This is a genomic window from Planomonospora sp. ID67723, from assembly GCF_015711605.1.
Lineage (GTDB): Bacteria > Actinomycetota > Actinomycetes > Streptosporangiales > Streptosporangiaceae > Planomonospora_A.
Window position 1 is genome coordinate 228,062 of sequence record NZ_JABTEZ010000005.1, and the last position, 111,413, is coordinate 339,474.

Consider the following 111,413-nt stretch of genomic DNA (forward strand, 5'->3'; position numbering starts at 1 on the left):
ACCCACGAGATCGGCGACGACATCGCCGCCCGAGTAGCCGGCTGACGAGCCGCCACTCACCGACCTGTCAGACGCGCCCGGCGGCTCCCATCGAGCCGCCGGGCGCGTCTTCGCGTATCCGGGCACGTCCCGGCCCCTGCCGGGCACCCGTCCGGATGCAGTAGTTTCCCGTTACCCGGTCCATCGCAGAATGGACTAAAGGGTAGACCCGTCACGAAGAGAAGGACCTCCGTCATGACCACCGCTCAGAAGCTCAGCTTCGACGTGCAGCTCTCCGACCACGCTCGCACCGCGGCCGAGCGCGAGCGGGTACTGGCGAGCCCCGGGTTCGGGCAGGCCTTCACCGACCACATGATCTCGATCGACTACACCGAGGGCCGGGGCTGGCACGACGCCCGGCTCACGCCGTACGGCCCGCTCAGCCTCGACCCGGCGACCTCGGTCTTCCACTACGCCCAGGAGCTCTTCGAGGGGCTCAAGGCCTACCGGCAGGAGAGCGGGGCGATCGTCTCGTTCCGGCCGCACGCCAACGCCGCCCGCTTCAACACCTCCGCACGGCGCATGGCCATGCCCGAGCTGCCCGAGGACGTCTTCGTCGAGTCGCTGGAACTGCTCGTCCAGACCGACCGCGAGTGGGTGCCGACGACCTCCGGCCACAGTCTCTACCTGCGCCCCTTCATGATCGCCACGCAGGCCGCGCTCGGCGTCAACTACCCGTCCAAGAACTACAAGTACATGGTGATCGCCTCCCCGGCCGCCGCCTACTTCGGTGCGGGCAAGGCGGTCTCGGTCTGGCTCTCCACCGAGTACACCAGGGCGGCACCGGGCGGCACCGGCTTCGCCAAGTGCGGCGGCAACTACGCGGCGGCCTTCGTGGCCCAGCGCCAGGCCGTCGAGCAGGGCTGCGACCAGGTCGTCTGGCTCGACGCCAACGAGCACCGCTACGTGGAGGAGATGGGCGGGATGAACCTGTTCTTCGTCTACGGCGACCGCCTGCTCACCCCCGCCCTCACCGGCACCCTGCTGCCCGGCATCACCCGTGACTCGATCCTCACCCTCGCCGCCGACCTCGGGCTCAAGGCCGAGGAGGGCCGCCTGTCGATCGAGGAGTGGCAGGCCGGCTGCGAGTCCGGAGAGCTCACCGAGGTCTTCGCCTGCGGCACCGCCGCGGTGGTGACCCCGGTCGGAGCGGTCAAGGGCGCCGACCGCTCCTGGACGGTCGGCACGGGCACCCAGGGCCCGGTCACCCAGCGCATCCGCGAGGAGCTGACCGGCATCCAGTACGGCACCCGCCCCGACCCGCACAACTGGGTCCACAAGATCTGCTGACCGCACCCGCCGATCCGCATGCGGAGCGGGCCCGCGGGCGGGCGCAGCGCACCCGGCGCGCTGTCCTGGAGAGATCGGGAGGATCTCCGCCCGCGGGAGCCCGGCGAGGCTCCCGTCAGTGCTTCCGGATCATGGTCATCCCGTCGGCGATCGGCAGCATGATCGAGGTCACCCTGTGGTCGGAGGCGACCATGTCGTTGAACTCCCGGATCGCCACGGTGGTCTCGTCGTGCTCGGCCGGGTGGGCCACCTTCCCGTGCCAGAGGGTGTTGTCGACCAGGATGAGGCCGCCCGGGGCCAGATAGGTCAGCAGGGTCTCGTAGTAGAGCCCGTAGTTCTCCTTGTCGGCGTCGATGAAGGCCAGGTCGACGGCGGGGATCAGAGGCAGGTCGTGCAGGCGCTCGGATGCCGGGCCGATCTTCAGTGTGATGCGGTCGGCGACCCGGGCCTTCTCCCAGTAGCGCCGGGCGACCGAGGTCCACTCCTCGCTGATGTCGAAGCAGGTGAGCCTGCCCCGGCGGGAAAGGCCCCGCGCCAGGCAGATGGCCGAGTAGCCGGTGAAGGTGCCGATCTCCACGGCGTTCTTCGCCCGGACGAGCTGAGCCATCATGGTGAGGAACCGGCCCTGGTCAGGGGAGATCTGCATGCCCGCGCGGTCGCCGGCGAGCTCACGGGTCTCCACGGCCAGCGCGTCCAGCACATCGTCCGGACGGCTGGTGTGCGCGAGCAGGTACTGCCCGACGGCCGCCTCCAGGTAAGTCGCCTTCATGGTGCCATTCTCGCCGGTGAGCGGCACCGCCCGGTACGCGGGGTAGCGATTCCGCGACACGCCGTGGATCTCGTATCCTGAGACCGATGTGTCAGATGATGTCGCCGTGTGGCAGACTCCGGAGCATCATGTTCTACGGTCTGCTCATTATCGGCAGGCGCGCCGGCTGACAAGGGACACCGCCGGCGCGCAGACCTCTCACGTCCGTGAGGGGTCTTTCTTGTTTCTCAGGCCGAAAACGAGCGCGCGGCGAGACACGACCGCGAAGGAGATCACCGATGACCGACGACCGCTTCCACGTGTACGACACGACGCTCCGCGACGGCGCCCAGCAGGAGGGGCTCAACCTCACGGTCGCCGACAAGCTCGCCGTCGCGCGGCACCTGGACGCGCTGGGCGTCGGCTTCATCGAAGGGGGCTGGCCCGGCGCCAATCCCAAGGACACAGAGTTCTTCCGGCGGGCTCGAACAGAGCTCGGCCTGAAGCACGCGCAGCTCGCCGCGTTCGGCGCGACCCGCCGGGCCGGTGTGAAGGCAGCCGACGACCCACTGGTGGCCGCACTGCGCGAATCCGGCGCGCCGGTCGTGACCCTTGTCGCCAAGAGTCACGACCGGCACGTGGAGCTGGCTCTCCGCACGACTCTCCAGGAGAACCTCGCGATGATCCGCGACACGGTCTCCCACCTCCGTGCGGAGGGGCAGCGGGTCTTCCTCGACGCCGAGCACTTCTTCGACGGGTACAAGTCCAACCCGGATTACGCGCTGGAGGTGCTGCGCACCGCCGCCGAGGCCGGAGCCTCGGTGATCGCGCTGTGCGACACCAACGGCGGCATGCTCCCCGACGAACTGGCCGAGGTCGTCCACGAGGCGGTCGGCACCGGAGCCCGGGTCGGCATCCACTGCCACGACGACACCGGCTGCGCGGTGGCCAACACCCTGGCCGCGGTCAAGGCGGGCGCCACCCACGTGCAGGGCTGCGCCAACGGCTACGGCGAGCGCTCCGGCAACGCCAACCTGTTCACCGTCGTGGCCAACCTCCAGCTCAAGCGGGGCTTCGACCTGGTCCCGCCGGAGGCGCTGGCCGACATGACCCGCATCGCGCACGCGATCACCGAGGTCACCAACGTCACCCCGAACTCGCACGCCCCCTACGTCGGCGTCTCCGCCTTCGCGCACAAGGCCGGGCTGCACGCCAGCGCCATCAAGGTGGACCCCAACCTCTACCAGCACATCGACCCCGCCCAGGTCGGCAACGACATGCGCATGCTGGTCTCCGACATGGCGGGACGCGCCTCGGTCGAACTCAAGGGCCGCGAGCTGGGCTACGAGCTGCAGCCGGAGACCTCCCGCGAGCTGGTGGACCGGGTCAAGGACCTGGAGTCGCGGGGCTACACCTTCGAGGCGGCCGACGCCTCCTTCGAGCTGCTACTGCGCGACACCGTGGCGGGCGAGCGCAGGCGGCACTTCGCGGTGGAGTCATGGCGGGTGATCGTCGAGCGGGCCCGGGGCGGCGAGCTGGTCAGCGAGGCCACGGTCAAGCTGCACGCCAAGGGCGAGCGGATCGTCGCCACCGGCGAGGGCAACGGCCCGGTCAACGCACTGGACCGGGCGGTCCGGGCGGCGCTGGAGAAGCTCTACCCCGAGCTGGCCGGAGTCGAGCTGATCGACTTCAAGGTCCGGATCCTGGAGGGCACCCACGGCACCGACGCGATCACACGCGTGCTGATCACCTCCAGCGACGCGACCGGCGAGTGGGCCACCGTAGGCGTCGACGAGAACATCATCGAGGCGTCCTGGCAGGCCCTCGAGCAGGCCGTCACCTACGGCCTGCTCCGCGCGGGGCACCAGGCGGATTGAGCGGCCCGGACGGCCAGGGGTGCGGCGTGCCGCACGCCGTACCCCTCCGCCGTCCGGGAAGGCTCCCGGGAAGGCTCCCGGGAATGCTCTACGACAGCCCGGAACCGCTCACCCGGAAGCCGGTCCTGCCCTCGGACGTCTCCACGGTGACCTTCCCGCCGGAACACGAGAGCGAGGGCCTGTCGGTTCCGGGCACGACCACCGTGAGCAGCGGGTCCGCGGAGGCGGGGGAGACGACCGCGGGGGCGGCCTGCTTCTTCAGGTAGGCGGGGGAGACCCAGCCCTGGTACGGGCCGGTGGCGCCGCGGACGACCTTCGAGGCGACCGGCTTGCAGGACGGCATCGAGACCTGGACCAGCGTCGCCTTCCAGCCGCTCCTGTCCTTGACCACGATCCGGCCGCCGCCGCTCGACACCGTCGACAGCTCCGGGGCGAAGTGCCAGACGTTGCGGACCTTCGAGCCGCCGGGGACGGTGTCCAGCACCGCCATCACGTCCTCACCGTGGTTGACCAGGACCGAGCGGGTGCGCGGCACGCCGTACGCCCGGTCGGTCAGCCGGAAGCTCTGCCGGTCGTCCTTGACGGAGGACGCGGTCAGGGCGGTCGAGGTCCGGGGGCGGAACCTGGCCCCGGCCACCATCGGCACGTTGTGCGCCTCGGGGGACATCGTCCAGTGGCGGTAGCCGTTGTTCTCGTAGGAGTGGAAGCCCACGTCGACCAGGACGTCGCGGCCCTGGGCGTAGTAGGTCACGCCCAGGTGGTCCTCGTGGCCGTGGTACTTGGCGCCGGGGCCGAACCGGATGGAGTAGAACGCCGAACCCGGCTTGTCCCAGGCGGTGCGGCCGTAGACGTAGCCGTTGCGGAAGACCTTCACGGTCTTCTTCGGACGGGCGTACCCGACCGGGCGCACGTCCGCTCCGCCGTCGCCGATCGGCACCATGAAGCCGTTGGGCTGGGTGGAGTGGGAGATGAAGTCCTCCAGGGACTTCCAGCGCTCCGTGATCGAGGCGGGCACCTTGCGGCCGCACGCCCCGATGTTGTCCATGGCGACCTTGAGCCGGTCGTAGACGTAGATCGCGTAGCGGGGGGCCTGCTCGCGCAGGGCGCCCTGGGAGTCGACGTCGAGCTCGACCGTCTCGGTCAGCCGGCGGATCGCCAGGCTCGACCACTCGTCGCGGTTGTAGCGGCAGCCGATGCCGAGCAGCGCGATGTCCTGGTCGATGCCGTGGTTGTGGCCCTTCTCGTACAGCGCCGGATTGGAGAGCATCCCGGCGTGCTCGGCCAGGCTCCTGGTCAGCCAGGACGCGTCGACGTGCTTGCTGAGGCAGACCAGCGCCGGGGCGCGCAGCGCGATCGGGTGCTCCTGCCAGGCGTACGGGCTCCCGCCGCCGCGCGGGTTGTCCTGCACCCAGTCCTCGGCGATCTCGGTGGCACGGGCGAGGTAGGCCTTCTCGCCGTTGTTCTCGTAGTCGGCGACCAGCCGTCCCATCCAGCGCAGGGAGTGGAAGACCATGCTCCAGGAGCGGTTGCGGTAGGGGTCGGCCCGCCAGTCGACGTCCTTGCCCACCTTCACCGGGGCGAGGTCGAGGAACCCGACCTCGCCGCTCATGATCTCCGCCGAGGTCGGGGTCGCGGGCAGCCAGTCGCCCTGGCACTCGGCCGTGCGTTTGACCGTGCCCGTGGCCTCCGCCGTACCGGTCGTGCCGCCGATGGTGAGCAGGAGGGCGACGGAGAGTGCGAGTGCTTGTGTGCGGCGGCGCACGCCAGTTCCTTCCGGGGCAGGTGGGAGAGCTGATTATGCTGTCCGAATCCCACCAAACCGGTCAAGCTGGGTGGCCCTCTTCTCCCGCATCGTTAGCAACTAGATGCGCGGGTGCCACCGGGGGGGCCGGGAGGGCGCCGCCCCGCTCGCGGACGGTCCCGCGACGCCCGCCGCCCCTTCCGCCGAGGGGCCCACGTCAGGCGGGCACCGCGGTCCCCTGGCGCGTGCTGGCCCAGATGTCCGGGCGCGGCAGCGGCTCGCCCGTCGTGACCGCGGCCGCCCACTCGGCGGTGGTGGCCACCGAGGCGAAGTTGGAGTCCATCACCACCAGCACACCGCGGTGGACCTCCTCGGCGGTCAGGCTCCCGGACCGGTTCGACAGGGCCACCGTTCCGGTCGCGTCCGACAGGAACTCCACGCGCATCCCCCGGTGGTAGGCGTCGCGGACGGTGGACTCGTCGCAGTTCTGCGTCATGTATCCGGCGACGGCCAGCGTGTCGATCCCTCGGGCGTCCAGCCACTGGCCGAGACCGGTCCCGGCGAAGGCGGAGGCCATCGACTTGTCCATCAGCAGGTCGTACGGCCTGCCCGCGACCTCCTCGCGCAGCTCCCATCCGTGCCCGCCGTCGGCGAAGATCGGCGACCCGGCCGGCTCGGTGTGCCGGACCACGATCACCGGAACGCCGTGCTCGCGGGCGGTGTCCATGGCCGCGAGGACGTTGGCCAGGCTCTCCTCGCGCGGCGGGTAGGCGATCGGCAGGTTGCCGGTGAAGTACTCGTTCTGGACGTCGATGACGATGAGGGCTCGCTTCATGCCGCCAGCTTCGCGGCACGGGCCGTCCGTCCGTGAGGGCCGCCTCAGCCACCCACCGAGAGATTCGCGCCATCCGGCCTGCCCGAGCGGCCGTTCCCGCCCGTCCGGCCCCGGTCTGCCTTTCCTCCGGCGCCGAAGGTCTCCCGGTAGGCCGTGGGGGAGACCCCCACCTGGCGACGGAAGTGCGGGCGCAGGGCCACCGCCGAGGCGAAGCCCGCCCTGCGGGCCACCCGTTCGACCGGCTCGTCCGTCGTCTCCAGCAGCCGCTGGGTGTGCAGCACCCGCTGGTGGAGCAGCCACTGCGCGGGCGTGGTCCCGGTGACCTGGCGGAAGCGCCGGTCGAAGGTGCGCCGGCTCATCAGCGCCCGGGCGGCCAGCGTGTCCACGGTGAGCTCGCGGTCCAGGTTCCGCAGGGCCCAGTCGAGGGTGTCGCCGAACGGGTCGCCGGTGGCGAGGGCCGGGACCGGATGGTCGATGTACTGCGCCTGGCCTCCGGACCGGTGGGGAGGCGTGACCAGTCCGCGGGCGATGCTGTTGGCCGCCTGGGTGCCGTACGAGCGGCGCACGAGGTGCAGGCAGAGGTCGATGCCGCCGGTGCTGCCCGCGGAGGTGAGGATGTCTCCCTCGTCCACGTAGAGCACGTCGGGGCGGACCTCGATGCGCGGGTGCATCGAGGCGAGCAGCCCGGCGTAGCGCCAGTGCGTCGTGGCCGGGCGCCCGTCCAGCAGACCGGTGGCGGCCAGCACGAATGTGCCCAGGCACAGGGAGACCACCGTCGCGCCCCCGGCGTGGGCCCGGCGCAGCGCCTCCAGGGCCTCCTCCGGGGGCGGATCGCCGGCCGACGGCCGCCGCCAGGTCGGCACGACGACCAGGTCGGCGCCGTCCACGGCGTCCAGGCCGTACGGCGCGGCGAGACTCATGCCGGCGTCCGTGCGCACCGGGCCGCCCTCGGCGGAGATCACGCGTACGTCGAACTCCGGACGGTCGTCCCGCCGCTCGCCGAACACCGCGATCGGCACCGACGCCTCGAACAGGGGGATCCGATCGAACATCAGCACCGCGACCGTCGAGAACCCCATGGCGGGATCCTATCGGTGGCTGGCTTCCCGGCCACTCACCCGTGCGGGCGGCACCCCGGCATGCTGGGCGGCGTGAAGCTCACCGACCTCGAGGTCCCCGAGACCCCCGCCGCCCGCGCCGCCCTGGAGGCGGCCACCGCCTACTGCTCGCCCGCCCTGCTCAACCACTCCGTCCGGTCCTACCTGTGGGCCGCCGCCTACGCCGACGCGCGCGGCATCGCCTTCGACGCCGAACTGCTCTACGTCTCGGCGATGTTCCACGACATCGGGCTGGTGGCGGAGTTCGACAGCCACACGGTCCCGTTCGAGGAGGCCGGAGGCCACGTGGCGTGGGTCTTCTGCGCGGGTGCGGGCTGGCCGGTCGAGCGCAGGGTGCGCGCCGCGGAGGTGATCGTGCGCCACATGTGGGACAAGGTGGACGTCGCCGAGGACCCCGAGGGGCACCTGCTGGAACTCTCCACCGGCCTGGACATCTCAGGCCGGAACCCGCAGGACTGGCCCGCCGGCCTCCGGGCCGAGGTGCTCGACCGCTACCCCCGGCTCGGGATCGCCGGGGAGTTCGCCGCCTGCATCAAGGAGCAGGGGGAGCGCAAGCCGGACAGCCTCGCCGGCGGGTTCGTCCGCGGCGGCGTCGCCGAGCGCATCGCGGCCAACGCCCTGGACCGCTGACCGCCGCCGCGGTTCCCCGGTCGGGAAGACTTCCCGCCCGGCGCCGTACGGCGGGGCGCCGCGCCGGCCCGCCCGGCGCCGCCGTACGGTGCCCGGGGGTCAGTCCTTGGGGCCCGTGCTCTGCACGACCTCGAACGACCAGATCTCGGAGCCGGAGGCGGCCGGGCCCTGCCCGTGCCCGTGGCCCTGCGCGGCGGCCCCGTGGCCGTGCCCCTGGGAACCGGCCCCGGCGGCGGCCTGGGCGTGGCCCCGCTGGAAGGCCTGGCTCTCGGTCCAGCGGGTGAAGTCCTCCTCCGAACGCCAGCGGGTGTAGACCATGTAGCGGTCGGTGCCCTCGACCGGGCGCAGCAGCTCGAACCACTCGAACCCGTCGGCCGACTCCACCATCCCGGCCCGGTTGGAGAACCTGCGCTCCAGCTCCTCGCGCATCTCCGCGGGCACGGTGAGCACGTTGATCTTCACAACTGACATCGTCGCCTCCTCGCATGGACTTCCCGATCACCCTACGGGCCCCGTCGCGGCCCCCTCCGGCGGGGAGCGCGTGTCCCGCCGTGCGGGTCACGGTGGTCGGCGCACCGTGCGGACGGCGGTCATCACGAGGAGGCCGGTGACGGCACTAGCCTTGTGGGGTGCGTATCGCGAGGTTCTCCACAGGTGACGGTGTCGGGTTCGGGGTGGTCGAGGGCGGCCCCGGCGAGGAGTTCATCTCCGGGGTCTCCGGGCACCCGTTCGGCCCGATCCAGTTCACCGGCGAGCGCCACTCGCTCTCGCAGGTCAAGCTGCTCGCACCCATGCTGCCCAGCAAGGTCGTCGCCATCGGCAAGAACTACGCCGAGCACGCCCGCGAGATGGGCGGGGAGGTCCCCGGCGAGCCGCTGATGTTCATCAAGCCGTCCACCTCGGTGATCGGCCCGGCGGAGGCCGTCGCCTATCCGACCGGGCTCTCGGAGCGGGTCGACTTCGAGGGCGAGCTGGCCGTGGTCATCGGCAGGCTCTGCCGGGAGGTGCCCGTCGAGCGGACCCACGAAGTGATCTTCGGCTACACCTGCGCCAACGACGTCACCGCGCGCGACCTGCAGAAGAAGGACGTGCAGTTCACCCGGGCCAAGGGGTTCGACACCTTCTGCCCGCTCGGCCCGTGGATCCAGACCGAGCTCGACCCGGCCGACCTGGGCATCACCACGGCGGTGAACGGCGAGGTCAAGCAGAGCTCGCGCACCTCCAAGCTCATGTACGACATCCCGACGCTGATCGCGCATGTGAGCGCGGTCATGACCCTCATCCCCGGCGACGTCATCCTCACCGGGACGCCCGAAGGGGTCGGCCCGCTCCAGGTCGGGGACGAGGTCAGCGTCGCCATCGAAGGTATCGGCACTCTCACCAACCGGGTGGTCTCCCGTGATTAGGGTTCGCTTCGCTCCCTCGCCCACCGGCATGTTCCACGTCGGCGGCGCCCGCACCGCGCTGTTCAACTGGGCGCTGGCCCAGCAGGCCGGCGGCCGGTTCGTCCTGCGCATCGAGGACACCGACGCCACCCGCAACCGCCCGGAGTGGACCGAGGGCATCCTCTCGGCGCTGGCCTGGATCGGGATCAGCGAGGAGAGCCCGGTCTTCGAGGGCCCCTACTTCCAGTCGGCCTACGAGCCCCAGCACCGCGAGGCCGTCGCCAAGCTGCTCGCCGACGGCAGGGCCTACTACTGCGACTGCACCCGTGAGCTGCTCCAGGAGCGCACCGGTTCCGAGCACAAGGGCTACGACGGCTTCTGCCGCGACCGCGGCCTGGCCGAGGGCGCGGTCCGCTTCCGCACCCCCGACGAGGGCGTCACCGTCGTGGAGGACCTGATCCGCGGCCGGGTGGAGTTCCCCAACGACGCGCAGGAGGACTTCGTCATCGCGCGCAGCGACGGCTCCCCGCTGTACGTCCTGGCCAACGCCGTCGACGACATCACCCAGGGCGTCACCCACGTGGTCCGCGGCGAGGAGCACCTGGGCAACGCCCAGCGCCAGCAGCTCCTCTGGCCCGCGCTGGGCGCCAATCCGCCGGTCTGGGCGCACCTGCCGGTGATCGTCAACGAGCAGCGCAAGAAGCTCTCCAAGCGCCGTGACAAGGTCGCCCTGGAGTCCTACCGCGAGGAGGGCTACCTGGCCGAGGCGATGGTCAACTACCTGATGCTGCTCGGCTGGGGCCCCGGCGAGGACCGGGAGATCATGCCCTGGACCGAGATGATGCCGCTGTTCAGGCTGGAGAACGTCAACTCCGCGAGCGCCTTCTTCGACGAGAAGAAGCTGCGCGCCTTCAACGGCGAATACATCCGGGCGCTGCCGGCGGACGAGTTCGTCCGCCGCTGCGAGCCCTGGCTGGACCCGAGCTGGGACCGCGCGACCTTCGTCAAGGTCGCCGAGCTGGCCCAGACCCGCCTCGCCGTACTGTCCGAGATCAGCGCGAACGTCGACTTCCTCTTCCTGGACGAGCCGTTCTTCGACCAGGCCTCGTGGGACAAGGCGATGAAGGGCCCGGCGGAGGAGATCCTCACCGGTTACCTCGCCCGCCTGGAGACGGCGGCCATGGACCCCGACTCCCTGAAGGCCGCCCTGGAGGAGGTCGGCGCCGAGCACGGCCTCAAGCTGGGCAAGGCCCAGGCCCCGGTCCGCGTGGCGCTCACCGGCCGGACCGTGGGCCTGCCGCTGTTCGAGTCGATCGAGGTCCTCGGCCGTGAGCGCTCGATGGAGCGGCTGCGCGCCGCCCTGACGCGGCTGCGAGGCTGAGTACGGCTCCCGCCGCCATCGCCAGCCAGACGCCGGTGACGCCGAGCACCGCGCCCATCAGGTGGGCGAGGGGCACCTGGACGGCCAGGCCCGCCAGCGTGGCGGCGAGCAGCCGGGTGCCCCGCCCGCTCGCCTGGAGCACCCCGCCGAGGGCGATCAGGCCGCCGAACGGGACGAGATAGAGCGCCGTCCAGCGCAGGAACTCCACGGCCCCGGCCGCGACCGCGGGATCGCCGGTGAACAGTCCCGTCACCGGCACCGCGACCGCGTTGAGCACGGCGGCGACGGCCAGTCCGGCGGCCAGGCCGTACCGGAGCGCCGGATCGGCGGGCTCGGCGCCGGGGGGGTGCCCCGGTCCGGTCCCGGCCGTTCCCGGGGCGGGGACGCCCGCGCGGGCCGTGCGGATCATGGCGGCCTGGCGCAGCGCGTAGAACACCATCACCCCGGCCAGCATGACCTTCGTGCCGATGCCGTACCCGGCCAGCGCCGCGACCCCGAATCCGCCGATCACGTCCACCAGGAGCATGCCGGCCAGGGCCCTGGCCAGGAAGTCGCCCGACATGGGCAGGCCGGTGCGGACGATGTCCGCCGCGTCGGCCAGGCTCGCCCGGGCCCGCCGGCCGCGGGGCGCGCGCCGTGAGAGCAGGGCCAGCGCGACGGTCAGGGTGACCAGCCGGGCCAGCGCGGTGGCCAGGGCCGCACCCTGCACGCCCAGGCCGAGGCCGTAGATGAACAGCGGGTCGAGGGCGATCACCAGCGTGTTGCAGAGCAGGGCGCTGCGCATCGGCGTCCGGGTGTCGCCGTAGCCTTTGAAGATCCCGTCCACCAGGGTCTGCGCGAAGAAGACCGGGAGGGCGGCCAGGGAGACCAGGTAGAAGTCGGCGGTCAGGGCGGCCGTCGCGGTGTCGTCGGTGGACAGCAGGGCGAGCGGCTCACGCAGCAGCACTCCGGGGACCGCCACCGCGGCGGAGACGGCCGCGCAGAGCAGCCAGGCCGTACGGATCACGGGAGCGACCGGCGCCCGGCCGTCGCGCCTGCCCACCACGACGGTCGTGCCCGTGCCGACGGCCAGGACCACTCCCAGGGCGAGGTACTCGGTGGTGGTCGCGATCGTCACCGCGGCCACGGCGGCGCTGCCCAGGCCGGAGACCCAGAGCAGGTCGATGAGGCCGACCGCGACCACGGCGGCCAGCAGTTCCACGTAGACGGGCAGGGCGAGACGGATCAGCTTCACACTTACCTCTATTCGAGTTATCTCGTTTAGAGGTATAGCGATACGATGCGCCCATGGCAAGCGGTGACCTGACCTTGTCGATCCTCGGTCTCCTCGGAGAGGGGCCGATGCACGGTTACGAGCTCAAGGCCCGCATCCACCAGTTGAGCGGGCACATCCGGCCGGTCAGCGACGGCGCCCTCTATCCCGCGATCGCCCGGCTGGAGAAGGCCGGGCTGGTGGAGCGGCACGAGGAGGAGGGGACGGGGGCCGCCCGCCGTCAGGTCCTCACCCTGACCGACGCCGGGCGGGCCGAGCTGCACCGGCGGCTGCGCGAGCCGGACGACCTCGACATCAGCGACCAGACCCGGTTCTTCGGTCTGCTGACCTTCCTGTCCCAGCTCCCCGACCGCGCCGCCCAGGCCCGGGTGCTCCGCCGCCGCCTGGACTTCCTGCGGACGCCCGCGAGCTTCTTCTACGAGGGCGGCAGGCCCCAGCGGGCCGAGGAGGTCCCCGACCCGTTCCGCCGCGGCATGCTCCTCGTCGCCCGTGCCACCGGCACCGCGGAGAAGCGGTGGCTGGAGGAGATCCTCGCGGAGCTGGAGCCCTGACGGGCTGAGACGTCAGCCCAGCAGGCCGCGTCGCTTCAGCAGGGGTTCGATGCGGGGGTCGCGGCCGCGGAAGGCGCGGAAGGCGTCCATCACGTCCCTGGAGCCGCCCACCGAGAGCAGGGTGGAGCGGAAGTGGTCGCCGTTCTCCCGCCTGAGGCCGCCGTTCTCCTGGAACCAGTCGACGCTCTCGGCGTCCAGGACCTCGCTCCAGATGTAGGAGTAGTAGCCGGCGCTGTAGCCGCCCGTGCCGTCGAAGAAGATGTGCGCGAAGTAGTTCGTCCGGTAGCGGCTGCGGACCAGCGCGAAGGCGGCTCCGGCGCGCTCCAGGGCCGCCGCCTCGAACGCCTCGGCGTCCAGCACGGTCTCACCCGGGGCCAGCTTGTGCCAGGCCCAGTCCAGCAGCGCGGCGGCGAGATACTCCACCGTTGCGAACCCCTGGTTGAACTTCTCGGCGGCCTTCATCTTCTCCAGCAGCTCCGCCGGGACCGGTTCGCCGGTCTCGTGGTGCCTGGCGAAGTTGGCCAGGACGGACGGCCAGGTCGCCCACATCTCGTTGACCTGTGAGGGGTACTCCACGAAGTCGCGCGGTACCTCGGTGCCGGAGACCCGGGGGAAGCGCACGTCGGAGAAGAGGCCGTGCAGGGCGTGGCCGAACTCGTGGAAGGCGGTGTTGACCTCGTCGAAGGTCAGCAGCGTCGGGCCCTCGGCGGGCTTGGTGATGTTGAGGTTGTTCATCACCACCGGCAGCTCGCCGAACAGGTGAGACTGGTCCACCAGGTTGTTCATCCACGCGCCGCCGCGCTTGGTGGGCCGGGCGTAGGGGTCGAGCAGGAACAGGCCCAGCGGCGAGCCGTCGGCGTTGAAGACCTCGTAGGCCCGGACGTCGGGGTGGTATCCGGCCAGGTCGGGCCGGTCGGTGAAGGTGACGCCGTACAGCTCGGTGGCGGCGTGGAAGATGCCGTCCTTCAGCACCCGGTCCAGCTCGAAGTAGGGGCGCAGCTCGGAGCTGTCGAAGTCGTAGCGGGCCTTGCGCACCTTCTCGGCGTAGAACGACCAGTCCCACGGCTCGATGGCGAATCCGGCCTGCTCGCTCAGGGCCTCGGCCTCCCGCCGGGCGTTGGCCACCGCGGGGCCGACGAGCTTGCCGAGCATCTCCTCGACGGCCTCGGTGGTCTTGGCGGTCTGGTCGGCGACGGAGTAGGCGGCGTGGTTCGGGTAGCCGAGCAGGGCCGCCCGCTCGGCGCGGAGCGTCGCCATTTTGATCGCCAGCTCGAAGTTCTCCGGCGCCCGGCCGGTCGAGAGCTCGTACAGCCTCCTGCGGGTCTCCCGGTTCGTCAGCTCGGCCAGGGCGGGCTGGTTGGTGAAGTTGAGGAGCGGCAGGACGTACTTGCCGTCCTTCTCGATCGCCTTGACCGCGCTCTCCGAGAGCCCGTCCAGCTCCTTGGCGTCCTCGACGACCAGCGCCGAGGCGGTGGAGGCCTTCAGCAGGTTCTGCGAGAAGGTCGTGGCGAGGGTGGACAGCTCCTCGTTGAGTGCCCTCAGCCGCTCCTGCTCGGTCTCCGACAGCTCGGCGCCGGCCCGCACGAAGTCCACCCGGTACTTCTCCAGCAGCCAGGCCTCCTCCGGGTCCTCGGTGGTGACCTGCTTGATGCGCGAGTAGAGGGCGCGGTTCAGGTGGATGGCGTCGCGGTGCTTGGTCAGCAGGGGGGAGATCTCGGTCTCGATCTCGCGGATGCCGTCGGTCGCGTCGGAGGCGACGATGCTGAAGAAGACGGTCGCCGTCCGCTTCAGGATCCGGCCGGAGCGCTCGAGAGCCTCGATGGTGTTGGCGAAGGTGGCGGGCGCGGGATCGTTCGCGATCGCCTCCACCTCCTGGAGTTGTTCCGCCATGCCGCGCTCGAAGGCGGGCAGGTAGTGCTCCTCCCGGATCTGTGCGAAGGGCGGCAGCTGGTAGGGCAGGGTGCTGGACGCGAAGAACGGGTTCTCAGCCACGGGGCGGGCTCCTCATACGCGGACGGATCTCCCCAGCAGCGTTACATAACAGGCCATCAATGGGCACTCCGACCTCGGGTGGTTCGCCGCGAGCCGACCGGAAGCAATCGTTTTGGTCTTGGCACTCAAGGTGGGCTATTCTTGCGGAGTCGCCAGGGAACACCGCAAGGGAAGCCCAGTGCGGTGGGGTATGGTGTAATTGGCAGCACGACTGATTCTGGTTCAGTTAGTCTAGGTTCGAGTCCTGGTACCCCAGCTGCAGCTCTCCCCAGAGCTGTTATGGATCCGGCTTCGCCGGTTCCGACATCAGTGTGCAGGGTCCCGTCGTCTAGTGGCCTAGGACGCCGCCCTCTCAAGGCGGTAACGCCGGTTCGAATCCGGTCGGGACTACCACTGTCACACGTGCAAGGCTCCGTCGTCTAGTGGCCTAGGACGCCGCCCTCTCAAGGCGGTAGCGCCGGTTCGAATCCGGTCGGGGCTACATCGAGGAACCCCCGGAAGCAACGGCTTCCGGGGGTTTTCTGCTTCTCCGGGAACACCTCTTGATTGGATAGCGCTCTTATCTAATAATTGGAGAGTGACACTATCCAATGGAGGAGCGAAGATGATCACTTTGCTGGCGGACGGGCGGGAGAGCGCGATCGAGGGGCGGATCGTGCCGCACGGCACGACGGTCCTCGGCTGGGAGCGCAAGCCGCACGGCTGGTGCCGGGGCGAGGCGTGCGTCCCGTCGTTCCGGGCCGCGGCGGCCGAGACGGACGGGGGCGTGGACCTGGTGGCCTTCGCCGAGCTGCTCGGCAGGCAGGCGGTGGCCGACGAGGAGGAGGGCGTGATCGCGGTCGGGGAACCGGCCTGGACCGTCCCCGGCGAGGCGCCCGGGTTCGAGGAGCTGACCGCGCTGCGGGGCACCAAGGCCGCCGTCGTCTTCTGGGCCTCCTGGTGCGGCTGCCGCTACGACCTGCCCGCCTGGGAGGCGCTCCACCGCGAGATGGCCGGGTACGGCTTCAGCGTGCTCAGCGTCTCCCTCGACCGCGATCCCGCGGATGCGCGCGAGTGGCTCGACGGTGTCACCCATCCGGCTGTGGTCGACGCCGACGGCCGGATCGCGGAGCTCTACAACGTCGTGAACGTGCCGACCGTGATCTGGGTCGACGAGGCGGGCCGCATCGCCCGTCCGCAGGACACCATGACCGCCACCGACACCTTCCGGTCGATGAACGGCCTGTCCTCCGAGCGGGCCGTCGCGGCGCTGCGCCGCTGGGTGACGGAGGGCGAGGCCGGGACGACCGACCGCGAGCTGCGCCCCCCCACCGAGGACGAGCGCCGGGCCCGCCTGCACGCGCGGGTCGCGGCCTGGCTGCTGCGCGCGGGCCGTACGGCCGCCGCCGTGCGGCATCTGGAGACGGCCGCCGGACTGGCCCCGCACGACCTGGCCATTCGCCGCGGTCTCATGCCGCTGCGGGGCATCGACCCGTTCGGCGAGGAGTACTTCAAGATCCGCGAGGAGCTGGAGGCGGCCGGCATCGCGATCTACCGCCCGCTTCCCGACTGGCAGGAGGAGCCTCGCTGAAGACCCGTCTCGCTGCGGGGTTCAGTCGTGGCGGGGCAGACCGGACACCTCGTGATCGGCGTGGAACAGGGCCTCGGCGATGAGGGCGCGCACATGGGTGTCGCGAGCGCGGTACAGCACCCGGCGCCCGTCGCGGCGGGTGCGCACCAGCCCGGCCAGGCGGAGCTTGGCCAGGTGCTGGGAGACCGACGGCCTGGCCACCCCGATCGCCGTGGCGAGAGAGCCCACATCGTACTCGTCCGAGGACAGCAGCCACATCAGCCGCAACCGGGTGGCGTCGCTGAGCATGCGGAAGGCGGTGACGGCCGCCTCCAACTGCGCGCCCGTCGGCTGCTCCCGCGGAGAGCCTGCACCTGGTTCGTTGTCGCGTGCATACATGCGTACATATAATCCGGACAAAAGGGCCGATCGCAAGCGAAGTGCGCCGATGACTGGTCTGGCCCCCTCCCGGCGCGGCCACCAGCACGGCCCCGAGCAGGGGCACGGCCATGGGTACGGGCACGGGTACGGGTACGGGCGCGGCGGGATCGCGCGCGGGCACGCCGTTCCCGCCGCCCCTGAGGCTCTGGCCATCTTCTGAAACCATGGTTACAGTAGCCCTGGTTTCACCGGGGAGGTGCGATGGGAGGAACGGTGCTCTTCGTGTGCCCGCACGGCGCGGGCAAGAGCAGGATCGCCGCAGCGTGGTTCGCCGGGTCGGCGCCGCCGGGATGGTCGGCGAGCACGGCGGGGCTGGAGCCACAGCACCAGGTGAGCCTGCACGCTCCGCGCCTGCTCGCCGGCACCGAGGTGGAGGGTCTGCTGGACCTGCGCCTGCCGCGCCCGCTGTCCGCGGTCCCCGGCGCGGCGGTGGTCGTGGCGATCGACTGCCCGCCCGGCGCGGTCGCCGGCGCGGTGGAATGGCACTTGCAGCACACGGAGTTCGACGAACACCTGAACGCCGAGCTTCGGAGCCGGGCCCGGAGCCTGGCGGCGGAGCTGGCATCATGACGGATGCGGCCGGCCAGTGGGCGCTGCCGGCCTATCGGATCCCGCGTCAGCCCTCCACCCTGCGGATCACCATCCGGCGCAAACTGGAGCGCGGACGACGCTCCGGCGCCGCTCATTCCCGACGATGCGCTGCACCACGCCCAGCCGAGCCGTCGCCACGCGCTGACGGTGCTGGTCGTGGGTCCGGCCGCCTGGGGTCTGCCCATGGCGGCCGTCATCGCGCTGACCGGCGCTGACAGCGTCTTCACCACGCAGGGCCTGTTCTTCTCCGGGACCGCGCTGGCGACCTTCGGCGGAGCGTACGCGGTGCTCGCCTTCGTCGCCCAACGCGCGGTGGAGACCTACGCGTGGCTCTCGCTGGCCGAGACGGTCTGCGGCCTGGCGCTGGCCGATGACCTGCGCCGCCCGTCCCCGGCCGGAGGGGTCCGGGGGACAGGCGCGTCCGGGGAGCCTTCCGTGCCCGCGCCGCGGGCACGGAAGGCGCTAGTTGTGGTCGGAGCGGACCTTGAACAGGGCTCGCTTGGCGGCCTTGCCGACCTGGCGGTCGGGGTGGGCCTTGCCGATCGCCTCCAGGAGCTCCTCCAGGTGCGGGTGGGGGACCTTCCAGATCACGTCGAGCAGGGTGACCAGGGTCTGCGCCGGGCCGATGTCGTCCAGGCTGCTGACGAACTCGGGCCGGCCGAGGCCGGCGGAGATGGTCAGCATGTCGAGGATCAGCCAGTGGGTGTCGGCCTGGGTGGGCGGGGGAGCGTCGTCGATGCCGAGCTGGGCCAGGTGCGTCGCGGCGTAGGGCCGCAGGGACGGCTCGTCCAGGGCGTCCCACCACGCGGGCACGGCCACCTCGCCGAGCGAGCCGACCAGGCTGGCGGCCTGGACCCTGACCAGGGCGTCCGCGTCGTCCTCCGCCGCGGCCCGCAGCAGCTCTTTGGCGGCCTGGCCGGGCTCGCGCAGCTCCATCCAGGCGGCGAACTCGGCGTCCGCCTCCTCCTCGGGCAGCTCCGCGCTGAAGGAGAGCAGGTCGAGGGCGGTCATCGCGTCGATGGCGGGGCGGGCGTCCAGCTCGATGTCCTCGTCGTCCACCAGGTGGACCACGCCCTCCATGCCGAGCGGCGTCAGCCGTACCTGCTCGTGCTCGACCTCGACCATGCCGTATCCGGACAGCCAGTCGAGCACCGGGTTGAGCGGGTCGCCGTACAGCTGGCTGGCGGCGGCCCACGCCTCGGCGCCCAGGTCGTCGTATTCGGCGGCGGCCTCGGCCAGCTCGGTGCGGAGCTCGGCCAGCGGCTTGGAGCCCCTCGCGAGCAGCACCCGGACCAGCAGGGCCCGGGTGAGCCCGGACAGGGCGATCGTGGCTTCCTCGTCGTCCAGCTCGGGGTCGCCGTAGTCGACCGAGTGCAGGCCGGTCAGCCAGGCGTCGAGGACGTCGTCGTCGTCTTCGAAGGGCCACTCGGCGGTGTCGGCGTCGACGCTGACGGTGTCCTCGCCCTCGGGCTGGAGGAAGTCGAGGTCGATCGCGAGGTTCCAGACGTTCCAGAGCGCGGGGACCGCGTCGGCCAGCGGGCCGCCGTCCGCCCCGCCGGAGGGGGCGGGGAAGCCGAGGACGGCCAGGGCCTCGGTGATCTCGTCGTCGGTGAGCAGGTTCTCCTCGCCGACCCGGCGCTCCGTGCCGACCCAGACGGCCAGGTCGCGGGCCTTGCCGATCAGCACCGTCCGGCGGGCGGCCACGGCCAGCTCGGAGTCCGGGCGGAGCCGGATCGTGGGCAGGGCGGCGAGGTCGTCCGCGAACGGCTCGAAGTCGCCCAGCCCCTCGGAGTCGTCCTCGTCCTCGTCGTAGTCGTCACCGTCCTCGGTGACGAGGTCCTCCATCGCGTCGACGACGTCGTCCTCGATCCGGTCGAGCTCGGTGAGCAGGTCCTGCAGCGGGGCCGAGCCCTTGGCCAGCCGGCCCGTCTCGGAGAGATAGGTCAGGTAGGCGCGGACGGCCGGCACCATCCCCTCGGCCGCGGCCTCGGGGTCCTCCACCACTTGGGGCATCCGGTCGAGCAGCACCGTGCGCAGATCGGCCCGCTTCCAGCGCCCGACGTCGTCGGAGGCGGTCAGCCGGTGCCAGAGGGCGACGGAGCCCACCAGGTTGGAGTCGCTGCCGGGCGCGTTCTCACGAGCCCAGAGAATGAATTCTTGGAGCAGGGGACGCAGTTCAGCGGCGGCTGCCTCGATGCGATCTGTCACCTGCCCAGCCTAGGGGCCCGCAGGGGTACTTGCCTCCCCATATCGCGTGGCCTGCGCCGAGTGGCGGGGGCCGGCCCCGGCGTCTCCGGCCGCCCCCGCAGGCTCAGCTCGTCCGCCGCATGGACTCGGTGATGCGCTCGGCCGCGGCGACCACGGGGGCGGCGTGCATCCGGCCGGGGGTGCGGGTGAGACGCTCAATCGGCCCGGAGACGGAGATCGCGGCGACGACCTTGCCGCCCGTGCCCCTGATCGGCGCGGAGACGCTGGCCACGCCCTGCTCACGCTCGCCGACGCTGTGCGCCCAGCCCCTGCGCCGGACGCTGGAGAGGGTGGCGGCGGTGAACTTGGCGCCGCGCAGGCCGCGGTGGAGGCGGTCCGGCTCCTCCCAGGCCAGCAGGATCTGCGCCGCGGAACCGGCGAACATCGGCAGGGCCGAGCCGACGGGCACGGTGTCGCGCAGCCCGCTGGCGCGCTCGGCTGCGGCCACGCACACCCGCTCGTCACCCTGGCGGCGGTACAGCTGCGCGCTTTCCCCGGTCATGTCCCTGAGCTGGGTCAATATCGGGGACGCGACGGCCAGCAGCCGGTCCTCCCCGGCGGCGGTGGACAGCTCGGAGAGCCGGGGGCCGAGCACGAACCTGCCCTGCGTGTCTCGCGAGACGATGCGGTGGTGCTCCAGCGCGACCGCCAGCCGGTGGGCCGTGGGGCGCGCCAACCCGGTCGCCTGGACGAGCTGCGCCAGGGAAGCCGGACCGGCCTCGAGAGCGTTGAGCACGAGAACGGCCTTGTCGAGTACGCCGACTCCGCTAGAGTTGTCCATACACCGATACTGCCGTCTCGACATATGAGAAAGCAAGTCGGATCCGAGGCGGTGCGACGAAGCACCGCGGGCGGATAAGGATCGCGAGGAGGCGACATGGGCCGCACGCTGGCGGAGAAGGTCTGGGAGCAGCACGTCGTGCGACGTGCCGAGGGAGAGCCGGACCTGCTCTACATCGACCTTCACCTCGTTCACGAGGTGACCAGCCCGCAGGCGTTCGACGGCCTGCGCATGGCGGGGCGGAAGGTGCGGCGGCCGGACCTCACCATCGCCACCGAGGACCACAACGTCCCGACCCTGGTCGGCCCGATCACCGACCCGGTCTCCAAGACCCAGGTCGAGACGCTGCGCAAGAACTGCGCGGAGTTCGGTGTCCGGCTGCACCCCATGGGGGACGCGGGCCAGGGCGTCGTGCACATCATCGGGCCGCAGTTCGGCCTGACGCAGCCGGGCATGACCATCGTGTGTGGCGATTCTCACACCTCCACGCACGGTGCCTTCGGCGGCATCGCCTTCGGCATCGGCACCTCCGAGGTGGAGCACGTGCTGGCCACCCAGACGCTGCCCGCCTACCGGCCCAAGACGATGGCGATCGAGGTCTCCGGGGAGCTGCCGGCCGGTGTCACGGCCAAGGACCTGATCCTGGCGATCATCGCCAAGATCGGCACCGGCGGCGGCCAGGGCTACATCGTCGAGTACCGCGGCGAGGCCATCCGCAAGCTCTCCATGGAGGGCCGGATGACCGTCTGCAACATGTCCATCGAGGCGGGCGCCCGGGCGGGCATGATCGCTCCGGACGAGACCACCTTCGAGTACCTCAAGGGCCGTCCCCACGCGCCCGGCGGCGACGCCTGGGACGCCGCGGTCGAATACTGGAAGTCGCTGACGACCGACGAGGACGCCGTCTTCGACGCCGTCGTGGAGATCGACGCCTCGACGCTGACCCCGTTCGTCACCTGGGGGACCAACCCGGGCCAGGGCGCTCCGCTGGGGGCGGCCGTGCCGGTCCCGGAGGAGACCGACGACCCGGCCGCCGCCCGGCGCGCGCTGGAGTACATGGGCCTGACCGCGGGCACCCCGCTGCGCGAGATCGCGGTGGACACCGTCTTCGTGGGCTCGTGCACCAACGGCCGCCTGGAGGACCTGCGGGCCGTCGCCGAGGTGCTGCGCGGCCGCCGGGTCGTCACCCGCACGCTGATCGTGCCCGGTTCCATGCTGGTCAAGCTCCAGGCCGAGAAGGAGGGGCTGCACGAGGTGTTCAAGGCCGCCGGCGCCGAGTGGCGCGAGGCGGGCTGCTCGATGTGCCTGGGCATGAACCCCGACACCCTCGCCCCCGGCGAGCGCAGCGCCTCGACCTCCAACCGCAACTTCGAGGGGCGCCAGGGCAAGGGCGGCCGCACCCACCTGGTCTCGCCCGCCGTCGCCGCCGCCACCGCCGTCACCGGCAAGCTGACCGCCCCCGCCGACCTGGCCTAGGAGATGCCGACCATGGACGCTTTCACCACCCACACCGGCCGGGCCGTGCCGCTGCGCCGGAGCAACGTCGACACCGACCAGATCATCCCGGCCGTCTGGCTCAAGCAGGTCAGCCGGACCGGATTCGACAAGGGCCTGTTCTCCGCCTGGCGCGAGGACCCGGAGTTCGTCCTGAACCAGCCCGCCTACCAGGGCGCCTCGATCCTCGTCTCCGGACCCGACTTCGGCACCGGCTCCTCGCGCGAGCACGCGGTCTGGGCCCTGCAGCAGTACGGCTTCCGCGTCGTGATCGCCGCCCGCTTCGGCGACATCTTCCGTAACAACTCCACCAAGATGGGCCTGTTGCCGGTCGTGCTCCCGGCCGAGACCGTCGAGGCCCTGCAGTCGGCCGTCGAGGCCGACCCCGCCATCGAGGTCACCGTCGACCTGGGCGAACGCCGGGTCCGCTGGGGCGGTGAGTCCGCCGGGTTCGAGATCGACGACTACACCCGCTGGCGGCTGATGGAGGGCCTGGACGACATCGGTCTGACCCTGCGCAACGCTGACGACATCGCGACATACGAGAATGGTCGGCAGCCATGGCTGCCGACGACCGTCTGACACGTTCAGAAGACGAGCTGGCGCGGCGGTTGCGCGAGGCGCACCGCCGCGTCCGCGCGCTGCCGTTTCCCGCCGAGGAGAAACAGCGTCTCGCCAAGCGCCTGCTGAGCATCTGCGACCTGTCCAAGCGCGACCTGGGTCACGCTGCAGCACGCCTGAAATTGTTCTTTATTGACCTAGATGTCCTCATTTCTGACACAGAGGGTGCTGGAAATATTGCGGAAGGTGATTGAGTCGCGCGCTTCCGTCCCCTAATTTCAAGCGGGTAAGGGGTTTCTCGCTCGGCCAGAGACCCCTCGCGGCGACAAACGGGTGAGACGGGCTTCTGCTTCACGGCCCGCTCCCGGACATCGGCAACTAGGGGAGCCAGCATCCTGATGAACAAGAAAGAACTCGTCGACACCATCGCCGGCAAGGTGGGAGACAAGAAGACCGCCACCGAGGCCGTGAACGCGGTGCTCGACGCCATCCAGAACGCCGTCGCCAGCGGTGACAAGGTCTCCATCACGGGCTTCGGCGCCTTCGAGATGGTGCACAAGCCGGCCCGCACGGCCAGGAACCCTTCGACCGGCGCCGAGATCAAGGTGGCCGAGAGCTGGGCGCCGAAGTTCCGTCCGGGCTCCGACTTCAAGGAACTCGTCAACGAGGGCGGCAAGAAGGCCGCCAAGAAGTAGGGCTGCGAAGGCAGAGCTTGCGCGTGAGGCGCCCGGATCCCCGTCGCGGGGCCGGGCGCCCGCGGTTTCCGGGGACGCCTCCCGGCGACCGGCGCCCGCCTACCCCGGGAGAGGGAATGTCGAGAGCGTGACGTAGGTGACGACCTCGCCGTCCATGACGATGCCCACCCGCTGACCGGATCGGAGCAGCCGGAGCGGTCCCGCGTCGAACGCCGCCGCGCCGAACGGGATCTCGGTCCCGTCGTCCAGGAAAACCGACCCCGAACGGGTCGCGGGGTCGAAGGCCTTCACGGTCGCCTGCACGTCCATCACTCTAACGGGCGGCGGCGCGGCTCACCCCTCTCCCCGTTCGCCCGTTTCTTCCGGCCCGCCCGCTGCACTCCGGGCGGTCGGCCCGGGGTGGCCTGCGGTCGCGGCGTTCTCCGCGGCCTCCTCGGCGAAGGAGGCCAGGCCGCGGATGATGATCTCCACTGCGAGGTCGAACCGGTCGTCCTCGTCACGGGGCAGCATGTGGTCGGCCAGCGCGATCAGGTTGGGGAAGCGGTCGGGGGGCAGGTCCGCGAAGAACTGCCTGAGGTGGGCTCTCATGTCCGGCCAGGAGAGCCCGTCGGAGCCGCGGCGGCGGTTCTCCAGCATGCTCTCCTCGAAGGCGAACCCGTCGATGAACGTGGAGATGATGTCGCCGGCGGCCCCGGCCACGCGGTCGGGGAGGCCGGCGACGCGGAAGAGGCTGACGAGCCGTTCCATCTGCGGTAGCACCTCGGGGCTGAACGGCACCCCGGTCATGGAGATCCTGGCCAGGTCGCGGTGCCCGCGCAGGCGTTTCAGCCCTTCCCTGGCGAAGTCGGCGACCTGCTCCCGCCAGCGCGCGGGATCGGGATCGGGCAGGGTCCAGCCGCGGAAGAGCCGGAGGTACATGAGTTCGAGCAGTTCGTCCTTGCTGCTCACGTGGGTGTAGAGGGCGGAGACGGCGACGCCGAGCTCGGTGGCGACCTGGCGCATGCTCAGCTTCTCGTAGCCCTCGCGGTCGAGCACCGTGTAGGCGGCGTCGACGATCCGCTCGGGGGTGAGCGGTATCCGGGCGGGGGTGCGACGGCGCGCCCGGTCCCAGGGCAGCGCGGGCAGCTCGTCACTCATGCCTGCAGTCTACTGTCGGCTGAACGGCGCTCGTTTTCACTGAACAATGCTCACTATCAAGACATATCTCGTTTCTTTCCAAGAGGCGTCATGCCTTAAGAACATCGCACGCTTCGGAGAACAGTGTTCTCTAGATGGGCAACGTTCATGTAGGGTGAACGCTGTTCAGAAGCAGTGAGCACTGTTCTCCAGAAAGATGTGAGAAATCCCATGACTGCGGATATGAAGGCACCGCTCCAAGAACCATCCGCTCCACCCGCCTACCGGTGGCGTTGGGTGGCCCTGCTGGTGATCCTGGCTGCCGAGGTGATGGACCTCCTCGACGCGATGATCACCAACATCGCCGCCCCCAGCATCCGCGACGACCTCGGCGGCACCCCCGCCACCATCCAGTGGCTCGGTGCCGCCTACACGCTCTCCATGGCTGTCGGACTGATCACCGGCGGGCGGCTCGGCGACATCTTCGGCCGCAAGCGCATGTTCCTGATCGGGGCCGCCGGGTTCACCGTGGGCTCCCTGCTGTGCGGGATCGCCCAGTCTCCCGAGATGCTCGTCGGCGCGCGGGTCGTGCAGGGCCTGTTCGGAGCGGTGATGCTGCCGCAGGGCCTCGGCATGATCAAGGAGATGTTCCCGCCCAAGGAGATGGGCGCGGCCTTCGGCCTGTTCGGCCCGGTCATGGGCCTGTCCTCGGTGGGCGGTCCGGTGCTGGCCGGCTGGCTGGTCGACTCCGACTTCTTCGGCACCGGCTGGCGAATGATCTTCCTTATCAACCTGCCGATCGGCCTGGCGGCCCTCGCGGCCGGAACGCGCTTCCTGCCCGAGTCGCGCTCGCCGCACCCGCTCAAACTGGATGTCCCGGGCGTCCTCCTGGCCACCCTCGCAGGGCTGCTGCTGGTCTACCCGCTGGTCCAGGGCCGGGAGAGCGGCTGGCCCGCCTGGGCCTTCGTGATGATCGGTGCGTCCGTCGCGGCGTTCGGGGTCTTCGGGTGGTTCGAGTCCCGCAAGGGCCGGGCGGGCGGCGATCCGCTGGTCGTGCCCGGCCTGTTCCGCAAGCGGGCGTTCACCGGAGGCCTCCTGACCGGCCTGGTGTTCTTCTCGTCGATGGCCGGCTTCATCCTGGTGTTCAACCTCTACACCCAGCTCGGCCTGGGCTACTCCACGCTGAAGGCGGGGCTCGTGATGATCCCGTGGTCGCTGGGCATGGTCGCCGGCTTCGGTCTGGCCCAGGTCGTGCAGCGCTTCGGCCGCAAGGTCCTGCAGGGCGGCGTCCTGGTGATGACCCTCGGCACGCTGGGAGTCCTGGCCACGATCGCCGCGGCGGGCGCGACGGTGACCCCCTGGCAGTTCGTCCCCGCCCTCACTGTCACCGGCATCGGCATGGGCCTGCTGATGGCGCCCTTCTTCGACATCGTGCTGGCCGGGGTCGAGCAGCACGAGACCGGCTCGGCCTCCGGCACGCTCACGGCGGTCCAGCAGCTCGGCGGCGCCTTCGGCGTGGCCCTGCTCGGCACGGTCTTCTTCGACCTGCTGGGCGCCCAGCGGATCCCCGACTTCGGCGGGGTGATGACCACCGTCCTGTGGGTCGTCGCCGGGATGCTCCTGCTGACCTTCGCCACGGCGTTCCTCCTGCCGAAGCAGGCCAGGGAGGGAGAGCAGGCCGGGCACTGAACCGCGTGCGCGCGGCGACCGTCCCGGGCACCCGCAGGCCCCGGGACGTCAGGACGGGGGAGCCCCCCGGCCGGGGGGCTCCCCCGCACGTCCTCCCGCCACCCCGATGAGCTCCGCCACAGCCAGGGTGCGGGGGCCGACCCCCAGGACCAGGGCCGCCCGCAGGTCGTCGGGGGTGTCGACGTCCCTGCGGACCGAGTCGACCCCGTCCGGGCACAACTCCTTCGCGCCGCGTCTCAGGTGGCGCTCGCGCGACTCCCCGCCGAAGCCCGGGGCGAACTCCAGGCCGGGCCGTACGCCGTAGAAGGTCGTGCCGACCTCTGCGGCGTCGGGCAGGAAGGACCGGTCGAACTCGGCGGCGGCGGTCAGCACGCGTGCCAGCTCCGCGTGCCGGAGCGCGGGCAGGTCGGCCTGGAGCGCGCCGACCGGGTCGCCGGGCGCCAGCCGTACGGCCTCCCGGGCACCGTGGCGCAGCGCCGCGTTGAGCCCCGCCTCCGGGTCGGCGACCAGGCGGGCGCCGACCCCGGACAGCGCCTCGGCCGCCACAGGGTCGCCCGTCACCACCACGACCCGCGCGACGAGGGCGCAGCTCAGCGCGGCCTCGACGGTGTCGCAGGCGATCGCCACGGCCAGCGCGGCCCGGTGCGGGCCCGCCGCCTCCGCCAGCCGGGTCTTGGCGGCGACCAGCGTCTTGACCGGGACGACGACGCTCCAGCCGGAGCTCTCGGAAGGAGGCATACCCTTAAGCATCCCGCCTCGACAGTTCCCGGAGCCAACCGGGAGACTTGGGACGCCGCACGTGCTTACGGAGGAGCTCATGAGACGCCCTGGTTGGCCGACCCGTTTCTGGGTCGCCGTGGCCGTCGTGATCGTCAAGCCGCTCTCGTGGCTCCTGGTGAAGAAGGACTGGCGGAGGGGCGACCGTCTGCCGCGCGAGGGCGCGATCATCGTGGCGACCAACCACCTGTCCTGGGTGGACCCCCTGCTGATCGCGCACTTCCTGTACAACAACGGGCGCTGGCCGGTGGTCCTGGCCAAGTCCGGGCTCTTCGCGGTGCCGGTGATCGGCCACATGGTGCGGGCGCTGCGGGCCATCCCCGTCTACCGGGGGAGCGCCGACGCGGTCCGCTCACTGCGGGAGTCCGAGGAGCGCATCGCCGAGGGGGCGTGCGTGATGTTCTACCCCGAGGGCACCTGCACCCGCGATCCGGAGTTCTGGCCGATGGAGGGCAAGACCGGTGCCGCCCGGCTGGCCCTGGAGACCGGCGTGCCGGTGATCCCGGTGGCGCACTGGGGAGCCCAGGAGATCCTGCCGTACGGCGAGAAGCGCCCGCGCCTGTTCCCCCGCAAGACCTTCCGCGTGCTGGTCGGGCCGCCGGTGGACCTGTCGAAGTACCGGGGCGGGCCGGAAGGGCAGCCGCCCCGGGCGGAGGTCCTGCGGGAGGCGACCGCCGACATCATGGCGGCGGTCACGGAGCAGCTCGCCGAGCTGCGCGGGGAGAAAGCGCCGACCGCCCCCTTCAAGAAGCCCTCTGACAGCTGACTTCGACGTACGGTGATGAAATGACCAAGGCGGCCGTATTCGGGACAGGTTCGTGGGGCACCACCTTCGCGATGCTCCTCGCGGGAGCGGGCACGCAGACGACGTTGTGGGGCAGGCGCGCCGAGATCGTCGAGGCGATCGACAGGCGCCACGAGAACCCCGACTACCTGCCGGGCATCACGCTGCCCGAGACGCTGCGCGCCACCACCGACCCGGCGGAGGCCCTCGACGGGGCCGACTTCGTGGTGCTGGCCGTGCCCTCGCAGACGCTGCGCGGCAACCTCGCCGGGTGGAAGCCTGACCTGCCGGACGACGCGGTGCTGGTGAGCCTGATGAAGGGCATCGAGCTCGGAACCACCAAGCGGATGAGCGAGGTCATCTGCGAGGTGGCCGAGGTGCCGCAGGAGCGGGTCGCGGTGGTCTCCGGCCCCAACCTCGTCGGCGAGATCATCCTGGGGCAGCCCGCGGCGACCGTGGTGGCCTGTCCCGACGAGGGGGCCATGGAGCGGCTCCAGGAGGCCTGCCACCTGCCCTGGTTCCGGGCCTACACCAACCCCGACGTGGTGGGCGTGGAGCTCGGCGGGGCGGTCAAGAACGTGATCGCGCTGGCGGTCGGGGTCGCGGCCGGCATGGGGCTGGGCGACAACGTCAGGGCGACGCTCATGACCCGCGGGCTGGCGGAGATCTCCCGGCTCGGCGCGGCGCTCGGCGCCGACCCGCACACGTTCGCGGGGCTGGCCGGGATGGGCGATCTGGTGGCGACCTGTACGTCACCGTTGTCCAGGAACCGCACCTTCGGCGAGAATCTCGGGCGGGGCATGACCCTGGCCGAGGTCATCGCCGCGACCAAGCAGACCGCCGAGGGCGTCAAGTCCTGCGAGTCGGTCCTGGAGCTGGCCAGGAAGCACGACGTGGAGATGCCGATCACCGAGGTCGTGGTGGCCGTCGTCCACGACGGCATGCCGCCCGGCGAGGCCGCGATGCTGCTGATGTCCCGGACCCCCAAACCGGAACGGTACGGAGTGTGAACCGGCGCGTGCGCAGGCGGCAGGGCGAGAACACCCGGTCGGTGCGCCTGCCCCCCGCGGTGACCCCCGGGCCGGACCCCATGGGGCTGCCGGTGTGGCGCAGCTCCGCGTGGAGCTTCGCCGGCTCCGCCGAGCAGAGCGAGATCCTCGGCGAGAAGGTCTCCGGCTCCGTCGAGAACCCCACCACCGCCGCGTTCGCCTCCGCGGTGGCCTCGCTGGAGGGCGCGGCGGCCCCCGAGGACGTCGCGGGACACGCGTTCGCCTCGGGGATGGCCGCGATCAACGCGGTGCTGATGACCTTCCTGCGTGCCGGGGCGCACATCGTGGCGCCCGCCCCGATGCACGGCGGCACCTACTCGCTGATCACCAACGTGTTGTCGAGGTTCGGGGTGAGCGCGGACTTCGTCGACTACGCCGGCCTGCACCGGGTGCAGGAGGCGGTCCGGTCCGGAACCAAAATCATCTTCGCGGAGACGCTGTCCACCCCGGCGATGGCCGTCGCCGACGTCCGGAGCCTCTACCGGATCGCCCGCGCGGCCGGAGCATTGCTGGTGGTCGACTCCACCTTCGCCACCCCGATCGTGTGCCGCCCCCTGGAGCACGGCGCCGATCTCGTGGTCCACTCCGCCACCACCTACCTCGGCGGGCACGACGACTGCGCCGGCGGTGTCGTCGTGGGCCGTCCCGACCTGGTCGCCCGGCTGCGCGAGGTCGGCGCCGACATCGGGGGAGAGCTCTCCCCCGACGACGCCTTCCTGCTCCGCAGGGGGTTGGAGACGCTGCCCCTGCGGATCCGCCGGATGTGCTCCACCGCCATGGTGTTCGCCGCCGCCGTCGCCAAGCACCCCGCCGTCCGCCGGGTCGACTATCCCGGCCTGCCCGGCCACCCGGGCCACCAGCTCGCCAGGCACCTGTTCGACTCAGGCCCCGAGGGCACCCGGTACGGCGCCTGCGTGACGATCATCCCGTACGGCGGCTACGACGCGGGCGTGAAGCTGCTCGACGCGCTGGGCCTGGTCTCGATCGCCACCTCGGCGGGAGGCACCCGCACCAAGGCCACACACGTGGCCTCCACCGGCCATCGCCAGCTCGGCGAGGGCTCCGGCGTCGACGCGGCGGCCGTGCGCTTCTCCATCGGGCTGGAGGACGCCGAGGATCTCATCGTGGACGTCACCAAGGCGCTCGACTCCCTGCACCCGTCACCGATGTGACGACGCCGACAACCGGATTCGCCTCTCAGAGGGGGTAGATTCGGTCATCATGAGCGAGCAGTCCACGCCCCGGCCGCGGGTCGCAGTCGTCTTCGGTGGCCGCAACTCCGAGCACGCCGTCTCCATCCTCGGAGCCGGAAGCGTGCTGGAGGTCATCGACCGGTCCAAGTACGAGGTCGTCCCCATCGGGATCGCCCGGGACGGGCGGTGGGTGCTCGCCTCCGGCGACCAGCGCTACGCCATCGAGGACGGCGAGCTGCCGTCCATCGACGCCGGAGAGGCGGAGCTGGCGCTGCCGTCCGGCGGCGGCTCGCTGGTGGCCTACGACGCGGGCAGCATCCCCGTCGAGCTCGGCCAGGTGGACGTGGTCTTCCCGGTGATGCACGGCCCGTTCGCCGAGGACGGCACCATCCAGGGCCTGCTGGAGATGGCGGGGGTCCGTTACGTCGGCTCCGGCGTGCTGGCCAGCGCGGTCGGCATGGACAAGTCCTACATGAAGATGGTGCTCGCCGCCTCGGGGCTGCCCGTCGGCCGGTACGTCACGATCCGCGACCGCGACTGGCGCACCGACCGCGACCGGGTCCTCAAGGAGGCCCAGGAGCTCGGCTGGCCGGTCTTCGTCAAGCCCGCGCGGGCCGGGTCCAGCCAGGGCATCTCCAAGGCGGCGGACCTGGAGGAGCTGGAGCGGGCCATCGAGTTCGCGCGCGAGCACGACCCCAAGGTGCTGGTCGAGGCCGCGATCGCCGGTCGTGAGATCGAGTGCGCGGTCCTGCAGTCTCCGGGCGACGCCCCCCCGGAGGCCAGCCTCCCCGGTGAGGTGCTGGTCCACGGCGACCACGAGTTCTTCGACTTCGAGGCCAAGTACATCGGCGACGACATGTCCCTGTCCGTGCCCGCCGACATCCCCGCCGACGTGACCGAGGACCTGCGGGCGATGGCCGTGCGGGCGTTCGAGGCGCTGGGCTGCGAGGGCCTGTCGCGGGTCGACTTCTTCTACACGCCCGACGGCCGGCTGATCCTCAACGAGATCAACACGATGCCCGGCTTCACCGCGATGTCGGTGGCGCCGCAGCTCTGGGCAGCCACCGGCCTGTCCTACGGCGAGCTGGTCGACCGGCTGATCCGGCTCGCGCTGGAGCGCTCACCCGGCCTGCGCTAGCGTGCTCCCGGCCTGCGCGCCGGACCGGGGCAACCCGGCGGCCCGGTGAGAGCGGCGCTCACCCGGTCTGCGGCAGCGCCGCCTTGATCGGGGCCGCCAGGGCGATGAGGACGGCCTCCGGAGCGTGCGTGCGGGAGATCGTCACCTCGACGTACGCCTGGCGGCCGACGGAGGTGAACAGCGTCGGCAGGGACGGCGCGCTGAACCACGCCACGTCGTCGAACACCGGTACCCGGTCGGTGGGGGCCATGTTCGCCGGTCGCGGCACCCCGCAGCGCAGGGCGATCTCCCCGGACCCCCACACGGCGACGTACGGCGACGCGGGGACGGACTCCACCCGCTCCGCGCCGTCGAGCGTCGCCGGCAGCCGCTCGACGAGCGTGCCGCACGCGGCGGCGACCGAAGGCTCCGGGACCGGGGGGTCCACCCGGACCGCGCCGCCGCACCCCGCCAGGGTCAGCAGGGCGCAGGCGCAGCCCGCCCAGCGGGCGAACCGGTACGGCATGGCACTTTCTCGTGGGTCAGATGTGGACGATGGGACACGTAAGCGTACGCGTGATCCCCTCCACCGCCTGAATCTGGGCCACCACGAGCTTGCCCAGCTCGTCCACGTTGCGAGCCTCGGCGCGCACGATCACGTCGTACGGGCCGGTGACGTCCTCGGCCTGCGTGACGCCGGAGATCGCGGAGATCTCGCTCGCCACGCTGGCGGCCTTGCCGACCTCGGTCTGGATCAGGATGTAGGCCTGCACCATAACGTCCTCCCGGGCGATTGGATCAGTGCCGAAGGGCCACCGTACCCTGTGATGAACGGGAGGTGCGCCATCACAGTCGGAGATCTCGGCGAATTCGGAATCGTTGCACGTATTGCCGGACGCCTGCCACAAGGTGAGACCGTGTTGCTCGGTCCCGGAGACGACGCCGCGGTGGTGAGTGCGCCCGACAGGCGGGTCGTCGTGACAACGGACTTGCTGATCGAGGGTAGGCACTTCCGCCGCGATTGGTCCAGCGCCTACGAGATCGGCCGCAAGGCCGCGGCGCAGAACCTGTCCGACGTCGTGGCGATGGGGGCCGATCCCACCGGGATCGTCGTGGGTCTCGGCATGCCCGCCGAGATCGGCACCGGCTGGCTGGACGACCTCGCCGACGGCTTCCGCGACGAGTGCGACCTGGTCGGCGCGAGCGTCGCGGGCGGCGACACCACACGCTGCGACCTGGTGGTGATCGGCGTCACCGCCCTCGGCGATCTGGGCGGGCGCGCACCGGTCACCCGGTCGGGGGCCCGCCCAGGTGACGTCGTGGCGGTGGCGGGCCGGCTCGGCCACGCCGCCGCCGGCCTCGCCCTGCTCGGCGCGGGACCGGCCGCGGCGGGCGAGACGGGGGAGGCGCGCGGCGGCGGGGAGCCCGGCGCGCCGGACGGGCTGGGCGGGCTGATCGAGGCCCATCGGCGCCCCCGTCCGCCCTACTCCTGCGGTCCCCAGGCCGCCGTGCTGGGGGCGACCGCGATGCTGGACGTCAGCGACGGCCTGATCCAGGATCTCGGGCACATCGCGAAGGCCAGCGGGGTGGGGATCGACCTCGACCTCGGCTCCTTCGCCGTGCCTCCGGAGATGGAGCGGGCCGGGCGGCTGCTCGCCGCCCATCCGCTGGACTGGGTGCTCACCGGCGGCGACGACCACGCCCTCGCCGCGACCTTCCCCCCTGACGTACGGCTCCCGTCCGTCTGGGCGGTGGTGGGCCGTGTCGTCGAGGGCGACGGGGTGCGGGTGGGCGGCCGGGCGCCGGGGCGGGGCGGCTGGGATCACTTCCGAGAGTGATGCGGCTTTTACCACGTGTGATCAGTATTTCATGAGGCATCAGTGAAATTTGTGACAAACGCGTGTTAAAGATGTTATTAAGATGGGCGGCCAGCGTTCCCCGGAGAAAGAGGTGACATGGGCCGCCACGGAGGACGTGGAGACGAGCTTCCCCGACATCAGGGGGAAGACGGACCGGAGCCCGCTCCGGATCCAGACGACCGCGGCGAGCCGGCCGGACGCAGACTTCGCCCCGAGCAGGCGGCGACCGCTGAGATCTGGGGCGGGATCGGGAGCGAGGCCCACGGGGAGTTCCACAACGAGTCCCGCGATGAGTCCCGCAGTGAGCACCGCGATGAGTTCCGCGGCGAGTCCCGCGATGAGTTCCGCAGTGAGCACCGCGACGGGCTCCGGACGGGAACCCCGACCGGCTTCCTGGGGTCCGGCTGGTCCGCCGGGGCCGACGCTCCCGACCCGGTCTGGCCCGGCGAGGAGCGGCGCTCCGGCGGATGGATCAAGCTGACCCTGCTGGCCGTCACCGCCGTGGTCGCGGTGACCGGCGGCACCGTGCTCGGTGTCCAGGCGTGGAAGAGCCCCGACGCCTCGGTCGCGGGCTGTTCCGGGGACGCCTGCCTCGCCGGGGCCTCGAACCGGCCCGAGCCGGAGGCCGGCACTCCGGAGCCGGGCGGGGAGCCCGATCCCAGCCAGGAGCCCGCGGGGGCCGAGGGGGCCACGACCTCCCCGGTTCCCGTGCCGTCGGCGACCCGCAGGGGCGCGGGTCCCGCCCGGAGGTCCTCTCCCGCCCCGACCGCCACCCGCGTGCCGCAGAGCGCCGAGACGGCGCCGCCCGAGGACGAGTCGCTCCCCACCGAGGAGCCTCCGTCGGAGCGGGACGCCGGCGAGCTGATCGACATCGACGACCGGACCACGCCGACGCCGACTCCGACGCCGACTCCGACCCAGGCGACGCCGACCCCGGTGGTCACCGACTCCCCGCGCGTCGAAACCCCGGCCCCGACCGAGGACCCGACGATCACGGTCGGCTTCGGCGTGCTGAAGGAGCGCCCCCGGTCCTACACCGCCGAGCTCGTGGTCGCGGCGGACGAGAGGGTCCGCGCGCTGGAGCTGGCACTGCCGGTGAACGGCGAGGTCGCTTCGGTGGCCGGTGCCCGGTGGAGGCAGGACGGCGGGACCCTGGTGATCGAGTCCGCCGGAGGGCTGAAGGCCGGTGAGGAGCTGGTCGTCACCTTCGTCGCGCGCGGCAGGGCGGAGGCCCCGCAGGCCTGCAGGAGCGTCCAGGGGGACTGCTCGGTCGTCTAGGGGCCCAGGGGGCGGGTTTCCCTCGGCACCGGCGTTCTCGCCCCCTCGGCGGCCGGTACGGCGGGCGGCCGGCCCTTCACGTGCCCCGCTCGTCCGCCCTCCCGTGGGATCGGGTCCGGCCACCGGCTGGTTGGATGGGAGGCATGACCGCTTCGTCCCCTCCCCGCGTGCTGACCGTCGCCGGCTCCGACTCCGGCGGCGGCGCGGGAATCCAAGCCGACCTGAAGACCATGCTCGCTCTCGGCGTGCACGGCATGAGCGTGATCGCCGCGGTGACGGCGCAGAACTCGCTGGGCGTGCAGGGCTACTGGGAGCTCCCGCCGGAGGCGGTGCGCGCCCAGCTCGACTCGGTGCTCGGCGACATCGGCGCCCAGGCGGTCAAGACCGGGATGCTGGCCTCGCCCGTGCTCGTGGAGACCGTGGCCGAGGTGCTGTCCGGGGTGGACGCGCCGGTCGTGGTGGACCCGGTCGGGGTCTCCAAGCACGGCGACGCGCTGCTCGCCCCCGAGGCCGTGGACACGATGAAGTCGCGCCTGCTGCCCGTGGCCACCGTCGTGACCCCGAACCTGTGGGAGGTCTCCCAGCTCACCGGGGTCAAGGTCGAGGACGAGCGGGACCTGCGCCGGGCGGCCGACGCGATCCTGGAACTGGGCCCGGCGTGGGCGCTGGTCAAGGGCGGGCACCTGCCCGGGGCCCCGGTCGACCTGCTGACCGACGGCGTCCAGGAGTTCCGTTTCACCGCCGAGCGCCATGACAACCGCCACACCCACGGCACCGGCTGCACCCTGGCCTCGGCCGTCGCCTCCCACCTGGCTCTCGGCGAGGACGTGCCGTCCGCGGTGCGGAAGGCCAAGGACTACGTCACCGGCGCGATCGCCCGGGGCTTCCCGCTGGGCGGGGGGATCGGCCCGGTCGACCACGCCTGGCACTGGCGCGGCAGGTAGGCGGCACCGCCGGGCGGGACCGCAACGCCGAGCAGCCCGCCGTCCCCTCTCCGGGGACGGCGGGCTGCTCGGAAAGCCTGACTAGCGGGTGACCTTGCCGGCCTTGATGCAGGAGGTGCACACGTTCAGCCGCTTCGGCGTGCCGTTCACGACCGCGCGCACGGGCTGGATGTTCGGCTTCCAGCTGCGACGGGTGCGGCGGTGCGAGTGGGAGACGTTGTTGCCGAAGATCGGCTTCTTAGCGCAGACGTCGCAGACGGAAGCCACGGTTCGCTCCTTCAATCAGTCGAGAGACCCGATCCGCTTGGCGGTCATCGGGCATGCCGGGACAACCGGCTGGCCAAACGAGGATATCCGATGCCTGACCATGCATGCCAACGCGAGCTGCCACGACCGGCCGAACGGGGATAATCTCCGGAGGCAACCGTAGCGCATCCGGAGAGTGGCAGACGGCGGGTCGCACGCGACCACAGGCACGGGGGGCAGGAATGCTGCAGGTTCTCGACCCGCCGGCGGTCCGGCGGTGGTCGCGTCTGGCCGCGGAGAACCTCGGCAGGGCGCGGGAGGAGATCGACGCGCTCAACGTCTTCCCGGTGCCCGACGGCGACACCGGCACCAACCTGCACCTGACCATGCTGGCGGCGGCCGAGGCGCTCGACGGGCTGCCCGGCGACGCGGACGCGGCCACCACGTGGCGCACGCTCGCCCAGGGCGCGCTGCTCGGCGCCCGGGGCAACTCCGGGGTCATCGTCAGCCAGGCGCTGCGCGGTCTCGCCGAGGTGCTGAGGAACGCCGAGGGCCGGGGCGACGACCTCGGGCGCGGCCTGGTCAGGGCCGCCGAGCTGGCCCGGGGCGCGGTGGAGAGGCCGGTCGAGGGCACGGTGCTGAGCGTGCTCGGCGCGGTCGCCGCGGCGATGCGGGACCTGCGGGGAGATCTCGCCTCGGTGGTGAGGCGGGCGGCGGAGGAGGCCCGTGCCGCGGTGCGGCGCACCACCGGCCAGCTCGACGTGCTCGCCCGCAACGGCGTGGTGGACGCGGGCGGCGCGGGCCTGGCGATCATCCTGGAGAGCCTGGCCGCGGTGGTGACCGACTCCTACACCGGGCGGCCGGACGTCCCCGCGCGGCAGGCCGCGCCGCAGGGCGCGGCGGATCCGGCCGGTGACGTCCCGCCGCGCGGGGACGCCGCCGGACGGGGCCCCGCGTACGAGGTCATGTACCTGCTGGAGGCCGGGGCGGCGGCGGTGGACGCGTTGCGCGCGGAGCTCGACGCGCTCGGCGACTCGCTGGTGGTCGTGGGCGGCGAGGGGCTGTGGAACGTCCACGTGCACGTGGACGACGCGGGGGCCGCGATCGAGGCGGGCATGCGCGCCGGCAGGCCGTACCGGATCAAGGTGGAGTACCTCGTCGGATCCGACCGGACGCACCGGGCGGCGGGAGGCCGGGGGGTGGTGGCCGTGGCGGCGGGGACGGCCCTCGGCGCGGTGTTCGAGCGCTCCGGCGCCGTGGTGGTCCGCCGCGACCCCGGAGCCAGCCCGCCGCTGGCCGCGGTGCTGGCCGCCATCCGGGAGGCGGGCGCCGAGGTCGTGGTCCTGCCCAACGACAGCGGGACGCGCGAGGTCGCCGCGGCGGCGGCGGAGATCGCGCGGGAGGAGGGGCTCGCGGTGAGCGTGCTGCCCACCCGGGCCTCGGTCCAGGGCCTGTCGGCGCTGGCCGTCCACGACCCGCTGCGGCGTTTCGACGACGACGTGGTCGCGATGACCGAGGCCGCCGCGCACACCCGGCACGGGCACGTCTGGGTGGCCGACCGCGCGGTCATGACGAGCGCCGGGCTGATCGGCCCGGGCGAGGTCCTGGGCGTGATCGACGGGGACGCCGCGATGATCGGCACCGACCTGACGGAGATCGCGCTGGAGCTCGTCGGCCGCATGGTCTCCTCCAGCAGCGAGCTGGTCACCCTGCTGGAGGGCGCCGACGCGCCCGGCGGGCTGGCGCAGGCCGTACAGGACCGTCTGGCGCGGGTCCGGCCCGACATCGAGGTCGTCCGCTACGAGGGCGGCCAGGGCGGTTATCCGCTGCTCGTCGGCGTCGAGTGACCGCCGTCCGGCGGCGGACGCCCGGCACGGCCCGCCGGACGGGATGAATTCTGTCGGCCGGAGGCGGTAGAAAGTCTCGGTGACGAGCTTCGACGAGCCGCTGGGCAGGGCACTGGACCCGAAGACCGCCAGGCTGCTGGAGAGCGTCCTCGATCTGCGCACCGTCGGCGACCTGCTCCGGCACTACCCCCGCCGCTACGCCCAGCGGGGCGAGCTGACCGACCTCGACGACCTGCGGGTCGACGATCACGTCACCGTGGTCGGCGAGGTCACCAGGACCATGCGCAAGCCGATGCGCAACAAGGGCGGCACCTGGCTGGAGGTCGAGGTCGTCGACGGCCGGGGGAGCAAGATCTACCTGTCGTTCTTCGGCAAGGCCTCCCACATCGCCGAGACGCGGCTGCGCCCGGGCGCCCGCGGCATGTTCGCCGGGAAGGTCGGCGCGTTCGGCCAGGGCGAGCGGCGCAAATGGCAGCTCGCCCATCCGGAGTTCGAGATGGTCGACGAGTCGGAGACGGAGGCGGGGGAGTTCGCCGCCGCTCTGGTGCCGATCTACCCGGCGGGCAAGGACGTGACGCCCTGGGCGATCCGGCGGGCCCTGGGCGTCGTCCTCGACACCATGGGGACCCTGGACGACCCGCTCCCGGGCGACCTGCGCGCCCGGCACGGGCTCCCCGGACTGAGCGAGGCGCTGCTGGCGATCCACCGGCCGCGCGACCACGGCGACGTGACCCGGGCGCGCAAGCGGCTCAAGTTCGACGAGGCTTTCCTGCTCCAGGCCGTGCTGATGCAGCGGCGGATGGCCGCGGAGGCCTGGCCCGCCACGCCCCGGCCCCGGTGCGACGACGGGCTGCTGGCCGACTTCGACGGGCGGCTGCCGTTCGAGCTCACCGAGGGGCAGCGGAGCGTGGGGGAGGAGATCGCGGCCGACCTGGCCAGGGCCCACCCCATGCACCGGCTGCTGCAGGGCGAGGTCGGCGCGGGCAAGACCGTGGTGGCGCTGCGGGCGATGCTCCAGGTGGTCGACGCCGGCGGCCAGGCCGTGCTGCTCGCCCCCACCGAGGTGCTCGCCCAGCAGCACCACCGGTCGATCTCCGCGATGCTGGGCGACCTGGCCGCCGGCGGCATGTTCGGCGGCACCGCGGTCGCCCTGCTGACAGGCTCGCTCGGCGCCGCCGCGCGCCGTACGGCGATGCTCGACGCGGCCTCCGGCGCGGCCGGGATCGTGGTGGGCACCCACGCGGTCCTGCAGGAGAAGGTGCAGTTCGCCGACCTGGGCCTGGTCGTGGTCGACGAGCAGCACCGCTTCGGCGTCGAGCAGCGCGACGCGCTGCGCGAGAAGGCCGGCGGCGGGCGCCCGCACGTCCTGGTCATGACCGCCACCCCGATCCCGCGCACGGTGGCCATGACGGTCTTCGGCGACCTCACGGTCTCCACGCTCTCCCAGCTTCCCTCCGGCCGCGCCCCGATCACCACCCACGTGGTCCCCGTGGCGGAGAAGCCGCACTTCCTGGACCGGGCGTGGGCACGGCTGCGCGAGGAGGTCGGGCTCGGCAGGCAGGCCTACGTCGTCTGCCCGCGCATCGGCGATCTGGAGGGTGACGAGGGAGACCTGGCCAAGGGCGACGACGACCGGCGTCCGCCGCTGGCGGTGCTGGACGTGGCGGAGATGCTCTCGCAGGGGCCGCTGCGCGGGCTGCGCACGGCGGTGCTGCACGGCAAGCTGCCGCCCGAGGAGAAGGACGCGGTGATGCGGGCCTTCGCCAAGGGGGAGGTCGACGTCCTGGTGGCGACCACGGTCATCGAGGTCGGCGTGGACGTGCCCAACTCCTCGGTCATGGTCATCATGGACGCCGACCGGTTCGGCGTCTCCCAGCTTCACCAGCTGCGGGGCCGGGTCGGCCGTGGCGGCCTGCCGGGGCTGTGCCTGCTGGTGAGCGAGTCGCCCGGCGGCACCCCGGCCCGCGAGCGGCTCGACGCGGTCGCGGCGACCCTGGACGGCTTCGAGCTCTCCCGGGTGGACCTGGAGCAGCGCCGGGAGGGTGATGTGCTGGGCGTGGCCCAGTCGGGCCGCAGGTCGTCGCTGAAGATGCTGCGGCTGCTGCGCGACGAGGACGTCATCCAGACCGCGCGTGAGGAGGCCGAGACCATGCTGACCGCCGATCCCGACCTGGCCGGGCACCCGGTCCTGCGGGCGGAGATCGAACGGCTGCTCGCCGACGAACGCGCCGAATATCTCGAGAAGACCTGAGATGCCCAGTTGCGGGGACGGCCTCCCCCCGAATGCCGTCCCCGCCTGGGCCCACTCTCGGGTCAGGTGCCGAGAGCACCGACGTGCGGAAGGGCTCACGATCACGTCGGTCGGCCTTCCCCTGGGTCACTTGAAGGCCGCAGGACTCATCATGCAAGGTGCCGGGGCCCGAGGGAACGGTCCTTGCGCTTTCGTCGCCACTCCTTGCCCACTCTTGACCTAGATCGACGCGGGAAACCCCTCTGAGCTGCGGTTATGTGTTTCGCCGCGACACGGGAGAATGGGGGGGTGAGTCGAGTCATCGCGGGGATCGCAGGAGGAAGGCGGCTGGCCGTGCCGCCGGGACACCGGACGCGGCCCACCAGCGACCGGGCCAGGGAGGGGATCTTCTCCACGGTGGGGTCGCTGCTCGGCTCGCTGGACGGGGCGCGGGTGCTGGACCTGTACGCCGGTTCGGGCGCCGTCGGGCTGGAGGCGCTGTCGCGGGGGGCGGCCCACGCCCTGCTGGTGGAGTACGAGACCAGGGCGGTCAGGACGATCAGGGCCAACATGTCCGCCCTCGGCCTGCCGGGCGCCGAGCTCGCCGCCGAGAAGGTGGAGCGGGTGCTCGCCCGGGGTGCCGCGCAGCCGTACGACTTCGTGTTCGCCGATCCGCCCTACGCGGTGACCGCCGAGGCGGTCGACGCGGTGCTGGGGCAGCTGCGCGACCACGGCTGGCTGGCGCCGGACGCGCTGGTGGCGGTGGAGCGGGAGAGCCGGGGGAAGGACCTGGTCTGGCCGGTGGGGTTCGAAGAGGAGAGGGTCCGTCGTTACGGCGAAGCGTCCGTTTGGTACGGTCGCGCCGCCGGGAATCCGTAAACCTGGGGGTCGCCTTGCGTCGCGTTGTCTGTCCGGGGTCCTTCGACCCCGTCACCAACGGCCATCTGGACATCATCGGCCGGGCCTCCCGGCAGTACGACGAGGTCGTCGTGGCCGTCCTGATCAACATCGAGAAGAAGAGCCTGTTCACGGTGGAGGAGCGGATCGAGATGCTCCAGGCCGTGACCAAGGAGTACGGCAACGTGCGCGTGGACAAGTTCCACGGCCTGCTGGTGGACTACTGCAGGCAGCAGGAGATCCCCGCGATCGTCAAGGGCCTGCGCGCGGTCAGCGACTTCGACTACGAGCTCCAGCAGGCCCAGCTGAACTACCGGATGTCCGGGGTCGAGACGCTGTTCATGGCGACCGGGCCCGAGGTGTCGTTCCTGTCCTCCAGCCGGATCAAGGAGATCGTCCGGTACGGAGGGAGCGTGGCCGGCCTCGTCCCCGACCTCGTCCTGGAACGCCTGGTCGAGCGGCTCAGGGGCTGAGAACCCGGCCGCCGGGGGGCCGGGAGCCGCGCCGCGGGCCCGCGCTCCGCACCCCGGCGGGCGAGGGCTCGCAGGACAGCCTCCGCACCCTGGTATTCTCTTATTTCGGCCTTGCACGACGGCGGTGATTCGCCATGCCTGATGAGAGCGGAATGACTCTGCACCTTGATCCCCGAGCCCCCTGGGTGGTGTCCACCCATGATCTGGGTCGGCGACCGGGATCGATGCGCGAGATGCATCTCACTCTCCCGGCACCGGCGGACGTCGCGGTCGACATGATCGGCGTCCCCAAGGACGCCGACGTGAAGCTGGACATCCGGCTTGAGGCGGTCATGGAAGGCGTGCTCGTCACGGGCACGGCACACTCTCCGCTGCGGGGGGAGTGCGCACGGTGCCTGGAACCGGTCACCTCGGAGACCGAGGTGTCATTCCAGGAGCTGTTCTTCTACTCGGCTGAGGATGCGGCCGAGGATGACTCGCTTCTCGACGGCGAACTGCTCGATCTCGAACCCGTGTTCCGTGACGCGGTGGTGCTCACACTGCCGCTGAGCCCGTTGTGCAGTGAAGACTGCGCCGGGCTCTGCTCGGAGTGCGGGGTCCGGTTGGCCGACGCCGAGCCTGGTCACAGGCACGAGGTCATCGACGCCCGCTGGGCCAAGCTGCAAGGCCTGGTTCCGGAACATAACAACGATCAGGAGAGCTGACGTGGCTGTCCCCAAGCGCAAGATGTCGCGGAGCAACACTCGCTCCCGCAGGTCGCAGTGGAAGGCCGCCGCGGTTTCGCTCGTGAGCTGCCCCCAGTGCCGCTCGCCGAAGCGTCCGCACATGGCGTGCCCGACCTGCGGCACCTACAACCGCCGTCAGGTGATCGAGCCCTCCGCCTGATCGCATTCTGACCGACGGATGCCGGTCGGGGGCCACGGCCCCCGACCGGCGTCACCGTTCGCCCACGATGCGATGGCGGTCCGCCCGCGGCTGTGGTGGACGCCGGGGTTCGCGGCATCGCGTGCCCTCCCGGCGCCCACCACGTCTTCGGGGTCTTTCCCACGGACGCCCTGTCGTCCTCCTCTCGCCATCGCGCAACCGTCCAACAGTCGTGCGAGGAGAAGACGTGGCGACAAGTGTCAAGCCCGTGGCCGTCGAGGTGGCCAGGGACGAGCTGGAGCGGGTCCTGGCCGTGCGGCTGGACCCGGCGATCCTGGAGCGGGCGCTGACCCACCGCTCCTACGCCTACGAGAACGGCGGCCTGCCGACCAACGAGCGCCTGGAGTTCCTGGGCGACTCGGTGCTCGGCCTCGTGGTCACCGACACCCTCTACCGCAACCACCCCGACCTGCCCGAGGGGCAGCTGGCCAAACTGCGGGCCGCGGTGGTCAACATGCGCGCCCTCGCCGACGTGGCCCGCAACCTGGGCCTGGGCCGCTTCCTGCGGCTCGGCCGGGGCGAGGAGGGCACCGGCGGGCGCGACAAGTCCTCGATCCTCGCCGACACCCTCGAGGCCCTCATCGGCTCGGTCTACGTCGACAAGGGCCTGGACGAGTCGTTCCGCGTCGTCCACCTGCTCTTCGACGGCCTCATCGCCCGTTCGGCCTCGCTGGGCGCCGGCCTCGACTGGAAGACCTCCCTGCAGGAGCTCACCGCCTCCGAGTCGCTCGGCGTGCCCGAGTACCACGTCGAGGAGAGCGGCCCGGACCACGCCAAGTCCTTCACCGCGGTCGTCCGCCTGGGCGGGGAGGCGTACGGCTCGGGTTCCGGCCGGTCGAAGAAGGAAGCCGAGCAGCAGGCGGCCGAGGCCGCGTGGAACCGCATCAGGGCGGCCGGACAGGGCGAGCGCGAAGCGAGCTGACACCCCCGAAGGAGGGACGCATGCCTGAGCTGCCCGAGGTCGAGGTCGTACGGCGCGGCCTGCAGCACTGGGTGGCCGGGCGGACCGTCGCCCACGCCGAGGTGCTCCACCCCCGGGCGATCCGGCGCCACCTGCCCGGCGCCGAGGAGTTCGCGGCCCGGCTGAAGGGCCGCACGATCGGTTCCGCCGAACGCCGGGGGAAGTACCTCTGGCTCCCGCTGGACAGCCCGGACGCGGTCCTGGCGCACCTGGGGATGAGCGGCCAGCTCCTGGTGACCGAGCCCGGCTCGGCGCCGGAGAGACACCTGCGGATCCGGCTGAGCTTCACCGACGGGGGCCCGGAGCTGCGCTTCGTCGACCAGCGGACCTTCGGGCACGTGCTGGTCGCCCCGATGACCGCGCGGCTCCCCCGGTGGGTGCCCGAGCCCATCGCGCACATCGCCGCCGACCCCTTCGAGCCCGTGTTCGACGACGAGCAGTTCGCCATCGATCTCCGGCGCAGGAGAACGGAGATCAAGCGGGCGCTCCTGGACCAGTCGCTGATCAGCGGAGTGGGCAACATCTACGCCGACGAAGCCCTCTGGCGGGCTCGGCTGCACGGCACCCGGTCCACGGCGACGCTGACCCGGCCGAAGATCGCCGAGCTGCTGGCCGCCGCCCGCGAGGTGATGACCGAGGCGCTGGACGAGGGCGGAACATCTTTCGACAGTCTCTACGTGAATGTCAATGGCGAGAGCGGTTACTTCGAGCGGTCACTCGCCGTGTACGGCAGGCGTGACCAGCCCTGCCGCAGATGCGGCGCGCCGATCGTCCGGGAGTCGTTCATGAACCGCTCCTCCTACAGCTGCCCGCGCTGCCAGCCCCGCCCGCGAGCCCCCCGGAAGGGATGACCATGACGGATGTCCGATTGACCGCCTGGGTCAGGGGCCGGGTCCAGGGGGTGGGTTTCCGCTGGTGGACGCGGGCGCGGGCGCTGGAGCTCGGGCTGACCGGCTGGGCGAGGAACACCGGCGACGGCCGGGTCGAGGTCGTGGCCGAGGGCCCCCGGGAGGCGGGCGCCAGGCTCCTGGAGCTGCTCCGCGGTTGCGGAACTCCGGGGAAAGTGGATGGAGTTGTGGAACGCTGGAGCGAAGCCAAAGGTGATTTGGTGGGTTTTGTGGAACGCTAGGGCTTCCCCTAAACCACCACATAAGGTATATTTAGCTGTCGAGAGTGCCCACGGGTGCATCCATGCGGAGTGTTCAACTTGACCGTCTCCCTCACCGGTGCGACTCTTGATAGGAACCACGCGCACCCCTCCCGCGGCAAAGAAGTGCGCGAACCAGTCTGGTCACTCAGCGTGGAGGACCCTTAACCATGGCGAAGGCTCTACTCGGCCACGTCGGCGGTCCCGACCCTCGGATGGTCTCGGAAATGCGTCGGCTTCAGCAGCGCATCCGCGATCTCGAGGCAGAGCTCACCCGGCTCCAGGCCCAGAACGACGAGCTCACGGCGAACAGCGGTGAGGAGACGTTCACCCGCCTGCAGGACCGCGAGCCGGCTCTCACCTAGAGCCTGTTCCTTCCGGCCCCTCGTCCGCTGCGCGGGCGTGGGGAGCTGCGGAACAGGCCTCAGAGAACCGGCAGGCACACTGTCCAGGGACGCCTCAACGGGGCGTCCCTTGTCATTTCCCGTAGTGCCCTTCCGCGCCGCCCGGCCGCCCGCTGCCCGGCCCCGGTGCCCGGCGGCGTCGCGGTCACTTCTCCACGTGGCGTGCCAGGAAGGCGAGCTGGTCCGGGAGAACCCGGCGGCGGTAGGCCGCGTCGTGGCATCCCCGGGATATCCCGCCCTCGGCCGTGGCCCCCAGCGCCTTCAGGCCCTTCAGCATCGTCTGCGTCTGCGGGGCCCACTCGTCGCGCTCGCCGCAGCCCAGCCAGAGCGGGATCTCCACCAGCTCGCGCAGCGGAGCCTGCGCCGCGGTGACGGCCGGGGACGCCGCCGCGACCGCGGCGACCTTCTTGCGGCCCAGCTCTGCGGCGAGCCTGAGTGCTCCCGCGCCCCCCATCGACCAGCCCAGCAGCCCGATCCGCTCGGTGTCCAGGCCCGCGCCGCGCAGGTAGGGCAGGAGCGCGCCGGAGACGTCCACCGAGGGCCAGTCGTCGACCGAGGCGACCGCGAAGCGCCCGCGGCTCGCAGCCAGGTAGAGGTCGACCGCGTACACGTCGAACGGGGTCAGCGCGTGACCGTCGGCGCCGTGCAGCATGACCACCACCGGGAGCCTGCCCCGGGCGTCCGGCGGGAACCCGATCACCACCCGGCGGCCGGCCATCGTGGCGCGCTGCCGTCCACCCGGAGCCGCCTCGGGCGGTTCGGGCATGGTTCCGCACGTGATCTGCCCGTAGGCGTTCCGGACGCCGTCCGGCCCGAACACCAGGGCGGCGCCGCCCAGCCCCGCCAGGGTGAGCCCGCCGGCCAGCAGAAAGCTTCTCCGCTTAAGATGATTTTGCCCAGTTCGGAAGGGTTGTGGAGCTTTCCCCTCGCCGCATTCCACTTCCATGGAGGGCACCCTAGGCCGTGCATGGGCGGGCGCGGGTGAAGAACGGTAGTCTTCCCCGCAAGGACGCGCCGGTAATCCGGCCTGGGCCCCGGCCGCCACCCCCGAGCCGCTCGCGCACCGCGCCGCCGCGAGGCTGAGGGAAGGCGCCGTCCGGGCCCCGAGGTGACGGTCTGCATGACCGCCAGGGGATGAGGGGGTTTCCGTGTATTTGAAGACCCTCACCCTGCGCGGCTTCAAGTCCTTCGCCTCGGCGACCACCCTGCGCTTCGAACCGGGCATCACCGCCGTCGTCGGACCCAACGGCTCCGGCAAGTCCAACGTGGTCGACGCCCTGGCCTGGGTCATGGGCGAACACAGCGCCAAGTCGCTGCGCGGCGGCAAGATGGAGGACGTCATCTTCGCCGGCACGTCCTCGCGGGCGCCGCTGGGCCGGGCCGAGGTCACGCTCACCATCGACAACTCCGACGGCGCGCTCCCGATCGACTACACCGAGGTCACGATCAGCCGCCTGATGTTCCGGGCCGGCCAGAGCGAGTACGCCATCAACGGCGACACCTGCCGCCTGCTCGACATCCAGGAGCTGCTCTCGGACTCCGGGATCGGCCGCGAGATGCACGTCATCGTCGGCCAAGGGCAGCTCGACCAGGTGCTGCACGCCGGTCCCGAGGACCGCAGGGCGTTCATCGAGGAGGCCGCGGGTGTCCTGAAGCACCGCAAGCGCAAGGAGAAGGCGCTGCGGAAACTGGACGCCATGCAGGCCAACCTCACCCGGGTGCAGGACCTCGCCACCGAGTTGCGCCGCCAGCTCAAGCCCTTGGGCCGGCAGGCCGAGATCGCCCGCAGGGCCGCCGTCATCCAGGCCGACCTGCGTGACGCCCGGCTCCGCCTGCTCGCCGACGACGTGCTCACCCTGCGGACCACCCTGGAGCGCGAGGCCGCCGACGAGGCCGCCGTCCTGGCCCGCCGCAGGGCCGTCGAGGGGGAGCTGGAGCAGGGGCAGCGGAGCGAGACCGAGCTGGAGGCCGCCGAGGCCGAGGCCCAGCCGCGGCTGGCCGCCGCGCAGGAGGCCTATTTCCGGCTCTCCTCGATCCGCGAGCGTCTGCGCGGCCTGGCCGGGCTGGCCGCCGAGCGGCACCGGCACGCCGCCGACACGGCCGTGGAGCGGCGCGGGCGCGACCCGGAGGACTACGAGCGCGAGGCCGAGGAGATCCGCGAGCAGGAGCGCGTCCTGGAGGAGCTGCTGGAGGGCGAGCGCGAGTCCCTCGCCCTCGCCGTGGCCCGGCGGACCGAGACAGAGGGGGCGCTCGCGGCCGAGGAGCGGCGGCTGACCGCCGAGGCCAGGGCCGCCGCCGACCGGCGCGAGGGGCTCGCCCGGCTCCGGGGCCAGGTCGGCGCGGTGCGCAGCAGGGCGGAGGCCGCCGAGGAGGAGATCGGCAGGCTGGCCCGGGCGCTCGCCGAGGCCGAGCACCGGGCCGAGCGCGCCGAGGCCGAGCACGCCGGTCAGGAGGAGACCGACCCGGCCGCCGATCCCGCCCTCGCCGAGGAGCTGGAGATCGCGCTGGAGGCCGTGGAGGCGGCCAGGCAGACCGTCGAGGACGCCAAGGCCGTGGTGGAGCAGGCGAAGGCGGCCGTCGCCGGGCCGAACGCGGCGCTGGGCGCGGCCAAGGCCGCCCTGACGGCCGCGCGCAAGGCCGACCAGGAGGCGCAGCGCCAGGTCGCCGCGCTGGAGGCCAGGTTCGAGGCGCTGGAACTGGGCCTGTCCAGGGGCGCGGACGGCGGTGCGGCGCTGCTGGCCGAGGACCGGCCTGTCGAGGGCGTGCTCGGCCCGCTCGCGGCGATGCTGTCGGTACGGCCCGGCGCCGAGACCGCCGTCGCCGCCGTGCTCGGCGCCGCCGCCGGGGCGGTCGCGGTGGAGTCGCTGCGCCGCGCCGCCGACGCCGTGGAGTTCCTACGGGCCGGGGAGCGGGGCCGGGCGGATCTCGTCATCGCCTCCGGCGGCGCACCGGCCCCGTCGGCACCGGTGCCGACGGCCGGGGCCGAGTGGGCGATCGACCTGGTCACCGTTCCGGCCGAGCTGCGGGCGGCCGTCGCGCACCTGCTGGCGGGCGTGCTGGTCGTCGACGACCTCCGGATCGCGGAGAAGGTGGTCGGGCAGTGGCCCGAGCTGCGGGCGGTCACCCGTTCCGGGGACCTCCTCGGCGTCCACGCCGCCGCGGGCGGAGGAGACACGGAAGCCGCAGGAGCCACCGCGCTGCAGATGCGGGCCGCCCTCGACAAGGCCGCCGCCGACCTGACCGAGGCGCGTCTCGCCGCCGGGCGGGCGGCCGAGGCCATGGAGGAGGCGGCGGAGGCCGAGGGGGAGGCGCAGCTCGCCGTGGAGGCCGCCCAGGCCCGGGTCGGCGAGGCCCAGACCGGCGTGCAGACCGCCCAGGCCGGGGTCAACGCCGCGCAGGCGGCGCTGGACGCGGTCCGCGCCAGGCAGCGGGAGGCCGACCAGCGTTCCGCCGCCGCGGCCCGCAGGCTCGCCCAGCTCGGCGCGGCCGCCACGGCCGCCCGCGCCGAGTGCGAGCGGCTGGCCGCGGGCGTGCGGACCGCAGAGGAGGCGCGGGGGCGGAGCCTGGGCGAGCTGGCGGAGCTGCAGGAGCGCCTCGCCGCCGCCGAACGCGCCGGTGAGCTGGAATCCGAGCCGACCACCGAGCTCCGCGACGAGCTCGCCGAGGTCTGCGCGGCGGCCCGGCAGTCCGAGATGGAGGCCCGCCTGGCCGTGCGGACGGCCGAGGAGCGGGTCAGGGGCATCGCCGGCCGGGCCGACGGGCTGCTGCGCGCGGCGGCCAGAGAGCGCGAGGAACGCGCCAGGGCGGCCGAGCTGAGGGAGCGGCGGCGGCGCCAGGCGAGCGTCGCCCAGGCCGTCGTGCGGGGCGGCGAGCACGCCCTGCGCGCGCTGGAGGGCTCGCTCGCCGCCGCCGCCGCCGAGCGCGACGAGGCCGAACAGGCGCGCGGGCAGATCGACGCCGCGCTCAGGGCCGTCCGCGTCCGGGTGCGCGAGCTCTCCGGGGAGCTGGACAAGCTGGTCAACCGGGTGCACGGCAGCGAGATGGCCAGGACCGAGCAGCGGCTGCGCCTGGAACAGCTGCAGACCCGCGCCGTCGAGGAGTACGGCGTCGAACCCGAGACCCTCATCGCCGAGTACGGCCCGGCCGAGCCGGTGCCCTCGGCCGACGGGGAGCCGGTGCCGTACGTCCGCGAGGAGCAGGAGAGACGCGCCCGCGCGGCCGACCGGCAGATGGCCCAGCTCGGCAAGGTCAACCCGCTCGCGCTGGAGGAGTTCGCGGCGCTGGAGGAGCGGCACGCCTTCCTCACCTCACAGCTGGAGGATCTCAAGAAGACCCGCCGCGACCTGCTGCTGGTGGTCAAGGAGGTGGACGAGCGGGTCGAGCAGGTGTTCGCCGCCGCCTACGAGGACGTCGCCCGCGAGTTCGAGACGATCTTCACCCGGGTGTTCCCCGGCGGTGAGGGCAGGCTGGTGCTCACCGACCCCGAGAACATGCTGACCACCGGCGTCGAGGTCGAGGCCCGGCCGCCGGGCAAGAAGGTCAAGCGCCTGTCGCTGCTGTCGGGCGGCGAGCGCTCGCTGACCGCGGTGGCGTTCCTGGTGGCCATCTTCAAGGCGCGGCCCTCGCCGTTCTACGTGATGGACGAGGTCGAGGCGGCCCTGGACGACACCAACACCCAGCGGCTGCTGACCCTCTTCGAGGAGCTGCGGCAGACCTCGCAGATCATCATCATCACCCACCAGAAGCGGACGATGGAGATCGCCGACGCCCTGTACGGCGTGTCGATGCGGGGCGACGGCGTCACCCAGGTCATCAGCCAGCGCCTGAGGGAGAGCGACTGAGAGAACACGACGGCTGACCGGCAGAAGGTCGGACTATGACCGTCCGTCTGGGAAACTAGGCGGTTGTGGAGAGCTATCTCGGCCTGATCCTGGTCATCGCCGCCGCCGTCCTGCTGACGGCGGGCGGCATGTTCTTGCTGTTCCGGCAGGGGCGGAAGGCGGCCCCGCCGCCGCCTCGGCCGCCCGAGGTCCGGCCGGTCCCCGAGGAGCGCGCGGCGCCGCCCGGCAGGACCGTCCGCGAGGACGAGGCGACGACGACCGTCCCGCCCCCGGCGCGGCCGATCGAGGTCCCCGTCGCCCCGGAGATCGAGGTCCCGCCGCCGTCCGCGGGCCGGATGGTACGACTGCGCGCCCGGTTGGCCCGCTCGCAGACCACTCTCGGCAAGGGCCTGCTGGAGCTGCTCTCCCGCGACCGTCTCGACGACGACGTCTGGGACGAGATCGAGGAGACCCTGATCGGCGCTGACGTCGGCGTCGCCCCGACGCAGGCGATGGTCGAGGAGCTGCGCACGCGCGTGAAGGTGCTGGGCAGCCGGACCCCCGAGGAGGTGCGCGGCCTGCTCAGGGAGCAGTTGCTCACCCAGATCGGCGCGGACATCGACCGCACCCTGCACGTCGCCAAGCACGGCGAGCGCCCGGCCGTCGTCCTCGTGGTGGGCGTCAACGGCACCGGCAAGACCACCACCACCGGCAAGCTGGCCCGCTCGCTGATCGGCGACGGCAACCGGGTCGTGCTGGGCGCCGCCGACACCTTCCGCGCCGCCGCCGCCGACCAGCTCCAGACCTGGGGAGACCGGGTCGGCGCCCAGGTCGTGCGCGGTCCGGAGGGCGGCGACCCCGCCTCCATCGCCTTCGACGCGGTGGCCAAGGGCATCGAGGACAAGGTCGACGTCGTGATCGTGGACACCGCGGGCCGCCTGCACACCAAGACGGGCCTGATGGACGAGCTCGGCAAGGTCAAGCGCGTCATCGAGAAGAGGGCCACGGTCGACGAGGTCCTGCTCGTCCTCGACGCCACCACCGGTCAGAACGGCATGCGCCAGGCCCAGGTGTTCGCCGAGGTCGTCAACATCACCGGCATCGCGCTGACCAAGCTCGACGGCACGGCCAAGGGCGGGATCGTCATCTCCGTCCAGCGCGAGCTGGGCGTCCCGGTCAAGCTGGCCGGCCTCGGCGAGGGCCCCGACGACCTGGCCCCCTTCGACCCCGAGGTCTTCGTCGACGCCCTCCTCGGCGACTGATCCTCCGCACGCGCGAACGCCCCTCCACCGGAGGGGCGTTCGCTTTTCCCGGGGCGGGTCCCACGCCGGGGCGCGGTCCTACGCGTGGCGGATGCCGATGGGGACGACCAGGGGGGTGCCGGCCACCGGATCCTCGATGACCTTGGCGTCGAGGTCGAAGACCTCCGCGAGCAGGGACTCGGTGAGGACCTCGGCCGGGGGGCCCGCGGCGACCACCTTGCCGTCGCGCATGGCGACCAGGCGGTCGGCGTAGCGGGCGGCGAGGTTGAGGTCGTGCAGGACCATGACCACGGTGCGGCCGAGCTCCCCGTGGAGCCTGCGGACCAGCTCCAGCACCTCCACCTGGTGGGCCAGGTCGAGGAAGGTCGTCGGCTCGTCCAGCAGCAGCAGGTCGGTGCCCTGCGCCAGCGCCATCGAGATCCACGCGCGCTGGCGCTGGCCGCCGGAGAGCTCGTCCAGCGGGCGCTCGCCCAGGTCGAGCAGGCCGGTCATGGACAGCGCCTCACCGACCGCCGACTCGTCGTCGGAGGACCACTGCCGGTACCACGTCTGGTGCGGGTGACGCCCCCTGGCCACCAGGTCGGCCACGGTCAGCCCCTCCGGGGCCGTCGGCGCCTGCGGGAGCACGCCCAGCACCTTGGCGACCTCCTTGGTGGGCATCTTGTCGATGCGCTTGCCGTCCAGCAGCACCTCACCGCCCGACGGCTTGAGCAGCCGTCCCAGCGCGCGCAGGAGCGTGGACTTGCCGCACCCGTTCGGGCCGATGATCGTGGTCACCGTCCCGGCCTCGATCCCGAGGTCGAGCCCGTCGACGATGACGCGATCGCCGTACCCGAGTCTGACGTCGACGGCCTGCAACCTCATGAGCGAGCCTCTCTGCGTACGCGGATGAGAAGGTAGATCAGATAGGGGGCGCCGAGGACCGCGGTGACCACGCCCACGGGCAGTTCCACGGGACTGAAGACGGTCCGTGCGAGCAGGTCGGCGGCGGTGGTCAGGACGGCGCCGGTCAGGGCGGAGACCACCAGCGGCGGCTGGGCCACCCCGGCCAGGCGCAGCGCGATCTGCGGGGCCGCCAGGGCGACGAACGCGATCGGGCCCGCCGAGGCGGTGGCGACCGCGGCGAGCAGTACGGCGGCCAGGATCATCAGGCCGCGGGCCAGGTTCGTCCGCACGCCCAGGCCGGTCACCGTGTCGTCGCCGAAGCGCAGCGCGCCGAGCGAGCGGGTGCCGAGCAGGGCCGGTGGGACGAGCACGGCCAGCGCCAGCGCGGCCGGGTGGACGTGCTCCCAGCCCCGCCCGTTGAGCGAGCCGCTGATCCAGACCATGGCCCGGCTGCTGTCGTTGACGTCGCCGAGGGTCAGCAGCCAGTACTTCACGTTGGTGAACACGGCCGTGACGCCGATGCCGACCAGGACCAGGCGGTAGCCGTCCAGCCCTCTGCGCCAGGCCAGGACGTAGACGGTCAGCGCTCCGGCCAGGCCGCCGGCCAGGGCCACCAGAGGGATGCCGACCTCGGCCAGGGCGCCGCTGGGACCGCCCGCGGTGCTGCCGGCGGTCACGATGGCCGCGACCACGGCCACGCTGGCGCCGGTGGTGACGCCGAGGACGTCGGGGCTGGCCAGCGGGTTGCGGGCGATGGCCTGGGTGATCGCGCCGGCCAGCGCGAGCGCCGCGCCGACCAGGGCGCCGGTTAGCGCGCGGGGCAGACGGAGCTCCATCACCACGAAGTGGTTCGGCCCGTCGCCGGTGACCGCCTCGAAGACCTCGGGAACCGTCATCGGGATGTCGCCGATGCGTACGGTCAGGGCCATCGCCAGCGTCACGGCCGCGAGCAGGACCAGGGTGACGGCCGCCGAGCGCAGCCGGAGCAGCCACGAGAGGCGGCCGATGCGCAGGGGCCGCTCGCGCGCGAGCCGTACGGAGACCGCGGGTGCCGGCGCGTCCGGGGAGGCCGTGCGGCCGGCCGGGACCGGAGCGGGGGAAGGGGGGCCGGAGGGCGGGGGGGTCACAGCCGGACCGGCTTCCTGCGGCGGACCAGGGCGACGAAGAAGGGCGCGCCCATCAGCGCGAGCACGACGCCCACCTCCAGTTCGCCGGGCCGGGCGACGACGCGGCCGACCACGTCGGCCAGGAGCAGGGCGCAGGCGCCCATCAGCCCGGAGTACGGCAGCAGCCAGCGGTGGTCGGGACCGGAGAGCGGGCGGGCCAGGTGGGGGACCATCAGGCCGAGGAAGGAGAGCGCTCCGCAGGCCGCCACCGAGGCCCCGCTGAGCAGGGTGATCGCGGCGACGCCGACGGTCCGGATCAGGGTGACGTTCTGGCCGAGGGCGCGGGCGACGTCCTCGCCGAGCGAGAGCGCGTTGAGGGCGGGGGCGTTGACCAGAGCCAGGAGCAGCCCGGCGGCGATGAACGGCAGCACCTGCCAGGCGACGTCGGAGCCCCGGGCGGCGATCGAGCCCGCCTGCCAGAACCGGAAGACGTCCATGGCCTGCTCGTCCATGAGGACCATGGTCGAGGTGAGGGCATACAGGAAGGCGCTGACCGCGGTGCCCGCGAGGGCGAGGGTGACCGGGGTGGGGCCGCCGCGGCCGCCGGCCATGCCGAGGGCGAAGACGCCCACGCTGGCGATCAGCGCACCGGCGAGGCCGAACCAGATATAGCCGTAGAGGCCGGTGACGCCGAGGACCATGATGCTCAGCACCATCGCGAACGCCGCGCCCTGGGTCACGCCGAGCAGGCCGGGGTCGGCCAGCGGGTTGCGGGTGTGGCCCTGCATGAGCGCGCCCGCGACGCCGAGCGCGATCCCGGCCATGACCCCGATCACGGTCCTGGGGACGCGCAGCGACTGCACGACGATGTCGTTCTCGCTCCCGGACGGATCGGTCAGCCCGTGCCAGACGTCGGTCAGGGGGACCGGCTTGGCGCCGATCGCGAGGCTCAGCACGGCCGCCGCGGTGAGCGCCCCGAACAGGGCGGAGAGGACCAGCAGCCGGCGCCGGCGGAGCGTCCGCGTGCCGCCGGGGGACGGCGGCCGTGCCACGGCCATCGCTGTGCTCACCGCATACCTCTCGTTTGCCGGACCCTGTCCGAGTATGCCAGTTTAGGTATGGCTAATCTAACTGAGGTAAGCCTTACCTTTGTGAAAGGACTCCAGATGAGAGCGTTGCGTGCCCTGGCCGCAGGTGTGGCGGGAGCCGTACTGTCTCTCGGCCTCGCCGCTTGTGGGTCGAGCACTTCCGGCACCGCGACCGGCAGCGCGAGCGCGTCCCCGGCCCCGGCGGCGAGCGACGCGGGCGGCGGTACCGCGGCCTACCCGCGCACGGTCAAGCACGCCATGGGCGAGACCCGGATCCCGGCGCAGCCCAAGCGGGTCGTCGCCCTGGACCAGAGCTTCGTCGACGCGGTGCTGACCCTGGACACCGAGGTCGTCGGCTACACCGTCTACCGCGGGATCGACGAGAAGCTCCCCGACTACCTCGCGCCGGTCATGGACCAGGCCCGGAACATCAAGCCGGTCGGCACGCTCGAGGCGCCGAGCCTGGAGCAGATCATCGCGCTCAAGCCCGACCTGATCGTCTCGGCCAAGATCCGCCACGAGGCGCTGTACGACAAGCTCGCCCAGATCGCGCCGACGGTGTTCAGCGAGACCACCGGCGCCATCTGGAAGGAGAACCTCCGCCTCATGGGGCAGGCCCTGGGCAAGGAGGAGCTCGCCGAGGAGAGGATCAAGGCCTACCAGGACCGCGCCGCCAAGATCGGCGAGTCCATCAAGGCCAAGAAGGGCGAGATGCCCACGGTCTCCGTCGCCCGCTTCGCCGGTGAGCCGACCGTCCGGCTGTACGTGGAGAACTCCTACTCGGGCCTGGTGCTCAAGGACGTCGGCTTCCCGCGCCCGAAGGACCAGCCGACCACCACTGAAACGATCATGGTGCCGATCAGCGAGGAGAACATCCCGCAGCTCGACGCCGACCACATCTTCGTCGTGTCCTACGAGGACCCGGAGGTCAAGGCCATCCAGGAGAAGTTCCAGTCCAACCCGCTCTGGGGCAAGCTCAAGGGCGAGCAGCACGTGGTCGACGACACCACCTGGATGGCCGCCGTCGGCCTCCAGGGCGCGCACGTCATCCTCGACGACCTGGCGAAGCTCTTCGAGGTCGACCCGGCGAAGGCCTCCTGAGGACTCCCGGCCCTTCCCGCAACGGTCCCCGCCGAGCCCGGCGTCCCCGATGGGGCGCCGGGCTCGGTGCTGCCGGAGACCTGCCGTGCCCGGTGTCCCCGGCGTCAGGGCCTGTTCAGGAAGTCGCGGAACTCCGCCAGATGGGGGGCGATGTCGAGGCCGCGTTCCGCCAGCCAGGCGTCGTCGCCGTAGGTACAGCGGTAGCGCTCGCCGCCGTCGCAGATCAGGGTCACCACGCTGCCCCGCTCGCCGGCCTCGCGCATCTCGCCGATGAGCTGTACGGCCGCCGCCACGTTGGTGCCGGTGGAGCCGCCGACGTCGCGTCCGGTGACCTCGCGGACCCAGCGCATCGCGGCGATGGACCGGGCGTCGGGAACCTGGATCATGCGGTCGATCACGGTGGGCAGGAAGGACGGCTCGACGCGGGGGCGGCCGATGCCCTCGATGCGGGAGCCGGGGGCGGTGACGGCGGCGTCGCCGGAGCACCAGGAGGGGTAGAAGGCCGAGCCCTCCGGGTCCACCACGGCCAGGCGGGTGAGGTGGCGGCGGTAGCGGATGTAGCGGCCGATCGTGGAGGAGGTGCCGCCGGTCCCCGCGCCGACCACGATCCAGGCGGGTTCGGGATGGGGTTCCATCGCCATCTGGCTGAAGATGCTCTCGGCGATGTTGTTGTTGCCGCGCCAGTCGGTGGCCCGTTCCGCGTAGGTGAACTGGTCCATGAAGTGCCCGCCGGTCTCCTCGGCCAGCCGCCGGGACTCGGCGTAGATCGCCCCGGGATCGTCGACCAGGTGGCACTTGCCGCCGTAGAACTCGATGAGCGAGATCTTCTCGGGCGAGGTCGAGGCGGGCATCACCGCGATGAACGGCAGCCCGAGCAGGCGGGCGAAGTAGGCCTCGCTCACCGCGGTCGAGCCGCTGGACGCCTCCACCACCGTGGTCGAGGGGCCGATCCAGCCGTTCGCCAGGCCGTACAGGAAAAGGGAGCGTGCCAGGCGGTGCTTGAGTGAACCGGTGGGGTGGACGGACTCGTCTTTCAAATAGAGGTTTACTCCCCATCGCGCGGGCAGCGGGAAGACGTGGAGATGAGTGTCGCAACTACGGTTGGCGTCGGCTTCGACCCGGCGGATGGCCTCGGCCGTCCAGGTGCGGATGGCGGGATCATGTCGGTCCACGTGGTGCATGCCACCAAAGGTAGCCCTAGCTGGAGTTATGTGATGATAGGCACAACTCAGGCTGAATCGAGCAAAGGATGTTACCCTAATGAGACTCGACCGACTGTAGGGCGTGTCTCATCCGCTCACGGAACGGTCACAGATGGACCTTTTTCTCAGGCGGAACTCTTAACGGCCCCCTTACGGGGCCGATGGGAGCATCGGCAAGGCTGGCGGGAAGGGTGTGTCGCACCCGAGCCGGACAGCATCGGGGGGAAGGTACCAAGGGGGATGACATGATCTCGATCACCGAAGAGCAGCGCCAGGACTGGTTCGAACGCGACGTCGTGCCGGTCACCGGGCAGCTCTATGCGTCCGCGATGCGTCTGACCCGCAACTCTGCGGACGCAGAGGACCTGGTGCAGGAGACGGTCACCAAGGCCTTCACCTCGTACCACCAGTTCCGTGAGGGCACCAACCTCAAGGCCTGGCTGCATCGCATCCTGACCAACAACTTCATCAACGAGTACCGCAAGAAGCAGCGTTCGCCCAAGCTCTCGGCCGCCGAGGACATCGAGGACTGGCAGCTCGCCGCCGCCGAGTCCCACAGCTCCACCGGGCTCAAGTCCGCCGAGACCGAGGCGCTGGAGCAGCTGCCCGACAGCGTCGTGATGAACGCGCTGCGCTCGCTGCCCGAGGACTTCCGGGTGGCCGTCTACCTCGCCGACGTCGAGGGCTTCGCCTACAAGGAGATCGCCGAGCGGATGGGCACCCCCATCGGCACGGTCATGTCCCGGCTGCACCGCGGACGCCGCCAGCTCCGGAACATGCTGGAGGACTACGCCCACGAGGAGGGCGCGATCCGCCTGCCCGAGCAGCGCCGGGCCGCCTGAGCGGTCAGCGCAGTGACATGTACAGGCGGATCCGCACCCGCTCCGGCGAGGAGCGGATCTCCAGGCGGTCGCAGAGCTGGCGGCTGATCCACAGCCCGTAGCCGCGCTGGGACTCCGGTTCCGGAGGGCGGTACCCCGCGAGAGGGTCGTCGAGACCGCCGCCGGGATCGGTCACCTCGCACACGAACTCGTCTCCTTGCGGCCAGAGGGTGACCTGCCCGTGCCCGGCCCCGTGCTCCACGCTGTTGGCCGCGATCTCCGAGACGCTCAGCACCAGCGAGGCGATCAGGTTGCGGTCCATCCCGGCTCGCCGCGCCTGCTCGCTGACCGTACGGCGGAGCCCGCCCAGGAGTTCCGGGGTGAAGGCGACGGCGACGGCGGCGGGCGGCGGGTCGGTGAAGGGCAGCTCGTCGCCGGGGAGCGAGAACCGCTCGGGCGGTACGTAGAGGCGGCTGGGCTCGACGTCGTCGGCCTCCAGCCGGCTCGGGTGGGTGCGGAGGATGTCGCGCGGGGCGGTCGTCCGGTCGTAGAGGCACCAGACGGCGGTGCGCAGCCCGGCGAACGTGGTGTTGATCACCGACTCGTGGCGGATCCACTCCCGTGCCTGCCGGCCGGTCCAGCCGGACCAGCGCGGCTCGGCGATGATCATCGTCCGGTCCCGCTGCCGTACGTAGTCGTGATAGGCGGCGAGCGTGCGGACGGGATGGGCGTACCACCGGTCGGAGGGCCTGCAGTCGATCAGGCGGGCGTCCTCGCCCAGGGCCCCGGAGAGCAGGTCGAGCTTGCGCTCGCAGGTGACGACCAGGATCTGGCACTCCTCGCGCAGCCCTCCGGAGACCAGACCGGGGACCACCCGGAGGAAATCCTCATCAGAGCCGTACGCGACAGCCGTGTGCGCGAACGGCCCGGAATCGAGGGATGCCCGCTCGGGCTGCACGGGCATGACCGTAACAAGCGCTTGGCCTCAGCACAACACGGTCATGCCGCGGCGATCAGGGCGACCGCCGCGAGAGTGCAGCCGATCCCCGCGGTCTGGACGGCGTTCAGCCGCTCTCCCAGCACGTAGCGGGCCAGCACCAGGGTGCTCGCCGGGTAGAGCGAGGCCAGAACGCCGACGAGGGCGAGCATGCCGCGCTCGGTGGCGAGCAGGAAGAGCACGTTGGCGACCATGTCCAGGGCTCCGGCCACGATGATGGTCCACAGGGCGCCCGGGCCGGGCCGCAGCGTGCGGCCGGTGCTCAGCGCGAGCAGGGCGATGAGGGTGACCGAGGCGAGCCGCGCGCCGAACAGCGGCCACATGCCGCCGCCGTCGGGGGCCTGGTCGAGCAGGATGAAGAAGCCGCCGAAGCCCGCCCCCGCGGCGAGCGCGCTCAGCACCGGCCCGCGGCCCCGCCCGGCGGCGGCGGGGGAGGAGTCCCGGCTGACCATCACCACCGCGACCAGGGCGAGCGCGACCCCGCCCAGCGCCACCGGTTCCGGCCGCTCCCCGGCCGCCAGCCCGAACAGCACCGGCAGCCCCGCCGAGGTGGTCGCGGTGACCGGCGCCACCACCGACATCACACCGGTGGCGAGCGCGCGGTAGAACAGCACCAGCGCCACGCCTCCGGACACCCCGGCCGCCATGCCCCAGACGACGCCTCCGGCGGTGGGCGTCCCCGGCAGCACCGGCAGCAGCCCGGCCACCAGAACCAGCCCGGCCAGCTGGGAGAGCACCACCACCGCCATCACCCGGGACCTCCGGGTGGCCAGGCCGCCGAAGAAGTCCGCCGTGCCGTACACCAGGGCGCAGGCCGTCGCCAGCACAACCGCCGTCATCGTTCACCTCGGTTCAGTGGATTGAACTATTAGTACAACACATAAGGTGCACTACAGTGCAAATCAAGTTCACTAGACTGCACTCATGGATCCCGAAACGATCACTGCGGCGATCGCCAACAACGTGCGGGCCCAGCGGGCGCACCGGCAGATGACGCTCGACGAGCTCGCCGCACGGTCGGGGGTGAGCCGGGGCATGCTGGTCCAGGTGGAGCAGGGGCGGACCAACCCCAGCATCAACACGCTCACCCGCATCGCCGACGCGCTCGGCGTCACGGTCGCGCGGATGGTGGAGGTCTCCGACACTCCGGTGGTCCGGGTCGTGAACGCGGCCGACATGGTCGCCTTCCCGCACGGCGAGGCCAGCTCGGCACGGCTGCTCGTCGGCACCGACGCCCCGGCGATCCTGGAGCTGTGGGACTGGAGGCTCGCCCCCGGCGAGCACCACGACGGCGACGCGCACCCGCCCGGCACCCGCGAGATGCTGACGGTCCTCGAAGGCGAGCTCACCCTGACGGTGTACGGCAGGAGCCACGTGGTCGGCACCGACGGGGCCGTCGTGTTCAGCGCGGACCGCCCGCACCGCTACGCCAACGGCGGACAGGGCCCGCTCAGGTTCGTGATGGTCGTCACCGAGCCCCGGGAGACACCGGATCACTAGCGGTTCAATGAGGAAGATTGGAGCCTGATGTCTGATTATGGGGGAAGGGAGTGATGTGAGTTTCGCGGGGGGACGCGGCTGAAAGCCGCTTAGGGGTGCCCCTGCTCTGCTTTCGGGGGGAAGCGTGCGGGTCTGGGTTGTGCCGATGATGTTGCTGCTCGGAGCCTGGTCGGTGGCGGCCGTCCCGGTGGGTCCTCCGGTCGACCCCGAGACACGGGCCGAGCGGCTCGCCGCACTCCGGCCGCAGTGGCCCGCGTCCGGGTTCCCCCTTCCGCCCGCGCCTCGGGAGGTCGACTGCGCGAAGGTCAAGTGCGTGGCGCTGACCTTCGACGACGGGCCGGGCGACCACACGGGGGAGCTGCTCGACACCCTCGCCGAGCACCGGGCCAGGGCCACCTTCTTCGTGGTCGGCAGGATGGTGGAGGAGAACGGCGGAGGCGACCTGCGCCGCATGGTGGCCGAGGGACACGAGCTGGGCAACCACTCCTGGAGCCATGCGCAGCTCACCGGCCTGTCGAAGGAGGGAATCAGGTCCGAGCTGCGCCGTACACAGAAGATCGTGAAGCGGGAGACGGGCGTGCGGATGGTCCTCATGCGTCCGCCGTACGGCGCCACCGACCGGCGGGTCGCCGAGGAGAGCCGCCGCCAGGGGCTGGCCCAGATCCTGTGGAGCGTCGACACCCAGGACTGGCTCGACCGCGACACCTCGGTCGTGCTCCGCCGCGCGGTGCGGGCGGCGCCCGGCTCCATCGTGCTCATGCACGACATCCACCGCACGACGGTCGAGGCGGTCCCGGAGCTGCTGAAGGGCCTGGCGGACAAGAAGTACACGATCGTGACGCTGTCGGAGCTGTACGGCAAGGCGCCGGCCCTCGGCAGGCGCCACACCCGGCGCTGACGCAAACTGTCGGAGGCCGGTGGCACGATGAGCGCCATGAGCTTCAGCGGTTTTCCCGACGACGCCTTCGTGTTCTACGAGGGCCTGGAGGCCGACAACTCCAAGGCCTACTGGACCGGCCACCGGCACCTCTACGAGGAGGCGGTGAAGGCGCCCATGGTCGCGCTGGGGGAGGAGCTGGAGGCCGAGTTCGGCCGCGTGCACCTGTTCCGGCCCAACCGCGACGTGCGGTTCGCCAAGGACAAGTCCCCCTACAAGACCCACCAGGGGGCCTACGTCGCCACCGGTGAGGCCATCGGCTACTACGTGCAGGTCGACGCCGCCGGGCTCTACGCCGGGGCCGGGCTCTACACCGCCCAGGGCGGGCAGCTCGCCCGCTACCGCGAGGCGGTCGACGAGGAGCTCAGCGGCTCCCCGCTGGAGAAGATCATGGACGGGGTGCGCGCTGCGGGCTACGCGGTCGAGGGCGACCGGCTCAAGACCCGCCCGCGCGGCGTCCCCGAGGACCATCCCCGCCTCGACCTGCTCCGTCACCGCTCCCTGCACGCGGGCCGCCGCTTCGAGCCCGAGGCCTGGGTGCACACCCCCGAGGTCGCCGACCGGGTCCGTGCGATCTGGCGTGACCTGACCCCGCTCGTGGAGTGGCTCACCGCCCACCTCCCGGCGGACTAGGGCCGCCCCCGCCGGCCTCCTGAGCGGGCCCGGCGGCCGGGGAGGGCGGTTCGGGGCTCCTCAACCGGGCCTCGCCGGGTCAAGATGGCAGGATGACGCTGCAGCCCGCCGACGGCGACAAGATCCTGAGTGCCAACTTCGCTCCCTGGGTGCAGGAGCTCGGCCTGACGGTCGAGGACCTGGGAGAACGCCACGCGGTCCTGCGCCTGCCCTGGTCCGACCGGCTGGCCAGGGAGGGCGGGGGCATGTCGGGCCAGGCGATGATGGCCGCCGCGGACACCGCCACCGTCATCGCGATCTCGTCGGCCCGGGGCGGGTTCGTGCCGATGACCACCGTCCAGCAGTCCACGACCTTCCAGCGCCCGGTCACCGGCAAGGACGTCCTCGTCGAGGTGCGGGTCACGAAGCTCGGCCGCACCCTCGCCTTCGCCGACGTCACCCTCACGGCGGCCGGAGACCCCTCTCCCGCGGCCCACGCCACCACGGTCTACGCGGTCCTCGGTTAGGCCGCGCCCCTGCGGCGGCGGATCGGGGGAGACGGCCGCCGCGGCCCACCGGACCCGACCGGACCGGGCACGGGATGTCGGGTCCGGCGGGGCGGTCCCCGCCTAGCGTGGGTGATCGTAAGGGAAGGAGGCCGGGAGTGCTGGAACGGCTGAACCAGGCCATGGAGCACATCGAGCGGCACCTCGACGAGCCGATCGAGGTGGCCGAGCTCGCGCGGATCGCCGTCACGTCGGAGTACCACTTCCGGCGGCTGTTCTCCGCCTTGGCGGGCATCCCGCTGTCGGAGTACATCCGCCGCAGGCGGCTCACCGTCGCGGGCGCCCGGGTGATCGCCGGGCGGGAACCGCTGCTCGACGTCGCGGTCCGGTACGGCTACGGCTCGGGTGAGGCGTTCGCGCGCGCGTTCCGCGCCATGCACGGCGTCGGCCCCGGTGAGGCCAGGCGGACCGGTGCGGCTCTGCACTCCCAGGCACGGATGTCCTTCCGCCTCGTCATAGAAGGGAGCGGCAGCATGCGATACCGGATCGTGGAGAAGGACGAGTTCCGGCTGGTGGGCAGGAAGGCGCGCGTCCCCCTCGTCCACGAGGGGATGAACCCGGCGATCGCCGAGTTCGTGCGGAGCGTCGGGCAGGAGACCATGCGGCGCATGGAGGACCTCTCCGACCAGGAGCCGAGGGGGGTCGTGAGCGTGGCCCACCACATCGACGAGAGCCGGGAGGAGGGCACCGAACTCGACTACTACTGCGGCGTGGTGACCGGCGCCGACGCGCCCGGGGACATGGAGGTCCTCACCGTCCCGGCGGGCACGTGGGCGGTCTTCGAGAGCTCGGGCGCGTTCCCGCAGGCGCTCCAGTACCTGTGGCGGGACGTGTTCACCCAGTGGTTCCCCTCCAATCCGTACCGGAGCAGGCCCGGCCCCGAGATCTCCCGCACACAGGTGTCACAGGACGGGACGACGGCGGACGCCGAGCTGTGGATCCCCGTGGAGCGCACGGAGGTCTGACGACGGGCCGGGGGGCCGGGGACGCGGTGACCGGTACCGGGGCTCCGCCGCCCCGGTACCGGACGGCGGACCGGGGCGGACCGGGGCGGGTCGCCCTGGGCCGGTCACCTGATGCCGATCGCACCGCAGGCGATGCGGCCGCCGGAGTCTCCGGTCTTCAGCGTCTGCTCGTCGGGGCCGGTCGTCATGGTCGTCTCGGCGTCGGGGTCGGTGGTGTCCGACGGGCGGCTGTAGCGGTCGGGGATGTTGGCGTGGTTGTCCGGTGCGGCGTGGACGACGATGGCGCTGCCGTCGGTGTCGATGAGCTGCGCCACCCGGAAGCGGTCGGTGACGAAGGATGCCTTGCCGGTGCCGTTCGCGCCGACCAGGAGGTCGGGCAGGTCGCCGGAGTGGCCGGGATGGGACTCCGGGCCGAGGTTGAGGTGATCGCCCGCGCTGAAGAACGGGCTGCCGGTGCCGGGATCGATCGACTTGGGGTCACAGACGCCCTTGTTGTGGATGTGGAAGCCGTGGTACCCGGCGGGCAGGCCGTTGACGGTCACCGTGATCTCAGACTTGCCGTCCTGGTCCTCCGTGAGGTCGAGGGCGCCGACGGTCACGCCGTTCACGTCCTTGATCTCGGCGTGAGCCGGCCTGGCGGTCGGTCCGAGAGGTTCCTGGAGCGGTGCCGGCGACGTCTCCCGAGCAGTGGGCGGCGTCTCCTCCACGGGCATGCCCGGCGGTTCCGGCGTCGCCTCGGCCGACATCCCCGCGCCGGCGGCGATCACTCCCGCTCCCAGCGCGGCGGCCAGGGCCATATGCGTCCTGCGAAGCATGGAAGATTCCCCCGTATGTCATGGCTGCCCTCCGCTCCTGCGCGGAGAAGCCCAGACAGTTTCCATACCTCGCCAGAAAGGCGACAATCCTCAACAAATGGAACAAAGCTATCCGTTTGGCCATCATGGAAGAGGCGCCGGACCCTGCCGCGGGTGCGCAGAATCCGGCGCCTCTTCCAGACGTCCCGGGGTCTTTCGCGGGCCGCCGGTCTCCCGGCGCCCCGGCGTTGTCAGCTGCCGCGCTTGGCGCGTGCGGCCGTGCGGCCGCGGGTGGAGGCGTCGAGGACGACCTTGCGGATGCGCACGGCGTCCGGGGTGATCTCCACGCACTCGTCCTCGCGGATGAACTCCAGCGCCTGCTCCAGGGAGAGCTGGCGCGGCGGGATGACCTTCTCGGTCTCGTCCGCCGTGGAGGAGCGCATGTTGGTGAGCTTCTTCTCCTTGGTGATGTTCACGTCCATGTCGTCGGAGCGTGAGTTCTCACCGATGATCATGCCCTCGTAGACCTCGGTGCCCGGCGAGACGAACAGCACGCCGCGCTCCTGCAGGTTCAGCATGGCGAACGCGGTCACCGGGCCCGAGCGGTCGGCGACCAGGGAGCCGTTGTTGCGGGTGCGCAGCTCGCCGAACCACGGCTCGTAGGCCTCGAAGACGTGGTGGACCAGGCCGGTGCCGCGGGTCTCGGTGAGGAACTCGGTCCGGAAACCGATCAGGCCGCGGGCCGGGACCACGAACTCCATCCGGATCCAGCCGGTGCCGTGGTTGGTCATGTGCTCCATGCGGCCCTTGCGGACGGCCAGCAGCTGCGTGACGGCCCCGAGGTACTCCTCCGGGCAGTCGACGGTCAGCCGCTCGACCGGCTCGTGCAGCTTGCCGTCGATCGTCTTGGTGACGACCTGGGGCTTGCCGACGGTCAGCTCGTAGCCCTCGCGGCGCATCTGCTCGACCAGGATGGCCAGCGCCAGCTCGCCGCGGCCCTGGACCTCCCAGGCGTCCGGGCGCTCGGTCGGCAGCACGCGCAGCGAGACGTTGCCGACGAGCTCCTTGTCGAGGCGGTCCTTGACCATGCGGGCGGTGACCTTGGCGCCCTTGACCTTGCCGACCAGCGGGGAGGTGTTGGTGCCGATGACCATCGAGATGGCGGGCTCGTCCACCGTGATCAGCGGGAGGGGGCGCGGGTCCTCGGGGTCGGCCAGCGTCTCACCGATCATGATCTCCGGGATGCCGGCGATCGCGATGATGTCACCGGGGCCGGCCTTCTCGGCGGGCTTGCGCTCCAGCGCCTCGGTCATCAGCAGCTCGGTGATCTTCACCCGCTGGATGCTGCCGTCGGTGCGGCACCAGGCGACCTGCTGGCCCTTGGAGATGGTGCCCTGGTGGACGCGGAGCAGGGCGATCCGGCCCAGGTAGGACGAGGAGTCGAGGTTGGTGACGTGGGCCTGCAGCGGCGCGGAGGGGTCGTAGGTCGGCGCCGGGATCGTCTCCTTGATGACCTGGAAGAGCGGCTCCAGGTCCTCGGAGTCGGGCATCCCGCCGTCCTCGGGACGGTTCAGCGAGGCGCGGCCGGCCTTGGCCGAGGCGTAGACGATCGGGAAGTCGATCTGGTCCTCGGTGGCGTCCAGGTCCATGAAGAGCTCGTAGACCTCGTCCACGACCTCCTTGATGCGGGCGTCGGGGCGGTCGACCTTGTTGATGCAGAGGATGACCGGCATCTTCGCGGCGAACGCCTTGCGCAGCACGAACCGGGTCTGCGGCAGCGGGCCCTCGGAGGCGTCCACCAGGAGCACGACGCCGTCCACCATCGACAGGCCGCGCTCCACCTCGCCGCCGAAGTCGGCGTGGCCGGGGGTGTCGATGATGTTGAGGGTCATGTCGCCGTGCTTGACGGCGGTGTTCTTCGCGAGAATGGTGATGCCCTTCTCGCGCTCCAGGTCGTTGGAGTCCATGACGCGGTCATCGACGTCCTGGTTGGCCCGGAAGGCTCCGGACTGCCAGAGCATGGCATCCACGAGAGTGGTCTTGCCGTGGTCGACGTGCGCGATGATCGCGATGTTCCGCAGGTCGTCGCGGCTGTTCAAAGGCATGATGGAGTCTCACTCTGTGATCGTGGAGGCTGGCCGCGGACCGTGCGGCCTTACCATTTTAGTTGATGCGCGCAATCGCTCATGCGCTCTCCTGGTGAAGTGCCCCAATTCATCCACTGTCTACCTTTTTGTCGTCATGTGGTCGGCGGCCTCGGCGGGTGCCCCGGATCCGGGCACGCCATGATTTCGATCACTCTCTAAGCTCTGGCCATGTCTTTTGCGCCGTCGTTCCCCGTGATGCTCAGGACCGCCGACAACGTCCGGATCGATGCCGCGCACACTCCGTCACGCGGGGCCGCCGACCTGGGGATCGTGCTGGCCCACGGGTTCACCGGCTCGCTCAGGGAACGTCCCACGCGGCGGATCACCCACGTGCTCAGCGAGTTCGGCGGGGTCGTCTCGCTCGACTTCCGCGGGCACGGCCGGTCGGGCGGGGAGTCGACCGTGGGGGATCTGGAGATCCTCGACCTGGACGCGGCGGTCCGGCACGCGCGGGTGATCGGCTACAGCAGGATCGTGACCGTCGGCTTCTCGATGGGCGGGGCGGTGGTCCTGCGGCACGCGGGGGTCGCCGGAGCGGCGAGCCGGAGCCGAGCGGGCGAGGCGCGGGGCGAGCGCGACCGTGGGCAGGGTGCGGCGAGCCGGAGCCGAGCGGGCGAGGCGCGGGGCGAGCGCGACCGTGGGCTCGACCGCGAGCTCGCAGGAGTGGACGCGGTGGTCTCGGTGAGCGCGCCCGCCCGGTGGTACTACCGGGGCACCCGGCCGATGCGCCAGGTCCACTGGGCGATCGAGCGGCCGGTCGGGCGGCTGGCCGCACGGCTGGGGAAGCGGACGCGGATCGCCAGGGGCGCGTGGGACCCGGTGCCGCTGGCACCGTACGAGGCCGCCGCGGAGATCGCGCCGACGCCGCTGCTGGTGGTGCACGGCGACGCGGACACGTTCTTCCCGCTCGATCACGCCCACCAGATCCACGACGCGGCCCGGAGCCCGAAGGAGCTCTGGATCGAGCCCGGGTACGGCCACGCGGAGTCGGCGGCCACGCCGGAGCTGGTCCGCCGGATCGGGCGCTGGACCGGCATGGTTTAGTCCTGCACATGTGCGGCAACTGGTCGAGGCGGGGGTAATCGCGTATGCGAAGCATCTACGTGGCGGGCCTCGGCCCCGGTGACGGACGGCAGATCGTCGAGCTCGGCCTGATGGAGCTGCTGAGCCGCCGCGTCGACCGGACCGGGGTGTTCAGGCCGATCGCCCGGGGAAGGCGCGCCTCCGCGCTCATCGAGGACAGGTACCGGCCGGCTGCGGCGGCGATCGGGGTGACCGCGGAGGACGCCGCCGACATCTACGCGAGGCGGGGCGCGGAGGAGCTCATCGGCCGGCTGGTCTCCCGCTTCCACACGCTGGAGCGCGAGTGCGACGCGCTGCTGGTGCTGGGCAGCTCGTTCGCCACCGACGACCTTCCCCGCGAGCTGGCCTTCAACGCCCGCCTCGCCGCCGAGTTCGGCGCCCCGGTGATCGTGGTGGTGGGCGCGCACGCCGACGCCGCAGACGAGATCGCCAGGGAGATGCGCACCGGCTACCAGGTCTTCTCCGACCTGGGCTGCACGGTCCTGGCGGTGATCGCCAACCGGGTGCCGCCCGAGATGGTCGTCGAGCCGGATCTGCCGGTGCCCTGCTACGTCATCCCCGAGCACCCCGCGCTCTCGGCGCCGACCGTCGGGCAGGTGGCGGACGCCGTGCAGGCGAAGCAGATCCAGGGGGACGCCGAGGGGCTGCTCCGGGACGTGACCGGGTTCGTGTTCGGCGGTGCCACGCTGCCGGTGCTCCTGGAGCATCTGGTGGACGGCGCGCTGCTGCTCACCCCGGGTGACCGGTCCGACCTGCTGGTGGCGGCGGCCGCCGCGGAGGCGGCGGGCACGGTACGGCTCTCCGGGGTGATGCTCACGCTGGGCGAGACGCCCACGGAGGGGGTGCGGGCGCTCACCTCGCGGCTCTCACCCGGTCTGCCGGTCCTGTCGGCCGCCGACGGCAGCTTCGCCGTCGCCACCACGCTGGGCGGGCTGGAGGGGCGGCTCACCGCGGAGAATCCACGCAAGACCGAGACGGCGCTCGGCCACTTCGACGCGCACGTCGACACCGCCGATCTCGCCGACCGCATCGAGCTGGCCCGCTCCGAGCGGGTCACCCCGATGATGTTCGAGCACATGCTGCTGGAGCGGGCGCGCGCCGGCCGCAGGCACATCGTGCTGCCGGAGGGAGAGGAGGACCGGATCCTGAGGGCCGCCGACGTCCTGGTCCGGCGCGGCATCGTCGACCTCACCCTGCTGGGCCGCGAGGAGGTGGTCCGGCGGCGGGTCGCCGATCTGGGCCTGGACCTGGCGGGGGTGGCCGTGGTCGATCCGCTCACCTCGCCGCTGCGCGACACCTTCGCCCAGGAGTACGCCCGGCTCCGGGCGCACAAGGGCATCACCATGGAACGGGCCGGGGACGTGCTCACCGACGTCAACTTCTTCGGCACGATGATGCTGCACACGGGCCGGGTGGACGGCATGGTCTCCGGTGCCGCGCACACCACGGCCGCCACGATCCTGCCCGCCTTCCAGATCATCAGGACGGTCCCGGGCACCTCGATCGTCTCGTCGGTGTTCTTCATGTGCCTGGCCGATCGCGTGCTCGTCTACGGGGACTGCGCGATCAATCCCGACCCGGACGCGGGGCAGCTCGCCGACATCGCCATCTCCTCGGCCCGGACGGCCGAGCACTTCGGCGTCGAGCCGAGGATCGCGATGCTCTCCTACTCGACCGGGCGCTCGGGCCACGGAGCCGATGTGGACAAGGTCCGCGAGGCCACCGCCATGGTCGCCGAGCGGGCGCCGGAACTGCTGGTCGAGGGGCCCATCCAGTACGACGCGGCGGTGGACCCGAGGGTCGCGGCGGCCAAGCTGCCCGGCTCGCAGGTCGCCGGCCGGGCGACCGTGCTGATCTTCCCGGACCTGAACACCGGCAACAACACCTACAAGGCCGTGCAGCGCTCGGCCGGGGCGGTCGCGGTCGGCCCGGTCCTGCAGGGCCTGCGCAAACCGGTCAACGACCTGTCGCGGGGCGCGCTGGTCACCGACATCGTCAGCACCGTCGCCATCACCGCGATCCAGGCGCAGGAGGCCGTGCGATGACCCGCGTCCTGGTTCTCAACTCCGGGTCCTCCTCGGTGAAGTACCGGCTCCTGTCCGTCGGGCCCGGGGAGGCGGTGCGCCTGGCCTCGGGGACGATCGAGCGGATCGGTGAGGAGGGCTCACCCGTGGCCGACCACGCCGCGGCGCTGGAGTCCGCGGCGGAGGAGCTGTCCGCCGCGGGGTTCGGGATCGACTCGCCGGAGCTGACCGCGATCGGGCACCGGGTGGTGCACGGCGGCACGGCCTTCACCGAGCCCACGCCGATCACCGACGAGGTGGTCGCGGGGATCAGGGACCTCATCCCGCTCGCGCCCCTGCACAACCCGGCCAATCTGGCCGGCATCGAGGTGGCACGGCGGCTGCGCCCCGACCTGCCGCAGGTGGCGGTCTTCGACACCGCCTTCCACGCCACGATCCCCGCGGAGGCCTCGACCTACGCGATCGACCGGGAGACGGCCGGGCGGTTCGGCATCCGCCGTTACGGCTTCCACGGCACGTCGCACGCCTACGTCTCGCGGGAGGCGGCGGCGCTGGCGGACCGGCCGGAGGCCAACGTGATCGTGCTGCACCTGGGCAACGGCGCCAGCGCCTCGGCGGTGGCGGCCGGTCGGTGCGTGGACACCTCGATGGGCATGACTCCGCTGGAGGGCCTGGTGATGGGCACCCGGAGCGGCGACGTCGACCCGGGCGCCGTCCTCCACCTGCGGCGGGCCGCGGGCATGTCCCTCGCCGAGATCGACACGCTGCTCAACCGGCGCAGCGGCATGCTCGGCCTCTGCGGCGACAACGACATGCGGGAGGTGGAGCGGCGGGTGGCGGCCGGGGATCCGGACGCCGAGCTGGCCCTGTCGGTCTACTGCCATCGGCTGCGCAAGTACGTCGGGGCCTACTACGCCGTGCTCGGCACGGTGGACGTGATCGCGTTCACCGGTGGGGTGGGGGAGAACTCCTCCCTGGTCAGGTCACGGGCGCTGGCGGGGTTGGAGCCGCTCGGGATCGCCCTGGACCCGGCGCGCAACTCCGGTGGCAAGGGGTTGATCTCGGTGGAGGACTCGCGGGTGAAGGTCGCGGTGGTGCCCACGGACGAGGAACTGGAGATCGCCCGGCAAACTTTGGCGGTGATTCCGCGAACCGATCGCGGATGAATGCCGTCTACCTAAAGCGGATGGATGAAATCCGTCAGGAGAAGTCCACGGGACACGAACCATCATCACCCGGTGGTCGTGGGACATACTTCATGCAGTCAGGCGGTTGCCCAGCGTCGCGGGGGCGTGCTGGGCCGTCCATCTCGGCAGGACGCGCCGTACGGCTCCCCCGCGGGCCGTACGGCACGTCCCGGCAGATCTCTCAGCCGAGCCGGGCGATGGACTTGTACTCCAGGTAGGAGGCCAGGCCTTCGGGGCCGAGCTCGCGGCCGAGGCCGCTGCTCTTGAAGCCGCCGAACGGGGAGCTGTTCTCGATCATGAAGAGGTTGACGCCGTAGGTGCCGGCGCGCACCTGGCGGGCCACGTCCATGCCGCGCTCGACATCGGCGGTCCACACCGTGCCGGCCAGGCCGTAGTCGCTGTCGTTGGCGATGCGGACCGCGTCGGCCTCGTCCTCGTAGGGGATGACGGCCAGGACCGGGCCGAAGATCTCCTCGCGGGCGATGCGCATCTCGTTGGTGGCGCCGGCGAAGACCGTGGGGGCTACGTACCAGCCCCGGTCGTGGGGGCGGTCCAGGCCGCCGACGACGGGCTTGGCGCCCTCCTCGATGCCGATCTTGATGTAGCCCTCGACCCGCTCCTGCTGGCGCCTGGCGACCAGCGGGCCGATGCCGGTGGCGGGGTCGGCGGGGTCGCCGACCGGCATGCTCCGGACCATCGCCGCGACCGCGTCCACGACCTCGTCGTAGCGGCTGCGGGAGGCCAGGATGCGCGTCTGGGCGACGCAGGCCTGGCCGTTGTTCATCAGCGAGGCGATCGAGAGGAAGCCCATCGCGGAGGACAGGTCGCAGTCGTCCAGGATGATGGCGGCGGACTTGCCGCCGAGCTCCAGCGTGCAGCGCTTGAGCTGCTCGCCGCAGATGCTCCCGATACGCCGGCCGGCCGCGGTGGAGCCGGTGAAGGCGACCTTGTCCACGCCGGGGTGGGAGACCAGGTGCTCGCCGGCCTCGCGCCCGGCGGCGACGATGTTGACGACGCCGTCGGGGATCCCGGCCTCCTTGACCATCTCGGCCAGGAGGTAGGCGTCCAGCGGGGTCTCCGGCGCGGGCTTGACCACGACCGTGCAGCCCGCGACGAGCGCGGGGGCCAGCTTGATCATGATGACGAACTGCGGGACGTTCCACGGGACGACCGCGGCGACCACGCCGACCGGCTCGCGCCGTACGACCACCGGGCCGAACGTGCCGGGCCGCTCCTCCTCCACCGGGAAGGTCGTGCCGAGCTCGGCGTAGTACTGCAGCATGCCGAGCGGCTGGGAGGCCTGGGCCATCTGGGAGAAGGTGATGGGCGAGCCCATCTCCTCGGTGATGATCTCGGCCATCTCGCTCTGCCTGGCCGCGTAGATCTCGGCGAGCCTGCCCACGACGGCGGCGCGCTCGGCCATCGTCATCCGGGGCCACGGTCCGTGGTCGAACGCCTGGCGGGCCGCGGCCACCGCCCGGTCCATGTCGGCGGGGGTGCCGTCCGGGACCCGGCCGACGACCTCCTCGGTGTGGGGGGAGATGACGTCGATGGTCCCGGTGCCCTCGGGAGCCACCCAGTCGCCCCCGATGAACAGCGTGTCGTGCTGGCGCATGATGTCCTTGCCTCCTGGTGGGCGGGCCGGAGTCGTGGGATCGCTATTTGAACGAGTGCTTGCTTGGATAGTGTCATTCGCGGAGGGGGGCTCCACAAGACCCGCCGCTGATGAGACCGAATCATGTTCTGCCTGCGATGACAAGGGAGCACGGCGTCCGCCCTCGCGCGCTCCCCGCCGGTCGGCCCCGTTCGGAGCCGTACTCTCGTTCCGGCCCCCCGGCGGCATCCGGCGGGAGCTATTCTTCACACAGGTGCGAGTCCGCGGTCGGTCATCGGTGCGGCGGTCTCGTCGGCCATATTTGTTCAAATCGCCGCAAACTGGTAGGTAGTTCGTCAATGGTGCACGAGTTCTGTCGTTCCGGTGGCGAGCCTGAAGATCGTCTTCTATAGTTTCGCTCCGTCCATGAGGGGGCTCTGGAGGTGAGCGAGGCGTGAGACCGAGCCACCCGGCGATGCTGGGCGTCCTGCTCACCGCGCTGCTCCTGACCCCGGCGATGGCGGGGGCGAGCGCCGGTCAGAGCGCCCGGCTCGACCCCGAGACCAAGCTGCGCCAGCTGACCCGTGAGGCGAGCAAGCTCAACAAGGACTACCGGGGACAGGTGCAGAGCCTGGAGGACGCCCGGGTCAAGGCCAAGAAGGCCACCGACACGGCCAAGAGGCTCAAGTCGGCCCTGGCCACGGCCGAGAGCGACGTCGTCCGCTTCGCGCAGAGCAGCTACATGGGCGGTGAGCTGGACGGCGGCAGCATGCTCGCCTTCCAGGGCGACGCCTCCATCGCCCTCAGCCAGGCCGCCATGGTCTCGCACCTCGCCAGCGAGCGCGCCACCCAGCTCGTCCGGATCAAGGAGCTGATCAAGGAGGCGGCCAAGGCCGAGAAGGCCGCCGAGGCCGAGATCGTCGAGCTGCGCAAGGACATCGAGAAGCTCAAGAAGGACCGCGTCAAGATCGAGACGCTCCTGGCCAAGTACGGTTTCCAGACACCCTCCGGCAGCGGCGGCCTGACCCCCCGCACGATCACGATGCGCAACCTGGTGCTGCAGACCTTCCCGATGCCGTACGGCTACGGCTGCCTGCGCCCCGGCGACCCCGGAGACCACGGCAGCGGCCGGGCCTGCGACTTCATGATGAGCACCGGCGGCCGCGTCCCCACCGCCGACGCCAAGGCCCGCGGCGACCGCCTGGCCCAGTGGGCCATCTCCAACGGCCGGCGCCTCGGCGTCATGTACGTCATCTGGCAGCAGCGGTACTACGACGTCCGCACCGGCGCCGGCTGGCGGATGATGGCCAACCGCGGCGGCAACACCGCCAACCACATCGACCACGTCCACATCTCGATGTTCTGAAACCCCCAATCCCCCACCCGGCCAAGACCTGGCCGAACCTTCCCCCGTCCAGCGGGCTCCCGGCCCCGGGGCGGCGGCGGGCGTGTGTGGCGGTGCGACAGCGATCATGCTGTACTGCGTGCAGGTGGACGACATGCACATTCCCGCCCGTGTCGCTACGCGGAGGAACGGAGCCCCCATGGCCGATCAGATGGCCGATCAGAACCTGACCGAGGAGCTGTACGAGGCGGAGCGGCGGCTGCAGGCGGCGCAGCTCGCCGGAGACGTCGAGGAGCTGGACCGGCTGCTCGACGAGAGGCTCGTCTTCACCGGGCCGCCGGACGGCCGGCTCCACACGGAGGCCAAGCAGCTCGACCTGCACAACCACCGGTCGCGGACGCAGGTCATGACGAAGGTCGTCCAGGAGGACCTCACCGTGCTCGTCGAGGGAACCACCGGGGTCACCTGCTTCCTCGGCACACTGGAGGGCACGTTCGCGGGCGAGCCGTTCGCCGGCCGGTTGCGCTACACCCGCACCTGGACCCACAGCCCCGAGTACGGCTGGCGCATCCTGGCCGCCCACGCCGGCCCGGCGTGACGGCCGTGGCCTCCGAAGAGCCGTCCGCGGACGGCGGCGAGGTCCGGAGGGATCTCAACGCCGGGAGATGCGTTCCCTGAACCAGTGGTAGGAGGCCTTGGGAGTGCGCCTGCGGGTGGCGAAGTCGACGTGGACCAGGCCGAAGCGCTGGTGGTAGCCCTCGGCCCACTCGAAGTTGTCCAGCAGGGACCAGACGTAGTAGCCGCGGACGTCCACGCCCTCGGCCACGGCCTGCTCCACGGCCCTGATGTGCCCGTCGAGGTAGGCGATCCTGGCCTGGTCGTCGACGGTCCCGTCCGGACCGACCTCGTCGGGCTGGGAGCAGCCGTTCTCGGTGACGTAGACCGGGGGCAGGGCGTCGCCGTACCGCGCCGCCAGGCCGGTCAGCAGCTCGCGCAGGCCGTCGGGGACGACGGGCCAGCCGAAGGCGGTGACCGGGTAGCCGGTGATCCCGGCATCGGTGAACGGCAGGCCGTCGCCGCTGGGGGCGGCGATCCGGGTGGGGTTGTAGTAGTTGATCCCGATGCCGTCGAGCGGGGCGGAGATCAGGTCGAGGTCGCCGTCGCGGACGCAGCCGAGGGCGGCGCCGTACGGCGTCAGGTCCGGATAGCGGCCGAGCAGGACCGGGTCGTTGAACAGGCGGTTGTGCAGGACGTCGTAGGCGTCGGCGGCGGCCAGGTCGGCCGGGTCGTCGGAGGCGGGCCAGACCGGGGTGCAGTTGTTGGTGATCAGCACCTGCCCCGCTCCGCGCGCCCGGAGCTCCCGTACGGCCAGGCCGTGCCCGAGGAGCTGGTGGTGGGCGGCCGGGAGCGCGCCGGTGAGCAGGACCTGGCCGGGGGCGTGCGTGCCCATGGCGTAGCCGAAGGCCATGTGCACGAAGGGCTCGTTCAGAGTGATCCACATCGGGACGCGGTCGGCGAGCCGCTCGGCCACCAGGGCGGCGTAGTCGGCGAAGCGGTAGGCCGTGTCGCGGGCCATCCAGCCGCCCTCGTCCTGGAGGGCCTGCGGCAGGTCCCAGTGGAAGAGCGTCGCGGCGGGGACGATGCCCCGCTCGCACAGCCCGTCCACCAGCCGGTCGTAGAAGTCCAGACCGGCCTGGTTGGCGGGCCCCCTGCCGCCGGGCTGGATCCTCGGCCAGGCGATGGAGAAGCGGTAGGAGCCCACGCCCAGCTCCGCCATGAGCGCGACGTCCTCGGGCCAGCGGTGGTAGTGGTCGCAGGCGACGTCACCGGTGTGGCCGTCGCGGACGCGGCCGGGCTCGTGCGCGAAGGTGTCCCAGATGGAGGGGCCGCGGCCGTCCTCGGCCACCGCTCCCTCGATCTGGTAGGAGGCGGTAGCCGTACCCCAGAGGAACATCCTGACCTCCCGATGGTATGAGTGCCGCTCATGTTAGTCGCTCGGCGGTTCGCGTAGGGGATGATGAAAAGATGACGAATGCCTCCGGGGGAACGCTGCGGCGCCGTCCTGCCCAGCGACGCAGCGTGGAACGGGTCGAGCGCATGCTGGACGAGTGCGCGAAGCTGCTGGACGAGCTCGGCTACGAGGCGCTGACCACGAAGGAGGTCGCGCGCCGCGCGGAGGTCCCGATCGGGACCTTCTACCAGTTCTTCCCCGACAAGCACGGCCTGGTGCGCGCGCTGGCCCTGCGCAACCTGGAGGCCTTCCTCGACCGGATCACCGTCCGGCTCTCGGACGTCGGGCTGTCCGACTGGACCGACCTGGCGGATCTGGCGATCGACGAGTTCGTCGCGATGAAGCGCTCCACCCCCGGTTTCGGCGTCGTCGACTTCGGTGAGGTGCTCTCCGCCCCGGGCGGCCCGGCGCTCAGGGGCACCGAACGGATGCTCGACGCCGCGCTGGAGAACAACATCGTCGTGGCCGACCGGCTCCGCGCGGTCATCGTGGAACTGCTCGGCGCCCCGGCGGCGCCCGGCCTCGACCGCGCGCTGATCGTCGCGGTCGAGGCCGCCGACGCGGTCCTCAAACTCGCCTTCCGGACCCTGCCGGAAGGCGACCCCGACCTGATCGCCGAGTGCAAGCGCCTGGTCCGGCGCTACCTCTCCGACCACATCACGTAGGGGGCCGGGGTCCGGCAGGGGCTCAGCGGGCGGCGTCCAGGCGCTCCCGGAGCTCGTCGTCGAGCTTGAGGCCGACGGCGCCGAGCGCCTCCTCCAGCTGGGCGAGGGTGCTCACCCCGACGATCGGGACGACCGCCGGGGAACCGCCGATCAGCCAGGCGAGCACCACCTGGTTGGGAGTGGCGCCCAGCTCGGCCGCGACCTCCCGCAGCACGGCGAGGCGGCGGGTGGTGCCGGGGTGGTCGTAGGCCTCCTCGAAGGGGCGGTCCCGGCGGGTGTAGCCGCCGTTCATCAGGGTGCTGTAGGCCCAGAGCGAGACTCCCGGCTCCTGCCGCAGGTAGTCGAGGGTGTCGTCGTTGACCAGCGTGTGCGCGGCGGACTCCAGCGGGACGTCCGGGCGTGGCCGTACGTAGGAGTGGCGGAGCTGGAGGTGGGTGTAGGGGGTCCAGCCGTTGGCGCGGGAGATGTTCCGGGCCCGTTCGAGCCGCCACGCGGGGAGGTTGCTGGCGCCGATCGCGCGCACCGTGCCCTTCTCGGCCAGCTCGCCGAACGCGCCGAGGGTCTCCTCCAGCGGGACCGACCGGTCCTCGATGTGCGACCAGTAGACGTCGATGCGATCGGTGCCCAGTCGCCGCAGGCTGCCCTCCACCGCCGTCCTGACCGCCTTCGCGGACAACCCTTCGGCGGAGCCGAGGGTGCGGTCGCCGGGGACGGTCGGGCGGGCGCCGCACTTGGTGCCCAGCACGATCCGGTCCCGGACGCCCCGGGAGGCCAGCCAGCGGCCGATGGCCAGCTCGCTCTCGTCGCCGGTCGCCCCGTCCTGCCAGAAGGGGTAGTTGTTCGAGGTGTCCAGCATCGCGCCGCCGGCCTCGATGAACCGGTCCAGGATCGCGAAGGTCGTCGCCTCGTCGACGGCGGTGCCGAACGGGATGGTGCCCAGGGCGAGGGGAAGGTGTGTCATGCGGCACAGCCTGCGAGCTGGAGTCCACTCCATGTCAAACACCCCCGGAACGGTGTTCCCGGCTTGACCTGGAGCCGACTCCAGGTGCGATGCTGCTGGGCATGAGTGTGTACACGCCGGGACAGGTGGCCGAGGAGACCGGGTTCAGCCTCGACACTCTGCGCTACTACGAGCGCATCGGGCTACTGGAGCCGATCGGGCGCAACGCCGCGGGGCAGCGCCGCTTCACCCAGGACGACATCGGGTGGCTCGGCATGATCAGGTGCCTGCGGGACACCGGGATGCCGATCGCCGAGATGCTCCGCTTCGCCGAGCTGGTCCGGGCGGGCGAGCACACGATCGCCGACCGGATCGCGCTCCTGGAGTCCCATGACCGCAGGGTGGAGGCGCAGGTGGCGAACCTGAGGGAGAAGCAGGCCGCGATCCGCAACAAGATCGGCTACTACCGCGCGGTCACCGGCTGACCGCAGGCCGTCGGGCGGAGACCTCGGGGAGGTGTCCGTTTTGCTCGGAGGCGGGAGTCCCTTTCCCGGCCGGCTGTTAGACCGGATAGCCGGATCTCAGGGAGGGGGCACATGGCCGCTCCGCGCGCGCGCCGGATCAACGTCCCGCTGCGGCACGTCTCCGCGGTGTGCGGGATGCTGCTGCTCGCGCTCCTCGGCAACGTGACCTACATCCAGGCGTTCGACGCCGGACGGCTGAAGGAGAACCCGCGCAACCAGCGGCCGCTGCTCGCCCGGTTCGACCGGCCAAGGGGCGAGATCCTGCTGCGCGACGGCACCGTCCTGGCGACCGCCACGGCGGCCGGCCGGGAGGGCGGTGACAGGTTCAGGCACCGGCGGGTCTACCCGCAGGGGCCGCTCTACGCGCCGGTCACCGGCCACCTGTCACGCTACGGCGCCACCGGCCTGGAGCGGGCCGAGGACACCGTGCTCGCCGGGACCGACCCGCGGGTCAGGGTGCGCTCGATCGTGGGCGGCACCGCGGCGGCGGCCTCGGTGGAGCTCACCGTCGAGGCGCGGGCGCAGCGCGCCGCCTACGAGGGGCTGCGCGCGACCGGGCGGCCCGGCGCGGCCGTCGCGATCGACCCGGGCACCGGTGCGATCCTGGCGATGGCGTCCTTCCCCTCCTACGACCCGAACCTGTACACGACGTTCGACGTCGAGGCCCTCGACCGGGCCGACGCGCGCCTGCAGGCCGACCCCGCCATGCCGCTGCTCAACCGGGCGATCCAGCAGAACTATCCGCCCGGCTCCGTCTTCAAGGTCGTCACAGGAGCCGCCGCACTCGCCTCCGGCGACTACGAACCCGCGCAGCGCGTCAGCGCGCCCGCCGCGTTCCTGCTCCCCGGCACCTCGGTCCACCTGCGCAACGTCCGCGGATCCTCCTGCGGCGACGGCGATCCGCCGCTGGCCTACGCGTTCAAGGCGTCCTGCAACACCCCGTTCGCGAAGATCGGGGTCGCGCTCGGCCAGGACACGCTGCGCGAGCAGGCCGAGGCGTTCGGGTTCAACGACGGCGACCTCGCCGTGCCGATGCCCGTCGCCGAGAGCGTCTACCCGTCGGGCATGGATCCGGCGCAGACCGCGATGTCGGCGCTCGGCCAGTTCGACGACCGCGCTACCCCGCTCATGCTCGCGATGATCTCGGCCGCGGTCGCCAACGGCGGCTCGCTCATGCGCCCCCACCTGGTGCGGCAGGTCCGCCTCGACGACGGCACGGTGATCCACGAGACCGAGCCCGAGGAGTATCGCCACGCGCTCCGGCCCGGTGACGCCCTGCGGCTCGCCGTCATGATGGCCGAGGTCACCCGGCCGGGCGGCACCGGTACGGCGGCCGCCATCCCCGGAGTCGAGGTGGCGGCCAAGACCGGCACCGCGGAGAACGCCGCAGGGCGGAGGGACCACGCCGTCTTCACCGGCTTCGCCCCGGCGGGGTCTCCCCGGGTGGCCGTGGGGGTCGTCGTGGAGGGCGGCGGGTTCGGCGGCCGGGTCGCGGCACCCGTCGCGAAGGCGATCATGCGGGCCGTACTGCGCTAGGCGTGCGCGGGCTGCGCTGCTGCGGCAGGACGGCGGAGCACCGGTCAGGCCGAGTAGGCGCGGGCCTGGAGGCCGTAGAGCTCGGCGTAGAGACCGCCCAGGTCCATGAGCCGGGCGTGGGTGCCGTGCTCGGTGACCTTGCCGCGGTCCAGGACGTAGATCCGGTCGGCGTAGCGCACACTGGCCAGCCGGTGGGTGATCAGCAGGACGGTCCGGCCGTCGGCGTGCCGCCGGATGCGCTCGAACAGGGCGTGCTCGGCCCGGGCGTCGAGAGCCGCGGTGGGCTCGTCGCAGATCAGCAGGAGTGCGTCCCGGTGGAAGCCGCGGGCGACCGCGATCCGCTGCCACTGGCCGCCGGAGAGCTCCTGGCCGTCCTTGAAGCGCCGGTCGAGAAGGGTGTTGTAGCCGTAGGGCAGACCGGCGACGACCTGGTCGGCCCCGGCGACCTCGGCCGCCGCGACCAGCGCGGCCTCTCCCTTGTCGGTGCCCATGTCGATGTTGTGCCTGGCGGTCAGCGGCCAGCGCGTGTGGTCCTGCGCGATGACCGCGATGTGCTCCCGGAGCCGGTCGGGGTCAACTCCGGCAAGGTCGGTGCCGTCCCAGCGCACATGCCCGCCGTCCGGCGCGTAGAGGCCGGAAAGGATCTTGGCCAGGGTGGTCTTGCCGGAGCCGTTCTCGCCGACGAGCGCGACGACCTCGCCGCGGTCGATGTGGATCGAGACGCCCCGCAGGGCGGGGGTGTCGGATCCGGGATAGGTGAACGTGACGTCGTCGACGGCGATCCGCTCGAACGACGAGGGGGCGGGGGCGGTGCGCCCGGCGCTCATCCGGGTCTCCGCGTCCGCGCAGAAGTCGAGGAAGTCGGTGAAGTAGAGCCCCTCCTCGTAGAGGCGGTTGGTGGCGTACATCAGGTTCTCCAGCGAGCTCTTGCCCGACCGGATGGCCAGCACGGCGGCGCCCGCCACGGCCAGCGGCACCGCGCCGGCGGCCAGCAGGAGGCCGAGGGCGACGTAGACCACGGCCGTGCCCACGCCGCCGAGCGCCTCCCCGACGAGCCGCGCCACCGTCTGCCGTCGCGCCAGGCTCAGCATGATGGACTGCTCGGCGCGGGAGACCGCGTCGTACATCCGCATCAGGAAGCCGCGCATGGTGAACGAGCGCACCTCCGCGGCGGGCTCGCGGTTGGCCAGCAGCTCGCCGATGATCCACTTACGGCGGTGTGCGGGGATCAGCGCGTACATCGTCGTGTAGCGCATGCGCGCCGACCGCACGGCCGCCCAGGCGTCGGGCAGCACCGCCAGCGCCAGCAGGGGGAGGAGCACCGGGTGCAGGACGCCGAGCACGCCTGCGGCCGCCGCGATGCCGATGGCCGCGGTGAGCAGGTCGACGGCGGTGCTCACCACCGTGTCGGCCATGGACACGCCCCGCGACCTGGCGCGCTGCAGCGCGTCGTGGAATTCGGGGTCGTCGAAGGCGGCCAGCTCGACCCGGCCGGTCAGCCCGTACAGGCGCTCCTCGGCGATCCGGCTGACCTGCGGGTCCAGCCGGGACTGCGCCCAGCCGGCGCCCGCCTGCACCAGCGTGCGCAGGGTGGCGGCGACGCCGACCAGGATCAGGGCGGGCAGGGCGGCCCTGACCCGCTCCGGGGTCGGGCCGGCCTCGAACAGGGCCGACAGGACCCCGGTCGTGGCGAGCAGCCCGAAGGCGGTGAAGACGCCGCCGAACACGCTCAGGACGATCGTGGTGACGGTGTCGCGAGGGCTGGCCAGCCAGGCCAGCCGTGCGGCGTGGGCGACGAGCGCGGGGAGCCGGCGGGCGATGGTCAGGAAGCCGATGCCGACCAGTTTCTCCGCGTGGGCGTGCCAGTCGGAGAAGGTGAGCTCGCCGAGCTCGGGGGCGGGCTCGGAGGGGACGGGTCCGGGGGAGGGGGAATCGTCCGCCGTACGGGGAGCCGGTGAGCGCGGTTCCGAGGGAGTGTCCGCCATAGCAGCAGTGTGATCGGTGCCACCGACAGTTCGCCAGCGGATAACCGGCGGGGCGGCCCGTGTCCGCGGCGGCGTGGCGCAGACGTTATCCGCACGGCCTTGACGGCGATTGGGGTGAAGTGGGTTGATTGCCCTACTGACAACGTTGTCACCTTTCTCGGGGGACCGGCGGCGCACAGCGCCGCACCAGATGACCCAGGAGGGACGGGAAGTTATGCGACGACGGTGGATGGCGGCCGTCGCGGTCACCGTGGCGGGCCTGCTCACCCTGACCGCGTGCGGCGACGGCGGAGACGCCGCGCAGAGCCCGCAGGCCGACGCGAAGAAGAAGGTCGAGGTCTTCTCCTGGTGGACCGGACCGGGCGAGGCCGACGGCCTGAAGGCCATGAAGGAGATCTTCGAGAAGCAGAACACCGGGCTGACGTTCTTCGACGCGGCCGTGGCCGGTGGCTCCGGAGACAAGGCGCGGGCCCTGCTCGCCACGAAACTGCAGGCCGACACCCCGCCGGACACCTTCCAGGGCCACGCGGGCGCCGAACTGCAGGGGTACATCAAGGCCGGCGACCTGGAGCCGGTCAACTTCCTCTACGACGAGCTGAAGCTCAGGGAGGTCTTCCCGCAGCAGCTCGTCGACCAGATCAGCGTGAACGGCCAGATCTACTCGGTGCCGGTGAACATCCACCGCTCCAACGTGATGTGGTTCAGCCCCGCGGTGCTGAAGGAGGCCGGCGTCACCGAGGTGCCCGCGACGATCGAGGACTTCGTCGCGGCGCTGGAGAAGGTCAAGAAGACGGGCAAGGTCCCGCTCTCGATCGGCTCGGAGTGGACGGTCGTGCACCTGCTGGAGAGCGTGCTGCTCGGCTCGCTCGGCACCGAGGCCTACAACAACCTGTGGACGGCGGGCTCCGACTGGTCGGGCCCGGCGATGACCAAGGCCCTGAACGACTTCAAGACGATCATGTCCTACGCGGGTGATCCCCAGGACGACTGGCAGCCCGCGGCCAAGCAGGTGGCCGACGGCCAGGCCGCCTTCACCATCATGGGCGACTGGGCCTACGGCTACTTCCACAATCCGCCCGACGGCGGGCTGGGCAAGACGTCCAAGACGGACTTCGACTGGGCGCCCTCGCCCGGCACCGGCGGCACCTTCATGTGGCTGTCGGACAGCTTCACCCTGCCCAAGGGCGCGCCCAACAAGGACGGGGCCGTGGCCTGGCTGAAGGTGGCCGCGAGCAAGGAGGGCCAGGACGCCTTCAACCCCAAGAAGGGCTCGATCCCGGCCCGCAAGGACGCCGACACCTCCCTCTACACCGACTACCTGGCCGACGCGCTGAAGGACTGGGGGAGCAACAAGCTCGCCGGCTCCATCCAGCACGGCGTGACGGTCAACGACGCCTGGCGGACCGCGATCAACGAGGCGGTCGGCCTGTTCCAGCAGTCCCAGGACGTGGCGGCGCTGCAGAGCGCGCTGGCCGAGGCGGCGAAGAACTCCGGCCAGTGACCGGCGCCGGGTGAGGCGGTGCGGTGATCTCGGTACGGCCCGCGTCCGGCGGGGCGCGGGCCGTACGCCAGGGAAAGGGATGTCAGTGACGCGGGTGCGCAGGTGGCTGCCGGGGTTGTTGCTGGTGGCGCCGTCGATCGTGGCCATCGCCGTCTTCGTGTACGGCATGCTCGGCTGGAACTTCCGGCTGGCGATGACCGACAAGCACGACGAGATCTCCGAGGGGGGCTTCGTCGGGCTGGAGAACTTCATAGGGATCTGGGACCAGCAGCGCTGGCATCTCTCGGTGAACCACGCGATCGTCTTCACGGCGGTGTTCGTGGGCGGGGCGCTGGTGCTGGGCTGGCTGCTGGCGTTCCTGATGGAGAAGGGCATCCGGGGTGAGGGGACCTTCCGGGCGATCTACCTGTTCCCGATGGCGATCTCGTTCGTGGCGACCGGGGTCGTCTGGCGCTGGCTGATGAACTCCGGCACCGGGGAGCGGGCGGTCGGGCTGAACCGGCTCCTCGACGGCCTCGGGCTGGAGTCCCTGCAGTGGCAGTGGTTCCGTGACCCGGACTGGGGGATGGCGGCCATGGCCGTCCCGGCGATCTGGCAGATGTCCGGCTACGTCATGGCGTTGTTCCTGGCGGGCTTCCGGGGCGTCCCCGAGGACCTGCGGGAGGCCGCCCGGGTGGACGGCTGCACCGAGTGGAAGGTCTACCGGCACATCGTGCTGCCGATGCTCCGCCCGGTCACCCTGTCCGCGCTCATCATCCTCGGCCACATCTCGCTGAAGGCCTTCGACCTGATCGTCGCGGTCTCCGGCAAGCAGATCATCACCGACGTGCCGGCGGTGTTCATGTGGGTCGCGGTCTTCGACTCCCACGACCCGGCCAAGGGCGCCACCATCGCGGCCTACATCGTGATCGCGGTGAGCATCTTCGTCATCCCCTATCTGATCTGGTCGTTGCGCAAGGAGAGGCGCTGATGGCGGCGGAGGTCGTACAGGCCCCGGGGAGCCGGGACGCCGGAGACAGGGGCGCGCAGGCCGTACGGCGGGCGCGGTGGACGCGCGGCGTCCGGCTGGCCGTGCTGGCCGCCTTCGTCCTGGTCTTCCTGATCCCGGTCTACGTGCTGCTCGTCACCAGCTTCAAGCCGCTGACCGAGGCCGACCCCTCACGGGCCTGGGCGCTGCCGGAGGTCTGGACGTTCGAGCCGTGGCGGGTGGCCTGGGAGAAGCTCGCTCCGGGAATCTGGAACAGCGTGCTGCTGGCCGTACCCGGTGCGCTGATCTCGGCGGCCCTCGGCTCGATGAACGGCTACGTGCTCTCCAAGTGGCGCTTCCCCGGCGCGGACCTGGTGTTCACGCTGTTCCTGTTCGGGATGTTCATCCCCTACCAGGGTGTCATGATCCCGCTCGTCCAGCTCCTGGTGAGCCTGAACGAGCTGACCGGGCTGAACGGGGTCTTCTACGGCGGCATCCCCGGCCTGGTGCTCGCGCACGTGGTCTACGGCATCCCGATCTGCACGCTGATCTTCCGCAACTACTACGTCACCGTCCCGGACGAGATCATCGAGGCCGCCCGGGTGGACGGCGCGGGCATGCTGCGCACCTACCGCTCGGTGGTGCTGCCGGTCTCCGGGCCCGCGTTCGCGGTCGTGATCATCTGGCAGTTCACCGCGCTGTGGAACGACTTCCTGTTCGCCGTCTTCCTCACCGGCCCGCAGAGCTGGCCCACCACGGTCATGCTCAACAACATCGCCGGGGCCCAGACCGTCCCCTACAGCCAGCAGATGGCCGCCGCCCTGCTCGCCTCCATCCCCACGATGGTCGTCTACGTCGTGCTCGGCCGGTTCTTCATGCGCGGCCTGATGGCCGGCGCGCTGAAGGGCTGAACGGGCCGAGCCGGGCCGTCGGCGGGCGGCCGCGTTTCCGGGCGTCTCGGTACGGGGTCTCGCACGATGGCCGGCGCCGAGATTGTCGGACCGGTCCGCTACGTTGCCGGCATGGCGGAATTCATACTTGTTGCGGGGGCGTGGCTCGGATCATGGGCGTGGGACGAGGTGGTGCCGGACCTGCGGGCGGCCGGCCACGGCGCCCACCCGCTGACGCTGTCGGGCCTCGCCGAGAAGCGGGGCGTGCCGGCCGGGCTGCGGACCCACGTCCAGGACATCGTCGGAGAGGTCGAACGCCTCGATCTGCACGACGTCATCCTGGTGGGGCACAGCTACTCGGGGATCCCGGTCGGCCAGGCCGCCGAGCGGATCGGTGACCGGCTGGCCCGGGTGGTCTTCGTCGACTCCAACATTCCGGCCGACGGCGAGTCGTTCGTTTCGGCCTGGCCGGACGGCCGCGCGATGGTGGAGGCCTCGATCGCCGAGAACGGCGGCTTCTGGGCGCCGCTGACCGCGGCCGACTACGAGGGCCAGGGCCTCACCGGAGAGCAGATCGCACGGATCGTGGGCGGTTCGACGCCGCACCCGGGCGCCACGCTGACCGAACCGGCCGTGCTGGAACGGCCGCTCGGCGAGCTTCCGGCGACATACGTCAAATGCCTGCTCGACGGCGACCGGCCGAGCGACGACGTGGCCGAGCTGCTGACCGGCGAGCGCTGGCGGCTGGTCGAGATGGACACCGGCCACTGGCCGATGTTCTCCCGGCCGCGCGAGCTGGCGCGGATCCTGCTCGACGCGGCCGCGGCGTAGGCCGCCGGGCCGGGCGGGCCGCGCGTCGCCGGATCCGGTGCATCCCCGGGCGAGGGGGACGGCGGCCCTACGGCGGAAGCTCCCCCGAGCCCCGGGGGATGAGCCGGGTGGGGAGTTCGATCCGCTCGACGGGACCCGAGGCGCCGGACAGGCGGCGGAAGAGCAGCTCGGCGGCGGTGCGGCCGAGACCGGCCGGGTCCTGGGCCACCACCGTGACGGCGGGTGAGAGCACGTCGGCGAGCTCGAAGTCGTCGAACCCGACCAGGGCGGGGCGGTGCCCGGTGCCGCGCAGCACGGCCACGGTGATCCGGCCGTTGCCGGTGAGCACCGCCGTGGGCGGCTCGGGCGTGGTGAGCATCCGGTCCAGCGCGGCCCCGGCCGCCTCCACGGGCCCCATCGCGACCAGGGAGTCGTCGGCGGAGAGCCCCGCGTCGGCCAGCCCGCGGCGGTAGCCGCGCAGGCGCTCGGCGGCGGTGAAGATGGACGGGTCGTCGCCGAGGAAGGCGATCCGGCGGTGTCCGTGGCGGATCAGGTGGGTCACCCCGGTGTGCGCGCCGCCGACGTTGTCGCAGAGCACGGTGTCGGCCTCCAGCCCGCCGGGCCGGTCGGCGAAGACGGCGGCGACGCCCGCGTCGAGCTCGGGCAGCAGGTAGTCGTGGTCGGATCCGGCCGGGACGATGACCAGCCCGTCCACCCGGCGGTCGCAGAAGGTGAGTACGAGCTCCCGCTCGCGCAGGGGATCCTCCCTCGAGGAGCCGCTGAGCACCAGAGAGCCGTGCCGGAGCGCCACGTCCTCGACCGCCCGGCTGATCTCCGAGTAGAACGGGTCGGCCACGTCCTCGATCACCAGGCCGATCGTCGCCGTCCGGCCGCCGCGCAGCACCCGGGCGCTCTCGTTGCGCCGGTAGCCGAGCCGTTCGATGGCGGCCTGCACCCGCGCGGCCGTGGCGGGGTTGACCCCGGCCTCGTCGTTGACGACCCGCGAGACGGTCTTGAGCGCCACCCCCGCCGCCGCCGCGACGTCCTTCATGGTGGGGCGTCCTCGAACACTCCCTGTCACAGGCCGATCATCACCCAGGCGGCGATTTGGGACAACGTTGTCATCGGCGTGGCCCCACCACGACCGCGGCCGGGCGCCGTGGCAGGCACCCCGCCTCGTGCATCCGTCGCTCCGACCGTGCGGGGACGCCCAGCGGCGGCATCGGGCGCGCTCAACGCGACAGGGCGGCGCTCGTCGCCCCCGTCGCGCGCAGGTCGGCCTCGACCCGGGCCGCCGCCGCGAGCAGGGGCGGCAGCAGGTCGCGACGGGCGGACTCGGCGGTCGTACGGCTGGCGTGGGAGGAGACGTTCATCGCGGCGGTCACCCGGCCGGAGCGCTCCCGGATCGGGACGGCGATCGAGCGCAGGCCCTCCTCCAGTTCCTGGTCGACCATGGCCCATCCCTGCGAGCGGATCCTCTCCAGCTCGGCGCGGAGCGCGCCGGGCGAGGTGACGGTCCTGGCGGTGAACGCGCGCAGCTCGGCGCGGTCCAGGTAGGCGTCGAGCTGCTCGGCAGGCAGCCAGGCCAGCAGCACCCGTCCCATCGAGGTGCAGTGGGCCGGGAAGCGGGTGCCGATGTTGATCGTCACCCGCATGATCCGGCTGGTGGCCACCCGGGAGACGTAGACGACGTCCTCGCCGTCGAGCACGGCCACCGAGGCCGACTCGTGCACCTCCGCGACGAGCCGTTCGAGGTGCGGCTCGGCGACCTCGGGCAGCGAGAGACTGGACAGGTAGGCGTAGCCCAGCTCCAGGACGCGGGGGGAGAGCGCGAACAGCCGCCCGTCGGTGCGGACGTAGCCGAGGTCCACGAGCGTCAGCAGGAACCGCCGGGCCGCCGCGCGGGTCAGGCCGGTGGCGCGGGCGACCTCGCTGAGCGTCAGCTCGGGCGCGGCCGCGCTGAACGCCCGGATCACCGCGAGCCCCCTGGCCAGCGACTGCACGTGATCCGAGCCGCGGTCAGCCGGTTCGACCATCTGAGCCCTCCTCGTCCGATCGAACCCTAGCGCCGCCCGCCCGCGGGCCGCTCCCCGCCGTCACCCCGCCCGGCCGAGGATCCGGTCGACGAAGACCCCGGCCGAGCCGAGGTGAGCCGCCGGATCGAGGGCGGCGTCCAGTTCCGCCGGTTCAAGGTCCACGCCCGGGGCGGTCAGCAGCGCCTCCCGCAGGGAGGTCCCGTCCGAGACGGCCCGGGCGCAGGCGGCGTCCACCGCCTCACGGGCCGCCGGGGAGCCGCCGAGCGCGGCGACGGCCCGCTCGGCCATCAGCAGCCCCCGGGTCAGGCCGAGGTTGGACCGCATCCGGTCGGTGTCGACGGTCAGCCCCTCCAGGACCTCACGGAGCCATGAGACGGCGGAGCCGGTCAGCCGGAGCAGCTCTCCCAGCGTCTCCCACTCGGCCTGCCACGGCCCGGCCGAGCGCTCGTGCTCCTGGACCATGCCGGCGAGCACCGAGGCCACCAGGCCGGGGACCCGCTGGACGCAGGCGAGCACCGACATCGCGCCCACCGGGTTGCGCTTGTGCGGCATCGCGCTGGAGCCGCCGCGGCCCGGGGCCTGCGGTTCGGCGACCTCGGCGACCTCGGTCTGGGCCAGCAGCTTCACGTCGGTCGCGATCTTGCCGAGGGTCCCCGAGACCACGCCGAGGGCGCAGGCCAGCTCCGCGACCGGGGTCCTGTCGGTGTGCCAGGGCAGGACCGGCTCGGCCAGCTCCAGATCGGCCGCCAGTCGCGGCAGGACCTCGTGGCCGCGCCCGTCCAGGACCGAGAGCGTCCCGGCGGCCCCGCCGTACTGGACGGGCAGGTCCAGCCCGGCCAGCCGTCGCCGGGCGCGGTCCAGCGCGCTCAGCCAGCCGGCCGCCTTCAGCCCGAAGGTGATCGGTACGGCGTGCTGGAGCACGGTGCGCCCGGCCATGGGGGCGTCGCGGTGCTCGGCGGCGAGCCGCGCGCACGCCTCGGCGCAGGCGGCCAGGTCGGCCAGGACCGGGACGAGGGCGCGGCAGGCGACCAGCATCGCGGCCGTGTCGTTGATGTCCTGGCTGGTCGCGCCGGAGTGCACAAACCGCCGCAGGCCCGGCTCGACCCGCTCGCGCAGGGCTGCGACCAGCGGGATCACCGGATTGCCCGCCGGGCCCGCCCGGTGGCCCAGCTCGGCCACGTCGTAGAGGCCGGGGTCGCACGCCTTGGCGATCGCCTCGGCCGCCGCGGCCGGGATCAGGCCGAGCTCCGCCTGGGCGGCGGCCAGGCCCGCCTCGGCGTCCAGCATCGCCGCCAGCCAGCCGGCGTCCGACACCTCCGCCGCCGCCCCGCCCCGGGAGAACGTCCCCGAGAACAACCCGTCGGATCGCGACGAGGTCATGACCACCTCCGCAGGATGCGTGCCGTTGCCGTCCGAGGACGACCGGCGGTCCGGGGAAGCCTTCCCGGACCCGCCGGGCCCTTCACGAGGGCATTCCCTCCAGGACGACGGCCAGACCCTGGCCGACGCCGATGCAGATGGCGGCCAGGCCGTACCCGCCGCCCCGGCGGTGCAGGGCGTGCGCGAGCGCGCCCAGGACGCGGGCACCGGAGCAGCCGAGCGGGTGGCCGAGGGCGATGGCCCCGCCGTTCACGTTGACGATCTCCGGGTCGAGGTCGGGCCACTCGGCCAGGCAGGCGAGCGACTGGGCGGCGAACGCCTCGTTGAGCTCGACCGCGCTCAGGTCGGACCAGTCCAGTCCCGCGCGCTTGAGCGCCGTGCGGGCGGCCTCGACCGGCCCGATCCCGAACAGGTGCGGCTCCACGCCGGTCACCGCCCGGGAGACGATCCGGGCCAGGGGCGTCCGGCCGGCCCGGGCGGCGCCCGCCTCGTCGCCGAGGAGCAGGGCGGCGGCTCCGTCGTTGAGCGGGGAGGCGTTGCCCGCGGTGACGGTGCCCCCGGCGCGGAAGACCGGCTTGAGACGGGCGAGGGACTCCGAGGTCGTGTCGGCCCGGATCGACTCGTCGCGGTCGAGGGTGGCGAGGGCCGGGCCGCCGGGGGCGTCCAGGGGGACCACCTCGCCGGCGAAGACGCCGCCGTCCCAGGCCGCCGCGGCGCGGTGGTGGCTGCGCAGGGCGAAGGCGTCCTGGGCCTCACGGGTGATCCCGTAGCGGTCGGCGAGGATCTCGGCGCCCTCGCCCAGCGCCACCGTCCACTCGGCGGGCATCCGGGGGTTGACCATGCGCCAGCCGAGGGCCGTGTCGTGCAGGGTCTGCGATCCCCGGTCGAAGCCGCGCGAGGGCTTGAGCATGACCCACGGCGCGCGGCTCATCGACTCCGCGCCGCCGGCGATCACCAGCGAGGCGTCGCCCACGGCCACCGCGCGGGAGGCGGCGATCGCGGCCTCCATGCCGGAACCGCAGAGTCGGTTGACGGTCGTGCCGGGGACGGTGACCGGGAGCCCGGCGAGCAGGACGGCCATCCGGGCGACGTCCCGGTTGTCCTCGCCCGCGCCGTTGGCCGCGCCGAAGAACACGTCGTCGACGGTGGCGGGGTCGAGTTCGGGGGAGCGGTCGGCCAGGGTGCGCACCACGTGCGCGGCCAGGTCGTCGGGACGGACCCCGGCGAGTGCCCCGCCGTACCGGCCGATGGGGGTGCGGACCGCGTCGAGGACGAAGACGTCATTCATGATCGGGGGTTCCCTTCGGCCCGGTACCGGTGGTGTGCGCGCCGGCGTGCACGGGACGCCGGCGTCCGGCGGGGCTCAGGGCCGGCCGCCGGTGAGACTGCGCAGGGCGGCGAGCTCCTGCGCGGTGGGGGGCTCGGTCTCGAGCAGTCCGGGGGCGGCGGCGAGCTCCCAGCCGGTGGCGGCGCGGACCGCCTCCAGGGTGACGCCGGGGTGCAGGTGCGTGAGGACCAGCTCGCAGGTGACGGGGTCGGGTTCGAGGACGCCGAGGTCGGTGATGACCGTCCGGGGGCCGCTGCCGCGCAGGCCGAGGCGCTCGCGGTCTCCGGGGCCCGAGCCGAAGCCGACCGAGGTGACGAAGTCCACGCGGTCGACGAACGCCCGGGGGCTCTGCCGTACGATCACGGTCACCTCGCGGCAGGAGGCGGCGATCTCGGGTGCTCCGCCCGCTCCGGGCAGGCGGACCTTGGGGGCGTCGTAGGGGCCGATCACGGTCGTGTTGATGTTGGCGAACCGGTCGATCTGGGCCGCGCCGAGGAAGCCGACGTCGATGCGGCCGGGCTGGAGCCAGTAGTTGAAGATCTCCGGGACGCTCACGACGGCGTCGGCGGTCTCGGCCAGTTCGCCGTCGCCGATGGACAGCGGCGGGCGGGAGGGCTTGGCGCCGACGGTCCCGGACTCGTAGATCAGCACGAGGTCCGGGGCGTGGGTGCGGCGGGCGAGGTTGGCCGCGACGCTGGGCAGGCCGATGCCGACGAAGCAGGAACCGCCCCGCAGCCGTCTGGCGGCGGCCACGGTCATCATCTCGTCGGAGGTGTAGGCCGGCGCGGAAGGAACGGTCATCGGGGTCTCCGGGGCGGTCGCGGGACGGGTTCCCGCGGTGGTCGCGGGCGGGTTCGCCGGAACGGTCACGGGCGGGCCCCCCCGCCGGTCGCGCGGGCGGCGGACGCAGGGGGGAGCGCCCCACCGGCGAGGACGTGCTCGCGCATCCAGGCGAGGAAGGTCTCGCGGTCCCGGGAGATCTCGTCCCAGGCCTGGTAGAAGGCGTTGTCGCGGACGGAGTAGCCCGCGCTGTAGGAGGGGTGCGAGCCGCCCGGCGCCTCGGACACGCGGGTGATCGCCCAGCCGGGCAGCACGATCGCCCCGGGACGGGGCTCCAGCTCCTCGACGACCTCCTCCACGGTCACCAGGGAGCGCCGGGCCGCCAGTACGGCCTCCTTCTGCACCCCGGTGATCCCCCAGAGCTGCACGTTGCCGTGCCGGTCGGCGCGCTGGGCGTGCACGATCGCGACGTCGGGGGTGATCGCGGGGACGGCGGTGAGCTCCTCGCCGGTGAACGGGCAGGTGATGGGCTTGATGTTCGCGGTCCGCGAGGGCAGGTCGGTGCCGCGGTAACCGCGCAGCACGGCGAAGGGCAGTCCCGACGCCCCGGCGACGTAGGCGTTGGCGATGCCCGCGTGACTGTGCTCCTCGGTCTCCAGCGGGGCGGGCCACTGGTTCTGCACGGCGTCGCGGAAGCGGTGCAGCGAGCCGACGCCGGGGTTGCCGCCCCAGGAGAAGACCAGCCGGCGGGCGCAGCCCATCCCGATGAGCTGGTCGTAGACCAGGTCGGGGGTCATCCGGATCAGGGTGAGGTCGCGGCGTCCCTGGCGGATGATCTCGTGGCCGGCCGCGTAGGGAATGAGGTGGGTGAAGCCCTCCATGGCGACGCTGTCGCCGTCATGGACGAGCTCCGCCACCGCCTCGGCGAGTGGGACCACCGTGGCCATCCTGCCCCCTTCATGCATGTTCGTCATACGAACTCTGGTTCTCTGTGCGAACATACTGAACTCGGACACCGGTGGTCAATGCATCGGTCTCCGTCGCCGCCCATGCCCGCTGTCGCGGCGTGACCGGGGAACCGGCCGATCCTGGGGTTTCCCGATTGAGGAAGGTCTGCGCGGGCAGGGAGGCCGAGGCGCTCCGGGAGGTCGCCTTCCAGACCGGCGCGGGCAGGCTCGTCCGCGTCATCGTCCGCCCGGGGCGCGGCAGGACGGCGTTGCTGCGTTGCGTCGTCGGGCCGGTGCCCCCGGCCGCCGGATCGGTGCGGGCCGGGGGCGTACCGGCGGCCGGGCCGACGCCGCGGACGGCGGCCTTCCAGGAGTACGGCGGGACCCGGACCCGGGCCGACCCGCAGGAGCCGGTCCTCGCCCTCCGGCGCGAGCCGGGACGAGCATCCGAGGATCGGGCTCCGGGCGGTTCCCCCGCCCGTGTCAGGAGTTGTGCGAAGGTTGAACGGTGTCTGAGCGTCGGGGCGGTCTGCCGTGGATGGTGATGGTCGCGGGGTTCGTGCTGGCCTCGTTCAACCTGCGGCCCGCGCTGGCCGGGATCTCGCCCGTGCTGGACGAGATCATGGAGGACCTCGGGCTGAGCGCGGCCGGAGGCGGTGCGATCACCACGGTGATGGTGGTCTGCCTGGGGGTGCTGGCCCCCCTCGCCCCGCCGCTGGCCCGCCGGTTCGGCCTGGACCGCGTGCTCCTGGCCGGGCTGCTGGTCCTGACCGCCGGGGTGCTGCTGCGCAGCGCGGACGGCGTGCCCGCGCTGTACGCGGGCGCGGCGGTCGTCGGCACGGCGATCGCGGTCATGAACGTGGTGATGCCCGCCGTCGTCAAGCAGCACTTCCCCGACAGGGTCGGCCTGTTCACCGGGATCTACGTCTCCGGCCTGGTCCTGGGCGCCGCCGCGGCCTCCGGACTGACGGTGCCGCTGGAACGCGCCACCGGGTACGGCTGGCGCGAGGCGACCGCGATGGCCGCCGTCCCGGCGGTGGCGGCGGCCGTGCTCTGGCTGCCCCAGGCGCTGCGCTCCCGGGGCGCGGGGGGAGCGGAGCGCAGGCCGTTCCGGGAACTGCTGGGAGCCCGGGTGACCTGGTTCGTCATGATCTTCATGGGTGTCCAGTCGCTCACCTTCTACGTCACGCTCGCCTGGCTGCCGACGATCTTCCAGGAGTCCGGGCTCCCCGCGGACCAGGCGGGATACCTGCTGGGCCTGTCCAACCTCGTGCAGGTGGGGGTGACGCTCGCGGTCCCGGTGCACGCAGGGAAGGCGCGCTCGCAGGTGCCGCACGTGACGGCCGCGACCCTGCTCACCGCCGCCGGGTACGCCGGGGTGCTGGTGGCCCCCACCACGCTGCCCTGGCTGTGGATGGTCCTGCTCGGGATCGGCCAGGGGGCCGCGATCGCCCTGGCCCTGCTGATCATCACGCTCCGCGCCCCCGACCCCGCGTCGGTGACCGCCCTCTCGGCCGTCTCCCAGACGGCCGGATACGTACTGGCGGCGCTCGGGCCGTTCCTGATCGGCGTGCTCAGGGAGGGCTCGGGCGGCTGGACGCTGCCGTTGCTGGCCGGGCTGGGCGCGTGCGGGGTCCAACTGGCCGTGGGGTTCCTCGCCGGCCGCCCGGCGCCGTCCGGGGCCGTCCGCGCGGGCGCCCCCGGCTCCGGGGACGCGCCCGCCGCCCGCCGGAAGTGAGGTCCTGCGGCACGGGCACCGACACCGACACCGGGGCGTGCGGAACCGGTCGTGTCGCGGGCACCCGCCGGTCACCTGAAGTCCTTACGTTCCTTTCATGATCCGTAGGTTTCTCGCCGTGGCGCTGACCGTCCTCGCGACCGGTACCGTCACCGTTGTGCTGCATCAACCCGAACCCGCGGCCGCCGACCGCCGCGACCGCCGCGAGCCCATCGTCATCGGCCACCGGGGCGCCAGCGCCCACCGGCCCGAGCACACGCTGCTCTCCTACGAGGCCGCGATCGCCCTGGGCGCCGACTACATCGAGCCCGACCTGGTCTCCACCAGGGACGGTGTGCTCGTGGCCCGGCACGAGAACGAGATCGGCGGCACCACCGATGTGGAGAACCATCCCGAGTTCGCGGCCCGCCGTACCACCAAGAGCATCGACGGGCGGCCGGTGACCGGCTGGTTCACCGAGGACTTCACCCTCGCCGAGCTGAAGACGCTCAGGGCCACCGAGCGCATCCCCGACCTGCGCCCGGACAACACCGTCTTCGACGGCCTCGCGCAGATCCCGACCTTCGAGGAGGTCGTCCAGCTCGCCCAGCGGCACGGCGTCGGCGTCTATCCCGAGACCAAGCACCCCACCTACTTCGACTCCATCGGCCTCTCCCTGGAGGAGCCGCTGCTGGAGGTCCTCGGCACGTACGGATGGCGCGGACGGCGCGACCCGGTCTTCATCCAGTCGTTCGAGACCGCGAACCTGCGTGAGCTGCGCAAGAAGACGAGGCTCCCGCTGATCCAGCTCATCAGCGCGAGCGGCGCGCCATACGACTGGATCGCCGCCGGGGACCCCCGCACCTACGACACCATGGTCACCCGCGAGGGGCTGCGCGAGGTCGCGGGCTACGCCGACGGGGTCGGCGTGGACACCCGCCGGATCGTCCCGGTCGGCCCCGACGGCCGCCTCCTCGCGCCGACCACGCTGATCGGCGACGCCCACCGGGCCCGCCTGGAGGTCCACACCTGGACCGTCCGCAACGAGAACTCCCAGCTCCCGGTGGACTTCCGGCTCGGTGACCCGGCCAACCCGGCCTTCCCGCGGGCCACCGGCGACGTGATGGGCTGGCTGGAGAAGCTCTACCGGCTCGGCCTGGACGGCGTCTTCGCCGACGACCCGGGCATCGCCCGGGCCGTCAGGGAGCGCGTCCTGCGGCGCGGGGGACCGGCCTGACGCCCCTCCCCGGCGCCGCCGGAGCCGAGCCGCGCTCCGGCGGCACCGGGGCCGTCAGGCGACCTCGTCCACGGGGCGCAGCTCGTCGGCGTAGCTGACCGAGACGCGGCGCATGAGGCCGGTCCCGCTTATGGAGTACTGGCCCATCCGCCACAGCGGCGGCGAGTAGGCGTGGATCGAGACGGAGCCGTGCTCCGCGCCGGTCAGCCGGTGGATGTGGTCGGGGCCGAAGGAGAACGACTCGCCCGCGGAGACCACGGTCTCCAGGTGCTCGCCGCCGATGCGCGGGTTGCACTCCAGGAGCGTCCCGGCCACCACCCGCACGGCACCGGCGGAGGTGTCGTGGTCGTGCCAGCCGGTGTCGTCCTCGGGACGCCAGCACAGCAGCCAGACGTCCACGTAGGAGTCGCGGTGGAGGGAGGCGTAGTGGCGGCCTCCCTCCTCGGGGAAGGCCACCTGGTCCGCCCAGCGGGACGGGTCGTCGGCCAGCGCGTCGACCAGGTCGCGGAGCTCGCGCCGGTCGAGGACGCGTGCGGGCAGGGACTCGAAGCTCACCGCGGCGCTCCGGCGGGTCCGGAGGCCCCGGTGGGCGCCGGTGAGAAGGGGGACGCGGAGAGCGCACAGCGCTCAGGGCCCTGGGACTGGTTCACGTGCGAGACTCCTCCCGGTTCAGCAGGCGGTTGGGGTTGGTGACGGTCACGGCGTGCCGGGCGGCCGCACCGAGGGCGGGTGCGAGGTCGGGAGCGGTGGCGTAGGGCTGGTCGGAGCCGTTCACCACGACGTCGACGCCCAGCTCGCGCACCGTCGCGTCGACGGCCCGGGGGCCGTAGGAGGAGGTCTCCACGAAGACCCGGGGGTCCACCGGTCCCCGGCCTCCGCCGCCCCGGCTGAGCAGCCGCTCGGTGTGGAGCGGGGCCAGACCGGCCAGCAACGCGAAACAGACCCGGAGCTCGGGGTGCCGCGGGCGGCCGAAGGCGGCGAACGCGAACCACGCGGCGTGCATCTGCTGGACGTACGGCACGACCGCGGGCCACCAGCCGGGGCTCTGCGCATGTTCGGGCGAGCATCCCGCAGGACCGGGGTGGACGAAGAGCGGCAGGTCGTGCCCGGTCAGCACGTCGAGCAGCGGAGCCACGCTCCGCAGCCCCTCCTCGGTCCGTACGGCCGTCGCCGGGAGCTGGAGGCCGACGAGGCCGCGGTCGAGGTCCGCGCCCAGCCGTGCCGGGTCGGCGTCGGCGAGGCAGGTCGCGGCCCACGCCCCGAAGGGGGCGGGGAGCGCGAGGGCGTCGTCGTGGTAGGCGCCGATGAGCGGCCACGCCTCCTCCGGCGGCAGGGATTCGACGCCGAGCGGGCTCGACAGCGAGACCAGCGCCAGGTCGAGGCCGGCGTTGAGGGTGAGCCTGGCGGCGAGGTCGTGGTCGCGCGGATCCACCTCGTAGGGAGGCTCGCCGTCCAGATGGAGGGTCCAGCCGTCGAGGCGGGGCGGTGCCGTACGGCGCCGGAGCGCGTCGGTGAACGCGGGCGTCCAGAGGTGCTGGTGCACGTCGACGGTCATTCCCCCTCCTCCATTCTGCCTATTCCCTACCTACAATACAGGTAACCCTTCTGGCCTCGGCGCGATCTGGCGATGCAGTTCGGTGAACCGTTTCAGTGAACCGCTTCACCTGAAGGCGTGTCAATCGGCTCGCGCGCCGCGGGGCCCCGGCGGGGGGCGCGGAGCCGCGTGGCGGGCGCGGATTCCGGCGTTCCGGTGTCAGAGGGGAGGCATAAGCTTGCCGGGTGCCGCAGCCACGCAAACGCGCGACGATCCGCGAGGTCGCCAAGGCCACCGGTCTCTCCCCGGCCGCCGTCTCCTATGCCCTGCGCGGCATGCAGGTCTCCGGGGAGACCATCGAGCGGGTCCGCCGGGCCGCCGCCGAGCTCGGTTACGAGGCCGACCCGATCGCCCGCGCGCTGGCCAGCGGCCGGACCGGGATGATCGGCCTGCTCTGCGGTTCCCTGGAGGACCTCTGGCAGCAGGCCCTGGCCGTGGGCATCGGCCGCGCGCTCAAGGACAACGACCGCTACGCGCTGATCCTGGACGCGGCGGGGGACCCGGCGCGGGAGCGCACTTTGGCCGGGCAGCTCCGCGACCAGCGGGTGGACGCGCTGATCGTGCAGCCGGTGGACCCGGCGAGCCCGTTCTGGGCCTCGATGTGCGAGAGCCTTCCGGTGGTGGCGATCGGCGACGCGCTGGCCGGGGCCCGGACGGCCGGGGAGGTCGTGTTCGACAACCGGACGGGGGTGACCCTGTCCCTGGAGCACCTGGGCGACCGGGGGCACCGGCGGATCGCCGTGCTCACCCCGACCCGGGACAGCACCCCCGACCGTCCCGCCGACGTGCACGTCCTGGCGGAGGCCGAGCGGCTGGGCCTGGACATCGAGGTCGTCACCGCCCCGCAGGCGCTGGCGGACGCGACGGAGGCCGCCGACCGGGCGCTCGCCGCCGGGCACCGGGCGTTCTTCTGCTTCGCCGACTCGATCGCCTACGGGGTGTACGCCGCGGCGGCCGGACGGGGGCTGGCGATCCCGGGCGAGGTGGCCGTGATGGGCTACGACGACCATCCCATGTCCGGGCTGCTCAGCCCGGGGCTGACCACGGTCGACTGGGACATCGACGGGATCGTCCGCGCCGCCGTCCGCATGGTCGTCGGCGCCGTCGACGGCAGGCCGCACCGCCGCCGCATCGTCCAGTCCCCCCACCTTCGCGAGCGCGGCTCGGTCGGCTCCGGCTGAGCCCGCCCCGCCGGCCCCCGCCGTACGGCCCGCGCCTGATGGCCGAAAGGCCTACTCCTGCGGACCGAGGGAGCCGCGAGAATTCAGGGTCGTGATAGGTGATCGCTCCGATGCCCCGGGCCTCCCGGTGCCGGATCTTGGTTCCCGGGGACCGGAAGCCGGTGCCCGGATCGGAGGAGCACGTGAACAGCAGGAGAGCCGGCGTCGTCGCCGGCCTGACCGCGTCCATGCTGGCCGTCACCCTGGTGGGGACCGCCCTGGCGGGCACCGGTGAGCGGTCCGGGAGCGCCCCGGCCGGCAGCGGGGACACAACCGGCCTTCAGGCGGCGCTGGACAAGATAGTCAAGGACGGTTCGGTCTCCGCGATCGCCGAGGTCCGCACCGCGGACGGGGTGTGGCGGGGCGCCGGCGGCACGGTGACCGCGAACGGCTCCCGGACGCCGCGGGCCGGCGGATACTTCCGCATCGGCAGCGTGACCAAGACCTTCACCGCGACCGTCGTGCTCCAGCTCGTCGGCGAGGAGCGGCTGGAACTGACCGACAGCGTCGAGAAGTGGCTGCCGGGACTGCTGAAGGACGGCGACCGGGTCACCCTCAGGCAGCTGCTCACGCACACCAGCGGCCTGGCGGACTACACCTCGCAGATGTTCCAGCCCTCCGGCCTGCTCAAGGACCGCTACCGCACCTGGAGGCCCGAGGAGCAGGTGGCGATCGCCGAGGGACTGCCGCGGAGCTTCCCGCCGGGCGAGAAGTTCGAGTACTCCAACACCAACTACATCGTGCTCGGCATGGTCGTCGAGAAGGTGACCGGCCGGCCGTACGGCGAGGAGGTCGAGCGGCGGATCCTGAGCCCTCTGGGGCTGAGGGACACCCGGGTGCCGGGGAGCCGCCCGGGCATCGGCGGCCCGCACGCCCACGCGTACGTGCCGGTGGAGAAGAACGGCAAGCAGGTCCTCGTCGACACCACCAGGCTCGACCCGACGGTGGCGGGCGCGGCAGGGGAGATGATCTCGACCGCCAGGGACCTCAACCGGTTCTACCGCGCGCTGCTCGGCGGCAGGCTGCTCGGCCCCGACGGGCTGCGGGAGATGAAGGAGACGGGGAAGAACGACTACGGGATGGGACTGCACGTCACCAAGCTGTCCTGTGGCGCCGCGCTGGGGCACAGCGGCGGCATCCTCGGCTACGCCACGATGGCCTTCACCTCGCCGGACGGCACCCGCCAGATCGCCCTGTCGGCGACGCCGATCGCCGAGGGGGCCGGGCCGGCGGTGGACGCCATGCTCGAGACCGCGCTCTGCTCCTGATCAGGCGCTCCTGATCAGGCGCTCCTGATCAGGCGCTCCTGATCAGGCGCTCCTGATCGGGCGCTCCTGACCGGGTGCCGGATCCCGGCGGCGGTGCGGGGAGCCGCCGGACGCCCCGGCCCGCGGGGGGCGGGCCGGGGCGGATGCCTCGTGCGGGGCCGCCGTGCGGAGGCGCCGTGCGGAGGCCTCCGCTCCCGGGCGGTCCCAGCGCGGTCTCAGTCGCCGAGCACCAGGTCGAGCAGCCAGCTCACCACGCCGACGATGATCGCTCCCCAGAAGGCGGCCCAGAAGCCGTTCACGTGGAAGGGGAGGTCGAGCTGGGCGGCGATCCAGCTCGTGAGCAGGAGCAGCCCGGCGTTCACGATGAGGGCGAACAGGCCGAGGGTGAGGACGTAGAACGCGCAGCCGACGGTCTTGATGATCGGCTTGAGGACCGCGTTGACGAGGCCGAAGATCAGGGCGGCCGCGAGCAGGGTCAGGACGTTCTTGGTGGTGGTGTCGCCGGTGACGGTGATGCCGTCCACGAGCTGGGTCGCCGCCCACAGGGCGGCCGCCACGATGAGGATTTTGACGATGATCTTCACGCTGGGGCGTCCTCGAGAGGTTGGTCGGATGGGCGGTCGGTCTTCACGGCGGTGGGGCACGTGTACACCAAGACACTAGACACTCCGGAGGTCCCGTGGCGGAAGCCGTTCTGCGATCTCGGAAGGGGGGCGGCGAAGGCGGGATGCTCGCCAGACGCGCGGATCGTGAATGATCACCCGGATCTGCGGGCAGAGGGGGCATAAGGGGGTGGGTTTAGTGAAAACGGACCAGTTGGAGGCGCTGCCGGCACAGGAGCTGCACGAGCGGTCGGTGAACTACGCCGTGCGTCACGGAGACTTCGGGTTCCTGTGGGAGCTGCTCAAGGTGATCCCCGCGGCAGAGGTGGTCAGCGGGAACAGCGAAGAGGCGGCCAATGACCTCAGCCGGGTCTCGGCCCTGCTCAGTGACGCCATGGCGTCGGGGCACGGGGATCTCGGCGAGGCGCTGCGTCCGTTCTACATCGAATATCTGTCCAAGCATCCCGACGCCTGACCGCTCGGCGGCAGGGGCCGTCCTGCTCGGCCCGCCGGCCGCCGGTAGGGTGATCGGCAGGCGATGAGAGGGGACATGTCGTGGCGTCGGTGAACGTGGAGCGGACCGAGAGCGGATACGTCGCGCGCAACGACCGCGGGGCGGAGGTCGCCATGGGCGGAGGGGACGAGCAGGGGGTGTTCACCCCGGTGGAACTGCTGCTCGCCGCGCTCGGCGGCTGCAACATCGTCACCGTCGAGCCGCTCACCGCCCAGCGCGGCCACCGGCTGGTCCGCCTGGCGATGACCGTCCACGCCGAGAAGGTCGAGACCTCGAAGCTGGGCCCGATCACCGTCACGTACGACGTCGAGCTGCCCGAAGGCGACGAGAAGGCCGACGAGGTCTTCCGGGCGGTCGCCCACCGGGTCGAGGAGAAGTACTGCACGGTGAGCAGCGCCCTGCGCAACCAGACCGAGGTCGTCCTGGAACTGCCCGAGTGACGGGGCGGACCCGGTCCGTTGGCCCGGGTATACCGGGTCAACTCCGGCTGTAGGCCCAGAATCAACCTGCGGATGACGTGCTCGTTGCAATCGGTTCTGTAGCGTTGAAGTAGGTCAAGAGGTCCGGCAGGCCCCGCAGTGACACACACGGGGCGTATGCCGGGTGACCCACAAGCTTTCACCGGAACAGGACGCGGGGGATCGCGTCTCTGAGCGGAGCCGCCTGAGTCTTGGGGGAGGCGAAGGAGAGGCCCGCAAAGTAGAGGCGGAGCCGGACGGTTGGGGGAACCGTCCGGCTCCGTATCTATGTGGGGGAGAACCGTCCGGAGACCCTCGCACGGATCGCCCTCCGCCCCTGCGGCCGGCCGCGTCCCGTGACGGGTGTTCTCCGCGATGTGCGTTTCGCCTGGCGGTGCTGCTAGAGTTGGGCCATCGCAAGCGCCGCTAGCTCAGTTGGTTAGAGCAGCTGACTCTTAATCAGCGGGTCCGGGGTTCGAGTCCCTGGCGGCGCACCGATCAAAGACCCAGGTCGTCCGACCTGGGTCTTTGCCGTTACGGGCCTTCGCTCGTGGGCGGGTCGGGTTCCGCGGGGAGGTATGACCGCTGGGCGGTGGGCATTCTGGGAGTTCGCGGGCGGGTGCAGGAACTCCGAAAATGTCAGTGGCGTTCGACATGATGGAGCTGTGAGCGGGACATAAACGATGAGACGGGGCGCCACCGGGGACCTACGGGACCCGGCGATCCCCGGGGAGAGAGGCATGCGATGCCGATCACGATGAGCGTGCCCGAGCTGGCACAGGTGCTCTTCACCTCCGCGTTGCAGGCATCCGACGACCCCTCGCCGGACCAGGTCCGCATGGCCGTCAAGCAGCGGCTGCGGGCCTGCCACGAGGATCTCGCCGATTGTGTGGCCTGCGTGGCGCAGGAGGCCGGCGACCATCCCGAAACCTACGCGGCCCGGATGCGCTGGGCGCTGAACATGGCCGACAGGGTCGGCTCCACCACCCCCGTCACGGTCTGACGACCACTCTCGTCACGGCCTGACCACGACGATCTCCGGGCCTCCGGCCGGGAGACGGGACCACCGGGAGCGGGCGGGTCCGCGGAGACGCGGCCCGCCCGTTCCCTTTGTCATTGATTCGTAATACCTGACTACTTACTGGCGAGTAATAGAACGGGTTACATTCCACTCACTTCGCCGGTCCGTCCGCGGAGCCTCCGTTCGATCGCCCCGTCTGCGGATCCGGCCGCCAACAGGTCTGCTCGCCATGCCTGGAATGCGGAGAGTCCGTGTGGGCCTGGATTCAGGGACCTTGAGTGAGTCTTCCCCCCGCCCGTTCCTCACGCCCTAAATGCAACAGGTTCTATGTCGCTGCGGCGTCGCTGCCCGCGATTCTCATGGTCGCGGCCCTCGGGGCACCGGCCTCCGCGGCGGTGAGCCCGGCCGCACCCCCGGCGGTGGCCGTCTCCGCCGTCGCCGAACCGTCGTTCCGGACCGTGGAGATCCCCGTCGCGGCCGACGTCGTCCTCAAGGGGAACGTGTTCGTTCCCGCCGGGGCCGACGCCGCTCATCCGGCCCCGGTGGTGATCCTGCCGACGTCGTGGGCGATGCCCCAGATCGAGTACCTCGCCCAGGCGAAGAAGCTGGCCGAGCAGGGTTTCGTGGCGGTGACGTACGTGCCGCGCGGATTCTGGGGGTCCGGCGGCACCATCGGGGTGGCGGGAGCGGACGACATCGGCGACGTCTCCCGGGTCGTCGACTGGGCCCTGGCCGGCACTCCGGCGGACCCCGCGCGGGTCGGCGCGGCCGGGGTCTCCTACGGTGCGGGCCTGAGCCTGCTGGGCGCCGCCGCCGACCCCCGGATCAGGGCCGTGGCCGCGATGAGCGGCTGGGCCGACCTGACCGAGTCCCTGTACGGCGGCGGCACCCAGCACCTGATGGCGGCGGGGCTGCTCGACGTGGCCGGCCGCATCACCGGCAGACCCTCACCTGAGCTGGAGGAGATGCTCGACGAGTTCTACCGGGGAGAGAACATCCAGAAGGTGATGGACTGGGCGGGCCTCCGTTCGGCCGCCGCCCACGTCGACCGGATCAACGCCAACGGCACCGCCGTGATGATCTCCAACGCCTGGGGGGACAGCATCTTCCCGCCCAACCAGGTCGGCGACTTCTTCGACCGGCTCACCGGTCCCAAGCTGCTCCAGATGCGCCCCGGCGACCACGCGACCACCGAGGGACTCGGCCTGGTCGGGCTGCCCAACGACGCGTGGCGGGACGCCCGGGACTGGCTGGCCCACCACCTGGCCGGCGCGGACAACGGCATCGACCGCGAGGGCCCCGTGGTGGTCCAGCCCAAGCTCCAGGACGGCTACGAGACCTACCCCAGCTGGGCCGGTCTGGCCGGATCCCGGCTGGAGCTGCGGCTCGGCGACGAGGACTGGCTCCGCAACGGCAAGCTGGACCCGGACGCCGGAACCGGGTGGACGACCACCATCCGCACCGGGCTCGACTCCGGCGCCTCCTCCGGTCTCATCTTCGCCTCGCCCACGCTTGAGCAGCTCGCCAAGCTGCCGCCCATGGTCCCGTTCCCGGCGCTGCTGCGCACCCACGCCGGGATATGGAGGACCCCGAAGCTGACGGAGGACCGGCAGGTGCGCGGCGCCGCCCGGCTGCACGTGACGTTGACGCCCACGGCCGCCGACGGCACGCTCTTCGCCTACCTGTACGACGTGGACGCGCTCGGCGTCGGCCGGCTGATCGCGCACACGCCGTACGGGTTCACCGGCAGGCGGCCCGGAGTGCCGTTCGCCGCCGACGTGACGTTCCAGAGCACCGCCTACGACGTGTCCGCCGGGCACCGCCTGGCACTGGTCGTCGACACGGTGGATCCGGCGTACAAGGAGAGCAACCCGGCGCGCGCCAAGGTCACCTTCTCCTCGCCGGAGGACGACCCCTCCCGGCTCTCGGTGCCGCTGCGCTGACCTCCCCGGCCGGACGCCCGGCGGACCCCCGACGCGACGGGGGCCCGCCGGGGCATTCCCGGCGGGTGTCCTCCGGGGAGCGGGCCGTGTCCCCCGCGACGTCTCAGCCGGGTTCCGCCTGCCGGAAGGCCCGGACGACCGCCCCGGAGAGCGAGGTGAGGCCGGTGACGGCCGCCTGCCTCGGGAGCAGGACGGACTCGGGGGAGTCGACCCCGGCGCCGGCGGGCCGTTCGGAGCCCGCGTAGACGATCTCGATCACGGTGGAGCCGGTCAGGACGAGGGAACCGGCGGCCCCCGCCCGCAGGTCCGGCGTCCGGTGCTCCCGGTACTGGGAGTACGCCGCCGCGCCCAGCCCGTTCAGCTTGGCGACCCGGCCGTAGGTGACCCCGGGGAAAGCGGGGTCCTTCCTCTCGCCCTGCAGCCGCACGGCGCGCGCGTACCGCTCGTCGTAGTGCCGGCGGGCAGCCTCTGGGTCCGGTCCTCCGGCCCGGTCGGTGAAGGAGACGACGTTCACCGAGACGGCGCGCAGCCGCAGGCCCCTCGAACCGTGGATGTCCGGGTTCTCCCACCAGCAGTTGACGGCCGTCCGGTCGGGCTCCCGCGTACGTCCCGCCCCCGTCTCCGGACCGGGGACCAGCCGGGTGACGGCGGGGGTCAGCGCGGCGCAGGTCCTGGGGAAGGCGATCGGGACCGGTGTGGGCGTGGCGGTGGAGGTGGGGGTGGGAGACGGTTCCGGGACGGCGGTCGAGCGCGTGTACGGCCTGCCCTCCCGCCACGCCGCGACCGACTCCGTCGCCTGCCGGAGCAGGAGCCCGGTCTCCCTCAGGAGGTTCTTCTCGGTGACGGACCCCGCCGCCAGGCCCCGGAGGTGGCGGTCGTACCTCACCGTGAGGGTGACGTCCCCGACCCGGCCGAACCCCTCCCCGGAGGCGATCCCGCTGCTGTCCGACAGGGGCCAGGAGGACCGGACGTGGGCCCCGTCGCCGACCCCGGTGAGCCGTACCGGCCGGGAGTAGCGGTAGATCTTGGCCGGAGCGGCCGCGAGGCGCTGGGCGCTCTGCAGGCCGAACCCGTAGCTGTCCTGGGAGATTCGGACGGCGCTCCTGTCATGGTCGCTTTTGTGCCGGGTGACTACGAGCTCGATCACGCCGTGCGCGGTGCGGCCGTCGGGGGAACTGTGGTCCCCGCGCCAGGAGCAGCCCCAGGTGGTCTTCTGGGAGTCGTCGCGGCTGTCTCGCTCGAGTTCCGGCCGCGGGATGAGGCGGCCGACCTCGGCTGCGTCGATCATGGCGCAGACGCCGGGAGCCGCCCTCGGGGTCCGCGCCGCGGGAGCGGCGGACGCTCCCGCGGCGTGCGGGCTCCCGGGGGAGTCCGGCCGGGCCGCGAGGTAGACGGCGACGCCGCCGGTGACGGCGAGCGCGGTGGCGCCCGCCACGACCGGCGCGGCCCAGCGCCGCCGGGGCCCGGCGGCGGGCGGGGCGGGGTGCGGAGGGAGCGGAGGGGAGGCCACCGCTACTCGATCCCCGTCCGCCGGAAGGCCTCGACGACCGCCTCGGTGACCGGGAGGAGCCCCGCCACGGCCTGCTTCTGCGGCATGAGGACGGACTTGGGAGAGTTGATCGGTGCTCCCTTGGGGCGCTCGGAGCCGCCGTGGGTCACCTCGATCACGGTCGGGCCGACGAGCACGGCGCTGTCGGCGATGCCCGCGTGCACGCTCGGCGTCCGGTTCTTCCGGTACTGGTAGTAGGCCCGCTCCCCCCAGCCCTTGGGTTCGGTCACCTTGTAGTAGAAGAGCCCCTGGAACCCGCTGCCCTCCCACTCCTTGGCCTTGGCGCGCAGGTCGATGAAGTACTGCTTGGCCGCTCCGGTGTCCGGAGCCCCGGCCCGGTTGGTGAAGGTGGTGAAGTTGACGAAGACCGTGCGCATCCCGACCCCCTTCGCGGCGGGGACCTCCCGGTTGTTCCACCGGCAGGTGACGATCGTCCTGCCGCCGTCCTGCGTGCGCTCGGACTTCGTCGCCGCGCCGGGGACCAGCGGGGTGGCGACCGGCGCCACCGCGGCGCACGTCTCGGGCAGGGCGATGGGCACCGGCGTGGGCGTCGGGGTGGGGCCGGTGGGGGTCGGGGTGGGCGTCGAGCGCGCGTACGGCCTGCCCTGCCGCCACGCCGCGACCGACTGCGAGACCTGCCCGAGCAGGAGCTTGACCTCCCGCAGCGCGTTCTCCTCGGTGACCGCCTGCCTGCCCGTGGTGGTGAAGATGGGCAGGTCCTTGCGCTGCTGACTGGCCTGGTACTTCACCTCGACGGTGACGTCCCCGATCCGGCTGAACCCCTCGCCGAAGGCGTTGGGGGTCTTCCCCTTGTACCAGGTGTACTGGGCGTGCGCCTCGTCGCCGATCCCGGGAAGCTGGAGCACCGGGGAGTAGTAGGCCTCCTTGCTGGGATGGTGCTCCAGGTACTGGTGGTAGTTCAGGTCATGGCCGTAGTCCGTCCGGGAGACGGTGTCGGCGGTGTCGTTCTTCTGCGGCTGGTGCTGGGTGATCTCGACGGTGATCTCGCGCTGCCGGCTGTACTCCCCGAAGGAGTAGTCGAGGTTCTGCCAGCTGCAGCTCCAGGTGATGTAGCCCGGTTCCGTGTCCCGCTTGTCCCGGGTGGACTCGACGGGGTTCCCCCGCGGGACGAGGCGGTCGGTCTCGAACGCGTCGATCGTGGCGCAGGCGTTGATGGGCCCGGCGGGAGTACGGGCCGCGGGCGTGGCCGAGGCGGCGGGGGCCGGGACCGGATCCTGCGGGCCGTCGGACCGGGTCAGCAGGTAGGCGACGCCGCCTCCGGCGACGGCGAGGGCGGTCACGCCCGCCACGACGGGGACCAGCGACCGGCCTCGGCGGGGGGCGGCGGACGGCACGGTGGCCGTCCACCGGACCTGCGTGGTGGGGGGCTCGGGACTGTCGTGGCTCATGGAGCCTCCTACGGGGGAGTCGGGGGAACGGGGTCGTGGCTCACGAGATCTCCTGTACTAGGAGTCGGATGAACGGACGATGGTTCACTCTTCCGGCGATCCGGACGGCTCCGCGGAGGGCTCTGACCGCCCGCCGGAGGGCGTGGCCGCGCCGAGCTCCACCGCCACCGCCTCGGCCGCGCGCTGTACGGCCCGCTGGTCGGCCGGGGTGACCCCGCCGTCCTCCGCGCGCACCCACTCGATCCTGACGATCAGGTTGCCGACCCGGAGCCAGGTCGTGCAGACGGTCCTGGAGATGTTGTCGCCCACCCTGAAGTAGTCCTGGGTGAACGCCTCGTCGCCGACGCCGGGGACGGCGCGGACGGGAGACCACGTCTGGCGGCCGAACAGCTCGTCCTTCCCGGTGGCGGAGGCGGCCTCCTGCCTCCGCCGCTCGAACAGGAGCCTGGCCGCCTCCGTCGCGCCGGTACCGGCCTGGGCGGGTACGGCCTGCGCCTGCACGGTGATCCAGCGGTAGCGGCGTCCAGCGGGCTCGTTCCACGTGCACTCGTCCGCCTTGGTCATCCTGGGGTCGGTGACCTGGCCGATCAGCTCGCGGGCCTGTTCGACGGAGAGCAGGTCGCAGGCCTCCGGCGCGGTGGCGAACCGTCCGCCGTCCGCGCCGCCCGCCGCGGACGTGGCCGACGTGGACGTACGCCAGGTGATCACCGTCCCGGCGGCCACGGCCGCCAGCAGGGCCGCCCCGGCGATCCACACGAGCCCGCGGCGGCGCCCCGGGGCCCGGGGCGGCGGAACATACCCGCCGACGGCGACGGTGGGGACCCCGTCCACGCCGGGACGGGTGACGGGAATCCCGCCCGCGACCGGCGCCGTGGCCGTACCGGAGCTCTGGCCCGCGCGGGCGAGGCCGGTCAGGACCCGCCGGACCTCCGCGGGAGCCGGGCGTCCGTCAGGGTCCTTGGCCAGCAGCGCGAGCAGGAGCCCGCCGAGCTCGGGGCCGGCGCGCTCCGGGGCGGGCGGCTCACGCATCAGCACCGCGGCGGCGACGGCGGCGGGGTGGTCGCGGTGGAAGGGCGCGCGCCCCTCGACGGCCGCGTACAGCGTCGCTCCCAGCGCCCACAGGTCGGACGGCGGTCCCGCGGGCTCCTCCCGCAGCCGCTCCGGGGCCGTGTACCCGGCGGAGCCAGCGCGGCTCGCCAGGCTCAGCTCACCGGTCATCGGCACGGCGATGCCGAAGTCGGCGAGCATCGCCGTGCCGTCCTCGTCGAGCAGGACGTTGCCCGGCTTGACGTCGCGGTGGAGCATGCCGTGGGCGTGCGCCGCCTCCAGCGCGTCCAGCAGGCGCAACCCGATCGCGGCGACCTGATGCGGCGGGAGCGGTCCCTCCCGGTCGATCACCCGGTCCAGCGAGTCCCCGCCGACCAGGTCCATCACGATCCACGGCCGCCCGCCGTCCGTCATCACGTCGTGGACCATGACGATGGCCGGATGGTTCACCCGGGCCGCGGCCCTGGCCTCCTGGATCGCGCGCTCGGTGAATCCGCGACCGCCGCGCAGTTCCTTGACCGCGACCTCGCGGCGGAGCATCTCGTCACGGGCCCGCCAGACCGTGCCCGCGCCGCCCTCGCCCAGCCGCTCCAGCAGCCGGTATCTGCCCGCCAGTATCCGGCCGGTCCCGCTCGTTCCCCGCTCGGTCATCTCCGGTCCCGTCATTTCCCGTTCTGCAGGGCCGCCCGGGCCCAGCGCGCGGCCTTGAGCGCGCCGTCCCTGATGTCGGCGTCGGTGGGCTCGTCGGAGAGCGTGGAGTACCGGGCCTCGACGACCAGGTTGAGGACCCGGAAGTACACGGCGCCGGTGTGCGTCGCACCGGTATCGGAGGCCAGATCGTGGGCGAACGCGTCCTCGCCCAGCTCCGGCACCGCCCGCCGGGGCGTCGCGGTGGCCGGCAGGCGGCCCGCCCCGATCTCCTTCCACTCCCAGGTGAGCGACTGGGCTTGCTCGTACGACCTCCCGCGGGCGGCGAGCAGTTCCCGCGCGGCATCCGGGCTCATCGCCCACGGCTGCGCGGTGGTGTCGTCGACGTGCGGGACCAGGGCGACCCCGCTGCCCTGGACGGTCCAGGCGCAGCCTCCCTGGTACGGCGCGCCGGCCGGCGGCCGGGGGACACGCGTGATCTCGCGGACCTGCGCGGCGGTGAGCAGCGAGCAGAAGTCCACAGCACCGGTGAACGCGGTCCGCTCCCCGTTCCCGCCGAGGAACAGCACCGCGGCGCCCGCCGCCGCGGCGACGAGGCAGGCCGCGGACGCCACCGCGATCCAGAGCCGGGACCTGCTCCGCGCGGCGGGCGGGGCCGTGCCCTCCGGGGTCGCGGGCGGATCCGGCAGTGGGCCCGGCGGGGCCGGGGTCGGGGTCGGGGTCGGGGTCGGGGTCGGGAAAGCGTGTGCGGAGGGGGGCTGCGCGCCGGGGAGGTCTCCGGAGACACGGCCCTCGGGGACACGGCCCTCGGCGACCTGGGTGAGCAGCCACCGCGCCGTGCCCGCGTCCGGCCGCGCCGCCGGCTCCCTGGCCATCATCGCGGCGAGGACCGGCTCCAGCGGGCCCGCGAGCCGCGGCGGCCTGATCCGCCCGCTCAGCGCCGCGCTCAGCCTGACCACCGGCTCGCCCTCGTAGGCGGCGACGCCCTCGACCCCGTAGTAGAGCGTGGCCCCCAGCGACCACAGGTCCGAGGCCGGACCGCCGGGCTCGCCGTCGAGACGTTCGGGGGCGATGAAACCGGGCGAGCCGATGAGCAGCCCGGTCTGGGTCAGAGTCGACTCGCCGGTGAGCTTGGCGATGCCGAAGTCGGTGAGGACGGCGCGTCCGGAGGAGGTGAGGAAGACGTTGCCCGGCTTGACGTCCCGGTGCTGGATGCCGCGGGCGTGAGCCGCGGCGAGCCCGTCGAGGAGCTGCGCGCCGAGTGCGGCGGCCTGTCGCGGCGGCAGCGGCCCCCGCTCCTCGACGAGGCCGGCCAGGCTGTCGCCGCGCAGCAGTTCCATGACGATCCACGGTTTGCCGTCGTGCACCGCCACGTCGTGCAGGGCGACGACCGACGGGTGGCGGATCCGGGCGGTGGCCTGGGCCTCCCGCACGGCACGGGTCACCAGGTCGGCGCGCCGGGCGTCGTCCATCCCCGGCGGCAGCCTCAGCTCTTTGATCGCGACTTCGCGGTCGAGCATCTCGTCCCTGGCCAGCCAGACGGTGCCCATCCCGCCGCTGCCGAGTTCCCGTAGCAGGCGGTAACGCGCCGTGAAGTCCTCCCTGTCGGGCATAGCGGGAGAATAGCGGACTCGCTGATCATGTCTGACGGGTCTCCCTGTATCGTGCCGGACGCAGAAATATCGGCCATTCCACCGACAGCCGTACCGGCCTGCGCACCCGCACACCAACGGTGAAACGGGAAGGCCCAAAACCCCTGCTGGCCACATGTGGTCAGGAGATCGGGCGGCGTTGACAGGGCTCCGGACGCCACGGAGATTTCGCACATTCCTGTGTTTCGGGGGATGTGCGGAGGTTGCAATGAAACGTGCGAGATTAGCTGTTCTCGCCATCACGGCCATGCTGCTGAGCATGGCCGTGTCCCTGCCGGCGGCGGCGGTGCCGGACCCACCGGACGCGGGAGACGGAATCCACGTCTACACCGGGGAACTGACCCTGGAGCAGCTCACGGCGATGGTGGAATCCGGGGTCGACCGGGAGGAACTGCGGCTCGCCAGGTCAGCGGACGGCAAGAAGGTCCTCGTCGAGGTGATCCTCGGCGCGGCCCAGGCCGAGCAGCTCACCAGGCGCGGTCTCGGGCTGAGCATCCAGCGGGCCGCGCAGAAGCGGGCGGCGGCCAAGGGCGACGGCGTCTTCAAGACGTACGGCGGCGCGGGCGGCATCCGCGAGCAGATCGTCACCGCGGCGAACGCCAAGCCGGAGATCGCCAAGGTCGTCGACTTCGGCACGACCGTCAAGGGCCAGCGGCTCACCGCGATCAAGCTGACCAAGAACGCCCGCAAGCTCAGGGACGGCTCCCGCAAGGCCACGCTCTACCTGGCAGCCCAGCACGCCCGTGAGTGGATCACCCCGGAGATGGTCCGCAGGCTCCTGCTGCACTACCTCAACGGCTACGGCACCGATCCGGAGATCACCAAGCTGGTCGACACCACCGAGCTGTGGTTCGTGCCGGTGGCCAACCCCGACGGCTACGACCACAGCTTCACCGAGGGCAACCGGCTCTGGCGCAAGAACCTCCGCGACAACGACGGCGACGGGCAGACCACCAGCGCCGACGGCGTGGACCTGAACCGCAACTTCGGCTACAAGTGGGGCTACGACAACGAGGGCTCCTCGCCCAACCCCGTCAGCCTGACCTACCGCGGCCCGAGCGCGCAGTCCGAACCCGAGACCAGGGCCCTCGACGACCTGACCAGGCGGGTGCGCTTCACCTACCTGATGAACTACCACTCGGCCGCGCAGTTGCTGCTGTACGGCATCGGCTGGCAGCAGGCCACCCCCTCGCCCGACGACCTGATCTTCGAGGCGCTGCTCGGCGACGACGCGACGCCCGCCGTACCCGGTTACGACCCCGACATCGGGGCCGAGCTCTACACCACCAACGGCGAGACCGACGGGCACATGACCAACAGGCGCGGCGCCCTGTCGATCACTCCGGAGATGAGCACCTGCGAGGTCGCGGCGGAGAGCGTCCCGGACGACGAGTGGACGATCGAGGACTGCGCCGGCGGCCTGGGCTTCACCTTCCCCGACAGCGAGGCGCTGATCCAGGCCGAGTTCGCCAAGAACATCCCGCTCGCGCTCTCCGTCGCCGCGTCCGCCCACACCCCGGACCGGCCGGTCTCCCCGGTCGGCCGTACCGTGCCGGACTTCCGGCCGGACAGCTTCACCGTCTCCTACGGAGACCCGCAGCCGGTGGCGGTCACCGCCCGCCGGTCGCTGCTCGCCAAGCTCATGCGCTTCCGGATCAACGGCGGGCCCGCCCAGATCCGGCCGCTGAGCGAGTGGGACGGAGGCGAGCGCTACGGCGACGAGAACGACGAGTACTTCGCGGAGTACCGCGCCACGGTGCGAGGCGCGAAGCCGGGTGACAAGGTCGAGGTCTGGTTCACCGGGTTCAAGCCCGGGACCGGGACCGTGGAGAGCGGGCACTTCACCTACACGCTGGAGAAGAAGAGCACGGCCAAGGTGCTCGTGCTGGCCAACGAGGACTACACCGGCCGCAACCCCGACTACCCGGACTCGGTGACCGCGCCCAAGTACGCCGCGCAGTACCGGCAGGCGCTGCAGACCGCCGGCTACTCCTCCGAGACGTGGGACGCCGACAAGCAAGGCGTCCCGCACCATCTGGGCGTGCTCGGCCACTTCAAGGCGGTGGCCTGGTATCTGGGTGACGACCGGCTGGCGATGGACGACCAGGACGTGGTCACCCAGACCCCGTTCGGCCCCCTGCCGGACATGGACGTCAAACGGTCCCAGCAGGACCTGACCATCTCGATCCGCGACTATCTCAACGAGGGCGGCAAGCTGCTGCACACCGGTGAGACCGCCGCCTACTACGGCTTCTTCGGCACCTCGCTCGGTGGCATCTACTACGGCCTCGACGGCGCGCCGGACGCCGACTGCGTCGTCACCACGGTCGACGGCTTCTTCGAGGAGTGCCTGATCCTGGCCGACGACTTCGCCCAGTACTACATGGGCGTATACGGCCGGACCCCGCGCACCGGACCGACCGGGTTCACCGGCACCGGCGCCCCGCTGACCGGGACCGGGGCGACCTTCGGCGGCCCGGCCGTGGCCGACAACCCGCTGGACGAGGCCGGCAGCCTCCAGGTCACCAGCGACGCGCTGCCACCGGAGGAGTTCCCGCAGTTCACCAGCTCGGCCTCGGCGGCCTACGAAGGCGCCACCGGGCCCTTCGACCCGGCCGAGGGCGACTGGTACGTCGCGGGCCCGCACGCCGACGACGCGTACATGCGGCTGACCCGCACGGTCGACCTGTCGTCGGTGGCGGCGGCACAGCAGCCGAAGCTGGAGTTCCAGCTCTCCTACAACACCGAGGCCGGCTACGACAACGTCATCATCGAGGCGCACACGGTGGGCCAGGAGGACTGGACGACCCTGCCCGACCTGAACGGCGGGACCACCACCACCGTGCCGACCGAGTGCGAGGCCGGCTTCCTGTTGGACGAGCACCCGTGGCTGACCCGCTACCTGACTCCGGGCACCCCGTGCGCGGCGACCGGTACCAGCGGGTCGTGGAACGCCCTCACCGGCGACTCGGGCGGCTGGCGGCAGGTGGCCTTCGACCTGTCGGCCTACGCGGGCAAGCAGGTCGAGGTCTCCGTCAGCTACGT

At 72.0% G+C, this 111,413-nt stretch carries 104 protein-coding genes and 4 tRNA genes (2 of these 108 running past the window's edge); 66 read left to right on the top strand and 42 right to left on the bottom strand.

Features of this window, described 5'->3' with window-relative positions:
- Positions 1-45: the end of a 3-isopropylmalate dehydrogenase gene (locus HS041_RS31835; RefSeq protein ID WP_196444568.1), read on the top strand. The gene continues 1,002 nt to the left of window position 1, outside the view; 45 of the gene's 1,047 nt are visible here — the last part of the coding sequence; the start codon falls outside the window, past its left edge; it ends in the stop codon at positions 43-45.
- Between the two features lie 189 nt (positions 46-234).
- The gene (locus HS041_RS31840) at positions 235-1,329 is read left to right on the top strand and encodes a branched-chain amino acid aminotransferase (RefSeq protein WP_196444569.1); all 1,095 of its coding nucleotides are present in this window, start codon (positions 235-237) and stop codon (positions 1,327-1,329) included.
- A 115-nt stretch (positions 1,330-1,444) separates the two neighbouring features.
- Here HS041_RS31840 and HS041_RS31845 read toward each other — a convergent pair whose 3' ends face one another.
- On the bottom strand, positions 1,445-2,098 hold the full coding sequence (locus HS041_RS31845) for an O-methyltransferase (protein ID WP_196444570.1): 654 nt from the start codon (positions 2,096-2,098) through the stop codon (positions 1,445-1,447).
- Positions 2,099-2,376: 278 nt separating this feature from the next.
- On the opposite strand from HS041_RS31845, the gene cimA reads away from it, so the two are divergent.
- Positions 2,377-3,954, top strand: a complete 1,578-nt coding sequence (gene cimA, locus HS041_RS31850) for a citramalate synthase (protein WP_196444571.1) — start codon at positions 2,377-2,379, stop codon at positions 3,952-3,954.
- Between the two features lie 88 nt (positions 3,955-4,042).
- Here cimA and HS041_RS31855 read toward each other — a convergent pair whose 3' ends face one another.
- The 3 genes from HS041_RS31855 to HS041_RS31865 all read right to left on the bottom strand — a co-directional run bounded on the left by HS041_RS31855 (position 4,043) and on the right by HS041_RS31865 (position 7,609).
- Positions 4,043-5,716: a heparinase II/III domain-containing protein gene (locus tag HS041_RS31855; protein WP_196444572.1), complete on the bottom strand. Its 1,674-nt coding sequence runs from the start codon at positions 5,714-5,716 to the stop codon at positions 4,043-4,045.
- A gap of 196 nt (positions 5,717-5,912) precedes the next feature.
- Positions 5,913-6,530 carry a cysteine hydrolase family protein gene (locus tag HS041_RS31860; protein WP_196444573.1) on the bottom strand — a complete coding sequence of 206 codons (618 nt, stop codon included), beginning with the start codon at positions 6,528-6,530 and terminating at the stop codon, positions 5,913-5,915.
- A gap of 44 nt (positions 6,531-6,574) precedes the next feature.
- A complete protein-coding gene (locus HS041_RS31865) occupies positions 6,575-7,609 on the bottom strand; it encodes a helix-turn-helix domain-containing protein (RefSeq protein WP_196444574.1) in 1,035 nt (344 codons plus the stop codon).
- Positions 7,610-7,624: 15 nt separating this feature from the next.
- Between HS041_RS31865 and HS041_RS31870 the strand changes: the two genes are divergently transcribed.
- Complete coding sequence (locus HS041_RS31870) at positions 7,625-8,278, top strand: HD domain-containing protein (RefSeq protein WP_307845542.1); 654 nt, start codon at positions 7,625-7,627, stop codon at positions 8,276-8,278.
- A gap of 99 nt (positions 8,279-8,377) precedes the next feature.
- Here the strand turns inward: HS041_RS31870 and HS041_RS31875 are convergent, their stop codons facing one another.
- The gene (locus HS041_RS31875) at positions 8,378-8,749 is read right to left on the bottom strand and encodes an antibiotic biosynthesis monooxygenase family protein (RefSeq protein ID WP_196444575.1); all 372 of its coding nucleotides are present in this window, start codon (positions 8,747-8,749) and stop codon (positions 8,378-8,380) included.
- A 158-nt stretch (positions 8,750-8,907) separates the two neighbouring features.
- Between HS041_RS31875 and HS041_RS31880 the strand changes: the two genes are divergently transcribed.
- Complete coding sequence (locus HS041_RS31880) at positions 8,908-9,684, top strand: fumarylacetoacetate hydrolase family protein (RefSeq protein WP_196444576.1); 777 nt, start codon at positions 8,908-8,910, stop codon at positions 9,682-9,684.
- Between the two features lie 28 nt (positions 9,685-9,712).
- Complete coding sequence (gene gltX / locus HS041_RS31885; protein ID WP_230880131.1) at positions 9,713-11,044, top strand: glutamate--tRNA ligase; 1,332 nt, start codon at positions 9,713-9,715, stop codon at positions 11,042-11,044.
- Here the strand turns inward: gltX and HS041_RS31890 are convergent.
- On the bottom strand, positions 10,938-12,278 hold the full coding sequence (locus HS041_RS31890; RefSeq protein WP_196444578.1) for an MATE family efflux transporter: 1,341 nt from the start codon (positions 12,276-12,278) through the stop codon (positions 10,938-10,940). The genes gltX and HS041_RS31890 overlap by 107 nt on opposite strands.
- Positions 12,279-12,331: 53 nt before the next feature.
- On the opposite strand from HS041_RS31890, the gene HS041_RS31895 reads away from it, so the two are divergent.
- Positions 12,332-12,868 carry a PadR family transcriptional regulator gene (locus tag HS041_RS31895; protein WP_196444579.1) on the top strand — a complete coding sequence of 179 codons (537 nt, stop codon included), beginning with the start codon at positions 12,332-12,334 and terminating at the stop codon, positions 12,866-12,868.
- Positions 12,869-12,880: 12 nt separating this feature from the next.
- On the opposite strand, the gene HS041_RS31900 is transcribed toward HS041_RS31895, so the two are convergent.
- Positions 12,881-14,860: a M3 family metallopeptidase gene (locus HS041_RS31900; protein ID WP_196444580.1), complete on the bottom strand. Its 1,980-nt coding sequence runs from the start codon at positions 14,858-14,860 to the stop codon at positions 12,881-12,883.
- A gap of 184 nt (positions 14,861-15,044) precedes the next feature.
- On the opposite strand from HS041_RS31900, the gene HS041_RS31905 reads away from it, so the two are divergent.
- The 4 genes from HS041_RS31905 (at position 15,045) to HS041_RS31920 (ending at position 16,430) form a co-directional block, all read left to right on the top strand.
- Positions 15,045-15,116: transfer RNA gene (locus HS041_RS31905), tRNA-Gln, on the top strand.
- 61 nt (positions 15,117-15,177) lie between these two features.
- Positions 15,178-15,253 (top strand) — tRNA-Glu (locus HS041_RS31910).
- Positions 15,254-15,268: 15 nt separating this feature from the next.
- Positions 15,269-15,341 (top strand) — tRNA-Glu (locus HS041_RS31915).
- Between the two features lie 123 nt (positions 15,342-15,464).
- Complete coding sequence (locus HS041_RS31920; protein ID WP_196444581.1) at positions 15,465-16,430, top strand: TlpA disulfide reductase family protein; 966 nt, start codon at positions 15,465-15,467, stop codon at positions 16,428-16,430.
- Between the two features lie 21 nt (positions 16,431-16,451).
- Here HS041_RS31920 and HS041_RS31925 read toward each other — a convergent pair whose 3' ends face one another.
- A complete protein-coding gene (locus tag HS041_RS31925; RefSeq protein ID WP_196444582.1) occupies positions 16,452-16,808 on the bottom strand; it encodes an ArsR/SmtB family transcription factor in 357 nt (118 codons plus the stop codon).
- A 49-nt stretch (positions 16,809-16,857) separates the two neighbouring features.
- On the opposite strand from HS041_RS31925, the gene HS041_RS31930 reads away from it, so the two are divergent.
- A complete protein-coding gene (locus HS041_RS31930; RefSeq protein ID WP_196444583.1) occupies positions 16,858-17,010 on the top strand; it encodes a hypothetical protein in 153 nt (50 codons plus the stop codon).
- 41 nt (positions 17,011-17,051) lie between these two features.
- The gene (locus tag HS041_RS31935) at positions 17,052-17,420 is read left to right on the top strand and encodes a hypothetical protein (protein ID WP_196444584.1); all 369 of its coding nucleotides are present in this window, start codon (positions 17,052-17,054) and stop codon (positions 17,418-17,420) included.
- A 483-nt stretch (positions 17,421-17,903) separates the two neighbouring features.
- On the opposite strand, the gene HS041_RS31940 is transcribed toward HS041_RS31935, so the two are convergent.
- On the bottom strand, positions 17,904-19,649 hold the full coding sequence (locus HS041_RS31940; RefSeq protein WP_196444585.1) for a protein-tyrosine phosphatase family protein: 1,746 nt from the start codon (positions 19,647-19,649) through the stop codon (positions 17,904-17,906).
- Positions 19,650-19,752: 103 nt separating this feature from the next.
- Positions 19,753-20,469 (bottom strand): IclR family transcriptional regulator, encoded by a 717-nt coding sequence (locus HS041_RS31945; protein ID WP_196444586.1) that lies wholly within the window; start codon positions 20,467-20,469, stop codon positions 19,753-19,755.
- Between the two features lie 96 nt (positions 20,470-20,565).
- On the opposite strand from HS041_RS31945, the gene leuC reads away from it, so the two are divergent.
- From leuC to HS041_RS31965, 4 genes are all read left to right on the top strand, one after another.
- A complete protein-coding gene (leuC, locus tag HS041_RS31950; protein ID WP_196444587.1) occupies positions 20,566-21,945 on the top strand; it encodes a 3-isopropylmalate dehydratase large subunit in 1,380 nt (459 codons plus the stop codon).
- A gap of 12 nt (positions 21,946-21,957) precedes the next feature.
- Positions 21,958-22,545 (top strand): 3-isopropylmalate dehydratase small subunit, encoded by a 588-nt coding sequence (gene leuD / locus HS041_RS31955; RefSeq protein ID WP_196444588.1) that lies wholly within the window; start codon positions 21,958-21,960, stop codon positions 22,543-22,545.
- Positions 22,524-22,778 (top strand): SCO5555 family protein, encoded by a 255-nt coding sequence (locus HS041_RS31960; RefSeq protein ID WP_196444589.1) that lies wholly within the window; start codon positions 22,524-22,526, stop codon positions 22,776-22,778. Before leuD ends, HS041_RS31960 begins: the two co-directional genes overlap by 22 nt.
- A gap of 144 nt (positions 22,779-22,922) precedes the next feature.
- Positions 22,923-23,219: an HU family DNA-binding protein gene (locus HS041_RS31965; protein ID WP_196444590.1), complete on the top strand. Its 297-nt coding sequence runs from the start codon at positions 22,923-22,925 to the stop codon at positions 23,217-23,219.
- 99 nt (positions 23,220-23,318) lie between these two features.
- Here the strand turns inward: HS041_RS31965 and HS041_RS31970 are convergent, their stop codons facing one another.
- On the bottom strand, positions 23,319-23,522 hold the full coding sequence (locus tag HS041_RS31970) for a hypothetical protein (protein ID WP_196444591.1): 204 nt from the start codon (positions 23,520-23,522) through the stop codon (positions 23,319-23,321).
- Positions 23,523-23,552: 30 nt separating this feature from the next.
- Entirely contained in the window at positions 23,553-24,356 is an 804-nt protein-coding gene (locus HS041_RS31975; RefSeq protein ID WP_196444592.1) for a TetR/AcrR family transcriptional regulator, read from the bottom strand.
- A gap of 222 nt (positions 24,357-24,578) precedes the next feature.
- Between HS041_RS31975 and HS041_RS31980 the strand changes: the two genes are divergently transcribed.
- Positions 24,579-26,024 (top strand): MFS transporter, encoded by a 1,446-nt coding sequence (locus HS041_RS31980; RefSeq protein WP_196444593.1) that lies wholly within the window; start codon positions 24,579-24,581, stop codon positions 26,022-26,024.
- Between the two features lie 48 nt (positions 26,025-26,072).
- Here the strand turns inward: HS041_RS31980 and cofC are convergent, their stop codons facing one another.
- The gene (gene cofC, locus HS041_RS31985; protein WP_196444594.1) at positions 26,073-26,774 is read right to left on the bottom strand and encodes a 2-phospho-L-lactate guanylyltransferase; all 702 of its coding nucleotides are present in this window, start codon (positions 26,772-26,774) and stop codon (positions 26,073-26,075) included.
- A gap of 67 nt (positions 26,775-26,841) precedes the next feature.
- Between cofC and HS041_RS31990 the strand changes: the two genes are divergently transcribed.
- Genes HS041_RS31990 through HS041_RS32005 form a run of 4 tightly spaced genes read left to right on the top strand, consistent with a single transcriptional unit; the run spans position 26,842 to position 30,965 of the window.
- Complete coding sequence (locus HS041_RS31990; protein ID WP_196444595.1) at positions 26,842-27,567, top strand: lysophospholipid acyltransferase family protein; 726 nt, start codon at positions 26,842-26,844, stop codon at positions 27,565-27,567.
- Positions 27,568-27,587: 20 nt separating this feature from the next.
- On the top strand, positions 27,588-28,595 hold the full coding sequence (locus tag HS041_RS31995; protein WP_196444596.1) for an NAD(P)H-dependent glycerol-3-phosphate dehydrogenase: 1,008 nt from the start codon (positions 27,588-27,590) through the stop codon (positions 28,593-28,595).
- Entirely contained in the window at positions 28,592-29,806 is a 1,215-nt protein-coding gene (locus tag HS041_RS32000) for a trans-sulfuration enzyme family protein (protein WP_196444597.1), read from the top strand. The genes HS041_RS31995 and HS041_RS32000 overlap by 4 nt, the downstream gene beginning before the upstream one ends.
- Positions 29,807-29,855: 49 nt before the next feature.
- Positions 29,856-30,965 carry a D-alanine--D-alanine ligase family protein gene (locus tag HS041_RS32005; RefSeq protein ID WP_196444598.1) on the top strand — a complete coding sequence of 370 codons (1,110 nt, stop codon included), beginning with the start codon at positions 29,856-29,858 and terminating at the stop codon, positions 30,963-30,965.
- A 58-nt stretch (positions 30,966-31,023) separates the two neighbouring features.
- On the opposite strand, the gene HS041_RS32010 is transcribed toward HS041_RS32005, so the two are convergent.
- Both HS041_RS32010 and HS041_RS32015 read right to left on the bottom strand, forming a co-directional pair.
- Positions 31,024-31,470 (bottom strand): DUF3515 domain-containing protein, encoded by a 447-nt coding sequence (locus HS041_RS32010; RefSeq protein WP_196444599.1) that lies wholly within the window; start codon positions 31,468-31,470, stop codon positions 31,024-31,026.
- 16 nt (positions 31,471-31,486) lie between these two features.
- A complete protein-coding gene (locus tag HS041_RS32015; protein WP_184940995.1) occupies positions 31,487-31,720 on the bottom strand; it encodes an Lrp/AsnC family transcriptional regulator in 234 nt (77 codons plus the stop codon).
- Positions 31,721-31,771: 51 nt separating this feature from the next.
- Between HS041_RS32015 and HS041_RS32020 the strand changes: the two genes are divergently transcribed.
- The 3 genes from HS041_RS32020 (at position 31,772) to thiD (ending at position 35,025) form a co-directional block, all read left to right on the top strand.
- Complete coding sequence (locus HS041_RS32020) at positions 31,772-32,782, top strand: thiamine-phosphate kinase (protein WP_196444600.1); 1,011 nt, start codon at positions 31,772-31,774, stop codon at positions 32,780-32,782.
- Between the two features lie 117 nt (positions 32,783-32,899).
- The gene (locus HS041_RS32025) at positions 32,900-34,081 is read left to right on the top strand and encodes a hypothetical protein (RefSeq protein ID WP_196444601.1); all 1,182 of its coding nucleotides are present in this window, start codon (positions 32,900-32,902) and stop codon (positions 34,079-34,081) included.
- Positions 34,082-34,215: 134 nt separating this feature from the next.
- The gene (gene thiD, locus HS041_RS32030) at positions 34,216-35,025 is read left to right on the top strand and encodes a bifunctional hydroxymethylpyrimidine kinase/phosphomethylpyrimidine kinase (protein WP_374058905.1); all 810 of its coding nucleotides are present in this window, start codon (positions 34,216-34,218) and stop codon (positions 35,023-35,025) included.
- Positions 35,026-35,106: 81 nt separating this feature from the next.
- Here thiD and rpmB read toward each other — a convergent pair whose 3' ends face one another.
- Positions 35,107-35,292 carry a 50S ribosomal protein L28 gene (gene rpmB / locus HS041_RS32035; RefSeq protein WP_184941000.1) on the bottom strand — a complete coding sequence of 62 codons (186 nt, stop codon included), beginning with the start codon at positions 35,290-35,292 and terminating at the stop codon, positions 35,107-35,109.
- Between the two features lie 221 nt (positions 35,293-35,513).
- On the opposite strand from rpmB, the gene HS041_RS32040 reads away from it, so the two are divergent.
- The 10 genes from HS041_RS32040 (at position 35,514) to HS041_RS32085 (ending at position 44,115) form a co-directional block, all read left to right on the top strand.
- Positions 35,514-37,118 (top strand): DAK2 domain-containing protein, encoded by a 1,605-nt coding sequence (locus tag HS041_RS32040; protein ID WP_196444603.1) that lies wholly within the window; start codon positions 35,514-35,516, stop codon positions 37,116-37,118.
- Positions 37,119-37,197: 79 nt separating this feature from the next.
- Positions 37,198-39,369: an ATP-dependent DNA helicase RecG gene (recG, locus tag HS041_RS32045; protein ID WP_196444604.1), complete on the top strand. Its 2,172-nt coding sequence runs from the start codon at positions 37,198-37,200 to the stop codon at positions 39,367-39,369.
- A 288-nt stretch (positions 39,370-39,657) separates the two neighbouring features.
- On the top strand, positions 39,658-40,227 hold the full coding sequence (gene rsmD / locus HS041_RS32050; RefSeq protein WP_196444605.1) for a 16S rRNA (guanine(966)-N(2))-methyltransferase RsmD: 570 nt from the start codon (positions 39,658-39,660) through the stop codon (positions 40,225-40,227).
- Positions 40,228-40,241: 14 nt separating this feature from the next.
- Positions 40,242-40,718, top strand: a complete 477-nt coding sequence (gene coaD / locus HS041_RS32055; protein ID WP_196444606.1) for a pantetheine-phosphate adenylyltransferase — start codon at positions 40,242-40,244, stop codon at positions 40,716-40,718.
- Positions 40,719-40,852: 134 nt separating this feature from the next.
- On the top strand, positions 40,853-41,422 hold the full coding sequence (locus HS041_RS32060) for a YceD family protein (RefSeq protein ID WP_230880054.1): 570 nt from the start codon (positions 40,853-40,855) through the stop codon (positions 41,420-41,422).
- Position 41,423: 1 nt separating this feature from the next.
- Positions 41,424-41,603 (top strand): 50S ribosomal protein L32, encoded by a 180-nt coding sequence (rpmF, locus tag HS041_RS32065; RefSeq protein WP_068926486.1) that lies wholly within the window; start codon positions 41,424-41,426, stop codon positions 41,601-41,603.
- A gap of 247 nt (positions 41,604-41,850) precedes the next feature.
- Entirely contained in the window at positions 41,851-42,564 is a 714-nt protein-coding gene (gene rnc / locus HS041_RS32070; protein ID WP_196445060.1) for a ribonuclease III, read from the top strand.
- A 20-nt stretch (positions 42,565-42,584) separates the two neighbouring features.
- Positions 42,585-43,454 carry a bifunctional DNA-formamidopyrimidine glycosylase/DNA-(apurinic or apyrimidinic site) lyase gene (gene mutM, locus HS041_RS32075; RefSeq protein WP_196444607.1) on the top strand — a complete coding sequence of 290 codons (870 nt, stop codon included), beginning with the start codon at positions 42,585-42,587 and terminating at the stop codon, positions 43,452-43,454.
- A gap of 2 nt (positions 43,455-43,456) precedes the next feature.
- Complete coding sequence (locus tag HS041_RS32080; protein ID WP_196444608.1) at positions 43,457-43,732, top strand: acylphosphatase; 276 nt, start codon at positions 43,457-43,459, stop codon at positions 43,730-43,732.
- Between the two features lie 188 nt (positions 43,733-43,920).
- Positions 43,921-44,115: a hypothetical protein gene (locus tag HS041_RS32085; protein ID WP_196444609.1), complete on the top strand. Its 195-nt coding sequence runs from the start codon at positions 43,921-43,923 to the stop codon at positions 44,113-44,115.
- 184 nt (positions 44,116-44,299) lie between these two features.
- Here the strand turns inward: HS041_RS32085 and HS041_RS32090 are convergent, their stop codons facing one another.
- A complete protein-coding gene (locus tag HS041_RS32090; RefSeq protein WP_196444610.1) occupies positions 44,300-44,920 on the bottom strand; it encodes an alpha/beta fold hydrolase in 621 nt (206 codons plus the stop codon).
- A gap of 382 nt (positions 44,921-45,302) precedes the next feature.
- Here HS041_RS32090 and smc point away from each other — a divergent pair, with 382 nt between their 5' ends.
- Positions 45,303-48,995: a chromosome segregation protein SMC gene (gene smc, locus HS041_RS32095; RefSeq protein WP_196444611.1), complete on the top strand. Its 3,693-nt coding sequence runs from the start codon at positions 45,303-45,305 to the stop codon at positions 48,993-48,995.
- A gap of 65 nt (positions 48,996-49,060) precedes the next feature.
- Entirely contained in the window at positions 49,061-50,236 is a 1,176-nt protein-coding gene (ftsY, locus tag HS041_RS32100; RefSeq protein ID WP_307845543.1) for a signal recognition particle-docking protein FtsY, read from the top strand.
- Between the two features lie 78 nt (positions 50,237-50,314).
- Here ftsY and HS041_RS32105 read toward each other — a convergent pair whose 3' ends face one another.
- From HS041_RS32105 to HS041_RS32115, 3 genes are read right to left on the bottom strand one after another with little or no spacing between them, the layout of a single operon-like run.
- A complete protein-coding gene (locus HS041_RS32105) occupies positions 50,315-51,100 on the bottom strand; it encodes an ABC transporter ATP-binding protein (RefSeq protein WP_196444612.1) in 786 nt (261 codons plus the stop codon).
- On the bottom strand, positions 51,097-52,248 hold the full coding sequence (locus HS041_RS32110) for a FecCD family ABC transporter permease (RefSeq protein WP_196444613.1): 1,152 nt from the start codon (positions 52,246-52,248) through the stop codon (positions 51,097-51,099). The genes HS041_RS32105 and HS041_RS32110 overlap by 4 nt, the downstream gene beginning before the upstream one ends.
- Positions 52,245-53,297 (bottom strand): FecCD family ABC transporter permease, encoded by a 1,053-nt coding sequence (locus HS041_RS32115; protein ID WP_196444614.1) that lies wholly within the window; start codon positions 53,295-53,297, stop codon positions 52,245-52,247. Before HS041_RS32115 ends, HS041_RS32110 begins: the two co-directional genes overlap by 4 nt.
- Positions 53,298-53,393: 96 nt before the next feature.
- Here HS041_RS32115 and HS041_RS32120 point away from each other — a divergent pair, with 96 nt between their 5' ends.
- The gene (locus HS041_RS32120; RefSeq protein WP_196444615.1) at positions 53,394-54,416 is read left to right on the top strand and encodes an ABC transporter substrate-binding protein; all 1,023 of its coding nucleotides are present in this window, start codon (positions 53,394-53,396) and stop codon (positions 54,414-54,416) included.
- Between the two features lie 104 nt (positions 54,417-54,520).
- Here HS041_RS32120 and cds1 read toward each other — a convergent pair whose 3' ends face one another.
- A complete protein-coding gene (gene cds1 / locus HS041_RS32125) occupies positions 54,521-55,597 on the bottom strand; it encodes an L-cysteine desulfhydrase Cds1 (protein ID WP_196444616.1) in 1,077 nt (358 codons plus the stop codon).
- Positions 55,598-55,863: 266 nt separating this feature from the next.
- Between cds1 and HS041_RS32130 the strand changes: the two genes are divergently transcribed.
- Positions 55,864-56,460, top strand: coding sequence for a sigma-70 family RNA polymerase sigma factor (locus tag HS041_RS32130; RefSeq protein WP_196444617.1), 597 nt, complete (start codon positions 55,864-55,866; stop codon positions 56,458-56,460).
- Between the two features lie 4 nt (positions 56,461-56,464).
- Here the strand turns inward: HS041_RS32130 and HS041_RS32135 are convergent, their stop codons facing one another.
- Positions 56,465-57,403: a sensor histidine kinase gene (locus HS041_RS32135; protein ID WP_230880055.1), complete on the bottom strand. Its 939-nt coding sequence runs from the start codon at positions 57,401-57,403 to the stop codon at positions 56,465-56,467.
- Positions 57,404-57,438: 35 nt separating this feature from the next.
- Positions 57,439-58,275, bottom strand: a complete 837-nt coding sequence (locus HS041_RS32140; protein ID WP_196444619.1) for a DMT family transporter — start codon at positions 58,273-58,275, stop codon at positions 57,439-57,441.
- 85 nt (positions 58,276-58,360) lie between these two features.
- Between HS041_RS32140 and HS041_RS32145 the strand changes: the two genes are divergently transcribed.
- The 5 genes from HS041_RS32145 to HS041_RS32165 all read left to right on the top strand — a co-directional run bounded on the left by HS041_RS32145 (position 58,361) and on the right by HS041_RS32165 (position 62,016).
- Positions 58,361-58,936 (top strand): helix-turn-helix domain-containing protein, encoded by a 576-nt coding sequence (locus tag HS041_RS32145; protein WP_196444620.1) that lies wholly within the window; start codon positions 58,361-58,363, stop codon positions 58,934-58,936.
- Between the two features lie 124 nt (positions 58,937-59,060).
- Positions 59,061-59,834 carry a polysaccharide deacetylase family protein gene (locus HS041_RS32150; protein ID WP_307845544.1) on the top strand — a complete coding sequence of 258 codons (774 nt, stop codon included), beginning with the start codon at positions 59,061-59,063 and terminating at the stop codon, positions 59,832-59,834.
- A gap of 36 nt (positions 59,835-59,870) precedes the next feature.
- On the top strand, positions 59,871-60,506 hold the full coding sequence (locus HS041_RS32155) for a DUF2461 domain-containing protein (RefSeq protein ID WP_196444621.1): 636 nt from the start codon (positions 59,871-59,873) through the stop codon (positions 60,504-60,506).
- Positions 60,507-60,598: 92 nt separating this feature from the next.
- Positions 60,599-61,012, top strand: a complete 414-nt coding sequence (locus tag HS041_RS32160; RefSeq protein ID WP_196444622.1) for a PaaI family thioesterase — start codon at positions 60,599-60,601, stop codon at positions 61,010-61,012.
- A gap of 137 nt (positions 61,013-61,149) precedes the next feature.
- On the top strand, positions 61,150-62,016 hold the full coding sequence (locus HS041_RS32165) for an AraC family transcriptional regulator (protein WP_196444623.1): 867 nt from the start codon (positions 61,150-61,152) through the stop codon (positions 62,014-62,016).
- 104 nt (positions 62,017-62,120) lie between these two features.
- Here HS041_RS32165 and HS041_RS32170 read toward each other — a convergent pair whose 3' ends face one another.
- Positions 62,121-62,831, bottom strand: a complete 711-nt coding sequence (locus tag HS041_RS32170; protein WP_196444624.1) for a superoxide dismutase family protein — start codon at positions 62,829-62,831, stop codon at positions 62,121-62,123.
- A gap of 230 nt (positions 62,832-63,061) precedes the next feature.
- Positions 63,062-64,915 (bottom strand): translational GTPase TypA, encoded by a 1,854-nt coding sequence (typA, locus tag HS041_RS32175; RefSeq protein WP_196444625.1) that lies wholly within the window; start codon positions 64,913-64,915, stop codon positions 63,062-63,064.
- Between the two features lie 210 nt (positions 64,916-65,125).
- On the opposite strand from typA, the gene HS041_RS32180 reads away from it, so the two are divergent.
- From HS041_RS32180 to HS041_RS32190, 3 genes are read left to right on the top strand one after another with little or no spacing between them, the layout of a single operon-like run.
- Entirely contained in the window at positions 65,126-66,001 is an 876-nt protein-coding gene (locus HS041_RS32180; RefSeq protein WP_196444626.1) for an alpha/beta hydrolase, read from the top strand.
- A gap of 44 nt (positions 66,002-66,045) precedes the next feature.
- A complete protein-coding gene (pta, locus tag HS041_RS32185; protein ID WP_196444627.1) occupies positions 66,046-68,085 on the top strand; it encodes a phosphate acetyltransferase in 2,040 nt (679 codons plus the stop codon).
- Positions 68,082-69,230, top strand: a complete 1,149-nt coding sequence (locus HS041_RS32190) for an acetate/propionate family kinase (protein WP_196444628.1) — start codon at positions 68,082-68,084, stop codon at positions 69,228-69,230. The genes pta and HS041_RS32190 overlap by 4 nt, the downstream gene beginning before the upstream one ends.
- Before the next feature lie 202 nt (positions 69,231-69,432).
- Here the strand turns inward: HS041_RS32190 and HS041_RS32195 are convergent, their stop codons facing one another.
- Positions 69,433-70,866, bottom strand: a complete 1,434-nt coding sequence (locus HS041_RS32195) for an aldehyde dehydrogenase (RefSeq protein ID WP_196444629.1) — start codon at positions 70,864-70,866, stop codon at positions 69,433-69,435.
- A 433-nt stretch (positions 70,867-71,299) separates the two neighbouring features.
- Between HS041_RS32195 and HS041_RS32200 the strand changes: the two genes are divergently transcribed.
- On the top strand, positions 71,300-72,211 hold the full coding sequence (locus tag HS041_RS32200) for a coiled-coil domain-containing protein (protein WP_196444630.1): 912 nt from the start codon (positions 71,300-71,302) through the stop codon (positions 72,209-72,211).
- A 178-nt stretch (positions 72,212-72,389) separates the two neighbouring features.
- Positions 72,390-72,788: a nuclear transport factor 2 family protein gene (locus tag HS041_RS32205; protein WP_230880056.1), complete on the top strand. Its 399-nt coding sequence runs from the start codon at positions 72,390-72,392 to the stop codon at positions 72,786-72,788.
- A gap of 54 nt (positions 72,789-72,842) precedes the next feature.
- Here the strand turns inward: HS041_RS32205 and HS041_RS32210 are convergent, their stop codons facing one another.
- A complete protein-coding gene (locus tag HS041_RS32210) occupies positions 72,843-74,144 on the bottom strand; it encodes a GH1 family beta-glucosidase (protein WP_196444631.1) in 1,302 nt (433 codons plus the stop codon).
- 71 nt (positions 74,145-74,215) lie between these two features.
- Between HS041_RS32210 and HS041_RS32215 the strand changes: the two genes are divergently transcribed.
- Positions 74,216-74,866, top strand: a complete 651-nt coding sequence (locus tag HS041_RS32215; RefSeq protein WP_196444632.1) for a TetR/AcrR family transcriptional regulator — start codon at positions 74,216-74,218, stop codon at positions 74,864-74,866.
- A gap of 22 nt (positions 74,867-74,888) precedes the next feature.
- Here the strand turns inward: HS041_RS32215 and HS041_RS32220 are convergent, their stop codons facing one another.
- A complete protein-coding gene (locus HS041_RS32220; RefSeq protein ID WP_196444633.1) occupies positions 74,889-75,827 on the bottom strand; it encodes an aldo/keto reductase in 939 nt (312 codons plus the stop codon).
- Positions 75,828-75,928: 101 nt separating this feature from the next.
- On the opposite strand from HS041_RS32220, the gene HS041_RS32225 reads away from it, so the two are divergent.
- Both HS041_RS32225 and HS041_RS32230 read left to right on the top strand, forming a co-directional pair.
- Complete coding sequence (locus HS041_RS32225; RefSeq protein ID WP_230880057.1) at positions 75,929-76,291, top strand: MerR family transcriptional regulator; 363 nt, start codon at positions 75,929-75,931, stop codon at positions 76,289-76,291.
- 111 nt (positions 76,292-76,402) lie between these two features.
- Positions 76,403-77,866, top strand: a complete 1,464-nt coding sequence (locus HS041_RS32230) for a peptidoglycan D,D-transpeptidase FtsI family protein (protein WP_196444635.1) — start codon at positions 76,403-76,405, stop codon at positions 77,864-77,866.
- A 44-nt stretch (positions 77,867-77,910) separates the two neighbouring features.
- On the opposite strand, the gene HS041_RS32235 is transcribed toward HS041_RS32230, so the two are convergent.
- The gene (locus HS041_RS32235; RefSeq protein ID WP_196444636.1) at positions 77,911-79,851 is read right to left on the bottom strand and encodes an ABC transporter ATP-binding protein; all 1,941 of its coding nucleotides are present in this window, start codon (positions 79,849-79,851) and stop codon (positions 77,911-77,913) included.
- Positions 79,852-80,065: 214 nt separating this feature from the next.
- Between HS041_RS32235 and HS041_RS32240 the strand changes: the two genes are divergently transcribed.
- The 4 genes from HS041_RS32240 to HS041_RS32255 all read left to right on the top strand — a co-directional run bounded on the left by HS041_RS32240 (position 80,066) and on the right by HS041_RS32255 (position 84,040).
- Positions 80,066-81,352, top strand: a complete 1,287-nt coding sequence (locus HS041_RS32240; protein WP_196444637.1) for an ABC transporter substrate-binding protein — start codon at positions 80,066-80,068, stop codon at positions 81,350-81,352.
- Between the two features lie 79 nt (positions 81,353-81,431).
- Entirely contained in the window at positions 81,432-82,322 is an 891-nt protein-coding gene (locus tag HS041_RS32245) for a carbohydrate ABC transporter permease (protein WP_196444638.1), read from the top strand.
- On the top strand, positions 82,322-83,230 hold the full coding sequence (locus HS041_RS32250; RefSeq protein ID WP_196444639.1) for a carbohydrate ABC transporter permease: 909 nt from the start codon (positions 82,322-82,324) through the stop codon (positions 83,228-83,230). Before HS041_RS32245 ends, HS041_RS32250 begins: the two co-directional genes overlap by 1 nt.
- 111 nt (positions 83,231-83,341) lie before the next feature.
- A complete protein-coding gene (locus tag HS041_RS32255; protein ID WP_196444640.1) occupies positions 83,342-84,040 on the top strand; it encodes an alpha/beta fold hydrolase in 699 nt (232 codons plus the stop codon).
- A gap of 67 nt (positions 84,041-84,107) precedes the next feature.
- Here the strand turns inward: HS041_RS32255 and HS041_RS32260 are convergent, their stop codons facing one another.
- From HS041_RS32260 to HS041_RS32285, 6 genes are all read right to left on the bottom strand, one after another.
- The gene (locus HS041_RS32260; RefSeq protein ID WP_196444641.1) at positions 84,108-85,070 is read right to left on the bottom strand and encodes a LacI family DNA-binding transcriptional regulator; all 963 of its coding nucleotides are present in this window, start codon (positions 85,068-85,070) and stop codon (positions 84,108-84,110) included.
- Positions 85,071-85,251: 181 nt separating this feature from the next.
- Complete coding sequence (locus tag HS041_RS32265) at positions 85,252-86,055, bottom strand: IclR family transcriptional regulator domain-containing protein (RefSeq protein WP_196444642.1); 804 nt, start codon at positions 86,053-86,055, stop codon at positions 85,252-85,254.
- Positions 86,056-86,115: 60 nt separating this feature from the next.
- The gene (pcaB, locus tag HS041_RS32270) at positions 86,116-87,435 is read right to left on the bottom strand and encodes a 3-carboxy-cis,cis-muconate cycloisomerase (protein WP_196444643.1); all 1,320 of its coding nucleotides are present in this window, start codon (positions 87,433-87,435) and stop codon (positions 86,116-86,118) included.
- An 82-nt stretch (positions 87,436-87,517) separates the two neighbouring features.
- Positions 87,518-88,723, bottom strand: a complete 1,206-nt coding sequence (locus HS041_RS32275) for a thiolase family protein (RefSeq protein ID WP_196444644.1) — start codon at positions 88,721-88,723, stop codon at positions 87,518-87,520.
- A gap of 75 nt (positions 88,724-88,798) precedes the next feature.
- Positions 88,799-89,563: a CoA-transferase subunit beta gene (locus HS041_RS32280; RefSeq protein ID WP_196444645.1), complete on the bottom strand. Its 765-nt coding sequence runs from the start codon at positions 89,561-89,563 to the stop codon at positions 88,799-88,801.
- Positions 89,564-89,628: 65 nt separating this feature from the next.
- Positions 89,629-90,489, bottom strand: coding sequence for a CoA transferase subunit A (locus HS041_RS32285; protein WP_196444646.1), 861 nt, complete (start codon positions 90,487-90,489; stop codon positions 89,629-89,631).
- A 508-nt stretch (positions 90,490-90,997) separates the two neighbouring features.
- Here HS041_RS32285 and HS041_RS32290 point away from each other — a divergent pair.
- Both HS041_RS32290 and HS041_RS32295 read left to right on the top strand, forming a co-directional pair.
- Complete coding sequence (locus HS041_RS32290; protein WP_307845545.1) at positions 90,998-92,227, top strand: CynX/NimT family MFS transporter; 1,230 nt, start codon at positions 90,998-91,000, stop codon at positions 92,225-92,227.
- Between the two features lie 97 nt (positions 92,228-92,324).
- Entirely contained in the window at positions 92,325-93,443 is a 1,119-nt protein-coding gene (locus tag HS041_RS32295) for a glycerophosphodiester phosphodiesterase (RefSeq protein WP_196444647.1), read from the top strand.
- Between the two features lie 54 nt (positions 93,444-93,497).
- Here the strand turns inward: HS041_RS32295 and HS041_RS32300 are convergent, their stop codons facing one another.
- Both HS041_RS32300 and HS041_RS32305 read right to left on the bottom strand, forming a co-directional pair.
- Complete coding sequence (locus HS041_RS32300) at positions 93,498-93,998, bottom strand: cysteine dioxygenase (RefSeq protein ID WP_196444648.1); 501 nt, start codon at positions 93,996-93,998, stop codon at positions 93,498-93,500.
- A 91-nt stretch (positions 93,999-94,089) separates the two neighbouring features.
- A complete protein-coding gene (locus tag HS041_RS32305) occupies positions 94,090-94,998 on the bottom strand; it encodes an amidohydrolase family protein (protein WP_196444649.1) in 909 nt (302 codons plus the stop codon).
- Between the two features lie 224 nt (positions 94,999-95,222).
- On the opposite strand from HS041_RS32305, the gene HS041_RS32310 reads away from it, so the two are divergent.
- Together HS041_RS32310 and HS041_RS32315 are read left to right on the top strand one after the other, a co-directional pair.
- Positions 95,223-96,218 (top strand): LacI family DNA-binding transcriptional regulator, encoded by a 996-nt coding sequence (locus tag HS041_RS32310; protein ID WP_196444650.1) that lies wholly within the window; start codon positions 95,223-95,225, stop codon positions 96,216-96,218.
- A gap of 182 nt (positions 96,219-96,400) precedes the next feature.
- Positions 96,401-97,525, top strand: a complete 1,125-nt coding sequence (locus HS041_RS32315) for a serine hydrolase domain-containing protein (RefSeq protein WP_196444651.1) — start codon at positions 96,401-96,403, stop codon at positions 97,523-97,525.
- Between the two features lie 215 nt (positions 97,526-97,740).
- Here HS041_RS32315 and HS041_RS32320 read toward each other — a convergent pair whose 3' ends face one another.
- Positions 97,741-98,109: a phage holin family protein gene (locus HS041_RS32320; protein WP_196444652.1), complete on the bottom strand. Its 369-nt coding sequence runs from the start codon at positions 98,107-98,109 to the stop codon at positions 97,741-97,743.
- Positions 98,110-98,326: 217 nt separating this feature from the next.
- Between HS041_RS32320 and HS041_RS32325 the strand changes: the two genes are divergently transcribed.
- The 5 genes from HS041_RS32325 to HS041_RS32345 all read left to right on the top strand — a co-directional run bounded on the left by HS041_RS32325 (position 98,327) and on the right by HS041_RS32345 (position 102,063).
- A complete protein-coding gene (locus HS041_RS32325; RefSeq protein ID WP_307845546.1) occupies positions 98,327-98,602 on the top strand; it encodes a hypothetical protein in 276 nt (91 codons plus the stop codon).
- A gap of 80 nt (positions 98,603-98,682) precedes the next feature.
- Complete coding sequence (locus HS041_RS32330; RefSeq protein WP_196444654.1) at positions 98,683-99,081, top strand: OsmC family protein; 399 nt, start codon at positions 98,683-98,685, stop codon at positions 99,079-99,081.
- Positions 99,082-99,519: 438 nt separating this feature from the next.
- Positions 99,520-99,593, top strand: a tRNA-Lys gene (locus tag HS041_RS32335).
- A 251-nt stretch (positions 99,594-99,844) separates the two neighbouring features.
- The gene (locus tag HS041_RS32340) at positions 99,845-100,102 is read left to right on the top strand and encodes a hypothetical protein (protein ID WP_196444655.1); all 258 of its coding nucleotides are present in this window, start codon (positions 99,845-99,847) and stop codon (positions 100,100-100,102) included.
- Positions 100,103-100,479: 377 nt separating this feature from the next.
- Positions 100,480-102,063 carry a CocE/NonD family hydrolase gene (locus tag HS041_RS32345; protein ID WP_230880058.1) on the top strand — a complete coding sequence of 528 codons (1,584 nt, stop codon included), beginning with the start codon at positions 100,480-100,482 and terminating at the stop codon, positions 102,061-102,063.
- Positions 102,064-102,166: 103 nt separating this feature from the next.
- Here the strand turns inward: HS041_RS32345 and HS041_RS32350 are convergent, their stop codons facing one another.
- The 4 genes from HS041_RS32350 to HS041_RS32365 form a co-directional block, all read right to left on the bottom strand.
- On the bottom strand, positions 102,167-103,573 hold the full coding sequence (locus HS041_RS32350; RefSeq protein WP_196444657.1) for a hypothetical protein: 1,407 nt from the start codon (positions 103,571-103,573) through the stop codon (positions 102,167-102,169).
- A gap of 2 nt (positions 103,574-103,575) precedes the next feature.
- Positions 103,576-105,021 carry a hypothetical protein gene (locus HS041_RS32355; protein WP_196444658.1) on the bottom strand — a complete coding sequence of 482 codons (1,446 nt, stop codon included), beginning with the start codon at positions 105,019-105,021 and terminating at the stop codon, positions 103,576-103,578.
- A gap of 84 nt (positions 105,022-105,105) precedes the next feature.
- Positions 105,106-106,719 carry a serine/threonine-protein kinase gene (locus tag HS041_RS32360; protein ID WP_196444659.1) on the bottom strand — a complete coding sequence of 538 codons (1,614 nt, stop codon included), beginning with the start codon at positions 106,717-106,719 and terminating at the stop codon, positions 105,106-105,108.
- 11 nt (positions 106,720-106,730) lie between these two features.
- Complete coding sequence (locus HS041_RS32365; RefSeq protein ID WP_196444660.1) at positions 106,731-108,329, bottom strand: serine/threonine-protein kinase; 1,599 nt, start codon at positions 108,327-108,329, stop codon at positions 106,731-106,733.
- Between the two features lie 298 nt (positions 108,330-108,627).
- Between HS041_RS32365 and HS041_RS32370 the strand changes: the two genes are divergently transcribed.
- Positions 108,628-111,413: the 5' portion of a M14 family metallopeptidase gene (locus HS041_RS32370; protein WP_196444661.1), read on the top strand. Its footprint extends 295 nt past the window's final position; the window shows 2,786 of its 3,081 coding nt (coding positions 1-2,786); its start codon is at positions 108,628-108,630; the stop codon falls past the right edge of the window.

What these genes read in the sequence shown, in the direction of transcription:
- HS041_RS31840 (WP_196444569.1), top strand. Translation starts at nt 235, where the DNA reads ATGACCACCGCTCAGAAGCTCAGCTTCGACGTGCAGCTCTCCGACCAC.
- HS041_RS31845 (WP_196444570.1), bottom strand. Translation starts at nt 2,098, where the DNA reads ATGAAGGCGACTTACCTGGAGGCGGCCGTCGGGCAGTACCTGCTCGCG.
- cimA (WP_196444571.1), top strand. Translation starts at nt 2,377, where the DNA reads ATGACCGACGACCGCTTCCACGTGTACGACACGACGCTCCGCGACGGC.
- HS041_RS31860 (WP_196444573.1), bottom strand. Translation starts at nt 6,530, where the DNA reads ATGAAGCGAGCCCTCATCGTCATCGACGTCCAGAACGAGTACTTCACC.
- HS041_RS31865 (WP_196444574.1), bottom strand. Translation starts at nt 7,609, where the DNA reads ATGGGGTTCTCGACGGTCGCGGTGCTGATGTTCGATCGGATCCCCCTG.
- HS041_RS31875 (WP_196444575.1), bottom strand. Translation starts at nt 8,749, where the DNA reads ATGTCAGTTGTGAAGATCAACGTGCTCACCGTGCCCGCGGAGATGCGC.
- gltX (WP_230880131.1), top strand. Translation starts at nt 9,713, where the DNA reads ATGTTCCACGTCGGCGGCGCCCGCACCGCGCTGTTCAACTGGGCGCTG.
- HS041_RS31895 (WP_196444579.1), top strand. Translation starts at nt 12,332, where the DNA reads ATGGCAAGCGGTGACCTGACCTTGTCGATCCTCGGTCTCCTCGGAGAG.
- HS041_RS31920 (WP_196444581.1), top strand. Translation starts at nt 15,465, where the DNA reads ATGATCACTTTGCTGGCGGACGGGCGGGAGAGCGCGATCGAGGGGCGG.
- HS041_RS31925 (WP_196444582.1), bottom strand. Translation starts at nt 16,808, where the DNA reads ATGTATGCACGCGACAACGAACCAGGTGCAGGCTCTCCGCGGGAGCAG.
- HS041_RS31930 (WP_196444583.1), top strand. Translation starts at nt 16,858, where the DNA reads ATGACTGGTCTGGCCCCCTCCCGGCGCGGCCACCAGCACGGCCCCGAG.
- HS041_RS31935 (WP_196444584.1), top strand. Translation starts at nt 17,052, where the DNA reads ATGGGAGGAACGGTGCTCTTCGTGTGCCCGCACGGCGCGGGCAAGAGC.
- HS041_RS31945 (WP_196444586.1), bottom strand. Translation starts at nt 20,469, where the DNA reads ATGGACAACTCTAGCGGAGTCGGCGTACTCGACAAGGCCGTTCTCGTG.
- leuC (WP_196444587.1), top strand. Translation starts at nt 20,566, where the DNA reads ATGGGCCGCACGCTGGCGGAGAAGGTCTGGGAGCAGCACGTCGTGCGA.
- leuD (WP_196444588.1), top strand. Translation starts at nt 21,958, where the DNA reads ATGGACGCTTTCACCACCCACACCGGCCGGGCCGTGCCGCTGCGCCGG.
- HS041_RS31960 (WP_196444589.1), top strand. Translation starts at nt 22,524, where the DNA reads ATGGCTGCCGACGACCGTCTGACACGTTCAGAAGACGAGCTGGCGCGG.
- HS041_RS31965 (WP_196444590.1), top strand. Translation starts at nt 22,923, where the DNA reads ATGAACAAGAAAGAACTCGTCGACACCATCGCCGGCAAGGTGGGAGAC.
- HS041_RS31975 (WP_196444592.1), bottom strand. Translation starts at nt 24,356, where the DNA reads ATGAGTGACGAGCTGCCCGCGCTGCCCTGGGACCGGGCGCGCCGTCGC.
- HS041_RS31980 (WP_196444593.1), top strand. Translation starts at nt 24,579, where the DNA reads ATGAAGGCACCGCTCCAAGAACCATCCGCTCCACCCGCCTACCGGTGG.
- cofC (WP_196444594.1), bottom strand. Translation starts at nt 26,774, where the DNA reads ATGCTTAAGGGTATGCCTCCTTCCGAGAGCTCCGGCTGGAGCGTCGTC.
- HS041_RS31990 (WP_196444595.1), top strand. Translation starts at nt 26,842, where the DNA reads ATGAGACGCCCTGGTTGGCCGACCCGTTTCTGGGTCGCCGTGGCCGTC.
- HS041_RS31995 (WP_196444596.1), top strand. Translation starts at nt 27,588, where the DNA reads ATGACCAAGGCGGCCGTATTCGGGACAGGTTCGTGGGGCACCACCTTC.
- HS041_RS32005 (WP_196444598.1), top strand. Translation starts at nt 29,856, where the DNA reads ATGAGCGAGCAGTCCACGCCCCGGCCGCGGGTCGCAGTCGTCTTCGGT.
- HS041_RS32010 (WP_196444599.1), bottom strand. Translation starts at nt 31,470, where the DNA reads ATGCCGTACCGGTTCGCCCGCTGGGCGGGCTGCGCCTGCGCCCTGCTG.
- HS041_RS32015 (WP_184940995.1), bottom strand. Translation starts at nt 31,720, where the DNA reads ATGGTGCAGGCCTACATCCTGATCCAGACCGAGGTCGGCAAGGCCGCC.
- HS041_RS32020 (WP_196444600.1), top strand. Translation starts at nt 31,772, where the DNA reads ATGAACGGGAGGTGCGCCATCACAGTCGGAGATCTCGGCGAATTCGGA.
- HS041_RS32025 (WP_196444601.1), top strand. Translation starts at nt 32,900, where the DNA reads ATGGGCCGCCACGGAGGACGTGGAGACGAGCTTCCCCGACATCAGGGG.
- thiD (WP_374058905.1), top strand. Translation starts at nt 34,216, where the DNA reads ATGGGAGGCATGACCGCTTCGTCCCCTCCCCGCGTGCTGACCGTCGCC.
- HS041_RS32040 (WP_196444603.1), top strand. Translation starts at nt 35,514, where the DNA reads ATGCTGCAGGTTCTCGACCCGCCGGCGGTCCGGCGGTGGTCGCGTCTG.
- HS041_RS32060 (WP_230880054.1), top strand. Translation starts at nt 40,853, where the DNA reads ATGCCTGATGAGAGCGGAATGACTCTGCACCTTGATCCCCGAGCCCCC.
- mutM (WP_196444607.1), top strand. Translation starts at nt 42,585, where the DNA reads ATGCCTGAGCTGCCCGAGGTCGAGGTCGTACGGCGCGGCCTGCAGCAC.
- HS041_RS32080 (WP_196444608.1), top strand. Translation starts at nt 43,457, where the DNA reads ATGACGGATGTCCGATTGACCGCCTGGGTCAGGGGCCGGGTCCAGGGG.
- HS041_RS32085 (WP_196444609.1), top strand. Translation starts at nt 43,921, where the DNA reads ATGGCGAAGGCTCTACTCGGCCACGTCGGCGGTCCCGACCCTCGGATG.
- HS041_RS32090 (WP_196444610.1), bottom strand. Translation starts at nt 44,920, where the DNA reads ATGCCCGAACCGCCCGAGGCGGCTCCGGGTGGACGGCAGCGCGCCACG.
- HS041_RS32105 (WP_196444612.1), bottom strand. Translation starts at nt 51,100, where the DNA reads ATGAGGTTGCAGGCCGTCGACGTCAGACTCGGGTACGGCGATCGCGTC.
- HS041_RS32120 (WP_196444615.1), top strand. Translation starts at nt 53,394, where the DNA reads ATGAGAGCGTTGCGTGCCCTGGCCGCAGGTGTGGCGGGAGCCGTACTG.
- cds1 (WP_196444616.1), bottom strand. Translation starts at nt 55,597, where the DNA reads ATGCACCACGTGGACCGACATGATCCCGCCATCCGCACCTGGACGGCC.
- HS041_RS32130 (WP_196444617.1), top strand. Translation starts at nt 55,864, where the DNA reads ATGATCTCGATCACCGAAGAGCAGCGCCAGGACTGGTTCGAACGCGAC.
- HS041_RS32135 (WP_230880055.1), bottom strand. Translation starts at nt 57,403, where the DNA reads ATGCCCGTGCAGCCCGAGCGGGCATCCCTCGATTCCGGGCCGTTCGCG.
- HS041_RS32140 (WP_196444619.1), bottom strand. Translation starts at nt 58,275, where the DNA reads ATGACGGCGGTTGTGCTGGCGACGGCCTGCGCCCTGGTGTACGGCACG.
- HS041_RS32145 (WP_196444620.1), top strand. Translation starts at nt 58,361, where the DNA reads ATGGATCCCGAAACGATCACTGCGGCGATCGCCAACAACGTGCGGGCC.
- HS041_RS32155 (WP_196444621.1), top strand. Translation starts at nt 59,871, where the DNA reads ATGAGCTTCAGCGGTTTTCCCGACGACGCCTTCGTGTTCTACGAGGGC.
- HS041_RS32160 (WP_196444622.1), top strand. Translation starts at nt 60,599, where the DNA reads ATGACGCTGCAGCCCGCCGACGGCGACAAGATCCTGAGTGCCAACTTC.
- HS041_RS32170 (WP_196444624.1), bottom strand. Translation starts at nt 62,831, where the DNA reads ATGCTTCGCAGGACGCATATGGCCCTGGCCGCCGCGCTGGGAGCGGGA.
- typA (WP_196444625.1), bottom strand. Translation starts at nt 64,915, where the DNA reads ATGCCTTTGAACAGCCGCGACGACCTGCGGAACATCGCGATCATCGCG.
- HS041_RS32180 (WP_196444626.1), top strand. Translation starts at nt 65,126, where the DNA reads ATGTCTTTTGCGCCGTCGTTCCCCGTGATGCTCAGGACCGCCGACAAC.
- pta (WP_196444627.1), top strand. Translation starts at nt 66,046, where the DNA reads ATGCGAAGCATCTACGTGGCGGGCCTCGGCCCCGGTGACGGACGGCAG.
- HS041_RS32190 (WP_196444628.1), top strand. Translation starts at nt 68,082, where the DNA reads ATGACCCGCGTCCTGGTTCTCAACTCCGGGTCCTCCTCGGTGAAGTAC.
- HS041_RS32195 (WP_196444629.1), bottom strand. Translation starts at nt 70,866, where the DNA reads ATGCGCCAGCACGACACGCTGTTCATCGGGGGCGACTGGGTGGCTCCC.
- HS041_RS32205 (WP_230880056.1), top strand. Translation starts at nt 72,390, where the DNA reads ATGGCCGATCAGATGGCCGATCAGAACCTGACCGAGGAGCTGTACGAG.
- HS041_RS32210 (WP_196444631.1), bottom strand. Translation starts at nt 74,144, where the DNA reads ATGTTCCTCTGGGGTACGGCTACCGCCTCCTACCAGATCGAGGGAGCG.
- HS041_RS32215 (WP_196444632.1), top strand. Translation starts at nt 74,216, where the DNA reads ATGACGAATGCCTCCGGGGGAACGCTGCGGCGCCGTCCTGCCCAGCGA.
- HS041_RS32220 (WP_196444633.1), bottom strand. Translation starts at nt 75,827, where the DNA reads ATGACACACCTTCCCCTCGCCCTGGGCACCATCCCGTTCGGCACCGCC.
- HS041_RS32225 (WP_230880057.1), top strand. Translation starts at nt 75,929, where the DNA reads ATGAGTGTGTACACGCCGGGACAGGTGGCCGAGGAGACCGGGTTCAGC.
- HS041_RS32230 (WP_196444635.1), top strand. Translation starts at nt 76,403, where the DNA reads ATGGCCGCTCCGCGCGCGCGCCGGATCAACGTCCCGCTGCGGCACGTC.
- HS041_RS32235 (WP_196444636.1), bottom strand. Translation starts at nt 79,851, where the DNA reads ATGGCGGACACTCCCTCGGAACCGCGCTCACCGGCTCCCCGTACGGCG.
- HS041_RS32240 (WP_196444637.1), top strand. Translation starts at nt 80,066, where the DNA reads ATGCGACGACGGTGGATGGCGGCCGTCGCGGTCACCGTGGCGGGCCTG.
- HS041_RS32245 (WP_196444638.1), top strand. Translation starts at nt 81,432, where the DNA reads ATGTCAGTGACGCGGGTGCGCAGGTGGCTGCCGGGGTTGTTGCTGGTG.
- HS041_RS32250 (WP_196444639.1), top strand. Translation starts at nt 82,322, where the DNA reads ATGGCGGCGGAGGTCGTACAGGCCCCGGGGAGCCGGGACGCCGGAGAC.
- HS041_RS32255 (WP_196444640.1), top strand. Translation starts at nt 83,342, where the DNA reads ATGGCGGAATTCATACTTGTTGCGGGGGCGTGGCTCGGATCATGGGCG.
- HS041_RS32260 (WP_196444641.1), bottom strand. Translation starts at nt 85,070, where the DNA reads ATGAAGGACGTCGCGGCGGCGGCGGGGGTGGCGCTCAAGACCGTCTCG.
- HS041_RS32265 (WP_196444642.1), bottom strand. Translation starts at nt 86,055, where the DNA reads ATGGTCGAACCGGCTGACCGCGGCTCGGATCACGTGCAGTCGCTGGCC.
- pcaB (WP_196444643.1), bottom strand. Translation starts at nt 87,435, where the DNA reads ATGACCTCGTCGCGATCCGACGGGTTGTTCTCGGGGACGTTCTCCCGG.
- HS041_RS32275 (WP_196444644.1), bottom strand. Translation starts at nt 88,723, where the DNA reads ATGAATGACGTCTTCGTCCTCGACGCGGTCCGCACCCCCATCGGCCGG.
- HS041_RS32280 (WP_196444645.1), bottom strand. Translation starts at nt 89,563, where the DNA reads ATGACCGTTCCTTCCGCGCCGGCCTACACCTCCGACGAGATGATGACC.
- HS041_RS32285 (WP_196444646.1), bottom strand. Translation starts at nt 90,489, where the DNA reads ATGGCCACGGTGGTCCCACTCGCCGAGGCGGTGGCGGAGCTCGTCCAT.
- HS041_RS32295 (WP_196444647.1), top strand. Translation starts at nt 92,325, where the DNA reads ATGATCCGTAGGTTTCTCGCCGTGGCGCTGACCGTCCTCGCGACCGGT.
- HS041_RS32305 (WP_196444649.1), bottom strand. Translation starts at nt 94,998, where the DNA reads ATGACCGTCGACGTGCACCAGCACCTCTGGACGCCCGCGTTCACCGAC.
- HS041_RS32340 (WP_196444655.1), top strand. Translation starts at nt 99,845, where the DNA reads ATGCCGATCACGATGAGCGTGCCCGAGCTGGCACAGGTGCTCTTCACC.
- HS041_RS32345 (WP_230880058.1), top strand. Translation starts at nt 100,480, where the DNA reads ATGGTCGCGGCCCTCGGGGCACCGGCCTCCGCGGCGGTGAGCCCGGCC.
- HS041_RS32355 (WP_196444658.1), bottom strand. Translation starts at nt 105,021, where the DNA reads ATGAGCCACGACAGTCCCGAGCCCCCCACCACGCAGGTCCGGTGGACG.
- HS041_RS32360 (WP_196444659.1), bottom strand. Translation starts at nt 106,719, where the DNA reads ATGACCGAGCGGGGAACGAGCGGGACCGGCCGGATACTGGCGGGCAGA.
- HS041_RS32365 (WP_196444660.1), bottom strand. Translation starts at nt 108,329, where the DNA reads ATGCCCGACAGGGAGGACTTCACGGCGCGTTACCGCCTGCTACGGGAA.